A 103,068-nucleotide genomic window follows, 5' to 3' on the forward strand; every position below is an offset into this window, starting at 1 on the left:
TACCGAGCCTAGGCGAGGTACCGAGTGGTGGGGCGAGAGCCTTTTGGTTACTTTTGGGCTCTTTCCAAAAGTGACCCGCTGTAAGAGCGGAACCCTAAGTGGCCGTGACCGCAGCAACGGATATGTACTCGGTCAAACCCAACGACATGGTCGGCCCGAAGGCCGCCACGGAACCAACCGCCCTCACCACAAAGAGATTTTTCAGCCTGAAAGACAGACTCGCTAGCCAGCGCTTGCGACAACCCCCTGTTCGGTAAACCACCGCTGATCCTTCAGGAACAAGGACCCAGAACTGACCGATCTGTCACCCACGGTTCATAAACCAGACGGAAGGCACTCAAGTCACCTCAAGTTGCAAGTTACAGCGCAGATAACAACTATGTCACTTACATCCGCAACAACGTTCAAGGATCGAACTCATGCCCCAGCGCCAATCCAGCCGCCTGCCTCTTCCCGTTTATCCACGTTTTCGCTGGTTCGCTTTGATCCCGGTCGTGCCCGCCGTGTTGTGGATACTCGTGCAATCAACCTCGCCGGCCAATCTGCTGGCCTGCACGGTACTGGTGCTGATCGGCCTCGGTGCCTGTGCCTGGAGCGCGAGTTCGCAGCGCAACGCGATGCTGCAAGCGCTTGCACTGGCGGAACAGTCAGATGCGCACGCGGTGCACGACGGCATGGCCTCTCGTGCCCAACTCGACGAGGTATTGCTGGGCGCCATGCCCATCTGGGCCAAGCAGGTGGAAAGCTCGCGCCATCAGACCGAAGAAGCGATCGTGAGCCTGGCCAACCGTTTCACCGGGATCGCCGCACGATTGCAGGAGACGGTACAAGCCTCGCAGCACGCGGCCGGTGAACTGGACGGGCAGGCCGCCGACGGCGCGCTTGAGGTGCTGGCACGCAGTGACAGCGAGCTGAGCCAGGTGATCAATTCGCTCAAGGCCACCCAAACCAGCCGTGACCAGACCCTGGCCCAGGTCCGCAGCCTGACCGCCTATACCGGCGAACTGCGGACCATGGCCGCCGATGTGGCGGCGATTGCCGCGCAAACCAACCTGCTGGCCCTCAACGCCGCCATCGAGGCGGCGCGTGCCGGCGAGGCCGGGCGCGGTTTTGCGGTGGTGGCCGACGCGGTGCGCAGCCTGTCGAGCAAATCCAGTGAAACCGGCCAGCAGATGTCGGCCAAGGTCGACATCATCAACAACGCCATTACGCAATTGGTCCAGGCCGCGTCCAGCAGTGCCGACCAGGACAGCCATTCGGTGGCCGAGTCCGAAAACAGTATTCAAGTGGTGCTCGAACGCTTCCAGAACATCACCGGGCGCCTGGCCGAATCCGCCGATCTGCTCAAGCAGGAAAGCTACGGCATCCGGGATGAGATGACCGAAGTGCTGGTCAACCTGCAATTCCAGGACCGGGTCAGCCAGATCCTCAGCCACGTGCGCGACAACATGCACGCCCTGCATGAGCACCTCCTGCAGGCCAGCCAGGCCCCGGACCAGCCGGTGGCCGTCGACGCCCGCCAATGGCTGGCGCGCATGGAAGCCACCTATGCCACCGACGAGCAACGGCGCCTGCACCATGGAGAGGCGGCCGTCCAGCAGAATTCTCAAGACATCACCTTCTTTTAGGAGCACATCATGGCGAAGAGTGTATTAGTGGTCGACGACTCCAGCAGCGTGCGGCAAGTGGTCGGCATAGCCTTGAAAAGCGCCGGTTACGACGTCATCGAGGCCAGCGACGGCAAGGATGCCCTGGGCAAGCTGACCGGGCAGAAAGTGCACCTGATCATCAGCGACGTGAACATGCCCAACATGGACGGCATCACCTTCGTCAAGGAGGTCAAGAAGCTGGCCAACTACAAGTTCACCCCGATCATCATGCTCACCACCGAGTCCCAGGAGTCGAAAAAGGCCGAGGGCCAGGCCGCCGGCGCCAAGGCCTGGGTGGTCAAGCCGTTCCAGCCTGCGCAGATGTTGGCAGCTGTGTCTAAACTGATCCTGCCTTGATCCCGGCGCCAGGGAGGCTCCCATGCCGATTACCACTGAAACACTCGACGACACTGCCCAGGTGCGCATTGACGGCGAGCTTACGATCTACACCGTAGCGGAACTGGCGGCGGCGCTGCTGCCGCAGATGGGCGCGGCACCCCGCCTGGAGCTGGACCTGTCTGAGGTCACGGAAATGGATGGCGCCGGCTTGCAGTTGCTCGCGGTCATCCGGCGTGAGGCCGGTAATGCCGGCATAGCCTTGAGCGTGACCGGCCAGAGCCAGGCGGTCACGCAGGCGCTCCAACTGTGTCGCAGCGCGGCCTCATAGCCAGCGCTTCCCAGGTTTTTTGATCGACAAGGAAAGTCACGGTGAGCATCAATCTCGATCAGGCACAGCAGACATTCATCGTAGAGGCTCGCGAGCTGTTGCAGGCCATGGAGCAATCCCTGCTGCAATTGGAAAGCGAGCCCGGCGACCAGGATGCCATCGGCGCGATTTTCCGCGCCGCGCACACCATCAAGGGTTCGGCGGGCCTTTTCGGCCTGGCGTCGATCGTGGGGTTCACGCATATCGTCGAAGACGTGCTTGACCGCCTGCGCGAAGGCAGTGTGGCGGTGGACGCCGCCTTGATCGCGCTGCTGCTCAAGTGCGGCGACCACATGCTCGAACTGGTCGAAGTGGTCGCCAACCGCGGTGAGGTGCCGACGCCTGCCGCTCTGGAGCGCGGCGAGGTATTGCGCGAGGCGCTGAGTGCCTACCAGCCGATGCGAACCGCCGTTGCCAGCGTCGAAACCGCCGAGGTGACCGACGACGTGGCGGTCGAAGTGCTTTGGCATATTTCCCTGCGCTTCGGCACGGATGTGTTCCGTAATGGCATGGACCCGCTGTCATTTCTGCGCTACCTCGAGACCTTGGGGCAGTTGATACAGGTCGCCACCCTGACCGACAGCATCCCGCCCATGGACAGCTGGGACCCGGAAAGCTGCTACCTGGGTTTCGAGATCGACCTGCGCTCGACGGCCAGCCACGCCACCCTCAACGAAGTGTTCGACTTTGTGCGTGACGACTGTGAAGTGCACATCAGTGCCGTCGACGAAGCGCCCGATAGCACAGCGGCCATTGCTGGCGAGTTGGTCACGCCGGTCGAGCCGGGCCTTGTGACCGCCGCACCCCAGCGTCCGGCAGCCAGCGAGGCGAAAACCCGCGACGGCAATTACGTGCGCGTCAACGCTGACAAGCTCGACGAGTTGATCAATCTGGTTGGCGAACTGGTCATCGCCAGCGCCGGCGCGAGCCTGCTGGCCCGGTCCTGTAACAACGACCCGTTGCACGAGGCCTCCTCGACGGTATCGGGGCTGGTGGAAGAGATCCTCGATGGCGCCCTGCATTTGCGCATGATCCCCATCGGCGACACATTCAACCGCTTCCGCCGCGTGGTGCGCGATATCAGCCAGGAACTGGGCAAGGACATCGAACTGAGCATCAGCGGCGCGGAAACCGAACTGGACAAGACCGTGGTCGAGAAGATCGGCGACCCGCTGATGCACCTGTTGCGCAACGCCATGGACCACGGCATCGAAAGCGCCGATGCGCGGCGTGCGGCCGGCAAGTCGGCCAAGGGGCATCTGAGCCTCAATGCCTACCACGACTCGGGGAGCATCGTCATTGAGATCGCCGACGACGGCGCCGGCCTCAACCGCGAACGCATCCTGCAAAAGGCCCAGGAACGCGGGCTGGTGGCCAGCGGTGCGGTGCTCAACGACCAGGAGATCTACAACCTGATCTTCGAGGCGGGGTTCTCCACCGCCGAGGCGGTGACCAACCTGTCCGGGCGCGGCGTCGGCATGGACGTGGTCAAGCGCAATATCACCCTGTTGCGCGGCACCGTCGACCTCGACAGCCGTCCCGGCCAGGGCACCGTGGTGCGCATTCGCTTGCCGCTGACCCTGGCGATCATCAATGGGTTCCTGGTCGGCATCGACCAATCCACCTACGTGATTCCCCTGGACATGGTCCAGGAGTGTATCGAGCTGGATGAACAGCAGCGCCAGTCCAGTCGCGACACGGGTTATCTGGACCTGCGTGGCGAGGTGTTGCCGTTGGTGCACCTGCGCGACCACTTCAGCCACGAAGGCCCCGCGACCCGACGCCAGAATGTGGTGGTGGTGCGTTACGCCGAGCATAAGGCCGGGCTGGTGGTGGATGACCTGCTCGGCGAGTTCCAGACCGTGATCAAACCCCTGGGCAAGTTGTTCGGTGCACTGCGTGGCATCAGCGGCTCGACCATATTGGGCAGCGGCGCGGTGGCCCTGATCCTGGATGTACCGGTACTGCTCAACCAAATCGTACAACTGGAAGCCCGCACGGCCCAGGCGCCTCAGTCGCCACCGGCCGTCGCTCGCTGACGCATTTGCAATTCCATGGAGGTTCCCCGATGAAATGGTTCTACGATCTTAAGATTTCCACCAAGTTGATCTGTTCATTCCTGGTGGTCCTGGCGCTCACTGGGGCCATGGGCGGCTTCGCCATCCTCCAGCTCGGTGCCGTCAACCAGGCCGCCCAGGACATCAAGGGCAACTGGATGCCCTCCATGCGTGCCGCGGCAGGCATGCGTTTTTTTGCCGCCAACTATCGCTTGAAAGAGAACCGCCACATCGGCACCGAGATTGCCGAGGAAAAGGCCCAGGCCGAACGCGAGGCCGCTGATGCGCGTCAACAGTTCGAAACCCGCATGGTCAACTACGAGCAGTTGCTGTCGAACGATGAAGATAGGCAACTCCTGGCCAGTGTGAAAAGCGCTTGGGACGCCTACCTGGCATCCAGCAAGCTGTTGCTTGAATTTTCCCGCCAGAACCAGGAAGCCCAGGCGCGCGGTTTGCTCAGGGGAGAATCCAAGGGGCATTTCGATGAGGTGACGGCCCGTCTGCAGAAAATGGTCGAGCTCAATGATGCCGGCGCAACGGCCGCAGGTGACAAGGGCTCGGCGCTGTATGAAAGCGCGCGGGTGTCGATCATCGCGGTACTGGTCGCGGCCCTGTTGATCGGCCTGGGCCTGGCGATGTTCATCGCGCGGATCATTTCCCGCCCATTGCGCCAGGCCGCGAGCGCCGCCGAGCAATTGGCCGAAGGCAACCTCAACGCGCACATCGAGCCGGGCGGGAAGGATGAAACCGGCATGGTGCTCAACGCCATGCGCAACATGGTCGGCAAGCTCGCCCATATTATCGGCGAAGTGCGTAACGCCGCCGACAACCTGGCCAGCGCCTCCGAGGAAGTCAGCGCCACCGCGCAATCGATGAGCCAGGCCACCAGTGAACAGGCCGCCAGCGTCGAGGAAACCAGTGCGTCGGTCGAGCAGATGAGTGCCAGCATCAACCAGAACACCGAAAACGCCAAGGTCACCGATGGCATGGCCAGCAAGGCCGCCAAGGAAGCCACCGAGGGCGGCGAATCGGTGCAGCAGACCGTGGTGGCGATGAAGAAAATCGCCCAGCGCATCAGCATCATCGATGACATCGCCTACCAGACCAATCTGCTCGCGCTCAACGCCGCCATCGAGGCCGCTCGGGCCGGCGAGCACGGCAAGGGATTCGCCGTGGTGGCCGCCGAAGTGCGCAAGTTGGCCGAACGCAGCCAGGTTGCCGCCCAGGAAATCGGTGAACTGTCCTCCAGCAGCGTGGACATGGCCGAGAAGGCCGGCAAGTTGCTCGACGAAATGGTGCCCTCCATCAACAAGACGTCCGACCTTGTGCAGGAAATCAGCGCCGCGTCCGAGGAACAGGCCGCCGGTGTCGCGCAGATCAACACTGCGATGACCCAGCTCAACCAGGTAACCCAGCAAAATGCCTCGAGCAGCGAGGAACTGGCGGCCACGGCGGAAGAAATGAGCAGCCAGGCCGAGCAACTGCAACAGGCCATGAGCTTTTTCGTGCTGGATTCAGCGCCCAAGGCCGCAGTTCAAAGCAACAGCGTGGACAGCCCGGGCAGCAAGCCCAACCGTCAGGCGCCACAGCCGAAACCACCGGCGCAGCGCAAGGCGTTCGCCTACACCATGGCCAGTGCCCCGGACGAAGCGGATTTCACCCGCTTCTGATCCCACGATCAATACGGGCCTACTAGGGAGAGTGACATGGGTGCAGCAATGACGACTCGGCAGACCGCAGCAGCGGTCGATGAGGATGCGCAGTATCTGACCTTCATGCTCGGCGGTGAAATGTTCGCCATCGGCATTCTGGGGATCAAGGAAATTATCGAATACGGCAGCCTGACCGTGGTGCCGATGATGCCCGCGTTCGTACGCGGAGTGATCAACCTGCGCGGCGCGGTGGTGCCGGTGGTCGACCTGTCGGCGCGCTTTGGCCGGGCCAACTCGGCGATCACCCGGCGCTCCTGCGTGATCATCATCGAGGCGAGTACCGAAGATGGCCAGGCCCAGGACATCGGGCTGCTGGTCGATACGGTGTCTGCGGTGCGGGAGATTCCGGCGACGCAGATCGAGCCGCCACCCAACTTCGGCGCACGAATTCGCGCCGATTTCATCAGCGGCATGGCCAAGGTCGACGGCAAGTTCGTGATCGTGCTGGAGGTGGACAAGGTGCTGTCCATCGATGAGATGTCCAGCCTCGCCGAGGCCGGCCAGGCGCCGGCCCTCGACCTCGACCCGCGTTGAGACCCGACCATGGCAGACACCGTGTCCATCGATGACCATGAATTCGGTCAGTTCCAGACCTGGCTGTACCGCGCGGCGGGCATCAACCTGTCGCCGACCAAGAAAGCCCTGGTGGCCGGGCGCCTGTTCAAGCGCCTCAAGCACTATGAGCTGCACAGCTATGGTGAGTATTTCAAGCTGATCATGAATGACCAGCGCAAGGGCGAACTGCAGGTTGCGCTGGATTTGCTGACCACCAACGAAACCTATTTTTTTCGCGAGCCCAAGCACTTCGACTTCCTGCGTCAGCACGTGCTGCCCCGGGCCGCGCCGGGCAAGGTGTTTCGCGTGTGGAGCGCGGCCAGCTCCTCCGGTGAAGAACCCTACAGCCTGGCGATGACCTTGGCCGAAAGCCTCGGCAGCACGCCCTGGGAAGTGGTCGGCTCGGACATCAGCTCCCAAGTGCTGGCCAAGGCGCGCACCGGCCATTACTCCCTGGAACGCACCGAGACATTGCCCCAACCGCTGCTGGCCAAGTACTGCCTCAAGGGCATTGGTCGCCAGGAGGGCACCTTGCTGATCGACAAGGCCTTGCGTAGCCGCGTCAATTTTGTCCAGGTCAACCTTAACGAAGCGCTGCCAGCCCTGGGTGAGTTCGAGGTGATTTTCCTGCGCAACGTGATGATTTATTTCGACCAGCAGACCAAGAGCCAGGTGGTCGCGCGCCTGTTGCCGCTGCTCAAGCCGGGCGGTTACCTGATCATCAGTCACTCGGAAAGCCTCCACGGTGTCAATGACACCTTGAAACTGGTGGCTCCGTCGATTTACCGCAAGCCATGAAAAAGCCCGTCGGTACGGCCGAAGTGGTATTGGCGCCTGGCCAGGTCAGCTTTGCGACGCGGCAGACGCGCCTGCGCACCTTGCTTGGTTCCTGCGTGGCGATCACCTTTTGGCACCCGCAACGGCTGATTGGCGGCATGTGTCACTTCATGCTGCCGGGGCGCGTGCGCGACCGTCAGCCCCTGGACGGCCGATATGCCGACGAAGCCCTGGAGCTGCTGCTGCGCCACGCCGAGATCAATGGCACGCATGCACAGGATTACCAGGTCAAATTGTTCGGCGGCGGCAAGATGTTTCCCCAGCTGTGCCGCCTGCCGACGCAGGACGTGGCCAGCCTGAATATTCGCGCGGCGCTGGCCCTGGCCGAGCGCTATCACCTGCACCTGACGGCCCAGGACATGGGCAGTACCGGTTACCGCACGATCATGTTCGACCTGTGGAACGGCAACGTCTGGGTCCGGCACCAACCAATGGGAACAATTCAACAAGATGCCTACCAAAAAAATCAGTGTGCTGCTGGTCGATGATTCGGCCGTGGTGCGCCAGGTACTGCTGGCGATTCTCAGCGATACGCCGGATATCCACGTCATGGGCGCCGCCTCCGACCCGATTTTCGCCATGGACAAACTCGCCCGGGAATGGCCGGATGTGATCGTGCTGGACGTGGAAATGCCGCGCATGGACGGCATCACCTTTCTCAAGAAAATCATGAGCGAACGGCCGACGCCGGTGGTGATCTGCTCCTCGCTGACCCAGAAAGGCGCGGAAACCTCCCTGCAGGCGCTGTCGGCGGGCGCGGTGGAAATCATCACCAAGCCCACTACCGGGTTGAAGAATTTCCTGATCGAGTCGGCGGCCGAGCTGGTGGCCGCGATCCGCGCCGCAGCAAATTCCAACGTCAGGAACCTGGGCAAGCGCAGCGCCAGCCCGGCGCCGGCACTGGCCCCGGCCAGCAAGCTCACCGCAGATGCGATCCTGCCTGCCGCAAATGGCCATGCCATGGCACAGACCACCGAGCGTATCGTCGCCATCGGCACGTCCACCGGCGGTACCCAAGCGTTGGAGGCGGTTCTGACGGCACTGCCGAGGGTGTGCCCAGGCATGGTGATCGTGCAGCACATGCCGGAAAAGTTCACCGCCTCGTTTGCCGAACGCCTCAACAGCGTATGCGAGATCGAGGTGCGCGAAGCGCGCAACAACGACCGCATCCTGCCGGGCCTGGCCCTGATCGCGCCGGGTGGCAAGCACCTGATGGTGACTCGCAGCGGCGCCTATTATCACGCCCAGGTCATTGATGGGCCCTTGGTCAACCGGCACCGTCCATCCGTGGATGTGCTGTTTCGCTCGGTGGCCAAGTTCGCCGGCAGGAACGCCACCGGCATCATCATGACCGGCATGGGCGACGACGGCGCGCGCGGGCTCAAGGAGATGCTCGAGGCCGGCGCCGCCACGGTGGCCCAGGACGAGGCCAGTTGCGTGGTGTTCGGCATGCCCAAGGAGGCCATCAAGCTGAATGCCGCCCAGCGCATCATGGCGCTGGAGGATATCCATCAGGCGATCTTGTATAAGTGACGTCGCGCGCCGGCTTTTGCGCTGCGCCAGAATCCGCGGCGTGGGCTACTGACGACCACTGATCCGCAGCCGCACAACCCCGATTGAATTTTCCCCATGCCCGCAGGCTCTGCATTTTAGACGCGTGTGCTGTTGAGCGCGCTTGCGGGGCCTCCTTGTCGGGAGGCCTGGTTGGATCGGACTTTGCGGAAACTGCCATCATGACGCTTCTCACAGCGCTGTCGGGCCAGCCGGCCTCCATCACCCAACCGGGTCAGTATCAGTGGTTGTACCAACACCTGTATGGCGAAACCCCTGGCGCTGAAGAGGTTGCGCGGGAGTTTCTACGCACGCACTTGGCGCAGGTGCGCGACGCGCCCAGTGAGTTGCCGCAGATGCCCGAACAACTGCCGGCCTGGATCGAACAGCGCTGCGCCGACGTGGCCCAGGCCTATGCCGATTACCTGGAGCAACGCCAGCAAGGCCGGCCACGTCGTTATTTCCAGAACAAGGCCCATGCGCTGTATTTCCTCCAGCGCGTGGCACCGACCAAACAGGTCGACGGTGCCTGGCTCAATGGCCTGCTGCGCTATTGGCACGACCCGCGCTTCGACGGCCTGCTCACCACCTATCTCGAAGAGCTGGGTGACGGCGAAGCGGCGCAGAACCATGTGGTGATCTACCGCAAATTACTCAGCGAGCATGATGCCGACAGCGACGCCGGCCTTGAGGACGACCATTACCTGCAAGGCGCCCTGCAACTGGCGCTGGGCCTGTGCGCCGACGACTTCCTGCCGGAGATCATCGGTTTCAACCTCGGTTATGAGCAGTTGCCGTTGCACCTGCTGATCACCGCGTATGAGCTGAGCGAACTGGGCATCGACCCGTATTACTTCACCCTCCACGTCACCATCGACAACGCCAGCAGCGGCCACGCCTGCAAGGCCGCGCAGTCGGTGTTGAACCTGCTGCCGCTGGGGGAGGGCAGGGAGGACTTCTATCGCCGGGTGGCCGAGGGGTATCGCCTGAATGACCTCGGCCCAGGGACCTGCGCGGTTATCCACGACTTCAACCTGAATGACGAAGTGGTCGCCATGCTTGAACGCAAGCGCACGTTCGGCCAGCACATGCATTCGGATTACTGCCGCTTCGAAGGCAAGACCGTCAACCAATGGCTGGCGCGGCCGGGGCAGATCGGCGCCTTTCTCCAGGCCCTGGAAGACAAGGGCTGGATCAAGCGCAACCAGGATCCGGCCGAGAGCCGCTTCTGGCAGTTGATCGAAGGTGCGGGCGCGGCGATGTTTGGCGTGTTCAGCGGCTATGAGAAACAGCTGCTGCGCGATTGGATCGCGGGTGATTGGATCAGCGCTCAACGTATGGCGCCCGTGCGGCCCGGACGCGGCAGCCGCTTCTCCCGCGAGCAGCATCGCCCGTCCGACCCGGACACCCAGGCGCTGGTGGATTCGCTGTGGAACCTGCCCGATGAGCAGCAGCTCAATGCGCTGATCCCGTGGCTGTCGGCGCGGCGTCACTGCACGCCCGCCGGGTTGTATGCCACTCGCTGCTTTATCCAACTGCGTGCGCGCCTGCGCTAAGGAAATCCTCCATGTCTGCACAACAACTCGCCGACCGCGCCCTGCTGAACCTGGGCCGGGGGTTGAAGGAAAATGGCTACCGCTTCATCACGCCAACGCCCTTGACCCATGAACGGTTTTTCCAGCGCCAGGGGGCGCCGCTGGCGAAGGACCTGCGGGATGTCTTCGGCTGGTCGCTGCCGTTTGACCGCGAGCTGTTGCCGGAGGCGTTTCGAGAGGAGCTGCAGCAGGCCGATGTGGTCGAAAAACACGAGGCGCTGTGGCGCAGTGCGGTGCGTTGGTCGAGCCTGGACGACCTGCTGTTTGCCCACTCGGCATACCCCACCACGCAAGCGGAAGCGGTGTTTTTCGGGCCTGACAGCTATCGGTTTGCCCAACTGATCGAAGCCCATCTGCAACAGCGCGTCGAGCCGATCAAACGCGCCGTGGACATCGGCTGCGGCGCCGGTGTGGGCGCGCTGGTGGTCGCCCGTGCGCGGCCTGACGCCGAGGTGCTGGCGGTGGACATCAACCCGCGCGCCTTGCGCCTGACGGCAGTGAATGCCGAGCTGGCCGGGCTGGCGAACGTCACCGCGTACCACAGCGATGTACTGGGCAGCGTCGAAGGCACGTTCGACCTGATCGTCGCCAACCCGCCCTATATGAACGACGACCGCCAGCGTGCCTACCGGCATGGCGGCGGGGCACTGGGCGAGCAACTGTCGGTGCGCATCGCCGGCGAGGCCGTTGGGCGCCTGGCCCTGGGCGGCAGCCTGGTGCTCTACACCGGCGTGGCGATTGTCGCCGGGGAGGATCCGTTCCTGGCCGCCGTCAAGCCGTTGCTGGGCAGCGATGCCTTTGGGTGGGCCTACCGCGAACTTGACCCCGATGTGTTCGGCGAAGAGCTGGAAAAGCCCGGCTATGAGCGTGTGGAGCGGATCGCCGTGGTGGCGCTCACCGTCACCCGTTTGCGCTGACGCTCATCTATCCCCCGTAGCAGCTGCCGAGCGCAAGCGAGGCTGCGTCAGGCGCGCTGCCGATTCAGGTTCTAGTCGCGGCCGACGCAGCCTCGCTTGGGCTCGACAGCTGCTACGCGACGATTTGATTCAGGGAGAAGGTGTCAGGCCGTGGCTTGTGGCTGCAGGTGCAACTCGCCGTCGACATCCTTGGCCAAACCACTGGCCAGAAACAGCGGCACCAGGCGCTTGTGCAACTGCGGCTCGACAAATTCCTTCACCGTCTCCAGCGCCAGCGGGCCACTCGAAGGCAGCTCAGCCTTGGTGAAGGACAACCAGGCCTTTTTCAGCGCCATCAACACATCACTGCCCGCCGTGGAGGCAAAGCGGCGCTGGGTCGGTTTGCCGTCGAAGCTGAAGGTGTGCTGGAACGCGTAGCCGGTTTCGTCACCGCCGCTGGCGGTGCAGCGTATGCAGGTGCACGGGCCGTCGCCGAAAGCGCTGCGCAGGTAGCTGTTGAAGTCCACCACGGGTTTGAGTGACAGGCGCTTATCCACCTCGAACAGGTCCCCGGTCATTTTTTCGTCAGTGTTCAACGTGCATGTCCTCGCAGTGTGCGGCAGTTTTTTCAAAGCGCGGCACGATACCAGCCGCGCGCCGTTTTAGGGGTATTCGCATAACAATAGACCCAGATATTCTTTTGCTGTCTAAAAAACCGCGGCTACGCTCCATCACCTTCTCGAAAACGCGGCAGATTCCCCATGACGTTCAAGCGTTCCTCCCTGACTCTCCTGGCCGCGTCCCTCGCCGCCGCCAGCGTCTTGCTCAGCCCTGGTGCCCAGGCCGAAGGCAAGATCAGCATCGCCCAGCAATTCGGCATCGGCTACCTGATCCTCGATGTGGTGCGCGACCAGCACCTGATCGAAAAACACGGCAAGGCCCAGGGCCTGGACATCCAGGTGGAATGGAACAGCATTTCCGGCGCCACCGCCATGAACGAATCGCTGCTGGCCGGCGCCCTGGATGTGGTGTCCGCCGGTGTGCCGCCGATGCTAACCCTGTGGGACCGTACCAAGGGCAAACAGAACGTCAAGGCCATCGCCTCCTTGGGCTCGATGCCCAACTACCTGCTGACCAACAACCCCAAGGTAAAGACTCTCAAGGACTTCACCGAGAAAGACCGCATCGCCGTGCCCGCTGCTGGGGTGGGTTTCCAGTCGCGGACCTTACAGATTGAAACCGCCAGGCAGTTCGGCGATGCCAACTACAAGAAGTTCGATGACATCTCCATCAGCCTGGCCCACCCCGATGCCACCGCCGCGTTGATTGCCGGTGGTTCGGAGATCAACGCGCACTTCTCCAGCCCGCCGTTCCAGTACCAGGAACTGTTGAACCCCAATGTGCACAAGGTGCTCAGTTCCTACGACATCCTTGGCGGTCCGGCGACGTTCAACGTGCTGTACACCACGCAGAAATTCCACGACGAAAACCCCAAGACCTACCAGGCGTTCTACGCCGCGCTGGCCGAAGCCGAGCAGATCATCAAGGCTGACAAACCCGCAGCGGCCAAGGCGTACATCCGCGTAGAACAGTCCAAGCTGCCGTTGGACCTGGTGGAAAAAATCGTCCAGGACCCGGAAATCGATTTCACTATCGTGCCGCAGCGTACCTATATCTATGCCGAGAAATTGCAGGAATTGGGCGTACTGAAAAACAAGGCGGCGAGCTGGAAGGACTACTTTTTCGAAGAGGCTCATGGCGGTAACGGCAGCTGATCTGTAAACCGCCCTCCCACATTTGGATCTCCACAATGCCTATACCGCATTCAAGCTGCGCTTGATCCAGTCATACAAGTCATTCCCCTCGCTCGACAACTCACTGTTGGCTCGCCGGCACAGGTAGTACTGGCGGCCATCATTGACCTCCAGATCAAACAGCTTCACCAGCTCGCCACTGGCCACATGGGGCGCTACCAGCGGCGCGCGCAGCAGCGCGCAGCCCAGGCCGGTGAGGGTGGCGGTGAGTGCCAGTTGGCCGTCTTCGAGCAGCAAGCCATTCAGCGCCGTGGTGTCGACCTCGGCTGCCTCGAACCATTGGCCCCAGGTGCCGCGTTCTTCATCGTGCAGCAACGGCAGTTCGCTCAAGGCCTGGGGCGTGTCGATGGGGCCGTGTTGGGCGAGAAAGCTGCGGCTGCAATAGGGGGTCACCGCGCCGGAGATCAGGGGTTCGCTGTGATAGCCCGGCCAGTGCCCGGTGCCGAAGCGAATCGACAGGTCGGCGGCATCGCTGGGGTAGCTGCGGTGGTTGGCGTAGGTCACGTTGATGTCCAGCGCCGGGTGGTCTTTGAGGAAGTTCTCCAGGCGCGGGATAAACAGGTTGATGCCAAACAGCGGGATCAGGCTGATGGTCACCTGGCGGGTGGCGCTTTTCTCGCGCACATGTTCGGTGGCGCTGCGCAGCACGGCAAAGGCCGAGCGGATGGCACGGTAATACTCGCGCCCTTCATCGGTGAGCACCAGGTTGCGGCCCTGGCGCAGGGTCAGCGGCTGCTGCAGGAAGTCTTCCAGCAGGTGCAGTTGATGGCTGATGGCAGAGGCGGACACGTCCAGCTCGCGTGCGGCAGCATTCACCCCGCCATGGCGCGCAAACGCTTCGAACGTCCGCACGGCACGCAGGGGAGGGTCATTGGCTAACTGTTCTGATTTATTCATGTATTGAATTAAATACCAAGTTTTAGCCCAAATAAAGAGCCATAAGTGCCGTATTTGCGGCACAAATACCCTGTAATTGCTTTGGCATAACCCTATAACTTTCTGATATTTGATAAAAACAGAATAGATGCTTAGTGTGCCGCCCTTGTACGCACTGAGGTCGACGGTCTTCATGGATGGGTTTATCCAACAACTGCTCAACGGCTTGATGACGGGCAGTCTCTACGCGCTGGTGGCCCTGGGGTACACCATGGTCTACGGCATCCTGCGCATCATCAACTTCGCCCACGGCGATGTGCTGATGATCGGTGCGCTCGTGGGCTTGTCGATGATTCGCCTGTTGCAGGCGACCTGGCCGGCGTTGCCACCGCTGCTGGTGTTGCTGACGGCCACCCTGGTCGCCATGGCATTTTGTGCGGTGCTGGCGGTGGTGATCGAGCGCGTCGCTTATCGCCGGTTGCGTCACGCGCCGCGCCTGGCGCCGTTGATCAGCGGCATCGGGGTGTCGCTGCTTTTGCAAACCATCGCGATGCTGGTCTGGACCCGTAACCCGCAAATGTTCCCGCAACTACTGCCGCTGGAACCCATCGAAGTACTGCCCGGGGTCTCCGCGCACCCGGCTGTCACCAACGCCACGGCCCTCACCACCATCGCCATTGCGCTATCAGTGATGGTCGCGCTGCTGGTGCTGGTCGAGCGCACGCGCTTTGGCCGGGCCATGCGTGCCGTGGCGGAAAACCCCCAGGTCGCGAGCCTGATGGGCATCAACCCGAATCGGGTTATCGTGCTCACCTTCGCCATCGGCGGCGCCCTGGCGGCATTGGCCGGGGTAATGATGGCCAGCAACTACGGCAGTGCGCATTTCTACATGGGCTTTCTGCCGGGGATCAAAGCCTTCACCGCTGCAGTGCTGGGCGGTATCGGCAACCTCAAGGGCGCCATGCTCGGCGGTCTGTTGCTGGGGCTGATCGAAGCCCTGGGCACCGGCTATCTGGGCGCCGCCACCAACGGGGTGTTCGGCAGCAATTATCAGGATGTGTTTGCCTTTATCGTGCTGATCGCGGTGCTGGTGTTCCGTCCTTCCGGGCTGTTGGGCGAACGTCTGGCGACCCGCGCATGATCAACGCACTCACCTCCAATCAACGCGCCAGCCTGGGCCTGCTGCTGTTCGCCGTGGCCTTGGTACTGGCACCGTGGATCGTCGGCCACGCCGGTGGCAACACCTGGGTGCGGACCCTGGATTTTGCCCTGCTGTACATCATGCTCGCCCTTGGCCTGAACATCGTGGTCGGTTATGCGGGTCTGCTGGACATGGGTTTCATCGCGTTCTACGCGGTGGGCGCCTATCTGGCCGCGTTGCTGTCGTCGCCCCATTTGCTGCAACAGTTTCCAGCCTTGGCGGCGTTGCTGCCGGCGGGCATGCACACCTCGATCTGGTTGATCCTGCCCCTGGGCGCCTTGCTCGCGGCGGGGTGCGGCATGGTGTTGGGTGCGCCGACCTTGCGCCTGCGCGGCGACTACCTGGCCATCGTCACCCTGGGCTTTGGCGAGATCATCCGTATCCTGCTGCGCAACCTCGACCGCCCGGTGAATATCACCAATGGCCCCAAAGGCATCGCCCAGGTCGATCCAGTGAACCTGCTCGGCGTGAACCTGGGCCGTACCCAGGAACTGTTCGGCCTGCGCCTGCCGTCGGTGTACCTCTATTACTACCTGTTCGCCGCGCTGGTGGTGCTGATTCTGTTTGCCTGCATTCGCCTGGAGCACTCGCGCATCGGCCGTGCCTGGGTGGCGATCCGCGAGGACGAAGAAGCGGCCCAGGCCATGGGCGTGAACACCGTGCGCCTCAAGTTGCTGGCGTTTGCGATTGGCGCCGCGTTCGGCGGGGTGAGCGGCGCGCTGTTCGCCTCGTTCCAGGGTTTTGTCTCGCCGGAATCGTTCACCCTCAACGAGTCCATTGCGGTGCTGGCGATGGTGGTGCTCGGCGGCATGGGCCATATCCCGGGGGTGATCCTCGGCTGCGTACTACTGGCGGTGTTGCCTGAAGCGTTGCGCGCGAGCATGGGCCCGTTGCAGCAGGCGTTGTTCGGCCAAGTGCTGGTGGACCCGGAAATCATCCGCCAACTGTTCTACGGCCTCGCGTTGATCCTGGCGATGCTCTATCGACCCGCCGGGCTGTGGCCCAAAGGAGTGGCACGATGAACGCACCTCTGCTGCAGATTGACCAGGTCAACAAACACTTCGGGGGCGTGGCGGCGTTGACCGATGTGAGCCTGAGTATCCAGGCCGGCGAAATCTACGGGCTGATCGGCCCCAACGGCGCGGGCAAGACCACCTTCTTCAATGTCATGACCGGCCTCTATACCCCGGATTCCGGGCGCTTCCAGCTCGATGGCCGGGAGTACCAGCCGACCAGCGTGCATCAGGTGGCCGAAGCCGGCATTGCCCGCACGTTTCAGAATATCCGCTTGTTCAATGCCATGAGCGCCCTGGAAAACGTCATGGTCGGGCGCCATGTGCGCACCCGCAATGGCCTGTGGGCCGCCTTGAGCCGGCATCGTCGTGCTCGCGACGAGGAAGCCCAAACCCGTGCCCACGCCCATCGCCTGCTGGCGTATGTCGGGCTGGCGGGGTTCGCCCATTATCGCGCCGACAGCTTGAGCTACGGCCATCAGCGCCGCCTGGAAATCGCCCGCGCATTGGCCACCGAACCGCGCCTGCTGGCCCTGGATGAGCCGGCGGCGGGTATGAATGCCAGTGAAAAAGTGCAGTTGCGCGGCCTGCTGGAAAAGATCCGCGACGACGGCCATACCCTGCTGTTGATCGAGCACGACGTGAAGCTGGTGATGGGCGTATGCGACCGCATCAGCGTGCTCGATTACGGCCAAGTCATCGCCGTAGGGCCACCCGTCGAAGTGCGCCAGCACCCGGCAGTGATCCAGGCCTACCTGGGAGCCAGTGCCAATGTCTGAAGCCTTGTTGAACGTCGAGGGTTTGCAGGTGCGCTACGGCGCCATCGAGGCGGTCAAATCCCTGGATTTGCACATTGCCGAGGGTGAGCGCGTCACGCTGATCGGTGCCAACGGTGCGGGCAAGACCTCCAGCCTCAAGGCTCTGACGGGTCTGCTGCCGGCCAGTCAGGGTGCAATCCGCTTTGCCGGGCGTTCGATCCTCGGCCAGGCGCCGGACCAGTTGCTGCGCCAGGGCATCGCCATGGTTCCGGAAGGGCGCGGGATTTTTGCGCGCATGAGCGTGCTGGAGAACCTTCAGTCCGGTGCGTTTGTGCGCCGTGACAACGAGCAGGTGCAGCGCGAAATGCGCCAGCTGTTCGAACACTTCCCGCGCCTGGAAGAGCGCCTGCAGCAGTCCGCCGGCCTGCTCTCGGGCGGTGAGCAACAGATGCTCGCCCTGGCCCGTGCGCTGCTGTCACGCCCGCGTTTGCTGATCCTCGATGAGCCGTCCATGGGCCTGGCGCCGATCATGGTGGAAAAAATCTTCCAGGTGATCGATGACGTGTGTCGCCAGGGCATGACCCTGCTGTTGGTGGAACAGAATGCACGGCTGGCCCTGCAAGTGACCGACCGTGCCTATGTGATGGACACCGGCCGCATCAGCCTCAGCGGGCCCTCTGCTGATTTGCTTGAACACCCCGAGGTGCGCAGCGCCTACCTCGGTGAATAACGGCTCGATGAAAAAACACCCATGACGCTACCGGACGCCCGGCGTGTTCCGACCCGCCCGAAAAGAAACAGGAACGACTGATGAAGACTTTCAACAAAACCGCACTGATTGGCCTGGCCCTGAGCAGCCTGGCGAGCGCCATGGCCCAGGCCGACCAGACCGTGCTGATCGGCCTGGCCGGTCCCTTGACCGGGCCCTCGGCACGGATTGGTAAAGACCTGGAAAATGGCGCGCAACTGGCCATCGACCAGGCTAACGCCAAGCACCCGACAATCAATGGTGAGGCGGTGACCTTCAAGCTGGTGTCCGAAGACGACCAGTCCGACCCGCGCACCGCCGTGACCGTTGCCCAACGCCTGGTGGATGAGGGCGTGGTCGGCGTGGTCGGCCACTGGAACACCGGCACCAGCATCCCGGCGGCGCGGGTCTACCACGACGCCGGTATCGCCCAGGTGGCGCCAGTCGCTACCGGGCATGCCTACACCCAGCAGGGCTTCGACACCAGCTTTCGCATCATGGGCCACGACGACGATGGCGGCCAGGTGGCCGGCCGCTATGCGTTGAACACCTTGAAAGCCCAGCGTATTGCCGTGATCGACGACCGCACCGCATTCGGCCAGGGCCTGGCGGACCAGTTCGTCAAATCCATCGAGGCCGGTGGTGCCAAGGTGGTTGCCCGCGAATACGTGGACGACAAGACCATCGACTTCAGTGCCGTGCTGACCAATATTCGTAGCCAGAACCCTGACCTGATCTTCTTCGGCGGCGTCGACGCCCAGGCTGCACCGCTGGCCCGGCGTATCAAGCAGTTGGGGATCAAGGCACCGCTGATGGGCGCCGGTGGGTTTGTCAGCCAGACTTTCCTGCAACTGGCGCAGAACGAAGGCGAGGGCGTGATTGCCTTGGAGCCGGGCCTGGCGATTGCGCAGATGCCGGGTGGCAAGGCGTTCGAACAGGCCTATAAAGAACGCTACAAAACCGCGATCGAACTGCATGCACCGTTTGCCTATGACGGCGTTGGTGTGTTGGTGGCGGCCATCGAGAAGGCCGGATCCACCGACCCACAGAAGTACCTGCCGGTGCTGCGCGCCATCAGCTATCCGGGCGTGACTGGCACGATTGCGTTCGATGCCGAGGGCAACTTGAAGCAACCGTCGTTCACCGTTTACCAGGTCAAGGCCAATCAATGGCAGCCGGTGAGTGTGGCGGGCGGCCAATAAACCCACCCCCTCTGCAGGTGCGAGCTGGCTCGCTCCTGCAAGGGTCAATGGAGAGATGCAATGAGCAAACTGGAAGGTGAACTGGGCATCCTTGCCCGGCGCCGGATCGAGGCGGAAATCATCAAGCCCATCTACGAGATCCTCAAGCGCGAGCAGGGCAAGGACTTTGCCGCCGCCGTGATCGGCGAAGCCGTGGGCAATGCGGCGATCCAGGCCGGCAAGCATTTTGCCGCACTGGAAGAGCAGGGCGCCGACCTCAAGAGCTTTGTGGAGTTGCAAGTGCTGTGGGAGAAGGATGACGCGCTCAAGGTCGAGATCATCGCCAGCGATGCCGAGCACTATGACTACGACGTCAAGCGCTGCCGCTACGCCGAGATGTACCACGAGATGGGCCTGGGCGAGATCGGCCACTTGCTGTCGTGCAACCGCGACGAGCTGTTTATCGTCGGCTACAACCCGGACATCGAACTGACCCGCACCCAGACCATCATGGGCGGCGCGCACCACTGCGACTTCCGTTATCGGGCCAAACCCCATGAGTAACCTGGCACGGGTCAACGGCGAACGCCTGTGGGCTTCGTTGATGGAGATGGCGCAGATCGGTGCCACCGAAAAGGGCGGTGTGTCGCGCCTGGCATTGACCGACGAGGACCGGCGTGGCCGCGATCTGTTCGTGCACTGGTGCACTGCGGCCGGTTGCACGGTACGGGTGGACGCCATGGGCAATATATTTGCGCGTCGCGCCGGGCGCCATGACCACCTGGCACCGGTGATGACCGGCTCCCACGGCGATTCCCAACCCTTCGGCGGCAAGTACGACGGCATCTATGGCGTACTCGCCGGAGTGGAAGTGCTGCGCACCCTGAACGACCTGGGGATTGAAACCGACCGGCCCATCGAAGTGGTCAACTGGACCAACGAAGAGGGCTCGCGCTTTGCCCCGGCGATGATTTCCTCCGGCGTCTACGCTGGCGTGTTCGACCTGGAATACGGGTTGTCCCGTGTGGACAAGGCCGGCGTGACCATCGGCCAGGCCTTGCAGCAGATCGGCTATGCCGGCCCCCACCCGGTGGGTGGCCAGGCGGTGCATGCCGCCTTTGAACTGCATATCGAACAAGGCCCGATCCTCGAAGCCCAGGGCATCACCATTGGCGTGGTCACCGGTGCCCAGGGCCAGCGTTGGTACGAAGTCGAATTGAGCGGGCGCAGCGCCCATGCCGGCACCACCCCGATGGACCATCGCCTGGATGCGCTGCTCGGTTTTGCCCGTGTGGTCGAGGCCGTGAATGGGCTGGGCCTGGAGCAGGGCGCGGAAGGACGGGCCACGGTGGGCATGGCGAATATCTTTCCCAACTCGCGCAACGTGGTGCCGGGACGGGTGTTTTTCAGCGTGGAATTCCGGCACCCGGACGAGGCCGTGCTGGCACGCCAGGACCGGCAATTGCGCGACGCCGTGGCGCACATCGCCGAAGGCATCGGCTTGCAGCACAGCGTTAAGCAGATCTTCCAGTACGCACCGATTGCCTTCGACAGCGATTGTGTAGAGGTGGTACGCGCGTCCGCCGAGGCGTTGGGCTACAGCCATCGGCCGATGATCTCCGGCGCCGGGCACGACGCCTGCTACCTGAACCAGGTGGCGCCGACCGCGATGATCTTCGTACCGTGCGTGGACGGGCTGAGCCATAACGAAGCGGAGGAGATCTTCCCCGAGTGGTCGACGGCAGGGGCGGATGTGTTGCTCCAGGCCATCCTGGCCAAGGCTGGGATCTGAAGGTACATACAAGTCTGATGTGGGGGGAGCAAACTCCCTCTAGACGCGCTACGTCGAAGAGGTAGGGGGGCCTCCCCACAGTGATTCTTCATCGTCGGTGAGGTCAGCGGAAGAACTCACCGGGCGTGGCATCGAACTGCTGCCGAAACGCGTTGATGAACGCCGAGGTGGACTCATAGCCACAATTCAACGCCACATCGGTGACCCGTTCGCCTTGCTCCAGGGCGGGCAGGGCGCTCAATAACCTTAAACGCTGGCGCCAGGCTCGAAATGTCAGGCCGGTGTCCTTCAAAAACAGGCGGCTCAGCGTCTTTTCGCTGACCCCCAGTTTCTCGCTCCAGTGTCCCAGGGTAGTTTGCTGTTCCGGGCGCAGGCTCAAGCTGCGGTAGATCTGTCGCAACCTTGGGTCATGGGGCAATGGCAGCATCAAGTCGACCTTGGGCGCTGCGGCGAGTTGATCGAGCACTACCTGGACCAGGCGCCCATCCGGCCCGTCCTCGGCATATTCCACCGGCAACTCGCTGAAGCTGCGGATCAACTCGCGCAGCAGGCTGCTCACCTCCAGCACCTGGCAGCGTTCGGCGGCCCAACTGGTGACGCTGCAATCGAGGTACAGGCTGCGCATCTCGGTGTGGGGCGAGCTGTACACCCGATGCGGCATGCCCGCGGGGATCCACACCGCCCGCTGGGGCGGTGCGACGAAGCGGCCGGCGCTGGTCTGGATCTCCAGCACCCCGGAAATGGCGTAGGACAATTGCACCCACGGGTGGCTGTGCCGGCGGGTCAGGGCGCGGTTGGGCAGCGATTCGGTGCGCCCATACACCGGCCGTGGCAGGCTGGAAAGCCCAGGCACACTGCGGCGTACGGTATTGGCATGTCCTTTAGGCGGCATTTACTGGCTCATTGGCGTTAGTCGGTAACAAAGCGTTACGTTAGAGTCGCCATGACGCTCTTGGCAACCCCCGGAAGATTCGCTTATGACTCGCCCCCGTTTTCTGCCCGACAACTTCACCCTGACCTTGATCGCCACGGTGATCCTCGCCTCCCTGCTGCCCGCCAGCGGCCAGACCGCCGTGGCCTTCGGCTGGGTCACCAACCTGGCCATCGCGCTGTTGTTCTTCTTGCACGGCGCCAAGCTGTCGCGCCAGGCCATCGTCGCCGGCGCGGGCCATTGGCGCCTGCACCTGCTGGTGTTCAGCCTGACCTTTGTGCTGTTCCCGCTGTTGGGCCTGGCGCTCAAACCGGTGTTGTCGCCGCTGATCGGCAAAGACCTGTACATGGGCATGCTTTATCTCTGCGCCTTGCCTGCCACGGTGCAATCGGCGATTGCCTTTACTTCGTTGGCACGGGGCAATATCCCGGCGGCGATCTGCAGCGCGGCGGCCTCCAGCCTGTTCGGCATCTTCCTCACGCCATTGCTGGTGACGTTGTTGCTCAATGTGCATGGCGAAGGCAGCTCCACCGTCGATGCGATCCTGAAAATCAGCGTGCAACTGCTGCTGCCGTTTATCGCCGGGCAGATCGCCCGCCGCTGGATCGGCGCATGGGTGGGGCGCAATAAAGCCTGGCTGAAGTTCGTCGACCAGGGTTCGATCCTGCTGGTGGTGTACGGCGCGTTCAGCGAAGCGGTCAACGAAGGCATCTGGCACCAGATCCCGCTGTGGGAACTGGGCGGCCTGGTGGTGGCCTGCTGCGTGTTGCTGGCCTTGGTGCTGGTGGCGTCCACCCTGTTGGGCAAGGCTTTTGGCTTTAATCAGGAAGACCGCATCACCATCCTGTTCTGCGGCTCGAAGAAGAGCCTGGCCACGGGTGTGCCGATGGCCCAGGTGCTGTTCGCCGGGGCGAGCATGGGCGTGCTGATTTTGCCCTTGATGCTGTTTCACCAGATCCAGTTGATGGTCTGTGCGGCGTTGGCGCAGCGTTATGCCAAGCGGCCGGAGAGCATTCCGGAGTTGATGGCGCAGGTGGATCCTTAACCGTTTGTTGCGCTAGGACGAATAACCTCAAGTTAGTGCCTTTGCTGACGACTTACTTCCTAATAGCCCAGGAAGGAGTATCAGCATGCGTATCAACGGTTTTTCGGCAGCTACCTGTCTCCTTTGCCTTTGGGCAAGCACCTGCGGCGCGGCGCAGCCGGCGGGTCAAGGCACCATCAGGTTCACGGGCAGCATTGTCGAACCCTTGTGTGCGACAAATGCGCACAGCGGTGCCCGGATGGACGTGACAGGTTGCCCGAGCGCCAGCCGTGGCAATCGGTTCGATGTCCGCAGTATGGCGCCGGTCGCCAGCGTCAACGGGGCCAGTCTGCGGCTGGTGGCGGACAGCGGCAGCGGGCGTTATTACGACCAGACGTACCTGTTGGTGGACAGCCTCGGCCAGCCGATCCAGTCAGGCAACTACGTGGTCACCATGACGGCACCGTGACAAAACTGAGGGTATTTTGAGGGGGATGAGCATCAACAGACGGCCGATAAACCTATAGAATGCCAGGCGGCGGCGCTTGTCCTGGGTGGCCGCTTGATCATCGCCAGAGTACCTCGCCCTTCAATGAGCATTTCAGCCGCAACCCCCCAAGCCAACTGGCAACCGGTCATCGCCCTGGCGCTGGCCGCGTTTGTGTTCAATACCACTGAATTCGTCCCCGTCGGCCTGCTCAGCGCCATTGGCGCCAGCTTCGACATGCCCGTGTCCAGCGTCGGCCTGATGCTCACCATTTATGCCTGGATCGTGTCCCTGACCTCGCTGCCGGTGATGCTGCTGACGCGTAACGTCGAGCGACGCAAGCTGCTGATCGTGCTGTTCTGCCTGTTTATCGCCAGCCACATCTTGTCCAGCGTCGCCACCAGCTTCGGCCTGTTGATGGTCAGTCGCGTCGGCATTGCCTTGTCCCATGCACTGTTCTGGTCGATCACCGCGTCCCTGGCGGTGCGCCTGGCGCCGGAAGGCAAGCAGGTGCAAGCCCTCGGACTGCTCGCCACCGGTACGTCCCTGGCGATGGTGCTGGGTATTCCCCTGGGGCGTCTGCTCGGCGAAGCCATGGGTTGGCGCACCACGTTCCTGGTGATCGGCGCGTTCGCCGCCGCCCTGGTGTTCTGGCTGGCGCGCACCTTGCCCTTGCTGCCGAGCCAGAACTCCGGTTCCCTGCGTAGCCTGCCACTGCTGTTCAAGCGTCCGGCGCTGGTGGCGTTGTATGTGCTCACCGCCATGACCGTGACCGCGCAATTCACCGCCTACAGCTACATCGAACCCTTCGTCGAAGGCGTGGCCGGCATGAGCGGCAGCGCGGTGACCCTGATCCTGCTGGTGTTCGGCGGCGCGGGCATCATCGGTTCGCTGTTGTTCAGCCTGGTGCACCGCTTCAACCCCCACCTGTTCGTGGTCGGCGCGGTGTTTATCCTGGCCGCGTGCCTGGCGCTGATGCTGCCGTTGAGCGGTGCCGAGTCGTACCTGGTGATCCTCAGCGTGTTCTGGGGCATGGCGATCATGGGCTTCGGCCTCGCCATGCAATCGAAGGTGCTGGTGCTGGCCCCGGACGCCACCGACGTGGCCATGGCGATGTTCTCCGGTATCTACAACATCGGCATTGGCGGTGGCGCCCTGATGGGCAGTTGGGTCGGCAGCCACTTCGGCTTCGCCTGGGTCGGCCTGGCGGGCGGGTTGCTGGCGGCGCTGGCATTGATCGGGTATTGCCTGGCGATTCGCAAGTTTGGGACGGGTGTCGCGCAAAGCTGAGGCAGGAGCGAGCCTGATCGCTCCTGGCATTTATGCTCGCCAGCAAACAGTGGGCTGGCGGGCACCGGGTGTGGGGCGTCAGGCCACCGGAATCAGCGGGTCAGCCGCCGCCAGGGCGGTGGCCCGTTCGGCGGCTGGCGGGTAGATCCACACCGTGTTGATCTGCTGCTTGAGCTCCTTGGCTTCCTGGCCCACCAGCTTGAGTTGACGATCCCAGCCCTCGGTGTACACCGCGCCCCAGGCCCCGAGGTCGAGGCAGGTGACGTATTTGGGCTGGCTGTAGGTCATCGGGGCCACGCCGATCAGGTCGGCGGCGACGTTGTTGCCGGCGTAGCGGCCCAGGGCGATGGCGTGCTGGCAGGACATGCCGGCGAAGTGACCGAGGTCGTCGGTGGCGGCGTAGGCCACATCACCGGCGGCAAAGACATCGGCCTGGCCCTTCACCTTGAGGTTGCCGTCCACATGCAGGCGGCCCTGGGGGTCAAGGGTGCCGCTGACTTGTTCGGTCAGCGGGTTGGCGCGAAAGCCGATGGTCCAGATCACGGTGCTGGACTCGATGCGCTGCCCATCGGCCAGGGTCACGCCGCCGGCATCCACCGCGGCCACGGAGGTGTTCAATCGCCATTCGAGGCCCAGGTGTTGGCTGGCTTCGACGATGGACGGGCGAATGCCATCGCCCATGGATGCCCCGATCTGCGGGCCACGGTCCACCACGATCACACGGATAGTGGCGTCGTCACCCAGTGCTGCGCGCAGGCGTGCCGGCATTTCGGTGGCGGTCTCGATCCCGGTAAACCCGCCGCCGGCCACCACCACGGTGTTGCGTGCCGGGCTGTCGGGCAGGTTTTTCAAACCCTTGATATGGGCTTCGAGGCGCGTGGCGTCTTCGATCTGGTCCACATCGAACACGTGCTGGAGGCCTTCCATCTGCGGGCGATTGAGACGACTGCCGGCGGCCAGCACCAGGCGGTCGTACTTGAGGGTGGTGGGGATGCCTGCCGTGTTGCGGTAGGTCACCTGCTTGCCGTGTTCATCGATGCGGTCGGCGGCGCCCTCGATGAAGTCCACGCCGACTGCCGCAAACAATGGGCCCAGCGGTGCCTGCATGGCATGCACTTCGGCCTCGTAGAAACGTGGGCGAATACGTAGCGCCGGCTGTGGGGCCAGGACGCTGATCTGCACGTCATGGCGATCATGTTTATCCAGCAGGCGCGCGGCGCTCAAGGCGCTCCAGACACCGCCGAACCCGGCGCCGATGATAAGGATGTGCTGCTTCATGGGGATGCTCCAGGGACCAGGTCGATACGATTGCTCAAGGCGCAATGCGTTACCGGCCTACTCTAAGAGCGCCGCGGTTTGGCGGGTAGGACAGAAAACCCTGAATAACTGCCAAGCGGCCTGCCGTCAGCGGGAAAAGCGCGCGCGGTAGTCGCGAGGGGAAATCGCAAGGTGGCGATGGAAGGTGTAGCGCATGCGCTCTTCATCGCCAAAGCCACACAGGTGCGCCACCTGGTCGATGTTGCGCTGGGAGTCTTCCAGCAGGCGCCGCGCCGCCTCCACGCGAAACAACTCGATGGCCTTGGCCGGGGTGCGCCCGGTTTTTTGCTTGTAGACCCGGGCGAAGTTGCGCGGGCTCATGCGGCTTTGTTCCGCCAGGCGCTCCACCGTAAGCTCGCGGTCACTGAGGTTGTCGGCGATCCACAGGTGCAACGCATCGAAACCGGCAGTGTCGTCGGTCTGGGCTTGCAGCAGTTGGCTGAACTGGGCCTGGCCGCCAGGCCTTTTGAGAAACACCACCAGTTCCCGTGCCACTTGCAGGGCGACGTGACGCCCGCAATCGGCCTCTACCAACGCCAGCGCAAGGTCGATGCCGGCACTCACGCCTGCCGACGTCCACACATTGCCTTGCTGGACAAAGATTGCGTCCATGTCCACATCGATGTTGGGGAACCCGCGCTTGAGCATGTCGCACATCGCCCAGTGCGTGGCAGCACGCCGGCCCTGGAGCAAGCCGGCCTGGGCCAGCAGGAAGGTGCCGCTGCACACCGAGGCCGTGCGCCGGGCCCGAGTGGAGGCGTGACGCAGCCAGTCCACCAGGTCGGTGTTGGCGGCCAGCGCCTGTTGAATGGCGGGGGCGCCGGGTACGATCAAGGTGTCCAGGGCGGCGGGGTCAAATTGCGCCAATGGCAGGTGTCGACGCTCAATCCTTCGGCCGTCGGCATCAAGCCGCCCGCCAGGCTGGCGGTGTGCACCACATAGCCCGGCAGGCCACGCTCGACCATGGCCTTGGTGGCAGCCCAGAACACGGTCTGGGCACCGGTCAGGTCGAGCAGGCCCATTTGCGGGTAGGCCAGGAACACCAAGGTGCGCGACTGGCCGAGCGGCTGGACGGGGTTCATAGCGCCGACAACACCGCCTCGAGTTTTTCCTGGTCCCGTGCAAACTGTCGAATCCCTTCCGCGAGTTTCTCAGTGGCCATCGCATCTTCGTTCGACGCCCAGCGGAACTGCGCTTCGTTCATTGGCTGACGCGCTTCGCCTTCGGTCACCGGCACCAATTTGCGCGCCAGCGTGCCCTGGTCTTCGTCGAGCTTCTGCAGCAGCTCCGGGCTGATGGTCAGGCGATCGCACCCCGCCAGCTGTTCGATCTGGCTGAGGGTGCGGAAGCTCGCGCCCATCACCACGGTGTTGATCTGGTTGGCCTTGTAGTAGTTGTAGATGCGCGTCACCGATTGCACGCCTGGGTCATCAGCGCCGGTGTAGTCCAGGCCGGTGTTCTTGCGGTACCAGTCGTAGATGCGGCCCACGAACGGTGAGATCAGGAACACCCCGGCATCGGCGCAGGCCTGGGCCTGGGCGAAGGAGAACAGCAGGGTGAGGTTGGTCTGGATGCCGGCTTTTTCCAGGCGTTCGGCCGTGCGGATGCCTTCCCAGGTGGAGGCGAGTTTGATCAGCACGCGGTCGCGGCTGATACCGGCCTGGTCGTACAGGGCGATCAACTGGTTGGCCTTGGCCCACAGCGCGTCTTCATCGAAGGACAGGCGCGCGTCGACTTCGGTGGAAATACGCCCGGGGATAACCTTCAAAATGCCGGCACCGACGGACACCGCGAAGTGGTCGCAGGACAGGCCGACGTCGCCCTTGGCCAGGTTGACGGCATTGCGCAGCAGCTCGGCGTATTCCGGGATCGCGGCGGCCTTGAGCAGCAGCGACGGGTTGGTGGTGGCGTCCACCGGGCGCAGGCGGCTGATGGCTTCGAGGTCGCCGGTGTCGCAGACCACGGTGGTGAATTGCTTGAGTTGTTCGAGCTTGGACGTCATGAGCGGCAGTCTCCAGAAATAGGGTTAGTGGTTCAGGGCCTGTGCGGTGTCCAGGTCGGTGATCAGGATGTCCAGGTAACCGCCCTTGAGCGCGCCACGAATGGCCTGGACCTTGTTCAGCCCGCCGGCCAGGCCGAGCACGCGGTGGATACTGCGCAACTTGGGCAGCGCCACCGAGACCACGAATTCTTCATCTTCCTCCAGCACCGGCTTGCCCTGGGCATCGAAGTAGCGCAGGCAGATATCGCCGACGGCACCGCGCTCGGCCAGCAGGCGCAGCATGTCCTCGGTGTAGTAGTTGCCACTGTTGCGCAGCAACTGTGAGGGTTCCAGGTCGCCGATGCCGACGATCGCCAGGGTGATGCTGTCAAAGCGTTGCAGCACTTCCTTGACCTCTTCCATCTGCACGATGCGCTGTTTGCTTTCCACCGATTGCTCGATGCTTTGCGACGGCAGCAGGAACGCCGGGCAGTTGAGCAGGGTGGCCAGGCGCTGGGTGAGCAGGGTGGCTTCAAACGCGCCTTTGTGGCCGACGCCGCCCAACAGTTGTACCACTTCCTGGGCGCCTTGTTTGCCCGGCTGGGCATGCAGGTGGCCGACCATGGCGCGAATGGTGCTGCTCCACGACGAAATGCCGATATGGTCCTGGGGCGACAGGCTGGTCTCCAGGTAGTGGGCAGCCGCCGAGCCGATGGCTTGCTTGATGCTTTCATCGTTGCCGGGCTCGGTGGCTTCCACCACGATCACCTGGCGCACGTCGTAGCGGCGTTGCAATTGGTTTTCCAGCTCCAGGTGCAGGCCTTGCAGGCGCATCACGCTGATCTTCACCACGCCTTCCTGCAGCGCCCGGCGCAGGGCACGGCTGATAAAGGATTGGGACAGGTCCAGCTGGGCGGAAATCTCGGACTGCTTGAGCCCCTCTTCGTAATAGAGGCTCGCGATCTTGGTGATCAGGCGCTGTTCTTCGATCTGGCTCATGAAGGCCTCAGTGATGACATCAATGCGGGTGAGGATACCAAACCCTTACGACATGATCAGGCCGCCGTCGATATTGATCGCCTGGCCGGTCAGGTAGGCCGCGTCATCCGAGGCCAGGAACGCCACCAGACCGGCGACATCCGAGGGCTTGCCGGCCCGGCGCAGGGGGATGTTCCTGACCCATTCGGCCATCAACTCGCCCTTGGCGTAGCGTTTTTCGTCGGTGCTGAGGATCTCGCCCCATACGCGGTCGTTGTAGTCCCACATCTCGCTTTCGATGATGCCCGGGCAAAACGCGTTGACCGTGATGTTATGCCGCGCCAGTTCCAGTGCCAGGCTCTGGGTAATGCCGATCACGCCCATTTTGCTGGCGGCGTAGTGCGGGGTGTAGATAAACCCCTGGCGGCCCTGGCCGGACGAGGTGTTGATCAAGCGCCCGCTGCCTTGCTTGACCATGTACTTGGCCGCCTCCCGGCAGCCCAGCCACACGCCGGTGGTGTTGACCTGCAGCACCTTGTCGAAGTCGGCGCGGGGCATCTTGTCGTAGTGGTCGATGGTGATGATGCCGGCGTTCTGCACTGACACGTCGATGCTGCCGAAGCGCGCGTGACCCTCGCGGTAGAGGGTTTCGATGTCTTCTTCGCGGGTCACGTCGATGCCCAGGGCCAGGGTGTCGACCTTGTATTCCCGGGCCAGTTGGTCGGCGGTGAATGTCACGCGCTCCAGGTCGTTGGAGGCCAGCACCAGGTTGGCACCTTCCTGGGCGAAGCGCTCGGCAATGCCGGCACCGATGCCACGGCAGGCGCCGGTGATCACGATGGTTTTACCGCTGAAACGTTGCGACATGACAAAACTCCTTACCAGCAGACAAAACCACCATCGACCAGCAGGTCGACACCGGTGCAGAAAGACGAGGCCTGGCTGACCAGGAAAATCGCCGGGCCGACCATTTCGTCCACGCTGGCCATGCGGCCCATGGGCGTGGTCTGTTCAAAGATCTTCACCTGGTCGGCGACTTCCGGGCGTGAGTTCATCGGCGTGGCGGTGTAGCCGGGGCTGATGCAGTTGACGCGCAGGCCTTTGTCGGCCCATTCCATCGCCAGGCTTTTGCTCAGGTGGATCACCCCGGCCTTGGAGGTGTTGTAGTGCGCCTGCAACAGGCCGCGGTTGACGATGCTGCCGGACATGGAGGCGATATTGACGATGGCGCCTTTGCCACGCGGCAACATCACCGCGGCCTGGGCCTGGCAACTGAGGAAAATGCCGGTGAGGTTGATGTCCAGGGTGGTTTGCCAGCGTTGCAGCTCCAGGTCTTCGGCGGCCTGGGCATTGGCGATGCCGGCGCAGTTGACGGCCACGCTGAGCGGGCCGAGCTCATGCTCGGTGTGCGCGACCGCTGCATCCAGGGCAGCTCGCTCGGTGACGGTGCCGCTGAGGGCCAGGGCGCGCCGGCCCAGGGCCTGGATGCGTTCTACCGTGCTGGCGATGCCGGGGCTGCCCGGAAGATCAAAGCAGGCTACATCCGCGCCCGCTTCGGCGAGCCCGACGGCGATAGCCTGGCCAATGCCGCTGCCGGCGCCGGTAACAAAGGCCACTTGGCCTTGAAGACTAAAAAGCTGCATGAATAACTCCAATTTTTGAAATCACAGTAGATCCCCTGTGGGAAGGGCGGTGCGACGACTCGACTTGCTCCCGATAGCAGTGGTTCAGTTACAGATGCATCTACTGACACTCCCTCATCGGGGCATAGGTATTTACATAATTTTCAGAGACTGGCGAGTTCTCCTGTGGTGAGCGGGCTTGTCCCGCGCTGGGCTGCGAAGCAGCCCCATTACAGGCGATGTGTTTTTAACTGACACACCGAGGTGCCTGGTTTTGGGGCCGCTTCGCGCCCCAGCGCGGGGCAAGCCCGCTCACCACAGCAGCCCTATCTGCCGAGCGTTCAGCGCCGAGCCAACGTTGTGTAGATACCCACCGCAATCGGGGGCAAGCCCCCTCCCACATTTGATCGCCATTGTTTGTGAGGACCGGGTTCCTAGGCGGTGGCCATTTCCATGACCGCAACCGGAGTGGCCTCGCCACGCTCCAGAATCCCCATCTGCCGCCCTCGGCTCATCACCATCACCCGGTGGGACAAGCCCAGCACTTCGTCCAGATCGGAACTCACTACAATCACCGCCATGCCCTTGGCCGCCAGGTCCGCGATCACTTCATAAATCGCCGCCCGCGCGCCCACGTCGATGCCGCGTGTGGGTTCATCGAGGATGAACACCTTCGGGTTGCGCGCCAGCCACTTTGCAATGATCACCTTCTGCTGGTTACCGCCGGACAAGCTGGAAATCCGCGACTGCGGCGCACCTTTGACCCCCAGTCGCGCCACCGCCGTGCGCGCGAATTCGCGCAGTGGGGCAGGGAACACCCAGCCGCGTTTATCCAGCAGGTCGGTGTTGCCATAAATCAGGTTGTCTTCGATGCGATGCTCCACCACCACGCCTTGCTGCTTGCGGTCTTCGGGCACCAGCACCACGCCGGCCTGGATCGCCTCGAAGGGCGAGCGCAACTGGCGGACCTCGCCATCCAGCACCATATGGCCGCGAATATCCTGGGCCGCGCCGGCAATGGTACGCACCAGCTCGGTTCGCCCGGCGCCGACCACCCCGGCAATGCCGAATACCTCGCCGGCACGCACGCTGAAGTCGATGCCGTGCAAGGCAAACTCACGGCAGCTCAACGCCTTGACCTGCAACATCACCTGCTCCTGGGGCGCCTGCAACGCAGGAAAGATCCGCTCCAGGCTGCGCCCGACCATCTGCTCCACCAACTCCCGCACCGGCACCTGGGCCGTGGCATGCAGGGCGATCTGGCGACCGTCGCGCAGCACCAGCACGCGGTCGGCGATGCGTGCGATCTCTTCCAGGCGGTGGCTGATATAGATAAACGACACACCCTCGGCCTTCAGCCGTTCCACCTGCTTGAACAGCAGCTCGGTTTCCTCGCCACCCAATGCGGCGGTGGGTTCATCGAGGATCAACAGGCTGGCCTTCAGCGTCAGCGCCTTGGCGATCTCCACCAGTTGCTGGGCCGCCACGCTCAGGCCTTCGACCTTGCGCGAGGCCGGCACCTTGAGCCCCAGGCGCTCTAACTGGATCTGCGCCTGGGCCTCCATGTACTCGCGGTCCACCCGCCCACGGCGCATGGGCAGGCGGCCGACGAAGATGTTCTCGGCAATCGACAGTTGCGGCAGCAGGCGGATTTCCTGGTGGATCAGGCCGATCCCGGCGCCCAGCGCAGCCCCCGGTGAAGCGGGGGCGTAGGGCGCGCCGAGCCAGGTCATGCTGCCCCCGGCTTCCGGTTGCACCAGCCCGGCGATGATCGACGACAAGGTCGACTTGCCCGCGCCGTTCTCACCGAGCAGGGCCAGTACTTCACCGGGGCGAATGTCCACGTTGACCTGCGACAACACCTGCACCGGCCCGTAGGCCTTGCTGATATTGCGCAGGCACAGCACCGCGTCTGATCGAGCGGTGTCAACGGCTGCTGCTTGCATGACGACCTCCAAGGCTTACGGGTGCTGTTGCAGGAACGGCGCGACGTTTTCTTTAGTGGTCAGCACGGTGGGCAACAACTGCTCCTTGGGCAGGGTCTTGCCGGCTTTGAGGTCGATGGCCGAGGCCACGGCCAGGCGCCCCATTTTCTGCGTCTGCTGGGTCATGGTCGCGTTCAGCACACCGCTTTGCACGGCCTTGAGCCCGGCCACGTCGCCGTCGAAACCGACCACGACCACCTTGTGATCGAGGTTGCCGACTTTCACCGCCTGGGCAGCGCCCAAGGCCATGGCATCGGCTCGGCCGAAGAACACGGTGATGTTCGGGTCACGCTGGAGCAGGTCCTGGGCCACGGCGAAGCCTTTGTCCTGGGCCCATTCAGCTGGTTGCTGGGCGACGACCTTGAGGTCCGGGAAGGCTTTCAGGCCCTCTTCAAAGCCTTTGGCGCGATCATTCTCGGGGGTGGTACCGATCTGGCCTTGCAGGATCGCGATGCGGCCCTTGCCGTCGGTGATCTTGCCCACGTACTCGGCCAGGGTCTTGGCGCCGGCCACGCTGTCGCTGGCGATAAAGGTGTCGCCCGGTGCGTCGGGGGCGTTGCGGTCCACGGCGATCACCGGGATGCCCGCAGCCTTGGCGGCTTTCACCGGCACACCGGCGGCGGTGGCACCGGCCGGGATGTAGATCAGCACGTCGATCTGGCGGGTGATCAGGTCTTCAATCTGGCTGACCTGGGTGGAGGAGTTGCCCTGGGCGTCCACGGTGATCACCTTGACCCCCTTGGCTTTGCCTTCGGCTTCCACCGATTGCTTGATCTGGTTGAAGAAGTCGGCCTGCAGGTTGGCCACGGCCAGGCCGATGGTCAAATCCTTGGCCCAGGTGGTGCCGGCAACGGTGAGGGTGGCGGCGGCGAGAGCGGTGGCCAACAGCAATTTCTTGGGGCTGAACATGTCGGTGACTCCTGGTTTTATTGTTGGAGGGTGTCAACTGTCGAACAGGTTTAACGGGCAGTGCTGGAGCGGCGTCGCAGGGTGTCGATGGTGACGGCGAGGGCGATGACCACGCCGATCACCACTTGTTGAATAAAGGGCGAAACCCCCAGCAGGTTGAGGCCATTGCGCAATACGCCAATGATCAGTACGCCCACCAGGGTGCCGCCGATGCTGCCGACGCCGCCACTGAGGCTTGCGCCGCCAATCACCACGGCGGCGATGGCGTCCAGCTCCAGGCTCAGCCCGGCGCTCGGTTGCGAGGAGTCCAGGCGCGCGGCCAGGGTCACGGCGGCGATGCCGGCCAGCGCACCGCTGATGGCGTACACCCAGAGGGTAATCGCCCGCACCTTGATGCCCGACAGCCGCGCCACTTCCGGGCTGCCGCCCATGGCGTAGAGGTTGCGGCCGCCGGCACGAAAGCGCAGGAACACCCAGGCCACCACCAGCATCACCAGGAACAGGCCCACGGTGGCGGAGAGGAAACCGAAGTGACGCACCGTCGCCAGGCTGGTGAACCAGTCCGGATAGCCGACGATCTGCCGGCCTTCGGTGAGGATATTCGCCAGGCCACGGGCCACCGACATCATGGTCAGCGTGGCAATAAAGGGTGGCAGCTTGGCGTAGGTGATCAACGCGCCGGAGACCAGCCCGGCGAGCATGCCGCTGGCAATCGAGATCGGAATCGCAAAGCCCAGGGGCACCGCCTGATCCTGATACAGCCAGCCGAGCATCATCATCGAGAAGGCCAGCACCGAGCCGACCGACAGGTCGATGCCGCCGATCACGATCACCGCCGTCATGCCGATCGCCAGGATGCCCAGCACCGTGACCTGATCGAGGATGTTCAGGCCATTGCGCAACGAGAAGAAGAATTCGGAACTGAAGGAGAAGACCAGCACCAGCAGCACCAGCCCGATCAACGGGCCGCCGATATTACTGGGCAGCAGTTTGACAATACGTGGGCGAGGTGGCGGCTTGAGTTCGGCCGGGTGCTGGACAATAGCTTTGGCGTCCACAGTGTTCTCCTGAGTTATTTTTTTTGGAGTGCTTCAGGCTTCTTGAATATTTATGCGTGCCTGACTGTTAATTCAGATTCCAGTGACACCGTGTCAAAGTCAAGCGCTTAATTTTTCTTGCCTGCCGCTGAAACGGTGTTTTTGCCCGGCGCAAAGCCACGGTCTAGAGGAGCCGGCGTGGGATTTTGGCCGTTTGTCCGAGGGGGATTTCCGAGTTTTATTTGATTTTTCGGCGGTTCGCTCACTTGACCTGCCGGAGGATCGGCGTCTAAATAGAAATATATTGTCACTGCTGAATAAATATTCAAAGACAGCCTTGGACACTTTCACCCCGCGTGGTCAGCCTCAAAGGAGCCGCTGCATGAATGCCTTCCAGTACGACGCCCACCAGATCAAGGAACAGGCCCGCCTGATTCGTCGCCATGTGATCCGCCTGAACGCCGACTCACCGGCCGGCGGGCACACCGGGGCGGATCTTTCCGAAACCGACATCCTCGCCACCCTGTATTTCCGCGTCCTCAACACCGGCCCGGAACGCACCGAAGACCCCGAGCGCGATATTTATATCCAGAGCAAGGGCCACGGCGTGGGCGGTTTGTACTGCTGCCTGGCGCAGGCGGGCTACATCCCCACCGAGTGGCTGCCCACCTACCAGCACTTCAACTCGCACCTGCCCGGCCACCCGGTACGCCAGAAAACCCCCGGCATCGAACTGAACACCGGCGCCCTCGGCCACGGTTTGCCGGTGGCGGTCGGGCTGGCCCTCGCGGCGAAGATGTCCGGCAGCAACAAGCGCATCTACGTGCTCACCGGTGACGGCGAACTGGCCGAAGGCTCCAACTGGGAAGCGGCGATGGCGGCGGCCAAGTACGGCCTGGATAACCTGTTTGTGATCGTCGACAAGAACAAGCTGCAGCTTGCCGGTTTGACCGCCGAGATCATGCCGCTGGACCCACTGGACGTGAAATGGGCGGCCTTTGGCTTCCGCGTCAGCGAGTGCGACGGTAACGATGTCGGCCAATTGATCGAAGCCCTGGAAAGCATGCAGACCAAGACCGGCGCGCCCCAGGTGCTGATCGCCCACACCATTAAAGGCAAGGGCGTGTCGTTTATCGAAGCCCGCCCCGAATGGCACCACCGCGTGCCCAAGGGTGATGAAATCAACGCAGCACTGGAGGAGTTGAACCATGGCGAGTGAACATTTGGCGAGCGTCATGGTGCAAGCGTTTATCGCTGCCGTCGATGCCGGGCTGGACGTAGTGCCGGTGGTCAGCGACTCCACCTCCACGGCCAAGATCGGCCCGTTTGCCCAGCGTTTTCCCGAGCGGCTGATCAATGTGGGCATTGCCGAGCAATCCCTGGTCAGCGTCGCGGCGGGCCTGGCCCTGGGCGGCAAGATCGCCGCCACCTGCAATGCGGCGCCGTTCCTGATCTCGCGGGCCAATGAGCAGATCAAGGTGGACGTCTGCTACAACCAGGCCAACGTGAAGATGTTCGGCCTGAATGCCGGCACCAGTTATGGCCCGCTTGCCAGCACCCACCACAGCCTCGACGATATTTCGGTGATGCGCGGGTTTGGCAATGTGCAGATCTTCGCCCCCGCCGATGCCGTCGAGTGCCGGCAGATCGTCGATTACGCGCTGCGCTACCACGGCCCGGTGTATATCCGCCTCGACGGCAAAGCCTTGCCCGACGTGCACGGCGCCGATTATCAGTTTGTGCCCGGTCAGGTCGACATCCTGCGCCAGGGCGCCGATGTGAGCATCGTGGCCCTGGGCTCGGTGGTGCATGAAGCGGTGGATGCAGCGGCATTGCTGGCGGAGCAGGGCATCCAGGCGCAGGTGATCAACCTGTCGTCGATCCGGCCCTTGCAGCGTGATGTGTTGCTCAGCGCCTTGAGCGGCACGCGCGCGGTTATCAGCGTGGAAGAACACAACATCAATGGCGGCGTCGGCAGCCTGGTCGCCGAAGTGCTGGCCGAAGCCGGGTTGGGCATTGCCCTGATCCGCCTGGGTATCGGCGATGGCGAGTACGCCGCCGCCGGTGCCCGCGAACCGACCCGCGCCTTGCATAACATCGACGCGGCTGGGATCGTGGCGGCTGCCACTCGGTTGCGGTGAATTCAATGAATAACAATACCCCGCTGATCCTGGCGATAGATGAAGGTACCAGCAACGCCAAGGCGGTGCTGGTCAACGAACTTGGCCAGGTGATTGCGCGCGGTTCGCGGCCCTTGAGCATCCGCCATCCCCAGGCCGGGTTTTCCGAGCAGGACCCGCTGCTGATCTGGCAAAACACGTTGGCTGCGATTGAAGAATGCCTGGCCCAGGTGGACCGTCCGATCACTGCGTTGGCCATCAGCAACCAGCGTGAATCGGTGGTGGCTTGGGATAGGCATACCGGTGAGCCATTGTCGCCGTGCATCAGTTGGCAGTGCCGACGCTCTACGGCGTTGTGCACGCACCTGCATGAGCAGGGCCATGAAGCGCTGATCCTGGAAAAGACCGGGCTGGCGTTGGACCCGATGTTCTCGGCGGGCAAGTTCCGCTGGATTCTCGATCACCTTGAGGATGGTCACGCCCGCGCTGCTGCAGGCGATATCTGCCTGGGCACCGTCGACAGCTGGCTGTTGTGGCAACTCAGCGGCGGCCAGGTGTTCGCCACCGACTATTCCAACGCCGCACGCACCCAACTGTTCAACCTGCACACCTGCGCCTGGGATCCTGAGCTGTTGGCGCTGTTCGGCATTCCGGCTGCGGCGTTGGCGCCGATCCGGCCGAGCGCCGGTTTCTTCGCCGAAACCGTCGCGTTGGGCGGCTTGCCCGCCGGCATCCCGGTGATGTCGATGATCGGCGACTCCCATGCGGCGCTGTACGGGCAGGGCGGTTTCGCGCCGGGGCTGGTCAAGGCCACCCTCGGCACTGGTTCGTCCTTGATGACGCCCATGGGCGGGCCGATTGCCTCCACCCATGGCCTGTCGACCACCCTGGCCTGGCACGATGGCAGCCAACCTACTTTCGGCATGGAAGGCAATATCGTCCATACCGGCGCTGCCGTGCAGTGGGCGTCGAAGCTGGTGGCGGGAGAATCCCTGGATGCGCTGACCGAACAGGCCGCGCAATTGCCGGATAACGGCGGCGTGTATTTTGTCCCGGCGCTGTCCGGCCTCGGCGCACCGCACTGGAAGGCCGACGCCCATGGGCTGATCTGCGGGTTGAGCGAAGCCACGTCCGGCGCGCACATCCTGCGCGCCTCGCTGGAATCCATCGGCTATCAGATTCGCGATGTGTTCGAAGCCATGCAGCAAGACATCGGCAGCCCGCTCAAGGAACTGTGGGTGGATGGCGGCGCCACGCGCAACCGCTGGCTGATGCAGTTCCTGGCCAACCTGCTGCAACGCCCGGTGGTGCGCAGCCTGTCGCCGGAGGTTTCGGCATTGGGCGCCGCGCACCTGGCGGGACGGGCGTTGGGGGTGTGGGCGAGTGATGCGGCGCTGGGGCAGTTGCAGCGCCAGCGCGAGCGCTTTGAGCCGCAGGAGGATCCGGCGATGGCGGAGCGTTACTCAGAGTGGAAAAAGGCTCTAGCCCGAACACTCCTCTAACCGCATATGCAAACCAACTGTGGGAGGGGCTTGCCGCCGATGAGCATAGGGATCTACATAACGTTGACTCAACACTGAACGTCCGGCAGATAGGGCTGTTGTGGTGAGCGGGCTTGTCGAATCGTCGCACCGCCCCTCCCACATTGAGATCACACCCGCCTTCAAGGCCGCCAGGTCTGCACATCCTTGGCATCCACCGCCTTGGGCAACAACCCCGCCTTGAAGAACGCATCGGCAATCTTCTGCTGCTCACCCAACTGCTCAATCGTCACCGGCTGCACCTGATAACTGCGGTGCGCATTCGCCGCTTCCACCGTGGCTGCATCCAGGTTGCCCCACAGCGGGCCGAGCACTTTTGCCGCGTCCTGCGGGTTGGTTTTTACCCAGTGGCCGGCGTTTTCCAGCTGCGCATACACCACCTTCAATACCTCCGGGTGCGCCTTGGCGTAGGGCGTGCCGGTCAGGTAGTAACGCTTGTAACTGGCCAGCCCGGCACCGTCCGCCAGGGTGCGTGTCGGCAGTTGGCGCTGCACGCTGGTGAGGAAGGGTTCCCAGGTGACCCAGGCGTCCACCTTGTTGTTCTCGAACGCCGCGCGGCCATCGGCCGGCGACAGGTAAGCCGGCTCGATATCCGAGAATGCAAGGCCGGCCTGGGCCAGCGCGGCAATCAACAGATAGTGAGTGCCGGCGGCCTTGGTCACCGCGATCTTCTTGCCCTTCAAATCCGCCAACTGTTGGATCGGCGAGTCCTTGCGTACCACGATGGCCTGGGCCGAAGGCGAGGGCGCTTCCTGGGCGAAGTAGGTGAGTTTGGCCTGGGCGGCCTGGGCGAAGATCGGCACGGTGTCGGCCACGTCGGCGCTGATGTCCACGTTGCCGACGTTCAGCGCTTCCAGCAGCGGCAGGCCGCTGGGGAACTCATGCCAGCTCACCTCGATGTTGTCGGCCTTGAGGGCTTTCTCCAGGGTGCCCTGGGTCTTGAGCAGGGTGATCAGCGTGGAGGATTTCTGGTAACCGATGCGCACGGTTTCCTGGGCTTGCGCACTGACAGCGACGGAAAAAGCCAGCAATCCTAATACAGCGGCGAGGGGACTACGAAGGGGCATGGTGGGCTCGATTTTCAACGAAATATGCCCAAGCTTAATGATCTAAAAACCATTCGATAAATACTCTTTCGATCTGAGCTTAGGGCGCTTTCATCCGCTTCCTGCCCATCAGGCATAACCATAGAATTATATGGTTCTTTCATAAAAGTCAGTCATTAATATAATCAAAATGGTTTTTTTGACGCTTTCGGCCCTTCTTTGGAGTGGGCTGATCCATTAAATAGGGATAGTTCGCATGGCTGCTTTTGATCACCTGACCCGTCGCCGCCTGCTGGGTCTGGCCGGCCTCACCCTGGCCAGCCTGTCGCTGCCGCGCCTGGGTTTTTCCGCCGACGCACACGCCGGCCACACTACCGCCCAGGAGCCTGCCGGCACCGGTGAGTTCATCCGCCTCGACGCACCGCGCAAACTCAAACTGGCAGTCAACCTCAACGCGGTGTGCCTGGCGCCGGTGGTGATCGCCCATGGGCAGGGCTTCTTCACCAAGCACAACCTGGACGTGGAACTGGTCAACTTCGGCAACTCCACCGAGGTCTTGCTGGAAGCCATCGCTACCGGCAAGGCCGACGCAGGCGTGGGTATGGCGCTGCGCTGGCTCAAGGCCCTGGAGCAGGGCTTTGACGTGAAGCTCACCGCCGGCACCCATGGCGGTTGCCTGCGGTTGCTCAGTGCCGCCAACGGCGGCGTGAGCAAGCTGGAAGACCTCAAGGGCAAGGCCATAGGCGTCACCGACATGGCCAGCCCGGACCGCAATTTCTTTTCGATCCTGCTGAAAAAACACGGCGTCGACCCGGTGCGCGATGTGGAGTGGCGCCTGTACCCGGCCGACCTGCTCGGCACGGCGCTGGAGCGTGGTGAAGTGCAGGCGGTGAGCGGCAGTGATCCGTTCATGTACCGTCTGATCAAGTCCGGCGTGGCGCGGGAGCTGTCCACCAACCTGGTGGAGGAATACGCCAATCTCAGTTGCTGCGTGGTCGGCGTCACCGGCAAATTGGTCCGCGAAGACAAGCGCGTGGTCGCGGCGCTGACCCAGGCGATCCTCGAAGCCCATGACTATTCCGTGCAGCACCCGGAGGACGTCGCCAAAGGCTTCCAGGCCTACGCACTGAACACCTCCACCGAAGAAGTCCAGGCGATCCTCCACGACCACACCCACGGCCACCACGCGGTCGGCGCGGCGCTGACCCAGGAGATCACCACCTACGTCACCGACCTGAAAACCGTGGAAGTGATCAGCAAAGGCACCGACCCGATAGCGTTTGCCAAGGAGATCACTGCCGATGTCTTCAACTGACGCAACCGTCCTCAACCCGCCTGTGGCGCTCAAGCTCGGGTGGCAAGGCGCGGCGGTGGTGGCGGCCTGGGTGGCCGTTGCGCTGCTGATCAGCTACTGGCCCAACGCGGTGCGCAATTGGCCGATGACCCAAGGCTTGGCCAACCTCTGTGTGGGCGTGGCGGCGTTGTTCATCGTGCTGAGCCTGCTGGGGCGCAGGCTGTCGACACTCGCGCTGCGCTTGCGCACGGCCGCGCCCTGGCTGATCGCCTTGCCGGTGCTTTTGGGCCTCTGGGAGTTGCTCACCGCCAAGCTTGCGCTGTTGCCGGTGCCGTTCTTCGCGCCGCCCCAAGCCTTGCTCGCGGTGTACATCGAAGACTACCCACGCCTGGCCGACAGCCTGCTGCATTCGGCGCTGCTGCTGGGCTCGGGGGTGGCGCTGGGCGCGGCCACCGGGTTTGTCGCCGGCGTCGCCATTGGCTGGTCCACGCGGATCGGCTACTGGCTGCACCCGGTGCTGCGCATCCTCGGCCCGGTGCCATCGACGGCGTTGTTGCCGCTGTGTTTTTTCCTGTTTCCCAGCAGTTGGAGTGCGAGTGTGTTTTTGATTGCCCTGGCCACCTGGTTTCCGGTCACGGTGCTCACCTGGTCCGGCGTGGCCAGCGTCGATAAAGCCTATTACGACGTGGCGCGCACCCTTGGCGCCCGGCCGGGTTTTCTTATTTTCAAGGTGGCGATTCCCGCCGCGTTGCCTCACGTCTTCGTCGGCCTGTTCATGGGCCTGGGCGCCTCATTCTCAACCTTGGTGGTGGCGGAAATGATGGGAGTCAAATCCGGCATCGGCTGGTACCTGCAATGGGCCCAGGGCTGGGCGGCCTACGCGAACATGTACGCCGCACTGCTGATCATGGCGCTGGCCTGTTCGGGGTTGATCACCGGGTTGTTCCTGGTGCGTGATCGGTTGCTGGCCTGGCAGAAAGGAGCGATGAAATGGTAGCCCTGGCACACGCGGGATCGGCTTTGGAAGGATTGGCGCTGCGCATAGAAAACCTCAGCCATGGTTTTGCGCTGGACGGCCGGCATTTGCCGGTGTTGGAGCGGGTGTCCCTGGACGTGGCGCCGGGAGAATTTGTGGCATTGCTCGGGCCGTCGGGTTGCGGCAAGTCCACCTTGCTGCGCCTGGTGGCGGGGCTGGAACCGGCGGACTCCGGCCGACTGCTGGCCGATGGCGAACCCATCGCCGGCCCGGACCCGAGCCGTGTGGTGGTGTTCCAGGACCCGACCCTGTACCCGTGGCGCCGCGTGTGGGACAACGTCGCCCTCGGCCTCGAAGCCCAGGGCCTGCTCAAGACCCATTCGGCTAAGGTCGATGAGGCCCTGCACAAGGTCGGCCTTGGCCCGTTCGCCCGTGCCTATCCCCGGCAGTTGTCCGGCGGCATGGCCCAGCGGGTGGCGTTGGCCCGTGCCCTGGTCAACCAGCCGCGTTTGCTGATCCTCGACGAACCCCTGGGCAAACTCGACTCCCTGACCCGCATCACCATGCAAAAAGAGCTGATCGACCTGTGGCAGCGCCAGGGCTACACGGCCCTGCTGGTGACCCACGATGTGGAAGAAGCCTTGCTGCTGGCCAACCGGGTGATTGTGTTCAGCGACCGCCCGGCGAAGATCCAGGCACAGTTGAGCATCGATAGGCCGTATCCACGGCACCGGGACGATCCTTACCTGGTGGACCTGCGGCGGCAGATACTGGGCCTGCTGGGGTTGGGCGAAAACTGGTAGTCAGTGGGCGTCTTTCAGCGCAATGGCCTGGGTGGTCGTACTTGAGACACCGGCACGGTCCGCCAGGTAACGCGCGGGCGGCTGGCCCACCGCCTTGCGGAACATGGTGATGAAGCCACTGGCGTTTTCATAACCCAGGTCCAGGGCCACCCGTTGCACACTTTCACCCTTGGCCAGCCGTTGCAGGGACAGGATTACATGCAACTGCCGGCGCCAGCGGCCGAAACTCAGGCCCAATTCCTCCAGCAACAGGCGCGTCATGCTGCGCTCGCTCATGCCGATGCGCACCGCCCACTGGCCGAGGGTGGCTTTGTCGGTCGGGTCGGCCAGCAGGCTGTTGGCCAGGCGGCGCAAGCGTGCGTCCTGGGGCATGGGCAGGTGCAGGGCTTCGACCGGGGCGGCGGCCAGTTCATCCAGCAAGGTGTTGATCAAGCGGCCTTGGGCGCCGGCCTCGTCATAGAGTTGCGGGAAGCTGACGGCCTTGCTGATCAGCTCATGCAGCAACCCGGACACGGCCAGGGTGCAGCATTGCGGCGGCAGGGCGTGGGCGGCGTCGGGGTCGATCAGCAGGCAATACACCTCGGCCTCGCCAGAGCCACGCGCCGCATGGGGCGTGCCGCCGGGAATCCACAGTGCACACTGGGGCGGCACGATCCAGATTCCCGCTTCGATTTCACAGTGGATGACCCCGCGCAGGGTGTACATCAACTGGCCCTTGCGGTGGGCGTGCTGGGCATGTTCCCAGGTGTCCGACGTGCTGGTGGCGCCCACGGCCACCACGGCGCGGGGGAACAGGTCGGCGTCCTTGGCCATCAACGGGTCGAGCAGATCAAGACGGTGGTGCTTCATGGCGCGGGTCGCAAGTTGGCCGGATTGCGAAACAGTCTGGCTATTCTGTGCAATGCCGTCCAGGGGTTCGAGCTTTATATTGAGATCCACTCTCATTAAGGAGCTTTGCCATGCGACTCGACAGTACAACGTTCCCTGTGGTGAAAATCGTCTTCGATGCGCCCAGCGAAGGTGGGCCGCAGGATGCTTTCCTGGCCTTTGAAGGGCTATTGGCGAGGGAGCAGGCCTTTATGTTGCTGCACGAAAAATCCGTGGATGAAAACAACCATGAGCACTCCCACGAAGAGCGTAAGCAGGCGTCGATCTGGATGAAGAAAAACAAACAGGCGCTGCGCATGTTCGTCAAAGGCATGATCCAAGTTGAGCCCAGCGCCGCCAAACGCCTGGCACTCAAGCCGTTCGCGGTGATGTTCAGCAAGGCCTGGGGCTACCCGTTGCTGGTGGTGGAATCCAAGGACCAGGCCTGGGCACTGGCGCGGGATGTGCTGGATGAGCGGGTGTCGGATGTGGCGCATTTTTGAAGGGTAAAGTGGAGCAAAAAATGTGCGAGCGGGTCTGGCCGCGGGCCCGCTCCCACATGGGTTGGTGGTATGGCTCAGTCCACGCAGTTCGCTCGGCCCAGCTTGCCTTTCTCCACCGTCGCCGAGCAGCCGAAGTGGCCGTTATCCACTTGGCACGCGCCGGTCACCGGACCGTTGCCGGACTGGGTGGTGACGCTGGTCTGGCACTCGCCTTCACACTGGCTCGAATCGGTACATGCCTTGCCCGCATCCTTGTACGGGGTGATGCATTTCCAGCTCTGCAGCTTGCCGACTTGCTTCATGGTACCGCCGCCTGCCAGGCAGGTGGACGCCGCAGCGTCCTGGGCGGGTGGGGTCGTGGTACAGGCCGATACCAGCAGTAAAGCGGCCAGGCCAATTATTAATTTCATGCAAAGTCCTCGTGGAGTAAGCGCAACGGTGCAGTGTACCGGCATATGGACTACTTTGATTGACGAGTGATCCCCACCCGGTAATGACTCATGCGCACGTTATGGAAGCGGTATGTGGCCCTGCTGGAAAACGACCTGAGCACGCAAGTTTTCGACAACGTCAAAAACCTGCTGGTGTGCGCGCTGCTGTTTGCGGCGGGTACCAATACTCTCGTGGGGCAGCAGGACCTGTTTATCGGGGTGTTCGCCTCCAGCGTGGCGGGGTGGGGGCTGATCCTTCTGTCGACAGTGCTGATGCTGTTGAACGTCAGCGATGGCATTCGCCGGTTGGCCAAGCTGCGTTATCACCTGGCATTGCAACTGTTGCTGATCCTGGTTTATCTGGTGGTGGCCGAGCGGGTGGTAGAGATTGTGTGGGGCTTCCGCGCCCATTGAAGTATCCTCCGCACCCCGCTTTCCACTGATTCAAAGACAGATGACAGGACAAGACATGCAGGCGCTGCTGGAGTCGATCCTCGACGAAGTGCGCCCCCTGATCGGCCGCGGCAAAGTCGCCGACTACATTCCCGCGCTGGCCGATATACCGGCCAACCAACTGGGCATCGCGGTATACGGCAACGACGGCTCGGCCTACCGAGCCGGTGACGCCGATACGCTGTTCTCGGTGCAGAGCATTTCCAAGGTGTTCAGCCTGGTGCAGGCCATCGACCACGGTGGTGAAACCATCTGGGAACGCCTGGGCCACGAGCCTTCGGGGCAGCCGTTCAACTCGTTGGTGCAACTGGAATTCGAACGCGGCCGCCCGCGTAACCCCTTCATCAATGCCGGCGCGCTGGTGATCTGCGACATCAACCAATCACGCTTTGCCGTGCCGATCCTGTCGATGCGCGACTTCGTGCGGCGCCTGTCGGGCAACCCGCAGATCCTGGTCAACAGCGTGGTCGCCGACTCCGAAGCCCAGCACGGTGCGCGCAATGCGGCCATGGCCTATCTGATGAAGTCCTTCGGCAATTTCCATAACGACGTGGACGCGGTGCTGCACAGCTACTTCAACTACTGCGCCTTGCAGATGAGCTGCCTGGACCTGGCCAAAGCCTTCAGCTTCCTGGCCAACGAGGGCACCAGCGCCCACAGCGGCGAACAGATCCTCACCGCGCGCCAGACCAAGCAAGTCAACTCGATCATGGCCACCAGCGGGCTGTATGACGAGGCGGGCAATTTTGCCTATCGCGTGGGCTTGCCGGGCAAGAGCGGTGTGGGCGGCGGCATTGTCGCGGTGGTGCCGGGGCAGTTTACGGTGTGCGTGTGGTCGCCTGAGTTGAACGCGGCGGGGAATTCGCTGGCGGGGATCAAGGCGTTGGAGTTGTTGAGTGAGCGGATTGGGTGGTCGGTGTTTTGAGATCGTTCCCACGCGCGTGGGAACGATGATCTGGGTGTCATGCCGCTGGATGGGCGTCATCCAGTGCTTTGTCTACCAACAGTTGCACACCTTCCAGCATTCGGCAGATGCCCAACGCCACATTGCGTTGCGCACCGTCGATTTCAAAGGCCAGGTGAGTGGCGATGTCGGTGATGGAGGATAGATCCTGGGAGGCGTTGACCAGCAGGGTTTCCGTGCCCAGGTCGGGGCGCACGGTGAAGAGTTTATCTGGAGGATTTGGGGTGTCTTTAATCATGGTGGAACTCCGTCGACAAGTGGAGCCGCCAGCGTTCGCGGTCAAACGAAGAGGGTGGCAGCTGTACGCGGGTTGACCGACCGGTTGTCAACGAACCCGGCATACCCGAAAGTATCCCGCGCACAACTGCCGCGACACGATACCTCAGGCACAAAAAAAACGCCTGGGATAGGTGCAGGGCGTAGCAGTTCGTTAACAAGGCCGGACGGTCAAATCCGGTCGCTGAATTGGCAGCGACGGCGCAGAGGTTAGTCAGCCGCGTTCCGATCGACAACCTGAAACAGTCGTGGGAAAACTCTGAGAGTCTGGGGCGAAGTGCTATCCCTGTGGGAGGGGCTTGCCCCTGATAGCAGTGTGTCAGCCAAGATGCATCAACTGACACGGCCTCATCGGGCATGAGTATCTACACAACTCTTAAAGGCTTATACATAACTCTGTGGTGAGCGGGCTTGCCCCGCGCTGGGCTGCGAAGCAGCCCCAATCCAGGCACCGCGTTTTTTCAGTCATAACCCATTGGCCGGTTTTGGGGCCGCTTCGCAGCCCAGCGCGGGGCAAGCCCGCTCACCACAAAAGCCCCCTCCCACATTTGGATCTTCATTGGTTTGTAATCGCTACCTACCCCAAACAAAAAATGCGCCCCTTCGGGCGCATTTTTTTGTTCGGTCAACTATCGCCTATCAGGCAATCGCATCCCAGGCCCGGTCACCGTTCTCGTCTTTGATGCGAGTCGGCAAACCCATCACGTCCAGCGCCTTGAGGAACGGCTCAGCCGGCAGTTCCTCGACGTTAGCCATGTGCTTCACATCCCACTCGCCACGGGCGACCAGCAACGCGGCGGCTACCGGTGGAACGCCTGCGGTGTAGGAGATGCCCTGGCTGTCGGTCTCGGCGAAGGCTTCTTCGTGATCCGCCACGTTGTAGATGAACATCTCACGCGGCTGGCCATCCTTGGTGCCTTTGACCAGGTCGCCGATGCAGGTCTTGCCGGTGTAGCCCGGGGCGAGCGAAGACGGGTCGGGCAGCACGGCCTTGACCACTTTCAACGGCACCACTTCCAGGCCTTCGGCGGTGGTGACCGGCTTCTCGGAGAGCAGGCCGAGGTTTTTCAGCACGGTGAACACGTTGATGTAGTGTTCGCCGAAGCTCATCCAGAAACGCACGTTGGGCACGTCGAGGTTTTTCGACAGCGAGTGCACTTCATCGTGGCCGGTGAGGTAGAGGTTCTGCGAACCCACGACCGGCAGGTCGTCGGTGCGTTTGACTTCGAACATGGTGTTGCTGGTCCACTGGCTGTTCTGCCAGCTCCACACCTGTCCGGTGAATTCGCGGAAGTTGATTTCCGGATCGAAGTTGGTGGCGAAGTATTTGCCATGGGAGCCGGCATTGACGTCGAGGATGTCGATCGAATCAATGCGGTCGAAATGCTGTTGCTGCGCCAGCGCGGCATACGCGTTGACGACACCCGGGTCGAAGCCCACGCCAAGGATGGCGGTGATGTTCTTCTGTTTGCACTCTTCCAGGTGGTTCCATTCGTAGTTGCCGTACCACGGCGGGGTCTCGCAGACCTTGCCCGGCTCTTCGTGGATGGCGGTGTCGAGGTACGCAACGCCCGTGTCGATGCAGGCACGCAGTACCGACATGTTGAGGAACGCGGAACCCACGTTGATGACGATCTGCGATTCGGTCTCGCGGATCAGGGCCTTGGTCGCTTCCACGTCCAGGGCGTTCAGCGCGAAGGCCTGGATGTCGGCGGGAACCTTGAGGCTACCCTTGGCCTTGACGCTGTCGATGATGGCCTGGCATTTGGAGATGTTGCGCGACGCGATAGCAATACGACCGAGTTCGTCGTTGTGCTGCGCGCACTTGTGGGCCACCACCTTGGCGACACCTCCTGCACCAATGATAAGAACGTTCTTTTTCAATTGCTTTATTTCTCCTATATCCGCCAGCTTACGAAAGGCTGGACAGGTAGTCGTCGTAACCAAATTCACGAACCACTTCGACTGTACCGTCGAGTTGTTTCACTACGATGGACGGCATTTTCAGGCCGTTGAACCAATTTTTCTTGACCATGGTGTAGCCCGCGGTGTCGATGAACGACAGCCGATCGCCGATGGCCAGCGGACGATCAAATTGATACTCGCCGAAGATGTCCCCGGCCAGGCAGGATTTGCCGCACACCATGTAGGTGTGTTCACCCTCGCTCGGCGCCAGCTTGGCGTTGAGGCGATAGATCAGCAGGTCCAGCAGGTGGGCTTCGATGGAGCTGTCCACGACGGCGAGGTTTTTGCCGTTGTAGAGGGTGTCGAGCACGGTGACTTCCAGGGAGGCGCTGTTGGTGATCGCCGCTTCGCCGGGTTCCAGGTAGACCTGCACGTCGTACTTCTGCGAGAACGCCTTGAGGCGCTGGCAGAAGGCGTCGATGGCATAGCCTTCACCGGTGAAGTGGATGCCGCCGCCGAGGCTGACCCAGTTGACCTTGTGCAGCAGCGCGCCGAAGCGTTCTTCGATGGTGTTGAGCATCTGGTCGAACAGGTTGAAATCGCCGTTCTCGCAGTTGTTGTGGAACATGAAGCCGGAGATCTGCTCGATCACGCCTTCGATCTTCACCGGGTCCCATTCGCCCAGGCGGCTGAACGGACGCGCCGGGTCGGCCAGCAGGTAGTCGGAGCTGCTCACCTGCGGGTTGACGCGCAGGCCGCGGGTCTTGCCTTCGCTGCGTTCGGCAAAACGCTGCAGCTGGCTGATGGAGTTGAAGATGATCTTGTCGCAGTTATCGAGCATCTCTTCGATTTCATCATCGGCCCAGGCCACGCTGTAGGCGTGCGCCTCACCTTCGAACTTCTGGCGACCGAGCTTCAACTCATACAGCGACGACGAGGTAGTGCCGTCCATGTATTCCTGCATCAGGTCGAACACCGACCAGGTGGCAAAGCACTTGAGCGCCAGCAGGGCCTTGGCGCCGGACTGCTCGCGCACGTAAGCAATCTTCTGCATGTTGACCAGAAGCTTCTGTTTATCGATGAGGTAGTACGGCGTTTTGATCATTTTTGAGAGCCTGCGGCGGTGCCTGCCAAAAAAGGACACGCATTGTGCCCGCACTTGGATCGAATCGAAAGGTTAGTGGGCGGATTTTGCTGCGCCGCTTTTAATCTGACCTGCCAATGTGACAGCCCGTGGGTATGATGAGCCACTGGGGTGACGACACGACGTTGGGATGACGAGAGGTGAGAATGGACGCGTGGACACTGCACTGGTTGGAAGCATCGGGCTCGTTGGCCACGCATCGCAAGGAATTGATGCAAGCGTTCGATGTTGCCTACCGGGGGATCTCCCAAGTGATGCCACCACCACGCTTGGATGTTCTGATTCAACGGCTGCCGGGCGAAACCATCCCGGAGTTGGGCCTGGTTGGCCGTGCTTATCGCAGCACGATGTTCTCCCTGACCCTGGACCCCGACAACCCAAATTTCGCCACGAGCCTCGAAGGCGGCGCAATGAGTCGGCATGTGGTGCATGAGGTGCATCATTGCCTGCGCATGGCTGGACCGGGGTATGGCTGGACGCTGGGGGAGGCCCTGGTCAGCGAAGGTCTGGCGGGACGGTTTGTACAGCATGTGCTGGGCAGCGAAGCCGAGGCGTGGGAGAGGGCGTTCAGCCTTGATGCACTCAGGCGTTTTCCTGCACACCTTAGAGAGCTTGAGGCGACGTACTACGATCACAGCACCTGGTTTTTTGGCACCGGCGACAAGCCTCGATGGCTGGGGTATGCCTTGGGTTATCAGGTGGTCGGATTATGGTTGGCATCGGTAGGAGCGCCTGATGCAGATACCTGGCTCAACGTTTCAGCCAAAGACATCCTGGCGATCGCGGCTGAGGAGGGCCTGGTGATTCGTGCCTGACGAGGACCGGCGGATAGAGCCAGCAGGCTTGCCTGCTTTCAGCGCGATCGCATGTAGCTACCGTCCTATCCAACACCGCGCAAACCCGCGGCGTCGAGCCCCGGCGAGGCTGCGTCGGCCGCGGCTCGATCCTGAATCGGCAGCGCGCCCGACGCAGCCTCGCTTGCGCTCGGCAGCTGCTACGGGGGTGAGGCCGTGAGGTGGATTGGTTTTCGTAGCAGCTGTCGAGCCCCGGCGAGGCTGCGTCGGCCGCGACTCGATCCTGAATCGGCAGCGCGCCCGACGCAGCCTCGCTTGCGCTCGGCAGCTGCTACGGGGGGTGGGGCCGTGAGGTGGATTGGTTTTCGTAGCAGCTGTCGAGCCCCGGCGAGGCTGCGTCGGCCGCGGCTCGGACTTGAATCGGCAGCGCGCCCGACGCAGCCTCGCTTGCGCTCGGCAGCTGCTACGGGGGTGAGGCCGTGAGATGGATGCTTTTCGTAGCAGCTGTCGAGCCCCGGCGAGGCTGCGTCGGCCGCGACTCGATCCTGAATCGGCAGCGCGCCCGACGCAGCCTCGCTTGCGCTCGGCAGCTGCTACGGGGGTGTGGCCGTGAGGTGGATTGGTTTTCGTAAGAGCGTGCCCGGGCCTGGCTGCCATCAAACCGTCATCTGCCCACCACCTTCCTGCCACATTTCGCCGTTACTGTCCTCGCCAATGAGATCGATCTCAAGCGAGTGACCATGACTGATTTGAAAGACGTCGCGCGACTGGCCGGCGTTTCCCGCGCGACTGCCGCTCGTACCTTTGCCTCCCCCGACCAGGTGCGCCCGGCGACCCGTGAGCAGGTGTTCGCCGCTGCCCGGGAGTTGGGGTTTCGGCCCAACCTGCTCGGCCGCCAACTGCGCCTGCAAACGACCCAGTTGATCGGCGTGGTGGTGCCCAACCTGCTCAACCCGGTGTTCGCCGAACAGTTCCAGGCCATGGAGCGTGCCGCACGTTTGCGTGGCTACAGCCTGGTGCTGGCGACCACCGACTACAGCAGCGAGCGCGAGTGCATCGTAGTGGAAGAACTGCTGCGCCAGCGCGTCGATGGCCTGGTGCTGACGGTCACCGATGCCGAAAGCAACAGCGTGCTCAGCAGCCTGAATACCGAACGGACGCCGTTCGTGCTGGCCTATCACCAACCGAGCAACCCCAACTACAGCGCCGTGTCGGTGGACAACCGCGCCGGCATGGCCTTGGCCACGCGTTACCTGCTGGAGGCCGGTCATCGACGCATCAGCATGGTCGCCGGCCCCGCCTTGCAGTCCGACCGCGCACGCCTGCGCTATGCCGGTTACTGCGACGCGATGAAGGCATACGGTCTCAAAAGCCGCGCGGTGATCGAAATGCCCGCCCATACCCAGGCTGAATTCGCTGCCATCCAGCCGTACCTCAACGGCCCCGACGCCCCCAGCGCGCTGGTGTGTTCCAACGATTTCCTGGCTATCAGCCTGATCGCCGAGCTGCGCCGCAACGCCTGGAATGTACCTGGGCAACTGTCGGTGATGGGCTTTGACGGCATCGCCCTCGGCACCCAGATGCACCCGACCCTGTGCAGCGTGGTACAGCCCATCGCGCTGCTGGCCAGCACGGTGATTGACCAACTGCTGGCGCAGATCGCCGGCAACGATCCCATTTCCCATTGCCTGCCTTGCCATATCCGGCCGGGCGAAAGTACCCAACCCTTTGAGGAGTCCCTTGATGCGCGCATTCAGTAAAACCCTGGCCACCGTGCTGCTCTGCGGTGTGGCCAGCCTGGCCCAGGCCGCCGACACCGCGATTTGCTACAACTGCCCGCCGGACTGGGCCGACTGGGGCACCCAGCTCAAGGCCATCGCCGCCAGCACCGGTGTGCAGGTGCCGCTGGACAACAAGAACTCCGGCCAGTCCCTGGCGCAACTGGTGGCCGAAAAGGCCGCGCCCGTCGCCGACGTGGTCTACTACGGCGTGACCTTCGGCTTGCAGGCGCAAAAGGCCGGCGTGGTCGAGGGTTATAAGCCCAAGGGCTGGGAACAGATCCCCGCCGGGTTGAAAGACCCCGCCGGCCAGTGGTTTGCGATCCACTCCGGCACCCTGGGCATCATGGTCAACGTCGAGGCATTGGGTGGCCTGCCGGTGCCGCAAAGCTGGGCCGACCTGCTCAAGCCTGAATATAAAGGCATGGTCGGCTACCTGGACCCGTCCAGCGCCTTCGTCGGTTACGTCTCTGCCGTGGCGATCAACCGCGCAATGGGCGGCGACCTGGACAACTTCGCCCCGGCCATCGACTACTTCCAGAAACTGGCGAAAAACGCCCCCATCGTGCCCAAGCAGACCGCCTATGCGCGGGTACTGTCCGGCGAGTTGCCGATCCTGGTGGACTACGACTTCAACGCCTACCGCGCCCGCTACAAGGACAACGCCAACGTCGCCTTCGTGATCCCCAAGGAAGGCAGCATCAGCGTGCCCTATGTGATGAGCCTGGTGGCCAACGCACCGCACCGCGCCAATGGCGAGAAGGTGCTGGACTTCGTATTGTCGGACCAAGGCCAGGCCCTCTGGGCCAAGGCGTACTTGCGCCCGGTACGCCCAGTGAACATGCCGGCCGACGTCGCCGCGCAGTTCCTGCCCGACAGCGATTACGCCCGCGCCGGTGTGGTGGACTATCAGAAAATGGCCGCTGTGCAGGAAGCCTTCGCCGCCCGTTACCTGAACGAGGTCAAGTAAGTGGCTGCATCGGCAAAACAAGCGGCCTGGGCGCTGGCCCCGGCCTTTGCGGTGCTGTTCGCGTTCTGGCTGTTGCCGCTGGCTCACTTGATGCTGCTCGGCGCCGATAGCCGCGACAGCCACGGCAGCGGCTATTGGCAGGTGCTCAGCAGCGCGCAGTACCTGGGCAGCCTGGCGCAGACCTGCGTGCTGGCCATCGTGGTGACGTTCACCGCGTTGTTGATCGGTGGCATCAGCGGCGTGTTCCTCGCGCGCCAGCAGTTTTTCGGGCGCTCGGCGTTGGTGGCGTTGCTCACGTTTCCCCTGGCGTTTCCGGGGGTGGTGGTGGGCTTCCTGGTGATCCTGCTGGCCGGGCGCCAGGGGTTGCTGGCGTCCCTGGGCCTGCAATTGGCCGGTGAGCGCTGGATCTTTGCCTACTCGCTGGCCGGGCTGTTTGTCGGCTACCTGTACTTCTCGATTCCGCGGGTGATCCTCACGGTGATGGCCGCGTGCGAAAGCCTCGACCGCAGCCTGGAAGAAGCCGCGCATTCGCTGGGAGCAGGGCACTGGCGGGTGGTCTGCGACGTGATCGTGCCGGGCCTGGCGCCGGCGTTGGCGTCCTGCGGTGCGATCTGCTTCGCCACGTCCATGGGCGCGTTCGGCACCGCGTTCACCTTGGGCACGCGCCTGAATGTAACCCCGGTGGCGATCTACAATGTATTCACCAACTACGCCAATTTTGCCGTCGCCGCCGCGTTGTCGGTGGTGCTCGGCGCGGTGACCTGGGCGGTGCTGTTGCTCACGCGACGCCTGGTGAAAAATGCGGGGACGGTCTTGTGAAACGCTCATCGCTGTTTGTGATGCAACTGCTGTTCACCCTGCTGGTGTGCGCGTTCATGCTGGTGCCGGTGCTGATGTCGTTGCTGGCCGGGTTGACGCGCAATTTCTTCGTCGGCCTGTCCAGCGGCCTGACGTTCGACTGGCTGATCCAGGTATGGCAGGCCTATTCGCCCACCGTATGGCTGTCGTTGCAATTGGCCCTGGCGTGCGCGGTGTGTGTCTGCGTGATCGGCGTGCCGGCGGCCTATGCGCTGGTGCGCATGAACAACCGCTTCAGCCGTGCCTTCGAAGAGCTGATGGTGCTGCCCGTGGCGATGCCGGGGCTGGCCAGTGCGCTGGCGTTGCTGCTCACCTATGGCCAGTTCGGCACGTTTCGCAGCAGTTGGCTGTTCATCCTGGTCGGCCATGTGTTGTTCACCTTGCCGTTCCTGGTACGTCCGGTGATGGCGGTGATGCAACGCCAGCAACTGCCGGTGCTGGAAGAGGCGGCGGCCAGTCTGGGCGCCGGGCCGATCAGGCGCTTTTTCAGCGTGGTGGTGCCCAACTGCCGGGCGGGGATTCTGGCGGGCGTGCTGATGGTGGTGACCTTGTCGTTGGGGGAGTTCAACCTGACCTGGATGCTCCACACGCCGATGACCAAGACATTGCCCGTGGGCCTGGCCGACAGCTACGCCTCGGCGCGCCTGGAAATCGCCAGCGCCTATACCCTTATCTTTTTGCTGATGATCGTGCCGCTGCTGATTGCGTTGCAGGCCATCAGCGCTCGTTTGTCCCGTGGAGAGCGTCGATGACCGCTATCACTATCCGCCTGCAAGGCTGTCGCAAGGCATTCGCCGACGGCACCGTGGCTGTGCATGACCTGAACCTGACCGTCGAAGGCGGTGAGACCCTGGCGATCCTCGGCCCGTCCGGCTGCGGCAAGACCACCACCTTGCGCCTGATTGCCGGCCTGGAACGCCCGGATGTGGGCCAGGTTTTTTTCGGCACCGACGACGTCACCCGCCTGCCCATCGAGCGCCGCGACGTGGGCATGGTGTTCCAGAACTACGCGCTGTTTCCCAACCTCGATGTGGCCGGCAATATCATCTACGGCTTGAAGATTCGCGGCATGGCGCCGCTTGCGCGGAACAAGCGCTGTGAGGAACTGCTGGAGTTGGTCGGCCTGCAACAGCATGGCAAGCGCAGCATCCACGAATTGTCCGGTGGCCAACGTCAACGGGTGGCCCTGGCCCGTGCCCTGGCGCCGCGCCCTAAAGTGCTGTTGCTGGATGAACCGCTGGCCGCCCTGGATGCGCAATTGCGTGAGCGCCTGCGCAGCGAGCTGAATGAACTGCTGCGCGGCCTCGGTATCACCTCGGTATTTGTCACCCACGACCAGGGCGAAGCCATGGCCCTGGGCGATCGTATCCTGGTGATGGAGCACGGCCGCGTCGCGCAACTGGCCAGCCCACGGGAGATCTACCAAAAGCCGGCGAATGCCTTCGTCGCCGGTTTTGTCGGCAACCTCAATGCCTTTGCCGTCACCTCGCGAACAGCCCATGGCCTGAAAGTCTGCGGCGGCGAGTTGCCGTGGCAGGCCGTCGACGTGCCCAACACGGTGTACTGCCGCCCCGAACACTTGCGGGTGATGGAGAGCGAAGGGCACTTGCACGGCCATCTATTGGCGCAGTTTTTCCAGGGCGCGCAAAGCCGCCTGTTGGTGGACGTGGGCGGCCCGCAACCGCTGCTGGTGGACAGCAGCGACAACCACCTGTACGCCGTCGGCGCGCCGATTGCCCTGGCGATTGCGCCGCACATGTTGTTCACCCTGAATGCGTGAGAGTTTGCTTGTGAATCGTCCGTTTCTTGTTGCGCAAATCAGCGACCTGCACCTTAAAGCCGGCCAGCGCCTGACGTATGGGGTGGTCGATACCCTGGGCGCGCTGCGCCGTGCCGTCGACCATTTGAACGCCAGCCACCCACGGCCCGATATCGTGGTGGTCAGCGGTGACCTGGTGGACTTCGGCCGCGCCGATGAATACGCCGTGCTGCACCCCGAACTCGCGCGCCTGCACATGCCGTGCTACCTGGTGCCCGGCAACCACGACACACGCGGTCCGTTGCTCGAGGCATTCCGTGATCACGCCTATTTGCCGTTGTCGGCAGAGGGGCCGTTGGACTGGGTGGTGGACGAGCATCCGCTGCGCTTGATCGGCCTGGACTCGACTATCCCGGGTGGGCACGGCGGCCAGCTACTGGACAGCCAATTGCACTGGTTGGACGCGCAACTGGCACGACGCCCGGACGTGCCGACGTTGCTGATCCTGCACCATCCACCGTTTATCAGCGGCATCGGCCATATGGACCGCGAACCCTTTATCAACGCTGCGGCGCTGGAAGCAGTTGTGTCTCGCCACCCGCAAGTGGAACGCCTGCTGTGCGGGCACCTGCACCGACCGATGCAACGACGCTTTGGCGGCAGCTTGAGTTGTGTGTGCCCCGGTACTTCCCATCAGATTGTGCTGGACCTGCAGGACGCCGCGCCCGCGCATTTCAACCTGGAGCCGGCGGGGTATCTGTTGCATCGCTGGGATGCGCAACAGGGCCTGATCAGCCACAACGGCGTGTTCGGGGATTACCCGGGGCCGTACCCGTTTTATGACGCTCATGGATTGATTGACTGAGGTTTACGGAGGTTTCACTTCACTCAACTCGCTAACAACTAAGCAACTGAATAACCGTTAACGCCGCGGCCAACTTCACATTTGGCCGACGGCATCCTGCTGCCCATTTTTTGCGCCCGGAACCTGGGTTCCGCGCCGGAGTTCGTCCTGATGAAAGCCACGTTGAATGTATTAAGTGTATTGACCGGCGGCCTGGGCATTGCCCTGAGCCCCTTGGCGTCTGCTGACTTTTTGAGCGACAGCAAAGCCAACTTGAGCATGCGTAACTTCTACTTCAATAACGACAACCGCGACGGCACGGCGGCACCGTCGAAGACCGAAGAGTGGGGCCAGGCCTTTATCCTCAACTACCAGTCGGGCTTTACCGACGGCACCGTCGGCTTTGGCCTGGACGCCATCGGCATGCTCGGCGTGACCCTCGACAGCAGCGCCGCGCGCCATGTCGGCAGCTCGATGATCCCCACCGAAGACGGCAAGGCCACGGATAACTGGGCCCGTGGTGGCGCGACGGCCAAGGCACGCTTTGCCAAGACCGAAGCGCGCTACGGCTACCTGCGCCCGAACCTGCCGATCCTGGTGAGCAACGACGGCCGCCTGTTGCCGCAGTCGTTCGAAGGCGGGCAGGTCACCAGCAAGGACATCGACAACCTGACCCTGGTCGGCGGCCAGCTTGAGCACACCACCGGTCGCGGTTCCAGCGACCGCAGTGGCCTGGCAGCGGCGGGCGGTACCCAGGAAAGCAATAAATTTACCTACGCCGGTGCGGACTACCAGCTGACCAAGGACCTGATGGTCCAGTACTACTACGCCAACCTCGAAGACTATTACCAACAACACTTCGCCGGGTTGATCCACGTATTGCCGTTGGGCGAATACGGCTCATTGAAAACCGACCTGCGCTACTTCAAGACCAGCTCCGACGGTAAAAACAGCAGCGCCGCCGGCCGTGCCGAAGGCTATAAGCTGGGCGGCTATACCAAGAACGGTAACGGTGAAATCGACAACAACACCTGGAGCGCCGCGTTCATCTACTCCCTGGGCCCGCACGCGATCACTGCCGGTTACCAGCAAGTCTCGGACGACAGCAACTTCGCCCAACTCAACCAGGGCGGCCTGGTGAACAAAGGCGAGGGCGGTGCCAGCCTGTACCTCTACACCGACCGTACCGTACAGACCTTCATCCAGGCCGGCGAACGCACCGGCTTTGCCCAGTACGCCTACGACTTCGCGTCGCTGGGTGTACCCGGCCTGAAGGCCTCGGTCATGTACCTCAAGGGCGAGCACATCCTCACCACCAGCGGCAACGACGCCAGCGAGTGGGAGCGGGACATCTCGTTGGATTACGTGGTGCAGAGCGGCACGTTCAAGAACGTCGGCTTCGGCTGGCGTAACGGCGTGTCACGCAGTGAAGTGGCGCGGGACCAGGACCAGAATCGGGTGTTTGTGAGTTATTCGATTCCGTTGATGTAGTACCGCTGAGCCCCTCATCTTTGTAGGAGCGAGCTTGCTCGCGAAAAATGTCAACGATAACGCGCCTGTTCAGAATGCCAGCGGTGTCCTTGGGTTCTTCGCGAGCAAGCTCGCTCCTACAGGGGGGCTTGCTCACGTCACCCGATTCCTGCCCGCGCCCTTGGCCTCATACAAGCGCATGTCCGCGCGCTTGAGCAATGCCAGGGAGTCGCGGTCAGAAGGCTCGGCCACGCCCACGCCGATACTCACGGTCAGGCGACCCACGCTTGGGAACACTGCCGCCTCGACAGCCACACGGATCTTTTCGGCGACCACGTCAGGGCTGTCCGGCGCTTCGACTTCCGGCAGCAGCACGGCGAATTCTTCTCCGCCATAACGGGCAACGAAGTCGGTGGCGCGCGTGGTGTTTTCTATCAGGGCTGCCAGTTGGCACAGCACATCGTCACCGATGGCATGGCCGTAGGTATCGTTGACGCGCTTGAAATAGTCGGCGTCGATCAGCAGCAGGGCGAAGGTGCGGCCGGTACGTTGGAACAGCAGGCTGTTCTCGGCGAGTTTTTCGTCGAAGCGGCGCCGGTTGAACACGCCGGTGAGGGCGTCGTGGGTGGCCAGCTTGAGCAGGTCGGCGTTGGCCTGGGTGAGGTCGGCGGTGCGTTGCGCCACGGTGGCTTCCAGGGAGGCGTTGGCGTCTTGCAGTTCACGTTCCTTGGCGAGCAGCGATTGCGTCATGCCGGTGAGCGATTGTCCCAGTTGGGCAATCTCCAGCACCGGGTGTTCCTGGGGGAAGACCGCGCCGGGCTGATGGTCCTGCACCTGTTTGGCGGACTTTGCCAGGCGCTCGATGGGACGGCTGAGGGAGGAGGCGAGGTAATACGCGGCCACTACAAAAGTGATCGCCGCGAGCAGGCCGAGCACGAGCAATTTGTACAGCAGGCTGCGCGCCGGTTGCAGGGCTACGTCCAACGGCTGGCGCACCATGATGTACCAGTTCATCCTGGCGTTGGACGGGCTTGGCACGGCGACGGAGGCCGTGACGTAGCCGTTGCCGGAGAACCAGCCGGCCGACGTGAGCAGCTTGTCTGAGGGTATCTGTTCACCCGCGAGGGCTTCGGGGTAAAGCACCTTGCCATCGAAGTCGACAATCAAGGCCTCGATATCGGGGAGGGCGTCTTTTTGCGTTACGGCAGCAGTTTGGCCAGCAGCACTGCCTCGTGGGGATCGCCGGTGTACTCACCGCGCAGGCCGGCCTGGAACCATGCTGCACCGATTGATTGACCAGCAGCCCGTTGACGGCCTGGCGCACTTGGCCATCGGCGTCGGCGATGCCCATCCAGGCATATTCGGCGCGTGATTGCGTACGCAGTTCCATCAGCGTGAGGATATCCGGTGCGTCCAGGTCGCCCTTGCGCATGATCGGTGCTTTGCTCAACAAAGACACTTCCAGCTGGCGCTCGTGCAGTTGCACCGCCAACAGCGCTGCGGTCGAGCGCGCCGTGCTCAGCAGGGGGCTGGCGCTGGTGGGGTGTGCGTATTTCATGTTTTACGCGTTTTACCTGCACGTGATTGCGCCCTGAGATGAGTGGTTGAAATGGGCGGTTGTACTTCACGCGGAACCGTTGGCGCTCTCGGCACCAACTGTTCATTGTGGCAAAAAGCCGGACAACCACGGAGATCATGATTGTGATGACAGGAATTAATATTCAGCCATTTATACCGCCTTCCTACGCCCAGCCGAATGATGACACTGGCCAGAAACAGCCCGTCGACGCACCGGTTTTATCCAGGAGCAAGCGTGGGGTGGCCCTAGAGGCTGCGTTGTGGCCACAGTTTTCGACGGTCAGGATTTCTCTGATGGAGATGACCAAGGAACAGGAAAAATTCATCAAGGACAACATCAACAAATGGGCGCCGTATATCAACCTGAAACTGGAGTTCACCAAAGAGCTCGATGGCGATATCAGAATCAAGGCAGATAATGACCTCCTCGGTGGGAACTCCTATTACGGCACCCAAGGTAAACAAACGGCAGGTGCCGGTGAGCCTACGATGAATATCGGCTTCAAGGGTGGGCTGAATGAACTCAACGCTCGCGTGATAATGCATGAGTTCGGTCATGCATTGGGATTAGCCCATGAGCATCAGCACCCGGAAAATACACTCGACCTGAATTTTGAGCGGATTCGCAAATATCACACAGAGAAAAATGAGCCCTCGGCCCATGAATGGTTTTTCCCGTTCGACTCACAGACGGTTGTCACCTCCCCCTATGATCAAGCGTCCGTCATGCACTACACCATTCTCAAGGATTTTCGGAACAGTGGACATTATGTCGAGGGCGGCAGTGAGTTGTCAGAAGGCGACAAGCAATTTGCGCGCAAGCTCTATCCCATCCCCCGTCCTCCGGTACCGCCTCGTTGGTGGAACCTTTACAACGGACACGTCCCTTCTTCGCGAGCCTGAGCTGATCCCCCATTCAGACATCACCCAATGCGCCACCGCGAAAAGGGCGGGTTTGCAGCTTGTGATCATGAATTAAATTTGTGTTCGTATAAAATAAAATGAGTTTGTCTCACTATGATTGACTGCCGACAATGGCTCCCATCTCAACAGATTGGAGTTTTTTGTCATGGCAGTCGCTCATTCCCTCGGATTTCCGCGCATTGGACGCGATCGTGAACTGAAAAAAGCGCAGGAAGCGTTCTGGAAGGGCGAACTCGACGAAGCCGGCCTGCGGGCCGTCGGCCGGGAACTGCGCAAGGCCCACTGGGATCTGCAGAAACAGGCCGGTATCGAGTTGCTGCCCGCCGGTGATTTCGCCTGGTACGACCAGGTGCTGACCCACTCGCTGATGTTCGGTGTGATCCCCGAGCGTTTCCGTCCAGCCGACGGCAACGCCACCCTGCAGACGTTGTTCGGCATGGCCCGTGGCGTCAGCGACAGCTGCTGCGGCGGTGCCCATGCCCAGGAAATGACCAAGTGGTTCGATACCAACTACCACTACCTGGTGCCTGAATTCAGCGCCGACCAGCAATTTCACCTGGGTTGGGAGCAGTTGTTCGAAGAGGTGCAGGAAGCCCTCGACCTGGGCCACACCGTCAAGCCGGTGGTGATCGGCCCGCTGACCTACCTGTGGCTGGGCAAGGCCAAGGGGGGTGATTTCGACAAGCTCGACCTGCTTGAGCGTCTGCTGCCGTTGTACGGCCAGATCTTCCAGGGCCTGGCCGACCTCGGCGTGGAATGGGTGCAGATCGACGAGCCGATCCTGGTCCTCGACCTGCCGCAGGAATGGAAGAACGCGTTCGAGCGTGCCTACAACCTGATCCAGCGCGACCCGCTGAAAAAGCTGGTGGCGACCTACTTCGGCGGCCTGGAAGAGAACCTCGGCCTGGCCGCGAACCTGCCGGTGGATGGTCTGCACATCGACCTGGTGCGCGCGCCGGAGCAGTACCCGACCATTCTCGACCGCCTGCCGGCGTACAAGGTGCTGTCCCTGGGTGTGGTCAACGGCCGTAACGTCTGGCGTTGTGACCTGGAAAACGCTCTGGCCACCTTGCAGCACGCCCATGAAAAACTCGGTGATCGCCTGTGGGTGGCGCCATCCTGCTCGCTGCTGCACAGCCCGGTGGACCTGGGCCGTGAAGACCAGTTGGATGCCGAGCTGAAAAGCTGGCTGGCATTCGCCGTGCAAAAATGCGCTGAAGTGGCGGTGCTGGCGCAAGCGGTTAACCAGCCTGAAGCGCCCAACGTCCTTGCTGCCCTGGCCGAAAGCCGCGCGGTGCAGGCGGCCCGCGCGGTCTCGCCGCGTATCCACAAGCCTGCGGTACAGGCGCGGGTGGCGGCGATTACCCGCCAGGACAGCCAGCGCCAGTCGCCGTTTACCCAGCGTATCGAGAAACAACGTGCGGGCCTGAACCTGCCGCTGTTTCCGACCACCACCATCGGTTCGTTCCCGCAGACCGCATCGATCCGCCTGGCGCGGCAGTCCTACAAACAGGGCAAGTTGAGCCAGGCCGAATACGTCGAAGCCATGCACAGCGAGATTCGTCACGCCGTCGAGGTGCAGGAAAACCTCGGTCTGGATGTGCTGGTGCACGGGGAAGCCGAGCGCAACGACATGGTCGAGTACTTCGCCGAGCAGTTGGACGGCTATGTGTTCACCCGCTTCGGCTGGGTGCAGAGCTACGGTTCGCGTTGCGTGAAGCCGGCAGTGATCTTCGGCGACCTGAGCCGCCCGAAGGCGATGACGGTGGAGTGGATCCGCTACGCCCAAGGCCTCACCCGCAAGGTGATGAAGGGCATGCTGACCGGCCCTGTGACCATGCTGATGTGGTCGTTCCCGCGCGAAGACGTGAGCCGCGAAGTGCAGGCCCGCCAACTGGCCCTGGCGATTCGCGACGAAGTGGTCGACCTGGAAGCTGCCGGTATCCAGATCGTGCAGATCGACGAAGCCGCGTTCCGCGAAGGCTTGCCGTTGCGCCAGGCGCACTGGCAGGGGTACCTGGACTGGGCCACCGAAGTGTTCCGCCTGTGCGCCTCGGGCGTGCGGGATGAAACCCAGATCCATACGCACATGTGCTACAGCGAGTTCAACGATGTGATCGAGTCCATCGCGGCCATGGATGCCGACGTGATCACCATCGAGACGTCACGCTCGGACATGGAGCTGCTGGATGCGTTCGAAGCTTTCGCGTACCCCAATGACATTGGCCCAGGCGTCTACGACATCCACTCGCCACGGGTGCCGGATGCCTCGGAAATGGCCAACCTGTTGCGCAAGGCGGCGAAACGGATTCCTGCCGAGCGCCTGTGGGTGAACCCGGATTGCGGGTTGAAGACGCGGGGGTGGCCGGAGACGGAGGCGGCGTTGATTCATATGGTCACTGCAGCTCGCCAGCTACGCGCTGAGTTGGCTTGATATCGTAAAAAATGTGGGAGGGGGCTTGCTGTGGTGAGCGGGCTTGCCCCGCGCTGGGCCGCGCAGCAGCCCCAGTAAAGCAGAATGCGGTATATCAGAAACTCCATAGCGGCTGTTTTGGGGCCGCTACGCGGCCCAACGCGGGACAAGCCCGCTCGCCACAGGGGGAACTCGCCAGTCTCTGAAAATTGTGTAGATACCTATGCCACGATGAGTATGGGCGAGCTCCCACATTTGGATCCGTGTCAGGTCAGAGGTATTTGAGCCAGGCCAGGTCGCGCCGCCGCGCCTTGAGCCCGGCGAACCAGCGCACCGGCGGGTAGAGCGCCAGGGGTAATACTAGCGCCATCAGCCACACCGCGCCCATGCTGTCGAAGCCAAAGTAGTTGCCCTGGTTCAGGCCAAGCAGCGCGACACAGGCGACATACAGCACTTTCAGCACATAAAGGTGCAACAGGTAAAAGAACATCGGCACGGATCCAAACACCGCCAACACGCCGATCCAGCGTCGATGCCCCGCGCGTTCAAACGCCAGCAACAGTAACAGTCCAATGCCCAGGGTCAACGCCAGGAACAGCAGCGAAGGCGGGTACTTGGTGACGTTGAAAAAGCTCATCAGCGTCTGCACGCCGTTGTCATACGCCTGCCAGGGTTTCTCGCCGTAGCCATTGAGCCCACGCAACAGCACAAACCCCAGCAACGCACCCAAGCCGCCGAGCAGCAAATACCGCTGGCGCACGGCAGGCCGCGTGGCATTGGCAAACCACGGTCCCAGGCCGTAACCCAGGGCAATCACGCCGATCCACGGCAGTACCGGGTAGGTCGTGCGCAGGCGCAGGGTGTCGGACACGTCAATCCAACTGCGTTCATGCAGGATCGTCCACGGAATATGCAGCGCCGAGCCTGGGTCGAAGTGCAGGCCATCCAGCAGGTTGTGCCCGCCGATGATCACCAGCGCCAGCACGATCAACAGCGGGCGCGGCAACCACACCAGGGCGGCGAGGGCGAGCATGCTGATGCCAATCGCCCAGATCACCTGCAGATAGATCACGCTGGGCGGCAACTGGAAGGTCCAGGCGAAGTTGACCAGGGTGAACTCCAGCACCACCAGGAACAACCCGCGCTTGAACAGGAACGCCGACACATCGCGGCGGCCCTGGTATTTCTGGCCGTATAAAAACGCGGATAAGCCCGTGAGCAACACAAACACCGGCGCGCACAGGTGGGCGAGGGTGCGGCTGATAAACAACGCGGGCTCGGTGCTGTCGATGCTCATCGGGTCGCTGACCTGGCGATGCAGCAGGAAGGTCTCGCGTACGTGGTCGAGCAGCATGAACAGGATCACCAGGCCGCGCAGGGCGTCGATGGAGAGCAGGCGTTGGCGCAGGGGAACGGCATCGGTCATGGGCGGGATCACAGGGCAGGGCGGAAAATTGGCGTTATCCTATAACATTAATCGACGCGTTGCCCTCCATTGATCCCGCTTCTGATACCTTCAGTAAACCCATACCCGGAGCCCCTGAGCATGAGCACCCCTCAAACCGTCATCGACTTCTGGCAGCACGCCGGCCCCAAGCGCTGGTTCGCCAAGGACGATGGGTTCGACGCCACCTTCCGCGACACCTTCCACGCCACCCACCTGCAGGCCGCCCGGCGCGAGCTGGAAAGCTGGCTGGATTCAGCCGAAGGCGCCTTGGCCTTGCTGATCCTGCTCGACCAATACCCACGCAACGCCTTTCGCGGCACCGCGCACATGTTTGCCACCGACCCGCTCGCGCGTCTGTATGCCGCGCGCATGGTGGACGCCGGGCTCGACCAGCAGGTGGAGCCGGCATTGCGCGCGTTCTGTTATTTGCCGTTCGAACACTCGGAAGACCCAAGGGACCAGCAACGCTCCCTGGCCCTCAACCAGCCACTGGACGCCAACACTTACCGCTGGGCCAAGGAACACGCGCAGATCATCGAGCGCTTCGGGCGTTTTCCCCATCGCAATGCGGTGCTGGCCAGGGTCACCACGGATGAAGAGCGCGCCTTTCTGGACAAGGGCGGGTTTGCCGGTTAACCCGCTATTCCGCCCGGGAATGCCCCCATAAAAACCGCGCATTGTCTTTCTCGGCGCGCATCTCGTAGCGTAGGGCTTCACCCAAGGAGCCCCGTTATGAACCAGCCCCCGTTGCGCCTCTACGTTGATTCGCTCTACACCAGCCCGTACGCGATGTCGGTGTTCGTCACCCTGCGGGAAAAAGGCCTGGCCTTCGACCTGGTCACCCTGGACCTGGACACCGCGCAAAACCAGACAGCCGACTTTGCCCAGCTATCCGTGACCCAGCGCGTGCCGACCCTGGTGGAAGGCGATTTTGCCTTGTCGGAATCCTCCGCGATTACCGAATACCTGGACCAGGCCTACCCCGAGACAGCCGTGTACCCGGCCGATCCCAAACAGCGGGCGAGGGCACGACAGGTGCAGGCGTGGTTGCGCAGTGATTTGCTGCCGATTCGCCAGGAGCGTTCGACCCTGGTGGTGTTTTATGGGCAGAAAATGCCGCCGTTGTCAGCCGACGCCCAAGGGGCAGCCCGGCGCTTGATCAGTGCGGCGCAGGTGCTGTTGGCGGGCAACCCTTCGTACTTGTTCGGTGAGTGGTGCATTGCTGACGTGGACCTGGCGGTGATGCTCAATCGCCTGATTCTCAACGGCGACAGCGTACCTGCCGAGTTGGTGGCTTATGCGCAGCGCCAGTGGCGCCGGCCGTCCGTGCAGGCGTGGGTCAACCTGCAACGTCCTGCGCTGTAGCGCTGGTCGTCATTTGCATGACGCGCCGGTCCAGGTCTTCCCAATCGGCCATGCCCAGCACCCGCGTGGTGTTCAAGCCACGCAGGTAGCCGCGCAACTGCTGGGCACTGGCGTGCACCTGGTCGGCCTCCGACGCCTCATCCAGCAGTACCTGTTCATACTCGACCAGGTAATCGGCGACCCGCTCGCGAAACTCCGGCAAGACGGCTTCGCGGATGCGGTCGAAGGTTTTCTGGTGAGGCTTCATGGCGTGGTCCTTATAGGTTTTATGTGAGCACTATCGGTTCAGATAATAGTCACCATCATGCAACGCAAGTTCTGTTTTTTCAGGAAAAGCGCAAAATCGTCTGCATCGAGACGCTGTTCAAGGAAATGCGCGATGAGGACGTTGATTCAGCTGGGTTTAATGATGCTGATGCTGGGCACTGTGATCGTCAACAACGCAGCGATCGCTGATGAATTGCGTGCAGGCCATTTGCTACCTATCGTCGGTAGCGTAGACTCCCTGCAGCATGCGCAATCGGTGGGGGTGTTGTTAAGCGATAACACCCGCGACAACCTCAGCTACCTTGAACGCTACCACGACATGGCCTTGAACGGCGCCAGGGATGCCCTTGACGCAGGTATCCGCGAGGCGTTCGTCAACAGCTCCGACCCGGAACTGGCCATTGATTGGTTGATGAGCTCGCTGCAGGGAACCTTTTTGTCGGTGACGGTCTACGACAACCTGGATGCCCTGGTGCAGGCTCGCCCCGATGTGGTGGTGATGCTCGATACCCATAACCAATTGCTGACCCAGCGCAACGATCAGGTCGAAGCGCGTTTTATCGCACGGTTTTATGACGCGAACCTGCAATACATCGCCAAGGCCGAAGGCTCGGTGCACAGGCAGGTGCCCTCGGTGTGGGTGCACGACAAGGCCGCACCGGAGATTGCCGCGCGGATCGAACAGCAGCGGGATGTGCAGCTCGATGCGTTGAAGCAGTTCGATGCCTCGCTCAAGGCGCTGGTTCGCGCGGGTTGATGTGAACCTTTATTTTTAGACTCAGGATTTTTTCATGCGCTCTTTTTTCGTACCGGTCGCGGCCCTGTTGCTGGCCGGTTGTGTTTCCGCTCCCAATAATCCGACCTTGACCCTGCAAACCGGCAAGAGCCCGGATGACTATGTGCAATGCCTGCTTCCCAAGCTGGAAAAGCACGGCATCACGTCGACGGTGACCCAGAACTCGCGCCACGCCAAGCTGGTGTTGACCAGCAAGATTGCCGCCGATGACGTGCTGGAGGTCTACAAGGCGGGGGACGGCGGCAAGGTGTTTTTGTATGAGCGCAAGCCGCTGGCGTCGACCATTACGCCGTCGCGGCTTGAACAGGTGGCGCAGGACTGCAGATAACCGATGTGGGAGGGGGCAAGCCCCAAGCCCGCTCACCACAGCGGTTCGATCCTGCTGCTGGCGGTGGTCATCGACCGCATGAAACAACGCTGATGGTGGTAAACAAGCCCGTCGTAGTGAGCGGGCTTGCCCCGCGCTGGGGCGCGAAGCGGCCCCAATACAGTCACTGCATTCTTCCAGGCTGAACCGGGTTGCGGGTTTTAGGGCCGCTTCGCGCCCCAACGCGGGCAAGCCCGCTCACCACAGTTACAGTGTTCCTCCTTAACTGACTGGCATTTGGGCAAGCCCCCTCCCACATTTGAATCTGCATAAGGCCTAAGGTCTGGCTTCATTGCTGAAGCTGTTAACCGTTTTCACCAGTCCTTGAGCCGCCAGCGCCACCAACTCCCCACCTTTCTCCACCGTCGCCAGCGCCGGGTCCGAGCCCATGCGCCCGTCGGGGAAGCGGGCGCGGAAGTCCAGGGCTTCACGGATCGGCCCGGTGTTGGCGATCTGCGGGGAGTAGTCGGCCGACTTGATCGCGTCCGGGTACGCCCACTGCGTCACCGCGATTTCCGAAGGCGTCGCATGGCTGCCATGGCCCACCGGGAATTGGCGGTGCGCCAGATCAGTGACGCCTTCCAAGTCCCACCAGTTCACCAGCTTCAACGCAAACCCGGCAGGGCGACGGCCGAAGCTCGCCTCGGCGTACAGCTCGGAAAACGCCGCTTCAATCGTGGCGATATTGCCGCCGTGACCGTTCAGGAACAGGATCTTGTCGAAACCATGCCCGGCCAGCGAGCGCACCCAGTCGCCAATCGCAGCGATAAAGGTGGAAGGGCGCAGGGAAATGGTGCCAGGGAAACCCAGGTGGTGCTGGGCCATGCCGATATTGAAGGTCGGGCCGATGAGGATGTCGGCGTTCTTTTGCGCCTCATGGGCGATGATTTCCGGGCACATCCAGTCGGTACCCAGCAGGCCGGTGGGGCCGTGTTGTTCGTTGGAACCGATGGGGATCACCACCGTGCGGCTGCGTTCCAGGAACTGCCCGATCTCGATCCAGGTCGATTGATGTAGAAGCATGCGAAGCTCTCTTTTATCTGTGGGGACAGGCTAACCGCCACGGATTGTACGACTACTCGCCACCTGCTGGGGTTTGCAATTGAGGTACGTCGAGGACTTCAACCAGCGTTGGTCGGGGTACCACGAAAACATGAACTGCCCATCCTTGAGCTTGTCCACCACCTGGCGCGCCACCTGCGGGCGCACGGCCGGACAACCCTGGCTGCGGCCGATGCGGCCTTCGCGCTTGCTCCACAAGGGGCTGACGTAGTCGGCGGCGTGAATCACGATGGCGCGGTCGCGGGCCTGGTCATTGAACCCCGGCTCCAGGCCGTCCATGCGCAGCGAGTAGCCATGGGTGCCGAGGTAGCTTTCCTGGGTGCGGAACAGGCCCAGGCTGGATTGATGGCTGCCTTCCAGGTTGGAGAATTGGGTGGCGAAGTTTTCCCCGGACTTTGCGCCGTGGGCCACCAGGTCGCGCAGCACCAGGGTTTTCTTGCGCAGGTCGAAGATCCACAGCCGACGGGCGGTTGAAGGTTGGGAATAGTCAATCACGGCCAGGCGCTCGGAGCGTTCCTCGCCATTATTGACGGCGCATTGCACGGCGTTCAGGGCGCTTTTCAGTACCGTGGGATTGAGTTCTGGAGCCGAGCGCGCCAGGCTGCTATACAAGGAAGGAGGGTTGCCATTGGCGGCGAGCGTAATAGTGCTCAGTAAAGCCAGGCCCACGGTGACCAAACCGAGGCGGCACATAAAAGTCAGCATCTACAGTACATCCCCCCACTGTGGATTGGAGCAAAGCTATTGTTCAAAAAACACGCATGTTACTTGAGCATTTGCCTGCTCGTTGCACCATTGGTCGCCACAGCCGACGTGCTGCCGGTCGAGCCATTGCCGGTCACCACGCCGGCGCCGGTCGAACTGGCCCCGCTGCAACAGGCACTGGCGCAAATGCCGGGTGTCTGCCCCGGCCTTGCCGCGCAGATAGACGCCGCCGCCCAATTGCGCCTGCAAGCGTTCTACCAGCAGCAGGGGAATGGGCCGCTGTGGTCCGCCAACGATCGCCGCGAGGCACTGCACGCCCAATTGCAGCTGCTCGCCGATGACGGGCTGGACCCCTCCCACTATAGTCTGCCTGCGGCGGATGCCACGGCCAATGTGCTGTGCAGCGACATCGACATCAGCCAGCACTACCTGCAAGCCCTGCAGGATCTGCATTACGGGCGCCTGCAGCAATCGCGCTTCGAACCGCTGTGGCATTCGCAGCCGCCCACCCGCGACCCCGACACCGAAGTGCTGGCCCTCGCTGCCCTCGGCCTGCAAAACATGGCGCAAGCCTTTGACCAGGCGCGCCCCAGCGCCGACCTGTACCGCAGCCTGCGCAACGCCTATTCCACGGTCCGCCTGCAACCCTTGCCCCATTGGGATCCGGTCGGCAGCGGCCCGTTATTGCGTCCCGGCATGGACGACCCGCGTGTCCCGGAACTGGCCCGTCGGCTCCACAGCGGTGGCTACCTGTCTGTCGAGCCCAAGGGCGCGGGCAAACAATACGGTCCGGAACTGGTCACCGCGGTGAAGGCCTTCCAGCTCAGCCACTCCCTGCAATCGGACGGCGTGATCGGTGCCGGCACCGTGGCCGAACTCAATATCAGCCCGGCCATGCGCCGCGAACAACTGCGCATCAACCTCGAGCGTTTCCGCTGGCTGGCCCAGGACCTGGAGCCCGAAGGCGTACTGGTCAACGTCGCCGCCGCGCAACTGAGCGTGTACCAGAGCGGCATCCCGGTGTGGCAGACCCGCCTGCAAGTGGGCCGCGCCGAACGCCAGACGCCGCTGCTCAAGTCACGCATCACCCGGTTGACCCTCAACCCCACCTGGACCATCCCGCCCACCATCATGCGCGAGGACAAACTCCCGGCCATCCGCCTCAACCCCGAGTACCTGCGCCAGCAGAACCTGCAAGTGCTCGACGCCGAAGGCCACCCGCTGGCGCCGGAAAATATCGACTGGGCGCGCCCCGGCAATATCCTCCTGCGCCAGGAAGCGGGCCCGCGCAACCCACTGGGCAAGATCGTGATGCGCTTTCCCAACCCGTACTCGGTGTACCTGCACGACACCCCCAGCCAACCGCTGTTCACCAAGGGCCCGCGGGCGTTCAGCTCCGGTTGCGTGCGGGTCGAACAACCGCTGCTGCTGCGCGACCTGCTGGTCAGCCCGGCCGAACGCGCGCGCACCGATGAACTGCTGGCCACCGGCGTGACCCATGAATTCCGGCTGGCCACCCCGGTGCCGGTGCTGTTGGGCTACTGGACGGTGCAGGTCGACGGCCAGGGTGACCTGGTGTATGCGCCGGATATTTATGGGCGCGACCTGGTGTTGATGAAGGCGATGGGGAGTGTGCTCTAGGGCATTGCCGTGTGGGCAACGATCGACGCGACGGCCTCGGTAGCTGTCACGGAGGCCGTGTCCAGGGTCAACACGGGTTGGTCCCAACGCTCATATTCATGCGCCGATACCGACTGCCAAGTCGGCGGCGTCAACCCAGGAATGTCGCCCCTACGGGTTTCCACCCGGCGCCGGTGTTCCTGTGCGTCTGTACACACCACCTGAATATTGACCAGCGCCACGTCTGCCGTCGCGGCCGTCGCTGTCCAGGCTGCCCGACTCTCCTTGACCGGGTTCACGCAATCGGCGACGACCCTATGGCCCAACTGCAAGTTACTCAGCGCCAGCGCATTCGCCACGCCGTAACCGCTGGCACCGACATCACCCGCCAATACGCCAGCGTCGCGAATCGCCTGTTCGATCACATCGATGCGCAGGTAAACCGCACCGGTCTGGCGCGCCAACTCGCGGGCAATCGTGGTTTTGCCGGTGCCGGGCAGGCCGCTGAAGACGATAAGCATGCTTGACTCTCGATAAGCTTGGGTCGGTTCAGGGTATCCTCCAGTTCCCCCACCGGTCGACCCCAGGACAGCCCATGACCTTGCCGTTCACAAAGATGCACGCCCACGGCGACGATTTCATCATTATCGACCGCCGTGGCCTGGACGACCCTGTCACCCCCGAGGTCGCCCGCCGCCTGGGCAATCGCCACACCGGTATCGGCTTTAATCAATTGGCCGTGGTGCTCGACTGCGAAGACGCCGCTGCGCGCATCAAGTTCTGGAACCCCAATGGCACGCCGCTGCAAACCTGTGGCAGCGCCACGCGCGGGGTGGCCGACCGCTTGATGCATGAAACCCGCAGCGATTCGGTTGTGCTGCGCACCGACCGGGGCCTGCTGACCTGCGCGCGGGTAGCGGATCGTCAAGTGTCGGTCAACATGGGGGAGCCGTCGCTGGACTGGTCGGCCGTGCCGCTGGCCGAGGCCATGGATACGGGTACGTTACCGCTGGCGGGCAACCCGGCGGCGTGCAGCATGGGCAACCCCCATTGCACGTTTTTTGTGGCCGACATCAACGCCATCGACCCTGCCGCCGTCGGCCCGGCGCTGGAAATTCACCCGCTGTTCCCGGCCAGGACCAATGTGCATTTCGTGCAGGTGCTCGACCGTGGGCATATCCGCCTGCGCATCTGGGAGCGTGGCGGCGGCGTGCCGCTGGGTTCCGGTTCGTGCTGCTGCGGCGCGGTGGTCAATGGCATCCGCCGTGGCTTGCTGGATGCCACGGTGCAGGTGCAGTGCGACGGCGGTACGGTCACGGTGCACTGGGACGGGCAGGGTGGTGTGGTGTTGACGGGCAGTGTGGAACCGATCATGCAGGGCAGCGCCTACCTGTTCTGAAACGTCACCGTGAAGGTGGTGCCGGCCGTGGCACAGGAACTCACCGCCACATCGCCGCCATGGACCTTGGCCAACTCCCGCACGATATACAGGCCCAGGCCCACGCTGCGCACGTCGCTGCCCTGGTCGTTGCCACGGGTCATGGGCTCGAACAGCCCGGCCAGCAAACCTGCCGGAATCGCCGTACCGTGGTTGTGTACCGCCACTGCGCAAGCGCCCGCATCCAGGCGCGAGGTGATGGTGATCGGTCGTTGCGGGTCACCATAGGCCACGCTGTTGGCCACCAGGTTGCCGATGATCTGCTGCACGCGATCGGCATCCAGGCAGGCGTCGCCACGGCCCTGTGCGTGATGCTCCAGCGTTGCCTTGGGGAACGCCACGCGCAGTTCGTCCACCGCGCGATGGATCACCTCGTGCAGGTCCAGCGGCGCCGCCTTGATGGTGATGCCCTGGCCGACCCGTGCCTGGGTAAAGTCCAGCAGGTCGGCGATCATGCGTTGCGCGCGCTCGGAGGACTGGTCGATATGCCCCAGCAGTTGGCGCTCCTTGGGTGTGCGTTCGCCACGGCTGAGAAAGTCCGAGGCCATGCGGATCGCCGTGAGCGGGTTTTTCAGGTCATGGCTGACAATCGCGACCATCTGCTCGGCAAACAGGGCGCGACGCTGGGCGATGGCGTAGGCCTCGTTCAGTTCGGCCTGGGCTTGTTGCAGCGCGACTTCGGTGGCGGTTTTTTCCTGCAACAGCGCTTCGGCCAGGTGGCGCGCGTTGAGCAGCTCGCGCTCGTACTTGTCGCGGTCGGTGGTGCCGAACAGCGCCAGGTCGTACACCACGGCGCCGGCCTGTTCGCGTTTGTTGCCGTTGAGCAGCACGGTCAGCTTGTGGCCGTCGCGGTGCAGCAGGTCCAGCTTCACCTCGGTGACGCTGCCGTGCATGCGCAGCATGGGCGCCAGGTGAGTCTGATGGAAGATCCTCCCGCCCATGCTCAGCAGGTCCTGGAAACGCCGGCCCTGCAGCTCGGCGATGCTGAACCCCAGCCCGTCGCTGAAGCGTGCGTTGGCCTGCAGGATCGTGCCATCTTCCGTGGTGACAGCCAGGGCGCAGGCGGCGCTGTCGAACAGATCAGCCGGCACGTGCGGCCATCCACGGCACCAGGAAGGCGTCCATGGCCACCGCGCAGGCCTGCGGTGCGCTCATGTGCGGGCAATGGCCGACGTTGTCCACCAGGCAATAGGTGCTGTTGGGCAGCACGCTGTGCAGGTATTCACCCACGGCCACCGGGGCGATCAGGTCGTCACTCGATTGCAGGATCAGCACCGGGGTGGGCAGGCCGATCACGTCCTGGCGGTTGTCCGACATAAAGGTCACGCGCGCGAACTGCCTGGCGATCTCCGGCTCGGTGCGGCAGAAACTCTCGGTCAACTCGTCGCTCAGCGCCGGTTGGTCGGGGGCTCCCATGATCACCGGGGCCATGGCGCTGGACCAGCCGAGGTAGTTGCTGTCGAGGGTGTCGAGCAGGTCGTCGATGTCGGCGCGCTTGAAACCGCCCACGTAGCCATCGTCATCGATATAGCGTGGCGACGGGCCGATCATCACATGGGCGGCGACACGCCCGGGGGCCAGGCGGTCGGCGAGGGTGCCGATCATGGCACTGACCGAGTGTCCCACCAGGATGACCGGGCCCTCGGCAAAGGCTTCGATGATCTCGTTCAAGTCGCGGGCATAGCCGTCCAGCGCGCTGTACTTGGCCTTGTCAAAAGCGTTGAGGTCGGACAGGCCTGCGCCCGTCAGGTCATACATCACCACGCGAAAACGCTCTTTGAACTGCGGCGCAAGGTAGTTCCACATGGCCTGGTTGCAGCCAAAACCATGGGAAAACACCAGGGTCGAGTGGCCGTCACCCATCACGTTGACGTTGTTGCGCTGGAGTAGGCCCATGGGGATCTCGAAGTTATGGCGTATTGCTAGGTGTGCTGCAGTTTAGATAGTCGATGGCTTTGGGTCACGCGTTATAGCGCCGATAGGGTAAAGTCGGCGCCTTCAGGAAGAAACTTCAGGTAACAAACATGATGCGGTGGTTGCGGCAATCCGTCTTGAGTCTGCTGGTATTGATTTCCGCCGGCCTGTTTATCACCGCCCAGGGCGAGACGTCGCCCATCGGCGTGGCCCTCGACCAGCGGGTGATCGACCTCACCAACACCCTCGACGCCGCCACCACCACCCGTCTGCAAGACCAGCTCGCCGCCCTTGAGCAGCGCAAAGGCGCGCAGGTGGCGGTGTTGCTGGTGCCCACCACCCGTGGCGCGAGCATCGAGGACTACGCCAACCAACTGTTCCGCGCCTGGAAACTGGGGCGCAAGGATGTCAACGACGGCATCCTGCTGCTGGTGGCCAAGGATGATCGCAAGGTGCGCATCGAAGTCGGTTACGGCCTGGAGGGCACGGTGACCGACCTGCTGGCCCACCGGATTATTGAAGAACACATCACCCCGGCCTTTCGCCAGGGCGACTATGCCGGCGGTGTCGAGCAGGGCGTGAACGACTTGGTTGTCCTGGTGGATGGCGGTGACTTGCCGCAAGTGGCCGGGCACGGCGGCAGTCTTGAGGCGCTTGCGGTATTGCTGGCGTTTGTGTGTGGTGCCATCGGTGGCGTGCTGGTCGCGGCGCGCAAGCTGGGCTGGCGCGGGGCGCTGATCGCCACCGCAGCCGTTACCGTGGCGCTGGTGGTATTCGCCGGTGGCCGGGAATGGCCGATGTACCTGCTGGTACTGCCGCTGACCCTCCTGATCGGCGGCGCCACCTTCGGCGCCTTGTGGCTGGCGCGCACGGCGTTCTACTGCGTGATAGGGCTGTTGGCCTACATCGCCGGGGTGGTGATCGCCAACCGGTTCGTGGAGGTCAGCTATATCCATTGGCTGGTGTGGCCGTTTGGCGCGGCATTGGTGCTGGGCTTGTACCTCGGGTTGTTCTTCGTCATCAGGGCATCCTGGAAAAAGCGCCCGCGCTTTTTCCTCCTGCGTGCGCTGGCGGTCATGGCCATCTACGTCGCTGCGGCGACACTGCTGGGGCACGGGTATCAGGGCTGGATCGTGGCGATTCCAGTGGCCTCCTTTGTGGCGTTTATCGTGTTTGTGCAGAGCATCGCCAGTTCCGGCTCGGGGTCCGGTTCGGGCGGTGGTTCCGGTTCGGGCTCCAGTGGCTCCAGCTCCAGCAGCAGTTCCTCGGGGGGCGGTGGTTCCAGTGGCGGTGGCGGGGCGTCGGGGAGTTGGTAATCGGCGGTTGTTCGGCGTGACGCCAGGCTGCAAGCGGCTGTCGGGCAAAGCCTTGGACGTTACAGCCGCTTGGACAGAAACACGCGACTGCTGCCTGCCGGTTCACATGGGACTTCCCCGAACCGCACCCACCCATGCTTTTCATAAAAGCCCGGTGCCTGAAAACTGAGGGTATAGAGCACCGCGTTCGCGCAGCCGCGACGCCGGGCTTCGTGCTCAAAGGCGTGCAGCAATCGGCTGCCGAGGCCTGTGCCGCGCAGGGTCTCGGGCAGGTGGAACAGGTCGAGAAAAGCCATGCCCAGGGTGGTTTTGCCGGTGATGCCGCCGACGATCTGCCGGGTATCGGGATCTTTGAGCAATACCGTCAGAGGCAGGCGATCGTTGTAGCCGGCGATACCTTCGTTGAACGCAGCCAGGCCGTTGCCGAGCATACGCTCGGCGTCGGGATTGGCCTGGTCGCTGACTTCAATAAGCGCTGCGGTCATTGCGAAACCCTCCGTTGGTTAAAGCGTCATCAGCATCTCATGCCAGGCCATGCCGCCATGATCCGAGGGTGACGGCTGCATGTAGGTGTAGCCCATGCGGGTGTACAACGGCACATGCTGTTCCTTGCACATCAGGTGAATCGTGCGCTTGCCCATGGCGCGCATGCGCTGCACGAACTCGCTCATCAGCACCTTGGAATACCCCTTGCCTTGATGCGCCGGGTCGACCACCACCGACATGATCACCACATTCGGCGCCTCGGCCGAATGCCCCACCAGTTCCTTGAACGCCTCGTCCGACATCACCACTTCGTGGGCACAGCCGCTGTTGATAAAACCTGCCACTTCGCCATCGGCTTCCAGGATCAAAAAACCTTGCGGGTATAGGGCAATGCGCGTGGCGATCTTTTCCAGGGTCGCGGCTTCGTCGCCCTCGTAGGCGGTGATTTCAATTTCAAAGCAACGGGCGGCGTCGGCGGGGAGGGCGTTGCGCAAGGTGAGGGCGGGCATGGGCGTTTCCTGGGGCGTTGAGCGAAAGGCCACATCATAACGGCCTCGCTGGGACTCTGCGCAGAACACAGATCGAAATTGTGGGAGGGGGCAAGCCCCCTCCCACAGTTTTGTCCGCGCCAGGCTTGGTGGTGGGTGCTGTTTTCGATGCATGTTGGTCAGGGCCATGACGTTCAAGAGGCAGTGTGGAACCCGCCAAAGCGGGTTTCCTCACTGCTCAAGTCACATCAACTCACCGTAAACACATCCGCCACGTCCTGGACCAGGATCCGGGCGGTATTGGCGACGGTGCAACCGATTGGCAGAACGACTGCTCGGCCTGAGTGCTTGATAGGATTAAACTGCCAAAGCGGGAGCAAGCTCCCTCACCTCCGTTATTCATTCACCCGGGCGGGCAACGGAAATCCATGAAGGAAGGACCCATGCTGGAAATAAAACGCGCCACCCCCACCGACGCCAACGCCGCTTTTGACATCCGCCGCGCAGCCATTCGCAGCCAATGCATCGGTGCCTACACCGCTGAACAAATGGCGCTCTGGACCCGTGGCAAGGCCGAGGACGGCTACAGCGCGCTGATGGAAAAACCGTTCTACCTGGGCTGGTTGAACGGTGAGCCGATCGCCACTGGCATGCTCGACCCGGCCAACAACGAAGTCGGCGCGCTGTTCGTGTTGCCCGCATTTACCGGATGCGGGTATGGCAAGGCGATGCTGGATCACCTTGAGCAGGTCGCGCGGGAACTGGCGATTGAAGAGGTGGTGCTGGACGCGACGTTGAATGCCGCGAGTTTTTATCGCGCGTGCGGCTATGTGGGCGATGAACAGGCGATTTATCACTCGCCGTCGGGGTTGCGGTTGGCGTGTATTCCGATGAAAAAACAGATGGGTTGAAACGGAGTTCCAACCAAAAAAGCGCCATTGGCTTGTTACGCAATAATCTACTCCGCCCGTCACCCGCAAAGTCTGGTCAATAACCGGCGATGTTATAGTCCCGGCGCTTTTTTACCTTTTGATCGCGCCGGGAGGCCCTAGGAGACTCCGCATGAACCTCTACACCGCAGGCTACGAAGGACTGTCTATCGACGCATTCATCGCGCGACTCAGGCAGGCCGGGATCGACAAGGTGCTGGATGTGCGTGAATACCCGCTGTCGCGAAAAAAAGGCTTCTCCAAAAATGCCTTTGCCCAATGCCTGGCTGCGGAGGGGATCGCCTATGAGCACATCCGGTCGCTCGGCTGCCCGAAGCCCATACGCAAGCAATACAAGGAAGACGGTAATTGGGCCACCTATGCGCGTGAGTTCAGGGCTTATATCCGCACCCAAGGCACTGTGTTGAGCGAGCTGCTTTGCAGCGCGGTTGAACTGCGTATCTGCATGGTCTGCTATGAGGCGGACGCAAGTTTTTGCCATCGCAGTTTGATCGCCGAAGCCGCGCAGGAAGTGGAGCCGTCGCTGGATGTTCAGCATCTGCCGGTCAAAACAACGCTATTTGTTGATCGTCTTCGTTCTGTCGCTTAGGTGGATAGATCAAGCTTATGATCAGCCACTGTTTGGGAAAACGATGGATCGTGCCCATCAACAGCATGAGGTCTTTGTCGGGTAGATCGGTTTCCAGCTTGTGCCGAAATGGGGCCTCCTGATCTTTCATCGCTGCATGGGAATCTACACAACTTTGTAGCAGCCAACGGTAACCACGATGCGAGTGGTGGGGCAATGTACTCGGTCTGATCCAACATCCTGCTCGGTTGTCAGTCTGCTATCGGGGGCAAGCCCCCTCCCACATTTAGGTAGCTGGGCATCAGTTAGATAGTCGTCGGCTCCCGAGCCGTCAGGTAGCAAACTCCAGGGGACCTGCATCAGTGACGCAAATGTGCACGCAAGCTCCCAATCACCTGCTCAACCGACAGCCCTTTGATCACCGGAGGCCTCAGGCTCTCACCAAACTCCCGCCACACAAACAGCGTCAGTTCCGCACCATCGGTGAGCGTTTTTGCCAGGCCCTGCGAACCCAAACCCTGCAACCGCCGATAGCGCTCATCCCGCCAGAATGCTTCCTCCACCCAGTCATACACCGGGATGAAATGAAAGTGCAGCGGGAACCCCGGCAGATGCCCATAGCGGCTGATATACAACCATTTGGGCTTGAGTTGCGCCTCCATGACCCGCTGGGTTTTCGCAAGCAGTCCACCCAGTTCGGCCAGCGCTGCATCCGGCATATCGGCGAGGGAATCAACAGGCGCCTTGGCACCCAGCATCAGGTAACCCGGCAGCTTCGAAGCCAGGTGATGGTTGAGCAGCCAGTGCTCGGTCTCAAACAGGATGTAGGCGGGGTCGATCTGCATCAGTGCGCGTCCTTGGGAGCAAGGTCGGCAGGATAACAAGCACGCACGCCTGTATCCCACAAAACCACGGGATCTGTGTCTACCCCATGCAGCCTCAGCCCGATAGCTTCCCGTCACGACCACCCACGACCGAGCAAACCATGGAACTCACCGCTGTCCCGTTTGGCATCACCGACTGGTCCACCGTCGAACCCGAGCTTCACCCCGGCGTCAGCGGCAGTGCCTCATGGCGCACCTGCCACTTTGGCACCACCCGCGTGCGCAGGGTCGAATACAGCCCCGGCTACCTGGCCGATCACTGGTGCAAGCGCGGGCATGTGCTGCTGTGCCTGGAAGGCGAGTTGCACACTGAGCTGGAAGACGGCCGCCGGTTCACGCTGACGGCGGGGATGAGTTACCAGGTGGGCAATGATATGGAGGCACATCGTTCCTCGACGAGTGTCGGGGCGAAGCTGTTTATCGTGGATTGAGGAGTGACCTTTGCGGCGAGCGGGCTTGTTGTGGTGAGCGGGCTTGCCCCGCGTTGGGCTGCGAAGCAGCCCCAATAAGATCATGAAGTTCCTTCAGATAGACCTCGTCGGCAGGCTTCAGGGCCGCTTCACAGCCCAACGCGGGGCAAGCCCGCTCGCCACAAAAACAGGAACAGCCACAGAAACAACCACAAAAATCCGGTGCATCAATGCATCTTGCTATGGTCCATGCCATCCAGCCCACGCGCCGTGGCCTGGACCTCAACGGTCTGCTTTTCGCCCTTGGCGTCCTGCACCGTCAGGGTCAGCGGCACCTGGTCACCTTCCTTGATCTGGCCGGTCAGGCCCATCAGCATCACGTGGTAGCCGTCCGGGTCGAGCTTGACTGCCTTGCCCGTCGGCAGGGCCACCGAGTCCACGGGGGCCATGCGCATCACGTCGTCCTTCATGCTCATCTCATGGATCTGCACATCCTTGGCCATCGGCGAGGCCACGCTGAGCAGCTTGCTGTCGCTGTCGGCGGTCACGGTCATGAATGCCCCGCTGGACGGTTGGCCCGGCACCGAGGCGCGCACCCAGGCGTCGGTGACTTGCACCTGGGCACTGGCGTGGGCGGCGAGGCCCAGCAGGGTGAGGCCAAGGGTGAAGCGCTTGAGGTGTTGAACGGCAGTCATTAGCAGACCTCCATGACGGTGAGCAGGTCTTCTGCGCACTCTTTAGCGGTAAGGGATGCCTGCAACCCCAGGCGCAGGTTGCCACGGGTGTCGAAGACAAAACTGGTGGCCGTGTGGGACAGGGTGTAGGTGTCGCCGGCGGGGATCTTTTCATAGAAGATCCCGAACTCCTTGGCGGCCACGGCGATTTCTTCCGGGGTGCCGTACAGCGCTTCGAAGCTGGGGTCGAAGGCCTTGACGTACTTGTCGAGAATCTCCGGCGTGTCGCGTTCCGGGTCCAGGGTGATAAAGATCACCTGCATGATCTCGCCGTCGCGGCCCATCAGTTTCTTGGCCTGGGCGGCGCGGGCCAGCGTGGTCGGGCACACGGCCGGGCACTGGGTGAAACCGAAGAACACCACCGGCATCAGGCCACGGTAGGAACTGAGGGTGACGATGTCGCCCTCGGTGTTCTTGAGCTTGAAGGTGCGGCCCATGATCTTGTCGCTCAAGTCCTTGCCGTACTTGAAGTTCAACTTGGGGCTGTTGTCACAACCGGCCAGCAGGCCCAGGCCCAACAGGCCCATGCCGGTCAGGACCTTGCGGCGGGTGAATAACGTACTCATCAACGGTGCATCCTGTGAAACGCCCGCATTGCGCGAAATCAACTCGGCGGGCTTTGAATAGGAGTAAACGAGGAGGGCGCCAAGTCTACCAACCCTGGCCAGCCCGCGTAATCTGCGACGTTCTGCCACAGGGGCACGCTGGATTTCATCCTTTTGCACCGCTGGTGGTAGAGTCGCCGCCATGAAATCGAGCCACCCCGACCGTTCCCTGATCGTCTGGACCCTGTACTTCTGCGTGCTGATGAACCTGTTCGTGTGCGGTTTGGGCCATGGCCAGATGACCGGCCAGCAGCTCAACGGGATCGGTGGCGCGTTCTGTGGAGTGGACGGCCAACAGGCGCCACTTTCCGACAAAGGGCTGGGCGCCCCGTCTTCCAGTAACATCTCGTACTACTTTGCCTGCCCGGTGTGCAACGCCGTGACCGTCGCGCTGGTGTTCCTGATCGGCCTGGCCTGGTTGCTGGGCCTGGGGCAGACCCCACGCCCGGCCCATGAGCGGCGCAACAAGGCGCCGCCGCGTTATTCCTGGCCTTCGGCCAACCCCCGCGCATCCCCCGCATTCTGACGTGTGCCCTGGGCCTCCTGTGAACAGGGGGCGTTCTATCGTCACGACTGTGAGTGCGCTTTATGAACCATCACTTGCCTGCAGGCGCCAGCCGCCTGGTCAGCCAGGCGTCCCGCCGCACGCGCGCGGAGCCGGCACGCCCGGACTACCCGAGCAATGCCCGCTGCTTTGTGCACCTGGATGCACGCCTGTTGCCGTATTGGCACACCGTGTTCGACATCTGCCCGACGCTGCTCAAGCTCGACCCGCCCGAAGGCCTGAACCTGTTTCGCAGCTTCATGACCTGGGCCTATCGCAACCGCCCGGCCCAGGACTGGACGTATCACTTGAGCGTCTGTCGTTGGCTGTTGGGCTCGGCGTATCGCGCGCAGATTGGCGACGAGCCCATCGAGGCCTTCATGGCCGCCGCCGCAGCGCGCTGGATCATTACCGATCAGAGCCCTGCGCTGGGCATCGTCCTGGCGTGGCGCGGGTCGAAGGTGTTCGATTGGAAGGACGCTCGGTTCGCGGCTGCCGAACAACAGGTGCTGCCCGCTCCAGCGTGGGAGTTTGCCTGGAGCCCGCTGACGCACCTGGGCGAATTCAACCGCTGGTTGCCGCTGCCGTGAACCGCGCTTGATCGGCATCAAGGCCACGGCCTGCGCAAGTCCGCACACTGAGGGTCCTCACTGGCCGGTCCCTCTGCGAGGCCTCCATGCTCTACCTCCTGTTGCTATTGGCCCACCTGTTCGCCGCGCTGATCTTTATCGGCACGGTGTTTTTCGAGGTGCTGATCCTGGGGCACCTGCACCAGCACTTGCCGATTCGGGTGATGGTGCTGGTGGAGCAGGGCGTCGGCCGGCGCGCCCGGGTAGTGATGCCGTGGGTGTTGCTGGTGCTGTTCGGCGCCGGGCTCGGCATGGTCTGGCTGCGTTATCTGCCGGCGTTGGCGGCACCGTTGGCGTCCTCGTTCGGCACGTTGCTGAGCCTCAAGTTGATCCTGGCCGCCAGCGTATTGCTGCACTTTCTGGTGACCATGGCGCGGATGCGCTGGGGCAAGGTCAGCGCGCGCTATAGCCGCTTTATTCACCTGAGCCTGTTCGCGCACATGGTCGCCATTGTGTTGCTGGCCAAGGGCATGTTTTACCTCAGTTGGTAACGACCTTGATGCATATCAAGGTGCGCCGACCAGTCGCACCGGACAATGCACCACCGCCGCCCGCTCCGGAGTCCGCCATGCGCACCCATCTTCATCCCACCCGCTTTCGTCAGGGCCAGGGCGTGCTGGACCTGGCCTGCGATGCGGACACGCGCCGCTTCCATGGCGGTGTGGGTTCCCTCGACCTGTTGCGTGCCCTGCGCGACAGTCGCCAGCGCCAGCGGCCCCTGGCGTTGAACCTGCAGTGGCCGGCGGTTGACGGCGGCGCCGACTACCTGCGCAGCCTCACCGAGGAAATCCAGTTGATCGGCTGCCAGCTCGGCCCGCGCCAACCGGTCGAGCACTTTCACCTGCGCGGCACCACGCCGACGATCGAGCAGGTGTGTACGTTGCTGGAACACCTGCACAGCCGCTTCAACTTTCTCGACCACGACCGTGGCGACTACCGAATCGACCTCGACCCCTGGCACATCGACTGGGCCACCATGGGCCTGTTGCGCGACCAGGGCTTCAACCATGCCAGCATCGGCGTGCCCGACGTCAGTCGCGAGGGACCGCTGTGCCAGGCGCGCTACCAGGACCCGGCGCCTATCGAATCGCTGGTGGATGCGGCGCGCACCTTTGGCTTTCGCTCGGTGAACATCGACCTCGGCTACGGCCATGCCTGGCAGACGCCGGCCAGTTTCGAGTTGAAACTGGCCAGCCTGATTGCCCTGGAGCCGGATCGCCTGCAACTGTTCGATTACGCCCAGCCACCGGTGCGCTATCAGGGCCGTCAATCCCAGGCGTTTTGCAGCACGGCGGATAAACGCGCCATGCGCCGCAGCGGCTTTGAACACCTGGCCGCCGCCGGGTATCACTACATCGGCCTGGGCCAGTTCGCCCGCACCGACGATGACCTCAAGCAGGCCCAGGAGCGCGGTCGTCTCAGCCGTAATTGCGAAGGCTTCACCCTGCACGGCTACTGCGATCACATCGGCTTTGGCCTGGGGGCCATCAGCCAGATCGACACGCTGTGTGTCCAGAACACCCTGGATGCCCTTGAGTACTGCGCCCAGCTGAGCAACGGCCAGCTCGCCACCTGTTGTGGCGGGTTTCACGAAACCGCCGACCCGGCGCGTCTGTACGTCACCGAGCCCCTGACCACCTCCGTCAGCGCCAACGACGAGGTGATCGACCATGACGGCGTTTGAGTTCGACCGTGCCCTGGTGCACAAATACGACCGCCCGGGGCCGCGCTACACCTCGTACCCGACCGCGCCGCAGTTCAACAGCGCGTTTGCCCTGGACGACTATCACCAGGCCGTGCGCGCCAGTCACCAACTCGCCGCGCCCAAGGCGTTGTCGATGTACATCCATATTCCGTTCTGCCAGAGCCTTTGCTACTACTGCGGCTGCCACAAGATCATCACCCGCAAGACCCATCGCGCCGTCGAGTATGTGGCGTACCTCAAGCGCGAGATCCAGATGCAGGGCGCGCTGTTCGAGCGCTCGCGACGCCTGACCCAATTGCACCTGGGCGGCGGCACCCCGACGTATCTGGACGACGCGCAACTGGCCGAACTGATGGCCTGCCTGGCGGACAACTTCAGCCTGGATGACAGCGACGCCCATGAGTTTTCCATCGAGGTCGACCCGCGCACCATCAGCCTTGAGCGCATCAACACCCTGCGCCGCCTGGGCTTCAATCGCCTGAGCTTCGGCGTGCAGGACTTCGACCCCGACGTCCAGGCCGCCGTCAATCGCGTGCAAAGCGAAGCGCAGATCCTGCAACTGGTGGCGGCGGCCCGCGAGGCGCGCTTCAAGTCGGTGAGTGTCGACCTGATCTACGGCCTGCCCCTGCAAACCGTGGCCAGCTTCGACGTGACCCTGAGCAAGCTGATCGCCCTGCGCCCCGACCGCGTGGCCGCCTACAGCTACGCGCACCTGCCAAGCCAGATCCGCGCCCAGCGCATGATCCGCCCCGAAGACATGCCACCCCCGGCACGCAAGCTGGAGCTGCTGGAACTGACCATTCGCCGCCTCACCGAGGCCGGGTATGTCTACATCGGCATGGACCATTTCGCCCTGCCCGACGATGAGTTGGCACTGGCCCGCGTCAACGGCAGCCTGCAACGTAACTTCCAGGGTTACTCCACCCATGCCGATTGCGACTTGATCGGCCTGGGCGTATCGGCCATCGGCAAGGTCGGCGACAGCTACAGCCAGAGCGTCAAGGAACTGTCCCAGTACTACGCGCGCATCGATGCGGGCATGCTGCCGGTGCAACGCGGTTACCGGCTCAACCCCGACGACGTACTGCGCCGCGAGGTGATCAATGGGTTGATGTGCGACGGCCGCGTCGATGTCGCCCAGGTGGAAGCGGCCCATGGCATTCGGTTCAATGAGTATTTTGCCCAAGCGTTGACGCAGTTGGACGAGCAAGTGGCGGACGGGCTGTTGCTGGTTCGGGACGACGCGCTGCAACTGCTGCCCAAGGGCCAACTGATGGTACGCAGCGTGGCCATGGCCTTCGACGCCTACCTGGGCGGTGCCCACAAAGGCCAATTCTCCCGCACCGTCTGACCCACCACGCAGCCCGATAGCAGTGTGTCAGCCAACACCTCTACCAACCCTGCCACCGCCATCGAAGCCTCGCTGAAGCTCGACATCTCCCAGAGGGAATCAGCGGTGCCCATCAGACCTACGGTCGGACGTTTTCTACCTGTCAACAACATTCAAATGTGGGAGGGGCGGTGCGACGATTCGACTTGCTCCCGATAGCGGTGGGTCAGCCAGCACCTCTATCAACTGTGCCGCCGTCATCGAAGCCTCGCTGAAGCTCGACATCTCCCACAGGGGATCAGCGGTGCCCACGAGATCTACAATCGGGCAACTTCCCACCTGCCAACCGAGCTCAAATGTGGGAGGGGCGGTGCGACGATTCGACTTGCTCCCGATAGCGGTGGGTCAGCCAGCCCCTCTATCAACTGTGCCGCCGCCATCGAAGCCTCGCTGAAGCTCGACATCTCCCACAGGGGATCAGCGGTGCCCACGAGATCTACAACCGGGCAACTTCCCACCTGCCAACCGAGCTCAAATGTGGGAGGGGCGGTGCGACGATTCGACTTGCTCCCGATAGCGGTGGGTCAGCCAGCCCCTCTATCAACTGTGCCGCCGCCATCGAAGCCTCGCTAAAGCTCGACATCTCCCACAGGGGATCAGTGGTGCCCATGCGCTCTACGACCTGGCTGCTTCCAGCCTGTCACCAGTGTTCAATGCGACGTCCCTTCCGCAAACTCCACCTTATTGCCCACGTTGTACTTGCCCGACGGCTTATTCATGGGAATGCGCTTCACCTCCTCGAGCGTCTGGCTGTCATACACAATCAGCGCCCCCTCCGTGGCCCAGATGCTCAGCAACACATACCGCCCATCCCGGGTGAATTCCACATGGGCTGCCGTCTTGCCCGGCACTGGCCTCAGGGTGTGGGCGATCTCGAGGGTCTGCTTGTCGATCAGGTGAATCGCATCATTGTCCGGCCCGAAAAACACGTCGCTCCACACATAGCGCGAGTTCACATGGCTGCGCATGAAAAAGCCCGGCCCGAGGGTGGGAATCTGTTTGATCAGGCTCCAGGTCTTGAGGTCGATCACCGAGATTTGCCCCTTGCTGATATTCGGCGTGGCAAACACCCATTGCCCGTTGCGTTGCCAGTACGTCCCCGAACCCAGGTGCGGCATGCCGGACAGCGGGACGTCGGTGACCACGCGGCCGCTGTCCAGGTCGATCACCTGGCCGCCGCCGGCCTTGCGTGAGGTGGCGATCAGTTGCCGGTAGTCGGGCGAGAACGAGAAGTCGTCGAGCACGTCCTGGGCCTGGATGCGCCGGGGCTCGAAGCTGGGGCGGGCATCGGCATAGGACAATTCCCAGACTTCGTTCACGTCCTTGAGCGCGACGATAAAGCTGTTGCGCGGTGGTGCAGTGTACACCGCACTGACCCGTGAGCCCGTTTCCAGGGTCTTGACCAGCGACAGGTCGCGGGCATCCAGCAGCACCAGGTTGCCCGGCAGGTAGTTGCCCGCCAGCACCCAGCGCCCATCCTTGCTCACCGCCAGGTTGCGGGTGTTGAGGCCCACGCGGATCTCGGCGATCAGCTTGAGGTTGTGCAGGTCGTACTGGCTGATCCAGCCGTCCCGCGAGGCGAAGTACACAAAGCGTCCGTCCGGGGAGAATTTCGGCCCGCCGTGCACCGCGAAATGGGTGGGGAAACGGTCCAGCACGGCAAAGGTGTCGCCGTCGAGAATATCCATGTGATGGTCGCCGGATTCCACCACCACAAACAGGTTGAGCGGGTCGGCGTGATGCTGCGGCGTGCTCGGCAATTGGCGCAGGTCCGCCAGCACGCTGTGGCTGGTGCGGATGTCCTGCTCGTTCCAGGTCGCCGGTGAGTCAGGCGGCTGTTGCAGAAACTGCGCCAGCCCATCCATCTGCGCGGCGCTCAGTTGCGCACTGAACGCGGCCATCTGGCTGGCGGGCCGGCCGTGTTCGATGACCTTGCGCACTTCATCCGGCTTGATCCGCCCCAGGCTCTCCGGCAGCAGCGCCGGGCCGGTGGCGCCGATGCGATTAAGCCCGTGGCAGCTTTCGCAATACTGGCGGTAGTCCTGCGCGGGCGTAGCGTGCGCGGCCGTGGCCCACAGCAGCGGCACCAGCAGCAGGCGCTTCATACCGCCACCGCTTCACGGGCCGGTGCCAGGCTGGCGGGGAAGTGCAGGGCGGCGTCGGCAAACAGGTTGACGACGTGGCCGATCACCGTCAGCGTCGGTACGCCGGGTTCGCAGTCGGCGGCCAGGGTGGGCAACTGGCGCAGGGTGCCACGGGCCACCTGTTGATCGGCGCGCGCACCGTTGCTGATCAGGGCGGCCGGCGTATCTGCGGGCAAACCGGCCGCCACCAAATGCTCGGCGATCAGTGCCAGGTTCGACAGGCCCATGTAGAACACCAGGGTCTGGCTCGGCTCGGCCAGGCTGGCCCATGGCAGTTTCAACGCGCCGTCGCGTTGCAGGTGGCCGGTGACGAAGCGGCACGAATTGACCAGCTCGCGGTGGGTCAGCGGGATACCGGCATAGGCGCTGCAGCCGGAGGCGGCGGTGATGCCCGGCACCACCTGGCACGGGATACCGCGCGCGAGCAGGTACTCCAGCTCCTCGGCGCCGCGCCCGAAGATAAACGGGTCGCCGCCCTTGAGGCGCACCACCCGCTGGCCCTGGTCGGCCAACTCAGCCAGCAGTTCATTGAGTTGATCCTGGGGCAGGCTGTGACAGCCGCTGGCCTTGCCCACGTAGTGGCGGGCGCAGGTCAGTGGGATCAGCGCCAGCAATTCAGCGCTGATCAGCCGGTCGAACACCACGGCGTCGGCCTGCATCAACAGGCTCCAGGCGCGCAGGGTCAGCAGGCGCGGGTCACCGGGGCCGGCGCCCACCAACGCGACTTCGCCGGGGTGCAAGGGGCTGTGCAGACTGGCCGGCAGGCCAATTGAAGGTTGGGCAGTTGAAGTGTGCATGAGACGTCCTTGGTTCATCATCAGGTAGGCGGCCCCCGGTTGTGTCACCGGGTGGTCGAGCAAGGGATCAGGGTCGGCGGCTGGCAGGCGATCTCGGCGTCGCTGAAGTAGCAACCGGGGTCCGGGCCCCACAGGTCGCCATCGGCCCAGGCGCGGGTGCGGGTATTGCCGTTGCAGATCGCCAGCCAGCGGCACTCGGCGCAGCGTCCGCCAATGCTGCGCGGGTGTTCGCGCAGGCGTAGCAGCAACGGGTCGGGCTGCTCCAGCCAGAGTTGGCGGAAGGTGGTGTTGCGCACATTGCCCACCGATTGCTGCCACCAGTAGGTGTCCGGGTGCACCTCGCCGGTGTTGTCGATATTGGCGATGCCGCTGCCCGAGGCATTGCCGCCCCAGCCGTGCAGCAGGTGTTCAAGCTGCGGGTAGTGTTCGGGCAGGTGCTGGTGCACCCATTGCAGCAACAGCACGGCGTCGGCGTCGTTGTTGCCGCTGACGAAATCGCTGTCCACGCCGTGTTGAATATCGCTCCAGGCCTGCTGGAAGATCAGCGCCATGGCCTCGCGGCTCATCTGCCGGTGCGCATCCAGCTGGCGGCTGCGCTTGCCGCGCCCGCTGTAGTTGAGGTGCGACAGGTAGAACTTCTGCACGTCATAGGTGCGCATCAGCGCCAGCAACTGCGGGAGCTGCCCATGGTTGTCCTGGGTCAGGGTGGTGCGCAGGCCCACGCGAATCCCGGCTTCGCGGCACAGGCGGATGGCGTGCATGGAGCGCTGGAAACTGCCGTGCAGTTGGCGAAACGCATCGTGGGTCGCCTCCAGGCCGTCGATGCTGATGCCCACATAGTCGAAGCGCGCGTCGGCGATCTGCTGGATGTTGTGCTCATCGATCAGCGTGCCGTTGGTCGACAGCGCGACGAAAAAACCCTTGTCACGGGCATAGGCGCTCAGCTCGAAGAGGTCTTCGCGCAGCAGCGGCTCGCCCCCGGACAGGATCAACACGCGAACCCCGGCGTCGTGCAAATCGTCGATCACCCGCAATGCTGCCGGGGTGTCGAGTTCATCGCGAAACACGCTGTCGGCGCTGGTGGCGTAGCAGTGCTTGCAGGTGAGATTGCAGCGCCGCAGCAGGTTCCAGATCACCACCGGCGGCCGCTCTCTGCCAGGGGGCGAGGTGCGCGGCGGCGGGCATTGGCCGGCGAGGGTGCGCAGGTACTGACTGATTCGCAGCATGGGCTATTCCTTTGAGTGCGCCGGCGTCAGGCGCAGGCCGGTCTTTTTCAGGATGCGGCTGCTCACCAGCATCTCGTCGGCGTGGCAGGCATCCCCCAGCAGGAAACGCAGGTGCTCGCGGTAGCTGTCGATTTCTTCGCGGCTGCGGCCATGCACCATGGCGAACAGGTTGTAGGGCCAGTTCGGGCGCCGGGGGCGACGGTAGCAATGGCTGACAAACGGCTGGGCGCCGAGCAGTTCTCCCAGGCGCGGCAGGTGCACATCGGCCACGTCCCACACGGTCATGCCGTTATGCCGATAGCCCAGGCGGTAGTGGTTGGGCACGGCGGCGATACGCCGGATCGCGCCTTCGGCCTGCAGGCGCTTGAGCAGGTCGAGGGTCGATTCGACGCTGATGCCCAACTGCTCGGCGAGCCAGGCCCACGGGTCCTCCACCAGCGGCAGGCCGCTTTGGGTGAGGGCGACCAGCTGCAGGGCCAGGGTGTTGTCAGACCGGGAAATACAGACCGACATGGTAGGTGTGCTCCTTCGGCAGATTGAGCACCGCCAGCCCGGTGAGGGCCTCGATGTGCGATAGGGTGGCGGCCAACTCCTGCGCGGTGGCGCAGGCCAGCACGAACCACATGTTCCAGCGGTGTTCGCGGCGGTAGTTGTGGGCCACCTGGGGCAGGGCGTTGAGCTGCTCGGCGACCGCGTCAAAGCGCGCCTCGGGTACGGCGAGCGCCGCGAGGGTGAAAGCGCCGCCGAGACGCTCGATATCGAACATCGGGCCGAAGCGCGTGAGCACGCCGTCTTCGAGCAGGGCATACAAGCGGTCGAGCAGTTCACTCGGATGGCTGTGCAGTTCCTCTGCCACCTGTTGCCAGGTCTGGCGCACCAGCGGCAGGCCGTGTTGCAGGCGGTTGATCAATTGTCGATCCAGCTCATCCATGGGCCCATACCTGTGACGTCGGCGGCGCGAAACGCCCGCCGCATTGCTTGAAGGCGCGGGTGCTGAACAGCAGTTGGTGGGGCAGGTCGCTGAGCAGATGCTGCTCCAGCAACGCCTGGATCTGCGCCTCGACCACCGCGCGCTCGCGCCCGTGCACCATGCAGAACAGGTTGTAGCGCCACTGCGGCAGGCGTCGCGGGCGCTGGTAACACAGATTCACGCCGGGCGCGCGGCCCAGGCGCGCACCGACTTCATCGACCAGCGCATCCGGCACATCCAGCACCAGCATGGCGTTGGCCACATAGCCCAGGGCGCGGTGATTGAGCACCAGGCCGACACGACGGAACAGGCCCTGGTCGTGCCATTGCTGCATCTGTTGCAGCACCTGATCGTGGTGGGCACCAATCTGCTCGGCGAGCTCGTCGTAGGGCCGTGGCACGATGGGCAAACCGCGTTCCAGGCACTGGCGCAGATCGAGCATCTGCTCGTGGTTCAGTGGCGCGATCACGGCTGCTCTCCCAAACTACCCACCTCAAAAAAATCTCCCGTAGCAGCTGCCGAGCCTTGGCGAGGCTGCGTTTGCGGTGTGTCTGACCCACCGCTGACGCAGCCTCGCCAAGGCTCGGCAGCTGCTACGCGCGGGGCTTCTCCCGCTTCGAGGGGGAAACCGAGGTCGATGCGATAGGCGGTGAGCATCGGCAGGTCCAGGGGCGTGAGGCCGGTGTCTTGCTCCAGCTCATCGAGGATCTGCTGCAGGTGCTGGCGGTGGGGCCCGGTGAGCACGAACCATAGGTTGTAATGATGCTCGCGGGCGTAGTTGTGATTGACCTCCGGGTACTGGCTGACCCGCGCGGCCACCTGTTCCAGGCGCTCGATCGGCACCGCCAGGGCGGCCAGGGTGCTGGCGCCCGCGCGGGTGTGTTCGAACACCGGGCCGATGCGCGACAAGGCGCCGGCCAGTTCCAGGCGTTGCAGGCAGGCCATCACCTCGGCCGCGCTGCAACCCAGCACCTGGGCCATTTCGCGGTAGGGCTCGGCGCACAGCGGCATGCCGTGCTGGAAGCGTTCGATCAATTGCTGGCTGAGCGAATCAAGGTCCATTTCAATACCCCATTTTTTGCGCGCGCAGGCTGAAGAAAATCCCGCTGGGACTCTGGGCCGGCAGGCTTTTCAGCAGGGTCAGGCGGTACGGGTCCCACACTTGCAGCTGTTCGCCATCGCGCACCGACAGCCACAGTTGCTCGCCACGCCCGCTGAATTCCATGTGCAGCACACCGGGGCCGGGGCGCAGGTCGGCGACCACTTGGTGGGTTTCGGTGTCGAGTACCTGCACCCGGTCGTTGTCCGGGTAGGCGAAGTTGACCCACAACTGGCGCCCGTCGGGCCGCGCAGTGACAAAGATCGGCTGCCCGGCCACCGGGATCGCCGCCGTCTGCTGCCAGGTGCGCGCGTCCATCACCAGCACCTGGTGGCGTCCCACCGCCGGCACGAACGCCTGGTCATCGGCGACGGCCCAGCCCTCCAGGTGGGGCATCTTGTACACCGGCAGCTTGGCCTGGCCCCGGCCATAGTCCTTGAGCACGCGCACCACGCCGCGCTCCGGGTGCCACAGGTCGAGCTGGGCCATGCCGTCTTCACCGAACAGCCCGGCCATGTAGTAGCGGCCGTCGGCGGTGATCAGCGCGTCATAGGGTTGCTCGCCGACCTCCTTGAAGCGGGTGATGCGCGGCGGGTTGCCGTGGCTGAAGTCGGCGCTCCAGATCTCGCCGGTGTCGAACAGGCTGAACACGAAGCGCTGCCCGGGCGCATCCACCAGGCCGACCACCCGCGAGCGTTTGCCATCGGCCGGTGCGGTCGCGGGGATGTCGGCGATGAGGGTCAGGTCTTCTGCATCGAACACCTTGACCCCGCCCGGCACGTAATTGGATACGGCGATCAAGCGCCCATCCTGGCTGATGGCGCCGCCGATGCTGTTGCCGCCCTGGACGATGCGCCGCTCGATGCGTTGGCGCAGCAGGTCGATCTTGGTCAGGCCGCCATCGCGGGCAAACACGTAGGCATAGCGCTGGTCGCGGGAAAACACCGCCGAGGCGTGGGACAGGTCGCCCAGCCCCTCGATACGGGCCAGTTCGGTCATGCCGGTGCTCTCGATAATCTGCACGCTGCCACTGGCGCGTTCGATCACCAGGCCCAGGTCGCCGCTGCCGCGCAAGGCGGGTTGGGCGCAGGCACCCAGCAACAGGCACAGGGATAACAGGGTAGGACGCATCATGGTGGGGGGCTTCCTTGCAATAGGCGGTCGACCAGCCAGGCAATATCGCCGGCACTCAGCAGCGGGCCCCAACCGGGCATGGCGCGGGCAGGGCGGCCGTAGGTCACGGTGGCGATCAGGCTGTCGCGGCTGTGGTGGACCAGGGCTTGCGGTGTGAGGGCCGGACCCAGGCCGCCGGTGAGGTGCAGGCCATGGCAGGCCCCGCAATCCTGGGTCAACAGGTGTTCAAGGCGGGCAGCGTCCGGGGTGGCCGCTGCCCGCGCGGGAATCAGCAGGAGCAGCGCCATGGCCGTACCGATCATCGATGCTTGCATGGCGTGCTCCTTGTGCTTATTTCAAGGTCAGGACCCAATCGGCCAACACCTTGGCTTCATCATCGGTGACCTGGTTCGGCGGCATCGGCACCGGCCCCCAGTTGCCCTGGGTACCGTTCTTGATGTGGCTGGCCAGGGTGGTGGCTGCGTCTTTCACACCGGCATTCTTGGCGGCGACGTCCTTCAAGGCCGGCCCCACCAGTTTGCTGTCAATCATGTGGCAGCCCACACAGGGTTTGCTGTTGAACAACCCCGGCCCGTCTTGTGCCAACACCGGTTGCAGGCTGAGCGCAGCGGCGGATGCCAGCAGTGCGAGGAGAATATTTTTCATTCGGTGACCTCGTGTTGATGGGGCTCAATAAATGTCGTGTTGGGTGTTGTAGACGTTGAATTTTCCGGTCGGCGTGATCAGGCGCTTGTCGCGGATGACCTGCTTGAGCTTCAAGGTCTTGTCATCGATCACCACCAGCGCCGACTCTTCGGTCTGGCCGTTCCACACCGAGAACCACACCTCGTCACCGGCCTTGTTGTATTCCGGTTGCACCACCCGCAGCGCGCCTTGCTTGATGCCCGAATACTCGGCAATCGGCAGCACGGTGTAGCCCTTGTCCAGCTGGTTGATGTCGAACACCGCCACCGACTGGCTGAGCTTGGCGTCGGGGTTGAGGGTGGTGTCGACATACAGGTGATGGGAGTTGGGGTGGGTCTTGATAAACAGCGAACCGCCGCCCTGGCCCTTGAGGGATTCCACCTGCTTCCAGGCGTATTGCGGGTGCTTGACCGGGTCGGTGCCGATCACCGAAATACCGCCGTCGCCCAGGTGGCTGGTAGCCCACACCGGGCCGTATTTGGGGTGAATGAAGTTGGCGCCACGGCCAGGGTGCGGGGTCTTGCCGACCTCTACCAACGCGGTGAGCTTGCGCTCCTTGGAGTCGATCACCGCGACCTTGTTGGAGTTATTCGCGGCGGTCATGAAGTAGCGGTGGGTGCTGTCCCAGCCGCCGTCATGCAGGAACGGCGCGGCGTCGATGGTGGTGATGGTGAGGTTCTTGATGTCCTGGTAATTGACCAGCATCACCTTGCCGGTTTCCTTGATATTGACGATGAACTCCGGCCACTCGTGGGAGGCGATGATCGCCGCCACGCGGGGTTCGGGGTGGTATTCCTGCTTATCGACGGTCATGCCCCGGGTGGACACGATCTGCCTGGGCTCCAGGGTTTCGCCATCCATGATGGTGAACTGCGGCGGCCAGTAGGAGCCGGCAATCGCGTACTTGTCTTCATAGCCCTTGAACTTCGAAGTCTCCACCGAGCGCGCTTCGATACCCACCTTGATCTCGGCGACTTTGGTCGGCTCCAGGGGCCACAGGTCGATCATGTCGATCTTGGCATCGCGGCCGATCACCAGCAGGTAGCGGCCAGACGCGGAGATACGCGAGATATGCACGGCGTAACCGGTGTCGATCAGCTTGATGATCTGCTTGGTGTCACCGTCCACCAGGGCGATCTTGCCGTCGTCGCGCAGGGTGACCGAGAACAGGTTTTGCAGGTTGAGGGTGTTCAGTTGTTTTTTCGGCCGGTCTTCGGGCTTGACCAGCACTTTCCAGGTCTTGAGGGTTTCGGCCATGCCCCATTCAGGCGGGGTGGGCGCGGTGTGCTGGATGAAGGTGGCCATGCTGGTGATCTGCGCCTTGGTCAGCGCATTGGACGTGCCCCAGTTGGGCATGCCGGCCGGGGAACCGTAGGTGATCAGCGCTTCCAGATACGCCTGGCCACGGGCCTGGGTGATGTCCGGGGTCAGCGGCTTGCCGGTGGCGCCCTTGCGCAACACGCCGTGGCAGCCTGCGCAGCGTTCGAAGTAAATCTGCTTGGAGGCGTCGAACTCCGCCTGGCTCATATCCGGCGCGCCGGGGCTTTTCACCATCCCGGTCGGCGCATCGCCATGGGCGTTGATGGGCAATGCGAGGGCCAGGGCGCAGCTCAGGCTGGCAAGACTCAGGACCCAGGGTTTTCTGTTGCGAGTCAGCATTCCATATCTCCTCAGGCAAGACCTTTGCGATGCCCGGCGAAGGCGGGGTAGAGCGCAGGTTCTTAGTGCCAGGCAAGACTATGTTGCAGTGGCGCGATGCTCGCTTGACGGCGATCAAGTTTGCCGTTGTACGTGCTTGCCAGGTTGTCGCAGGGGCCCTTAGCGTGGGGGCCGAACCCGTTGCGAGTACGCGTAATGACCGAGCCCTTCTACCAACCGCAGGACAACGAACAGCAGCTGTTCGAACACGCCTGGCGCCACCACCTGCCGGTGCTGATCAAAGGCCCCACGGGCTGTGGCAAGACGCGCTTCGTGCAGCACATGGCGCACCGCCTGAACCTGCCGCTGTACACCGTGGCCTGCCACGACGACCTCAGCGCCGCCGACCTGCTCGGCCGCCACCTGATCGGCACCGACGGCACCTGGTGGCAGGACGGCCCACTGACCCGCGCCGTGCGCGAAGGCGGGATCTGCTACCTCGACGAAGTTGTCGAAGCACGCCAGGACACCGCCGTGGTGCTGCACCCGATTGCCGATGAACGCCGTGAACTGTTCCTGGAACGCACCGGCGAAGTGCTCAAGGCGCCGTCGTCGTTCATGCTGGTGGTGTCGTACAACCCCGGCTACCAGAACCTGCTCAAGGGCATGAAACCCAGCACCCGCCAGCGCTTCGTGGCGATGCGGTTTGCCTACCCGCCGGTGGCCGACGAAGAACGCATCGTCGCCCGCGAGGCCGGTGTGGATGTGGCGCTGGCCGCCCAGGTCGTGCGCCTGGGCCAGGCGTTGCGTCGGCTTGACCAGCATGACCTGGAGGAGGTGGCCTCCACCCGGCTGCTGATCTTCACCGCCCGCCTGATCGGCGCCGGCATGAGCCCACGCGAAGCCTGCCTGGCGTGCCTGGCCGAACCGCTGAGCGACGACCCGCAGACCGTCGCCGCGCTGATGGACGTGGTGGATGTGCACTTTGCCTGAACCGCGCCGGCTGCCAGGCGACCTGGCGATGTGGTTTTTTATCCTCGCCGAGCTGTCGGTGTTCGCGATTCTGATCCTCACGTTTGCCGTGACCCAGGTGCTCAAGCCCGAGCTGTTTGCCGCCGGGCGCGCACAGCTGGATACCTCGACCGGGTTGGCGATGACCTTGAGCCTGCTGACCGCAGGCTTGTTGGCAGCGTTGGCGGTGCAGCAGGTGCGATTGCAGCGCTGGCGACGCGGCGCCGGTTTGTTCGTCGCGGCGTTGTTGGTGGCGCTGGTGTATGTGGCGATCAAACTCACCGAGTACGCCCACCTGGGCGCTGCCGGACTGGGCCTGGAGCACAGCACGTTTTTTACCTTGTACTGGATACTCACGGGGTTTCATTTCCTGCATGTGCTACTGGGGATGGTGATTCTCGGGTGGCTGGCGCTGGGCTGCTGGTGCGGCGGGCTGTCAGTCGGCGGGCTGGAGTCCGGGGTGCTGTATTGGCACATGGTGGATCTGGTGTGGGTGGTGCTGTTTCCGTTGGTCTATGTGATTCACTGAGGTGGGTATGACGGATTCCCAGACGCTGATCCTGTGTTGGCTGATGTTGGTGGTGCTGAGCGTTGGCACTGTACTGACGGGGGCGTCCGGGTTGTGGTGGGGGGTGTTGTTGCTGGCGGTGGTCAAGGGGTGGGTGATTGTGGATGGGTTTATGGCGTTGCGGCGTGGGCCAGTGTTGTGGAGATTTTTGATGCTGGGGTGGGGGGTGGTTGTGGTCGCTTTACTGAGTACATATCCGTTATTTGCGTAGCGGCTGCTTACGAGGCTCGGTATGCCCTCACTCCAGATCAAAAGCCAAGCCGCGGCGGCCTTAGAGCCGACCGGTGTTGGGTCTGGTGTACTCGGTTAAAAATGTGGGAGGGGGCTTGCCCCCGATTGCAGTGGGTCAGTACCAAATCCATCAACTGACACTCCCTCATCGGGGGCAAGCCCCCTCCCACATTTGGATCTCCATCCAGCAGGCAGGCCTCAGCCTGCTTTTGCTCTGCTTTTGCTCTGGCTTTTGATCTTGATCCTGGGCGCCCCGTCAAACACGCTGGCCGAACGCAGGCTTGAATCCGTGGGTAACCCGGCAGGACGCCGGGTTAGCCGTCCTGGGCCAAGGATGGCCCATGACGGCGGCCCACGGATTCAAGCCGGAGTGAGGGCATGCCGAGCCTAGGCGAGGCACCGAGTGTTGGGGCAAGAGCCCTTTGGTTACTTTGGGGCTCTTTTCCAAAGTGACCCGCTGTAAGAGCGGAACCATAGGCCGCCGTTACCTAAATAACGGATATGTACCCAACCCAACCCCAAAAAAATACCCCACCAACACCATCAACAATTCTTGATCGCCATCAAGCAGTTTCCACCCCCCACCTCCCTATCATTCCCTGGCCAAGCCATGAGGAAGCGACCATGTCAGAGACCTTCACCAAGGGCATGGCCAGGAATATCTACTTCGGAGGAAGCGTGTTCTTCTTCCTGATTTTCCTGGCCCTGACCTACCACACCGAACAAACCTTTCCCGCCCGCAGCAACGTCGACCAACTCAGCGAATCCGTCGTTCGCGGCAAGGGCGTCTGGGAGCGCAACAACTGCGTCGGCTGCCACACCTTGCTGGGCGAGGGCGCTTATTTCGCGCCGGAGCTGGGCAATGTGTTCAAGCGCCGGGGCGGTGAAGAAGGGTTCAAGCCGTTCCTGCAAGCCTGGATGAAAATGCAGCCCCTGGGTGTACCGGGGCGGCGGGCCATGCCGCAATTCAATCTCAGTGACCAGGAGGTGGACGATATGGCCGAGTTCCTCAAATGGAGCTCGAAGATCAATACCAATAACTGGCCACCGAACAAGGAGGGCTGAGCCATGCGCAGTGCCAATCCATACTTGAAATTCCAATCCCAGGCCGTGGCCAAACCCTACTTTGTGTTCGCCCTGATCCTGTTTCTCGGTCAGGTGCTGTTCGGTTTGATCATGGGCCTGCAATACGTCATCGGCGACTTTCTGTTCCCGTTGATCCCCTTCAACGTGGCACGGATGGTCCACACCAACCTGCTGATCGTGTGGCTGCTGTTCGGCTTTATGGGCGCGGCTTACTACCTGATACCCGAGGAGGCCGAACGCGAGCTGCACAGCCCGAAACTGGCGATCATCCTGTTCTGGGTGTTCGCCGCCGCCGGGGTGTTGACCATCCTCGGCTACCTGCTGGTGCCGTATGCGGCGCTGGCCAGGCTGACCCACAACGAGCTGCTGCCGACCATGGGTCGTGAGTTCCTGGAGCAACCGACCATTACCAAAATGGGCATCGTCGTGGTGTGCCTGGGCTTTCTGTACAACATCGGCATGACCCTGCTCAAGGGCCGCAAGACCACCGTCAGCATGGTGATGATGACCGGGTTGATTGGTCTCGCGGTGTTCTTCCTGTTCTCTTTCTACAACCCCGGCAACCTGGCGCGTGACAAGTTCTACTGGTGGTGGGTGGTGCATCTGTGGGTCGAAGGCGTGTGGGAGCTGATCATGGGCTCGATGCTGGCCTTCGTGCTGATCAAGGTCACCGGCGTCGACCGCGAAGTGGTGGAGAAATGGCTTTACGTGATCATCGCCATGGCCTTGATCACCGGGATCATCGGCACCGGTCACCACTTTTTCTGGATCGGTGCGCCTGAGGTGTGGCTGTGGGTCGGTTCGATCTTCTCGGCCCTGGAGCCGCTGCCGTTCCTGGCGATGGTGATGTTCGCCTTCACCATGGTGAAGCAACGTCGGCGCCAGCACCCGAATCGCGCGGCGACGTTGTGGGCCAAGGGCACCACGGTCACGGCGTTCTTCGGCGCAGGCGTGTGGGGGTTCCTGCACACCCTGGCACCGGTCAACTTCTACACCCACGGCACCCAACTCACCGCCGCCCACGGGCACCTGGCGTTCTTCGGTGCCTACGCCATGATCGTGATGACCCTGATCAGCTACGCCATGCCCCGCCTGCGCGGTATCGGTGAAGCGCCGGACGCGCGTTCGCAGACCCTCGAAATCCGGGGCTTCTGGCTGATGGTGCTGTCGATGGTGATGATCACGCTGTTCCTCACCGCCGCCGGGGCCGTGCAGGTCTGGCTGCAACGCTGGCAGGTGGATGGGGTGGCCTTGCCGTTCATGGCCACGGTGGAGCATTTGCAGGGACTGTTCTGGGCGCGGTTGGTCAGTGGGGTGGTGTTCCTGCTCGGGCTGGTCTGCTACCTATGCAGCTTCCGGCAACGCGCCCGGATGGCTGGAGCACCGGTGCCGATCGTCTACTGAAGTAATGCGGTCCAAATGTGGCAGGGAGCTTGCTGTGGCGAGCGGGCTTGCTGTGGTGAGCGGGCTTGCCCCGCGCTGGGCTGCGCAGCAGCCCCCTGGAATCTGCGGTAAGCCCCCCTCCCACATTTGCACCGCAGTGTGCCCGTCGAATACCCATTAGTTGGAGCCCCTCCCATGGCCTTCACCCTTGAGCTGGAAGAATGGATCGGCAGTGCCTGGCACCGCTTTATCACCCGCCGCGCCAGCGCCGATTTCCCGGCGGCGCGGGTCGAGCTGGTCGACCGCCAGCGCAGCCTCGCCGTATTGTTTCGCGCCTTGGGCGGTGCCAGCGGGATCGCCCTCGAAGCCGCCAGCGAACGCGACCTGCTGCTGCGCCGCAACCTGTTGATGCGCATCGCCGGCACCTGCCGGCATGCGCCGCTGGCCTCCTGCGATGGCAACCGCCTGCGCCTGCCGTCGAGTCTGGCGGTGTACCCCACCGTCGCGTTGAACCGGGAGCTGTACCGCTGGCTGGCGCTGCTGGCCGCCCATGCAGGCCCCATGGCCCATTGGGCCCGGGACAACCAGCGCTGGACCTGGCTGCTGCTGCAACGCTACCCGGCGCTGTTGCCCAGTTACCAGCGCCTGGTGGACGCCCATATTACGCTGCGCCCCGACCCGGCCAGCCTGAGCCCCGCTGAAGCTGCCCTGGAAAAAGCCTTGCGCAAGGCCCTGCGCGAGCCCGGCAGCGTGCGCCATTTACCCCGCAGCGAACGTGCCGCCTGGCCGTTGCCCTTATGGCTTTACCCGCCGTTGCACCTGGACACGCCCCAGGCCCTCGACCTTGAAGACGACGGCGACGACCTCGCCACCCCGTCCGGGGAGCAGCAGGGCGCGCCCAAACGTGCCAGCCGTGTGGATGATCACAGCCGTGATGGCGGCCTGCTGGTGGTGCGCCTGGAAAACCTGTTCAGCTGGACCGAGCACGTCGACCTCGATCGCTGGGCCGACGACAGTGAGGACCCGGACGCCGCCCGCGTCGCCGAAGACCTCGACCAGTTGAGCCTGTCGCGCCAGCGCGTGCGCAAGAGTGGCGGCTTGAAGCTGCACCTCGACCTGCCTCCTGCCGAAGTGGATGACATCCCCCTCGGCGAGGGCATCAAGCTGCCCGAGTGGGATTACCGTCAACAATGCCTGCAACCCGGTTTCGTCAATCTGCAACGGATGCAGCCACGTGCCGATGCACCGCAACCGTTACCAGCCCGATTACTCGGCCCGGCCCAGCGCCTGCGCCGCCAGTTCCAGCAACTGCGCACCGACCGCCAATGGCTGCGCCAGCAACCCCAGGGCGCGGAGCTGGACCTGCAAGCCTGGGTGGATTTTTACGTGCAACGCCAACACGGCGCCTGCACCGAACGCGGCTTGTACCAGGAGCAACGTCACACCCGACGCGACCTGGCATGCCTGCTGCTGGCGGACCTGTCGATGTCCACCGACGCGCATTTGAACGACGAGCAAAAGGTCATCGACGTGATCCGCGACAGCCTGTTGCTGTTCGGCGAAAGCCTGGACGGGCTGGGGGATGCGTTTGCGTTGTATGGCTTCTCTTCCCTGCGCCGCCATCAGGTGCGCCTGCACCCGCTCAAGACCTTCGAGCAAGTCTATGACGACCGCACGCGCGGCTGCATCCAGGCCCTCAAGCCGGGGTACTACACGCGCATGGGCGCCGCGATTCGCCAGGCCACCCAGTTGCTGGGCGCGTGCAAACAGCGGCGCAAGTTGTTGTTGCTACTGACCGATGGCAAACCCAATGACCTGGATTTGTATGAGGGCCGCTACGGGGTCGAAGACACCCGCCAGGCAGTGGTCGAGGCGCGGCGCCAGGGCCTGATTCCGTTCTGCATCACCATCGACAGACAGGCCGGGGACTATTTGCCCTATATGTTCGGTGCCCATGGCTACACCCTGATCCGCCAGCCGGAGCAGCTGCCGCTGCGGTTGCCCCAGCTGTACCGGCAACTGACCGAGGGTCAGTAGAAGTCGCGCGGCAACCAGAAGAACATCGCGATGCAAAACAGCGTCAGGCTCAGGCAGAACCACTGGAAACGCCGCAAGCGAAGGGCCTGTATGCCGGCGTCCGAGGCGGGCAGGGCCATACCGCAATCCGTGCACTGCTGATGCTTGTCGGCATTGCGCTGCTGGCAGTACAGACAGGTTTTCACTCGAATTGCTCCAGGCGCAGCCGGTCCAGAATGGCGATCTGACGTCCGTCCTGGGTGATGATCTTTTCATCGATCAGGCGCCGGATAATCCGCGAAAAGGTTTCCGGCTGGATCGACAGATGCCCGGCAATCAACTGCTTGGCCATGGGCAGTTCGAAGGTGGCCTCGGTGCTGTGCAGGCGCATCAGTTGGGTCAGCAGGTAGCGCACCACGCGGTGGGTGGCGTTTTTCAGCGACAGGGTCTCGATCTCGTTGACCCGCTGGTGCAGGCGCACGCACAACGTGCCGAGCAGGGCGAAGGTCAGGCGGCTGTTGCTGTGCAGCAGGCGCATGTAGGTGGCGTTGGACAAACGGTACAATTGGGTGGGGCACACCGCTTCGGCGCAGGCCACGTAGTTGGGGGTGTCCATCAGCATCATGGCCTCGGCGAAGGTCTGGCGCTCGCCGATCACTTCGAAGACCTTCTCCTGGCCGTCGGGGGTCAAACGGTAGATCTTCACCGCACCGGCAATCACGAAGTAAAACGCATCGGCCGGTTCGCCCTGGCGGAACAGCGGCTCGCCTTTGTCGATACTCAGCAACTGGCTGTTGCCCATCAGCTCGTTGAGTTCTTCGTCGTTCAGCGGTTCGAACAGGTGATGGCTGCGCAGGATCTGGTGGTGCACGCGATGCAGCACCATGCCCGGTTCCTTGAACAGCAGCGGCGCGTTCACACCAGCACCAGCGAAAGCCCGCTGGCGGCGGCCAGCATGGAGCCGAGGATCACAAACCAGGCGAGGGGGACATAGGCGTTTTTCATCATGGCTCCAAAGCATGCTAAAGGTGTTGTAGGAGCGAGCTTGCTCGCGAAAAACCCACAGACACCGCGTTTAATCAGGATGCCCGCGTCATCGTTAACGTTCTTCGCGAGCAAGCTCGCTCCTACAGTGAGCGCAAGCGTAAGCGTTGAAGTGGGTTTGCGACTTGATCTACGACAAGGGCAACGCGCAGGTATCGGCGCAAGATTGCCGCAGTCCTGAAGGGAGACCGTGTCATGCAAGTGCTCGATCGGCGCAAGGCCATGTCGATTACCCCGTTGTTTCGCCTGGCCTTCCGGCCATTCTTCCTCGGCGCCTGTGTGTTGGCGGCGCTGGCAATCCCCCTGTGGCTGCTGGCCCTGGGCGGTCACCTCGGCAGCTGGCAGCCGGCGGGCGGCTGGCTGGCCTGGCATCGCCATGAGCTGCTGTTCGGCTTTGGCCTGGCGATTATCGCCGGGTTCCTGCTCACGGCAGTGCAGACCTGGACCGGCCGTCCGGGCATCAGCGGCAACGCCCTGGCGCTGCTTGCCGGCGTGTGGCTGGCGGCGCGCCTGGGGTGGTTGTTCAACCTGCACTGGCCGCTGTTGGCGGTGCTGGAGCTGACCTTTCCCCTGGCTGTCGCCGCAGTGATGGGCTGGACCCTCTGGCAGGTAAGACAGAAGCGTAATTACCCGATTGTGCTGGTGCTGGCGCTGTTGACCGTGGCCGATGCGCTGTCGCTGTATGGCTTGCTGCGCAATGACCCCGGCCTGCAACGCCAGGCGGTGCTCACAGGCCTGTGGCTGGTGGCGGCGATGATGGGCCTGATCGGCGGACGGGTGATTCCGTTTTTCACCCAGCGCGGTTTGGGCCGGGTCGAAGCGGTCAAACCCTGGGTGTGGCTGGACCTTATATTGCTTGGCGGCTCGCTGCTGATCGCCGTGCTGTATGCCGCAGGGCCTGCATTGGGCGCCAACCTGTGGATCGGCCTGCTGTTCGCCGCCCTCGGGTTGGGGCACCTGGTCCGCCTGGTCCGCTGGCATGATCGCGGCCTGTGGCGCGTGCCGTTGCTGTGGTCATTGCACCTGGCGTATGCCTGGCTGGCCGTGGCCTGCCTGGGCATGGCGCTGTGGCACTGCGGTGCGCCGCTCAATCCCAGCCTGGCCGTGCATGCATTGACCATCGGCGCCATGGCCGGGCTGATCCTGGCCATGATCGCCCGCGTCAGCCTGGGCCACACCGGCCGCCCGTTGCAGCCGCCGGTCGGGATGACCCTGGCCTTTGGGCTGCTGAACCTGGCGTGTGTGTGCCGGGTGGTGCTGGTCCTGCTGTTGCCGATGGCCGCGTTGTGGCTGGCGGGTGTGTGCTGGACCCTCGGGCTCGGCCTGTACCTGTGGCGGTATGGCCCGATGCTGTGGCAGGCGCGGGTCGATGGGCATCCAGGCTAGGGGGACGTCATGCTCTATTCCACCTTGTTGATCGTGCATTTGCTGGCGGCGATTGCGTTTATCGGCACGCTGTTTTTCGAAGTAGTGATCTGGCACAGCGCCCGTGAGGAATTGGCCTGGTCGGCGCAGTTCACCTCCGACCACGCCATTGCACGGCGTTCGCGCCAGGTACTGCACGGCGTGGTGGTGTTGCTGTACGGCGCCGGCATCGGCCTGGCCTGGCACTATCGCGGGCTGTTGGCGGTGCCCTGGGCCAGCCATTTCGGGGCGTTGCTGAGCCTGAAAATTTTGCTGGCCCTGAGCATCATCGGCCATTACCTGTGGCTGGCGTACCTGCTGGGCCATCAGCGCTTGAGCCCGAGGCGTGCGACGTGGATTCGTCGCAGCATCCTGGGGCATATGGTCGTGATCGTGATCGTGGCCAAGCTGATGTTGCGTTGATCAGGCAGGCGGACTGAGCGCCCTGGTAAACAACACGTCGTTCTCCAGGCGGATGTGGTCGCGCGGGTGTTGCTGCGGTAATGGAGTGAGATCCAGAGCAGACTAGTATCTACCTGACTGTATGGAGATCAAATGTGGGAGGGGGCTTGCCCCCGATGGCGGCCTGACAGCCGACCAGGATGTTGGATCAGGCCGAGTACATATCCGTTGCTACGGTAACGGCCACCTATGGTTCCGCTCTTACAGCGGCTCACTTTTGGAGGGACCCAAAAGTAAGCAAAAGGTCCTCGCCCCAACACTCGGCACC

The 103,068-nt window shown here is 62.9% G+C and carries 106 protein-coding genes and 3 pseudogenes; 64 read left to right on the forward strand and 45 right to left on the reverse strand.

Going from position 1 to position 103,068, the window contains the following annotated elements:
* Window positions 1–716: 716 nt before the first annotated feature.
* The 11 genes from BFP99_RS20915 to BFP99_RS20965 all read left to right on the forward strand — a co-directional run bounded on the left by BFP99_RS20915 (window position 717) and on the right by BFP99_RS20965 (window position 11,579).
* The gene (locus BFP99_RS20915) at window positions 717–1,628 is read left to right on the forward strand and encodes a methyl-accepting chemotaxis protein (RefSeq protein WP_370671246.1); all 912 of its coding nucleotides are present in this window, start codon (window positions 717–719) and stop codon (window positions 1,626–1,628) included.
* 9 nt (window positions 1,629–1,637) lie between these two features.
* Window positions 1,638–2,006: a response regulator gene (locus BFP99_RS20920; RefSeq protein ID WP_027607294.1), complete on the forward strand. Its 369-nt coding sequence runs from the start codon at window positions 1,638–1,640 to the stop codon at window positions 2,004–2,006.
* 22 nt (window positions 2,007–2,028) lie between these two features.
* Window positions 2,029–2,316 carry an STAS domain-containing protein gene (locus BFP99_RS20925; protein ID WP_065924560.1) on the forward strand — a complete coding sequence of 96 codons (288 nt, stop codon included), beginning with the start codon at window positions 2,029–2,031 and terminating at the stop codon, window positions 2,314–2,316.
* 41 nt (window positions 2,317–2,357) lie between these two features.
* Entirely contained in the window at window positions 2,358–4,394 is a 2,037-nt protein-coding gene (locus BFP99_RS20930; RefSeq protein WP_065948069.1) for a chemotaxis protein CheA, read from the forward strand.
* 29 nt (window positions 4,395–4,423) lie between these two features.
* Window positions 4,424–6,082, forward strand: a complete 1,659-nt coding sequence (locus tag BFP99_RS20935) for a methyl-accepting chemotaxis protein (RefSeq protein ID WP_065948070.1) — start codon at window positions 4,424–4,426, stop codon at window positions 6,080–6,082.
* Between the two features lie 36 nt (window positions 6,083–6,118).
* A complete protein-coding gene (locus BFP99_RS20940) occupies window positions 6,119–6,658 on the forward strand; it encodes a chemotaxis protein CheW (protein WP_027607290.1) in 540 nt (179 codons plus the stop codon).
* A 9-nt stretch (window positions 6,659–6,667) separates the two neighbouring features.
* Entirely contained in the window at window positions 6,668–7,477 is an 810-nt protein-coding gene (locus BFP99_RS20945) for a CheR family methyltransferase (RefSeq protein WP_065924564.1), read from the forward strand.
* Entirely contained in the window at window positions 7,474–8,004 is a 531-nt protein-coding gene (gene cheD / locus BFP99_RS20950; RefSeq protein WP_065948071.1) for a chemoreceptor glutamine deamidase CheD, read from the forward strand. Before BFP99_RS20945 ends, cheD begins: the two co-directional genes overlap by 4 nt.
* The gene (locus BFP99_RS20955) at window positions 7,967–9,049 is read left to right on the forward strand and encodes a protein-glutamate methylesterase/protein-glutamine glutaminase (RefSeq protein WP_065948072.1); all 1,083 of its coding nucleotides are present in this window, start codon (window positions 7,967–7,969) and stop codon (window positions 9,047–9,049) included. The genes cheD and BFP99_RS20955 overlap by 38 nt, the downstream gene beginning before the upstream one ends.
* Before the next feature lie 200 nt (window positions 9,050–9,249).
* The gene (locus BFP99_RS20960) at window positions 9,250–10,623 is read left to right on the forward strand and encodes an iron-containing redox enzyme family protein (protein WP_065948073.1); all 1,374 of its coding nucleotides are present in this window, start codon (window positions 9,250–9,252) and stop codon (window positions 10,621–10,623) included.
* A gap of 11 nt (window positions 10,624–10,634) precedes the next feature.
* The gene (locus BFP99_RS20965; protein WP_065948074.1) at window positions 10,635–11,579 is read left to right on the forward strand and encodes a class I SAM-dependent methyltransferase; all 945 of its coding nucleotides are present in this window, start codon (window positions 10,635–10,637) and stop codon (window positions 11,577–11,579) included.
* 143 nt (window positions 11,580–11,722) lie between these two features.
* Here the strand turns inward: BFP99_RS20965 and BFP99_RS20970 are convergent, their stop codons facing one another.
* Window positions 11,723–12,154 carry a hypothetical protein gene (locus BFP99_RS20970; protein ID WP_065924569.1) on the reverse strand — a complete coding sequence of 144 codons (432 nt, stop codon included), beginning with the start codon at window positions 12,152–12,154 and terminating at the stop codon, window positions 11,723–11,725.
* 165 nt (window positions 12,155–12,319) lie between these two features.
* On the opposite strand from BFP99_RS20970, the gene BFP99_RS20975 reads away from it, so the two are divergent.
* Window positions 12,320–13,333, forward strand: a complete 1,014-nt coding sequence (locus BFP99_RS20975; RefSeq protein ID WP_065924570.1) for an ABC transporter substrate-binding protein — start codon at window positions 12,320–12,322, stop codon at window positions 13,331–13,333.
* Window positions 13,334–13,372: 39 nt separating this feature from the next.
* Here BFP99_RS20975 and BFP99_RS20980 read toward each other — a convergent pair whose 3' ends face one another.
* Window positions 13,373–14,269, reverse strand: coding sequence for a LysR substrate-binding domain-containing protein (locus BFP99_RS20980; protein ID WP_065948075.1), 897 nt, complete (start codon window positions 14,267–14,269; stop codon window positions 13,373–13,375).
* 172 nt (window positions 14,270–14,441) lie between these two features.
* Here BFP99_RS20980 and BFP99_RS20985 point away from each other — a divergent pair, with 172 nt between their 5' ends.
* The 7 genes from BFP99_RS20985 (at window position 14,442) to BFP99_RS21015 (ending at window position 20,941) form a co-directional block, all read left to right on the forward strand.
* Window positions 14,442–15,389, forward strand: coding sequence for a branched-chain amino acid ABC transporter permease (locus tag BFP99_RS20985; RefSeq protein ID WP_065948076.1), 948 nt, complete (start codon window positions 14,442–14,444; stop codon window positions 15,387–15,389).
* Complete coding sequence (locus BFP99_RS20990; protein WP_065948077.1) at window positions 15,386–16,471, forward strand: ABC transporter permease subunit; 1,086 nt, start codon at window positions 15,386–15,388, stop codon at window positions 16,469–16,471. The genes BFP99_RS20985 and BFP99_RS20990 overlap by 4 nt, the downstream gene beginning before the upstream one ends.
* Window positions 16,468–17,241: an ABC transporter ATP-binding protein gene (locus tag BFP99_RS20995; protein ID WP_065948078.1), complete on the forward strand. Its 774-nt coding sequence runs from the start codon at window positions 16,468–16,470 to the stop codon at window positions 17,239–17,241. Before BFP99_RS20990 ends, BFP99_RS20995 begins: the two co-directional genes overlap by 4 nt.
* Window positions 17,234–17,950, forward strand: coding sequence for an ABC transporter ATP-binding protein (locus BFP99_RS21000; protein ID WP_065948079.1), 717 nt, complete (start codon window positions 17,234–17,236; stop codon window positions 17,948–17,950). The genes BFP99_RS20995 and BFP99_RS21000 overlap by 8 nt, the downstream gene beginning before the upstream one ends.
* Window positions 17,951–18,030: 80 nt before the next feature.
* Window positions 18,031–19,170 (forward strand): branched-chain amino acid ABC transporter substrate-binding protein, encoded by a 1,140-nt coding sequence (locus tag BFP99_RS21005; protein ID WP_065948080.1) that lies wholly within the window; start codon window positions 18,031–18,033, stop codon window positions 19,168–19,170.
* Window positions 19,171–19,230: 60 nt separating this feature from the next.
* Entirely contained in the window at window positions 19,231–19,713 is a 483-nt protein-coding gene (locus tag BFP99_RS21010) for an L-2-amino-thiazoline-4-carboxylic acid hydrolase (RefSeq protein ID WP_065948081.1), read from the forward strand.
* The gene (locus tag BFP99_RS21015; RefSeq protein WP_065948082.1) at window positions 19,706–20,941 is read left to right on the forward strand and encodes a Zn-dependent hydrolase; all 1,236 of its coding nucleotides are present in this window, start codon (window positions 19,706–19,708) and stop codon (window positions 20,939–20,941) included. The genes BFP99_RS21010 and BFP99_RS21015 overlap by 8 nt, the downstream gene beginning before the upstream one ends.
* A 103-nt stretch (window positions 20,942–21,044) precedes the next feature.
* On the opposite strand, the gene BFP99_RS21020 is transcribed toward BFP99_RS21015, so the two are convergent.
* Entirely contained in the window at window positions 21,045–21,833 is a 789-nt protein-coding gene (locus BFP99_RS21020) for an AraC family transcriptional regulator (RefSeq protein ID WP_065948083.1), read from the reverse strand.
* A gap of 85 nt (window positions 21,834–21,918) precedes the next feature.
* Between BFP99_RS21020 and BFP99_RS21025 the strand changes: the two genes are divergently transcribed.
* The 3 genes from BFP99_RS21025 (at window position 21,919) to BFP99_RS21035 (ending at window position 24,673) form a co-directional block, all read left to right on the forward strand.
* Entirely contained in the window at window positions 21,919–22,917 is a 999-nt protein-coding gene (locus BFP99_RS21025; RefSeq protein WP_027607273.1) for a bile acid:sodium symporter family protein, read from the forward strand.
* An 85-nt stretch (window positions 22,918–23,002) separates the two neighbouring features.
* Entirely contained in the window at window positions 23,003–23,365 is a 363-nt protein-coding gene (locus tag BFP99_RS21030) for a hypothetical protein (protein WP_065948084.1), read from the forward strand.
* Window positions 23,366–23,488: 123 nt separating this feature from the next.
* Complete coding sequence (locus tag BFP99_RS21035) at window positions 23,489–24,673, forward strand: sugar transporter (protein WP_065924573.1); 1,185 nt, start codon at window positions 23,489–23,491, stop codon at window positions 24,671–24,673.
* 78 nt (window positions 24,674–24,751) lie between these two features.
* Here BFP99_RS21035 and BFP99_RS21040 read toward each other — a convergent pair whose 3' ends face one another.
* The 9 genes and pseudogenes from BFP99_RS21040 to BFP99_RS21080 form a co-directional block, all read right to left on the reverse strand.
* Window positions 24,752–25,951, reverse strand: coding sequence for an NAD(P)/FAD-dependent oxidoreductase (locus BFP99_RS21040; RefSeq protein ID WP_065948085.1), 1,200 nt, complete (start codon window positions 25,949–25,951; stop codon window positions 24,752–24,754).
* Window positions 25,952–26,077: 126 nt separating this feature from the next.
* Window positions 26,078–27,072 (reverse strand): annotated as a pseudogene (locus BFP99_RS21045) (GlxA family transcriptional regulator).
* Window positions 27,069–27,992, reverse strand: a complete 924-nt coding sequence (gene tal, locus BFP99_RS21050) for a transaldolase (RefSeq protein ID WP_065948086.1) — start codon at window positions 27,990–27,992, stop codon at window positions 27,069–27,071. Before tal ends, BFP99_RS21045 begins: the two are co-directional and overlap by 4 nt.
* 24 nt (window positions 27,993–28,016) lie before the next feature.
* Complete coding sequence (locus BFP99_RS21055) at window positions 28,017–28,970, reverse strand: sugar-binding transcriptional regulator (protein ID WP_065948087.1); 954 nt, start codon at window positions 28,968–28,970, stop codon at window positions 28,017–28,019.
* Window positions 28,971–29,015: 45 nt separating this feature from the next.
* A complete protein-coding gene (locus tag BFP99_RS21060) occupies window positions 29,016–29,816 on the reverse strand; it encodes an SDR family oxidoreductase (RefSeq protein ID WP_065924578.1) in 801 nt (266 codons plus the stop codon).
* Between the two features lie 11 nt (window positions 29,817–29,827).
* A complete protein-coding gene (locus BFP99_RS21065; protein ID WP_065924579.1) occupies window positions 29,828–30,592 on the reverse strand; it encodes an SDR family oxidoreductase in 765 nt (254 codons plus the stop codon).
* 413 nt (window positions 30,593–31,005) lie between these two features.
* Complete coding sequence (locus BFP99_RS21070; RefSeq protein WP_065924580.1) at window positions 31,006–32,517, reverse strand: sugar ABC transporter ATP-binding protein; 1,512 nt, start codon at window positions 32,515–32,517, stop codon at window positions 31,006–31,008.
* 15 nt (window positions 32,518–32,532) lie between these two features.
* Window positions 32,533–33,465, reverse strand: a complete 933-nt coding sequence (locus BFP99_RS21075) for a sugar ABC transporter substrate-binding protein (protein ID WP_065924581.1) — start codon at window positions 33,463–33,465, stop codon at window positions 32,533–32,535.
* 50 nt (window positions 33,466–33,515) lie between these two features.
* Window positions 33,516–34,523: an ABC transporter permease gene (locus tag BFP99_RS21080; RefSeq protein WP_027607262.1), complete on the reverse strand. Its 1,008-nt coding sequence runs from the start codon at window positions 34,521–34,523 to the stop codon at window positions 33,516–33,518.
* Window positions 34,524–34,884: 361 nt separating this feature from the next.
* Between BFP99_RS21080 and BFP99_RS21085 the strand changes: the two genes are divergently transcribed.
* The 3 genes from BFP99_RS21085 to BFP99_RS21095 are packed head-to-tail and all read left to right on the forward strand — an operon-like array spanning window position 34,885 to window position 38,124.
* Window positions 34,885–35,721: a transketolase gene (locus BFP99_RS21085; protein ID WP_065948088.1), complete on the forward strand. Its 837-nt coding sequence runs from the start codon at window positions 34,885–34,887 to the stop codon at window positions 35,719–35,721.
* Window positions 35,711–36,643: a transketolase family protein gene (locus tag BFP99_RS21090; RefSeq protein WP_065948089.1), complete on the forward strand. Its 933-nt coding sequence runs from the start codon at window positions 35,711–35,713 to the stop codon at window positions 36,641–36,643. Before BFP99_RS21085 ends, BFP99_RS21090 begins: the two co-directional genes overlap by 11 nt.
* A 5-nt stretch (window positions 36,644–36,648) precedes the next feature.
* Window positions 36,649–38,124: an FGGY family carbohydrate kinase gene (locus BFP99_RS21095; RefSeq protein ID WP_065948090.1), complete on the forward strand. Its 1,476-nt coding sequence runs from the start codon at window positions 36,649–36,651 to the stop codon at window positions 38,122–38,124.
* Window positions 38,125–38,285: 161 nt separating this feature from the next.
* On the opposite strand, the gene BFP99_RS21100 is transcribed toward BFP99_RS21095, so the two are convergent.
* Window positions 38,286–39,230: an aliphatic sulfonate ABC transporter substrate-binding protein gene (locus BFP99_RS21100; RefSeq protein ID WP_065948091.1), complete on the reverse strand. Its 945-nt coding sequence runs from the start codon at window positions 39,228–39,230 to the stop codon at window positions 38,286–38,288.
* 235 nt (window positions 39,231–39,465) lie between these two features.
* Here BFP99_RS21100 and BFP99_RS21105 point away from each other — a divergent pair, with 235 nt between their 5' ends.
* The 3 genes from BFP99_RS21105 to BFP99_RS21115 are packed head-to-tail and all read left to right on the forward strand — an operon-like array spanning window position 39,466 to window position 42,282.
* Window positions 39,466–40,524 (forward strand): ABC transporter substrate-binding protein, encoded by a 1,059-nt coding sequence (locus BFP99_RS21105; RefSeq protein WP_065948092.1) that lies wholly within the window; start codon window positions 39,466–39,468, stop codon window positions 40,522–40,524.
* Window positions 40,511–41,500, forward strand: a complete 990-nt coding sequence (locus BFP99_RS21110) for an ABC transporter permease (protein ID WP_065948093.1) — start codon at window positions 40,511–40,513, stop codon at window positions 41,498–41,500. Before BFP99_RS21105 ends, BFP99_RS21110 begins: the two co-directional genes overlap by 14 nt.
* Complete coding sequence (locus tag BFP99_RS21115) at window positions 41,494–42,282, forward strand: ABC transporter ATP-binding protein (protein ID WP_027607255.1); 789 nt, start codon at window positions 41,494–41,496, stop codon at window positions 42,280–42,282. Before BFP99_RS21110 ends, BFP99_RS21115 begins: the two co-directional genes overlap by 7 nt.
* Here BFP99_RS21115 and BFP99_RS21120 read toward each other — a convergent pair whose 3' ends face one another.
* Window positions 42,283–43,131 (reverse strand): AraC family transcriptional regulator, encoded by an 849-nt coding sequence (locus tag BFP99_RS21120; protein ID WP_065948094.1) that lies wholly within the window; start codon window positions 43,129–43,131, stop codon window positions 42,283–42,285. It abuts the gene before it with no gap.
* Window positions 43,132–43,241: 110 nt separating this feature from the next.
* Between BFP99_RS21120 and BFP99_RS21125 the strand changes: the two genes are divergently transcribed.
* Window positions 43,242–43,652: a hypothetical protein gene (locus BFP99_RS21125; protein WP_065948095.1), complete on the forward strand. Its 411-nt coding sequence runs from the start codon at window positions 43,242–43,244 to the stop codon at window positions 43,650–43,652.
* A 74-nt stretch (window positions 43,653–43,726) separates the two neighbouring features.
* Here BFP99_RS21125 and BFP99_RS21130 read toward each other — a convergent pair whose 3' ends face one another.
* The gene (locus BFP99_RS21130) at window positions 43,727–44,062 is read right to left on the reverse strand and encodes a hypothetical protein (RefSeq protein WP_065948096.1); all 336 of its coding nucleotides are present in this window, start codon (window positions 44,060–44,062) and stop codon (window positions 43,727–43,729) included.
* Between the two features lie 90 nt (window positions 44,063–44,152).
* On the opposite strand from BFP99_RS21130, the gene BFP99_RS21135 reads away from it, so the two are divergent.
* Both BFP99_RS21135 and glsB read left to right on the forward strand, forming a co-directional pair.
* Window positions 44,153–44,497, forward strand: a complete 345-nt coding sequence (locus BFP99_RS21135) for a hypothetical protein (RefSeq protein WP_065948097.1) — start codon at window positions 44,153–44,155, stop codon at window positions 44,495–44,497.
* A 55-nt stretch (window positions 44,498–44,552) separates the two neighbouring features.
* A complete protein-coding gene (gene glsB / locus BFP99_RS21140; RefSeq protein ID WP_065948098.1) occupies window positions 44,553–45,461 on the forward strand; it encodes a glutaminase B in 909 nt (302 codons plus the stop codon).
* Window positions 45,462–45,498: 37 nt separating this feature from the next.
* On the opposite strand, the gene BFP99_RS21145 is transcribed toward glsB, so the two are convergent.
* From BFP99_RS21145 to BFP99_RS21155, 3 genes are all read right to left on the reverse strand, one after another.
* Complete coding sequence (locus tag BFP99_RS21145; RefSeq protein WP_065948099.1) at window positions 45,499–45,738, reverse strand: DUF6124 family protein; 240 nt, start codon at window positions 45,736–45,738, stop codon at window positions 45,499–45,501.
* A gap of 677 nt (window positions 45,739–46,415) precedes the next feature.
* A complete protein-coding gene (locus BFP99_RS21150) occupies window positions 46,416–47,660 on the reverse strand; it encodes a saccharopine dehydrogenase family protein (RefSeq protein WP_027607244.1) in 1,245 nt (414 codons plus the stop codon).
* A gap of 28 nt (window positions 47,661–47,688) precedes the next feature.
* Window positions 47,689–48,786, reverse strand: a complete 1,098-nt coding sequence (locus BFP99_RS21155; RefSeq protein ID WP_027607243.1) for a carboxynorspermidine decarboxylase — start codon at window positions 48,784–48,786, stop codon at window positions 47,689–47,691.
* A 185-nt stretch (window positions 48,787–48,971) separates the two neighbouring features.
* On the opposite strand from BFP99_RS21155, the gene BFP99_RS21160 reads away from it, so the two are divergent.
* The 8 genes from BFP99_RS21160 (at window position 48,972) to BFP99_RS21195 (ending at window position 57,319) form a co-directional block, all read left to right on the forward strand.
* Window positions 48,972–49,640 (forward strand): DUF2268 domain-containing putative Zn-dependent protease, encoded by a 669-nt coding sequence (locus BFP99_RS21160; RefSeq protein ID WP_065948100.1) that lies wholly within the window; start codon window positions 48,972–48,974, stop codon window positions 49,638–49,640.
* A gap of 719 nt (window positions 49,641–50,359) precedes the next feature.
* The gene (locus tag BFP99_RS21165) at window positions 50,360–51,379 is read left to right on the forward strand and encodes a LacI family DNA-binding transcriptional regulator (RefSeq protein ID WP_027607242.1); all 1,020 of its coding nucleotides are present in this window, start codon (window positions 50,360–50,362) and stop codon (window positions 51,377–51,379) included.
* Entirely contained in the window at window positions 51,363–52,367 is a 1,005-nt protein-coding gene (locus BFP99_RS21170) for an ABC transporter substrate-binding protein (protein ID WP_065924596.1), read from the forward strand. The genes BFP99_RS21165 and BFP99_RS21170 overlap by 17 nt, the downstream gene beginning before the upstream one ends.
* Window positions 52,368–53,186: an ABC transporter permease gene (locus tag BFP99_RS21175; protein WP_065948101.1), complete on the forward strand. Its 819-nt coding sequence runs from the start codon at window positions 52,368–52,370 to the stop codon at window positions 53,184–53,186.
* Window positions 53,183–53,977: an ABC transporter permease gene (locus BFP99_RS21180; protein WP_065948102.1), complete on the forward strand. Its 795-nt coding sequence runs from the start codon at window positions 53,183–53,185 to the stop codon at window positions 53,975–53,977. Before BFP99_RS21175 ends, BFP99_RS21180 begins: the two co-directional genes overlap by 4 nt.
* On the forward strand, window positions 53,974–55,005 hold the full coding sequence (locus BFP99_RS21185; RefSeq protein WP_065948103.1) for an ABC transporter ATP-binding protein: 1,032 nt from the start codon (window positions 53,974–53,976) through the stop codon (window positions 55,003–55,005). The genes BFP99_RS21180 and BFP99_RS21185 overlap by 4 nt, the downstream gene beginning before the upstream one ends.
* Before the next feature lie 10 nt (window positions 55,006–55,015).
* Window positions 55,016–55,849 carry a phosphodiesterase gene (locus BFP99_RS21190; protein WP_065924658.1) on the forward strand — a complete coding sequence of 278 codons (834 nt, stop codon included), beginning with the start codon at window positions 55,016–55,018 and terminating at the stop codon, window positions 55,847–55,849.
* A 150-nt stretch (window positions 55,850–55,999) separates the two neighbouring features.
* The gene (locus BFP99_RS21195; protein ID WP_065948310.1) at window positions 56,000–57,319 is read left to right on the forward strand and encodes an OprD family porin; all 1,320 of its coding nucleotides are present in this window, start codon (window positions 56,000–56,002) and stop codon (window positions 57,317–57,319) included.
* A gap of 132 nt (window positions 57,320–57,451) precedes the next feature.
* Here the strand turns inward: BFP99_RS21195 and BFP99_RS21200 are convergent.
* Window positions 57,452–58,835: pseudogene (locus tag BFP99_RS21200) on the reverse strand (diguanylate cyclase); the annotation flags it as partial.
* A gap of 158 nt (window positions 58,836–58,993) precedes the next feature.
* Between BFP99_RS21200 and BFP99_RS21205 the strand changes: the two are divergent.
* Entirely contained in the window at window positions 58,994–59,779 is a 786-nt protein-coding gene (locus tag BFP99_RS21205) for a M12 family metallopeptidase (RefSeq protein WP_065948104.1), read from the forward strand.
* Window positions 59,780–59,945: 166 nt separating this feature from the next.
* The gene (gene metE, locus BFP99_RS21210; protein ID WP_065948105.1) at window positions 59,946–62,234 is read left to right on the forward strand and encodes a 5-methyltetrahydropteroyltriglutamate--homocysteine S-methyltransferase; all 2,289 of its coding nucleotides are present in this window, start codon (window positions 59,946–59,948) and stop codon (window positions 62,232–62,234) included.
* Window positions 62,235–62,484: 250 nt separating this feature from the next.
* On the opposite strand, the gene BFP99_RS21215 is transcribed toward metE, so the two are convergent.
* Entirely contained in the window at window positions 62,485–63,639 is a 1,155-nt protein-coding gene (locus tag BFP99_RS21215) for a DUF1624 domain-containing protein (protein ID WP_065924602.1), read from the reverse strand.
* 120 nt (window positions 63,640–63,759) lie between these two features.
* Here BFP99_RS21215 and BFP99_RS21220 point away from each other — a divergent pair, with 120 nt between their 5' ends.
* Window positions 63,760–64,296, forward strand: coding sequence for a DUF924 family protein (locus tag BFP99_RS21220; protein WP_137212212.1), 537 nt, complete (start codon window positions 63,760–63,762; stop codon window positions 64,294–64,296).
* Between the two features lie 96 nt (window positions 64,297–64,392).
* Window positions 64,393–65,025 (forward strand): glutathione transferase, encoded by a 633-nt coding sequence (gene yfcF, locus BFP99_RS21225; protein ID WP_065924603.1) that lies wholly within the window; start codon window positions 64,393–64,395, stop codon window positions 65,023–65,025.
* Here yfcF and BFP99_RS21230 read toward each other — a convergent pair.
* Entirely contained in the window at window positions 65,000–65,272 is a 273-nt protein-coding gene (locus tag BFP99_RS21230) for a hypothetical protein (RefSeq protein WP_065924604.1), read from the reverse strand. The genes yfcF and BFP99_RS21230 overlap by 26 nt on opposite strands.
* A gap of 132 nt (window positions 65,273–65,404) precedes the next feature.
* Between BFP99_RS21230 and BFP99_RS21235 the strand changes: the two genes are divergently transcribed.
* Window positions 65,405–66,049 (forward strand): ATPase, encoded by a 645-nt coding sequence (locus BFP99_RS21235; protein WP_065924605.1) that lies wholly within the window; start codon window positions 65,405–65,407, stop codon window positions 66,047–66,049.
* A 34-nt stretch (window positions 66,050–66,083) separates the two neighbouring features.
* The gene (locus BFP99_RS21240; protein ID WP_027607228.1) at window positions 66,084–66,416 is read left to right on the forward strand and encodes a hypothetical protein; all 333 of its coding nucleotides are present in this window, start codon (window positions 66,084–66,086) and stop codon (window positions 66,414–66,416) included.
* Window positions 66,417–66,731: 315 nt separating this feature from the next.
* Here the strand turns inward: BFP99_RS21240 and BFP99_RS21245 are convergent, their stop codons facing one another.
* Both BFP99_RS21245 and BFP99_RS21250 read right to left on the reverse strand, forming a co-directional pair.
* Window positions 66,732–67,478, reverse strand: coding sequence for a creatininase family protein (locus tag BFP99_RS21245; protein WP_027607227.1), 747 nt, complete (start codon window positions 67,476–67,478; stop codon window positions 66,732–66,734).
* Between the two features lie 30 nt (window positions 67,479–67,508).
* On the reverse strand, window positions 67,509–68,222 hold the full coding sequence (locus BFP99_RS21250) for a murein L,D-transpeptidase catalytic domain family protein (RefSeq protein ID WP_053134289.1): 714 nt from the start codon (window positions 68,220–68,222) through the stop codon (window positions 67,509–67,511).
* 39 nt (window positions 68,223–68,261) lie between these two features.
* On the opposite strand from BFP99_RS21250, the gene BFP99_RS21255 reads away from it, so the two are divergent.
* On the forward strand, window positions 68,262–69,863 hold the full coding sequence (locus tag BFP99_RS21255; protein WP_065948106.1) for a L,D-transpeptidase family protein: 1,602 nt from the start codon (window positions 68,262–68,264) through the stop codon (window positions 69,861–69,863).
* Here the strand turns inward: BFP99_RS21255 and BFP99_RS21260 are convergent.
* A complete protein-coding gene (locus BFP99_RS21260; protein ID WP_065948107.1) occupies window positions 69,860–70,363 on the reverse strand; it encodes an AAA family ATPase in 504 nt (167 codons plus the stop codon). The two genes, BFP99_RS21255 and BFP99_RS21260, sit on opposite strands and share 4 nt — an antisense overlap.
* Before the next feature lie 74 nt (window positions 70,364–70,437).
* Between BFP99_RS21260 and dapF the strand changes: the two genes are divergently transcribed.
* Window positions 70,438–71,241, forward strand: a complete 804-nt coding sequence (gene dapF, locus BFP99_RS21265; protein ID WP_065948108.1) for a diaminopimelate epimerase — start codon at window positions 70,438–70,440, stop codon at window positions 71,239–71,241.
* Here dapF and BFP99_RS21270 read toward each other — a convergent pair.
* Window positions 71,229–72,371, reverse strand: coding sequence for a PAS domain-containing sensor histidine kinase (locus BFP99_RS21270; protein WP_065948109.1), 1,143 nt, complete (start codon window positions 72,369–72,371; stop codon window positions 71,229–71,231). The genes dapF and BFP99_RS21270 overlap by 13 nt on opposite strands.
* The gene (locus BFP99_RS21275; RefSeq protein WP_065948110.1) at window positions 72,361–73,176 is read right to left on the reverse strand and encodes an alpha/beta fold hydrolase; all 816 of its coding nucleotides are present in this window, start codon (window positions 73,174–73,176) and stop codon (window positions 72,361–72,363) included. Before BFP99_RS21275 ends, BFP99_RS21270 begins: the two co-directional genes overlap by 11 nt.
* 128 nt (window positions 73,177–73,304) lie before the next feature.
* Here BFP99_RS21275 and BFP99_RS21280 point away from each other — a divergent pair, with 128 nt between their 5' ends.
* Window positions 73,305–74,510 (forward strand): TPM domain-containing protein, encoded by a 1,206-nt coding sequence (locus BFP99_RS21280; protein WP_065948111.1) that lies wholly within the window; start codon window positions 73,305–73,307, stop codon window positions 74,508–74,510.
* Between the two features lie 59 nt (window positions 74,511–74,569).
* Here BFP99_RS21280 and BFP99_RS21285 read toward each other — a convergent pair whose 3' ends face one another.
* Together BFP99_RS21285 and BFP99_RS21290 are read right to left on the reverse strand one after the other, a co-directional pair.
* Window positions 74,570–74,995 carry a GNAT family N-acetyltransferase gene (locus BFP99_RS21285; protein ID WP_065924614.1) on the reverse strand — a complete coding sequence of 142 codons (426 nt, stop codon included), beginning with the start codon at window positions 74,993–74,995 and terminating at the stop codon, window positions 74,570–74,572.
* 18 nt (window positions 74,996–75,013) lie between these two features.
* The gene (locus BFP99_RS21290; RefSeq protein WP_065948112.1) at window positions 75,014–75,505 is read right to left on the reverse strand and encodes a GNAT family N-acetyltransferase; all 492 of its coding nucleotides are present in this window, start codon (window positions 75,503–75,505) and stop codon (window positions 75,014–75,016) included.
* Between the two features lie 422 nt (window positions 75,506–75,927).
* On the opposite strand from BFP99_RS21290, the gene BFP99_RS21295 reads away from it, so the two are divergent.
* Window positions 75,928–76,395: a GNAT family N-acetyltransferase gene (locus BFP99_RS21295; RefSeq protein ID WP_065948113.1), complete on the forward strand. Its 468-nt coding sequence runs from the start codon at window positions 75,928–75,930 to the stop codon at window positions 76,393–76,395.
* Window positions 76,396–76,546: 151 nt separating this feature from the next.
* Window positions 76,547–77,023, forward strand: coding sequence for a DUF488 domain-containing protein (locus tag BFP99_RS21300; RefSeq protein WP_065948114.1), 477 nt, complete (start codon window positions 76,547–76,549; stop codon window positions 77,021–77,023).
* Between the two features lie 338 nt (window positions 77,024–77,361).
* On the opposite strand, the gene BFP99_RS21305 is transcribed toward BFP99_RS21300, so the two are convergent.
* Entirely contained in the window at window positions 77,362–77,847 is a 486-nt protein-coding gene (locus BFP99_RS21305; RefSeq protein WP_065948115.1) for an HIT family protein, read from the reverse strand.
* A gap of 140 nt (window positions 77,848–77,987) precedes the next feature.
* On the opposite strand from BFP99_RS21305, the gene BFP99_RS21310 reads away from it, so the two are divergent.
* Entirely contained in the window at window positions 77,988–78,317 is a 330-nt protein-coding gene (locus BFP99_RS21310; RefSeq protein ID WP_065948116.1) for a DHCW motif cupin fold protein, read from the forward strand.
* A 206-nt stretch (window positions 78,318–78,523) separates the two neighbouring features.
* On the opposite strand, the gene BFP99_RS21315 is transcribed toward BFP99_RS21310, so the two are convergent.
* Window positions 78,524–78,991, reverse strand: coding sequence for a copper chaperone PCu(A)C (locus BFP99_RS21315; protein WP_065924619.1), 468 nt, complete (start codon window positions 78,989–78,991; stop codon window positions 78,524–78,526).
* Window positions 78,991–79,596: an SCO family protein gene (locus tag BFP99_RS21320; RefSeq protein WP_065948117.1), complete on the reverse strand. Its 606-nt coding sequence runs from the start codon at window positions 79,594–79,596 to the stop codon at window positions 78,991–78,993. Before BFP99_RS21320 ends, BFP99_RS21315 begins: the two co-directional genes overlap by 1 nt.
* A 181-nt stretch (window positions 79,597–79,777) precedes the next feature.
* Here BFP99_RS21320 and BFP99_RS21325 point away from each other — a divergent pair, with 181 nt between their 5' ends.
* From BFP99_RS21325 to hemN, 5 genes are all read left to right on the forward strand, one after another.
* Window positions 79,778–80,161 (forward strand): DUF2946 domain-containing protein, encoded by a 384-nt coding sequence (locus BFP99_RS21325; protein WP_065948118.1) that lies wholly within the window; start codon window positions 79,778–79,780, stop codon window positions 80,159–80,161.
* A 62-nt stretch (window positions 80,162–80,223) separates the two neighbouring features.
* On the forward strand, window positions 80,224–80,769 hold the full coding sequence (locus BFP99_RS21330; protein WP_065948119.1) for a putative natural product biosynthesis protein: 546 nt from the start codon (window positions 80,224–80,226) through the stop codon (window positions 80,767–80,769).
* 86 nt (window positions 80,770–80,855) lie between these two features.
* Window positions 80,856–81,299 (forward strand): CopD family copper resistance protein, encoded by a 444-nt coding sequence (locus BFP99_RS21335; RefSeq protein ID WP_065948120.1) that lies wholly within the window; start codon window positions 80,856–80,858, stop codon window positions 81,297–81,299.
* Window positions 81,300–81,376: 77 nt separating this feature from the next.
* Window positions 81,377–82,492, forward strand: a complete 1,116-nt coding sequence (locus BFP99_RS21340) for a coproporphyrinogen III oxidase (protein ID WP_083221231.1) — start codon at window positions 81,377–81,379, stop codon at window positions 82,490–82,492.
* Window positions 82,479–83,864 carry an oxygen-independent coproporphyrinogen III oxidase gene (gene hemN, locus BFP99_RS21345; protein ID WP_065948121.1) on the forward strand — a complete coding sequence of 462 codons (1,386 nt, stop codon included), beginning with the start codon at window positions 82,479–82,481 and terminating at the stop codon, window positions 83,862–83,864. The genes BFP99_RS21340 and hemN overlap by 14 nt, the downstream gene beginning before the upstream one ends.
* Window positions 83,865–84,553: 689 nt before the next feature.
* Here the strand turns inward: hemN and BFP99_RS21350 are convergent.
* From BFP99_RS21350 to nirS, 11 genes and pseudogenes are all read right to left on the reverse strand, one after another.
* A complete protein-coding gene (locus BFP99_RS21350) occupies window positions 84,554–86,008 on the reverse strand; it encodes a nitrite reductase (RefSeq protein ID WP_065948122.1) in 1,455 nt (484 codons plus the stop codon).
* Window positions 86,005–86,844: a uroporphyrinogen-III C-methyltransferase gene (gene cobA / locus BFP99_RS21355; RefSeq protein ID WP_065948123.1), complete on the reverse strand. Its 840-nt coding sequence runs from the start codon at window positions 86,842–86,844 to the stop codon at window positions 86,005–86,007. The genes BFP99_RS21350 and cobA overlap by 4 nt, the downstream gene beginning before the upstream one ends.
* Window positions 86,845–86,888: 44 nt before the next feature.
* Window positions 86,889–88,070 (reverse strand): heme d1 biosynthesis radical SAM protein NirJ, encoded by a 1,182-nt coding sequence (nirJ, locus tag BFP99_RS21360; protein ID WP_065948124.1) that lies wholly within the window; start codon window positions 88,068–88,070, stop codon window positions 86,889–86,891.
* Window positions 88,071–88,073: 3 nt separating this feature from the next.
* Window positions 88,074–88,583: a siroheme decarboxylase subunit beta gene (locus tag BFP99_RS21365; protein WP_065948125.1), complete on the reverse strand. Its 510-nt coding sequence runs from the start codon at window positions 88,581–88,583 to the stop codon at window positions 88,074–88,076.
* Window positions 88,558–89,001, reverse strand: a complete 444-nt coding sequence (locus tag BFP99_RS21370) for an Lrp/AsnC family transcriptional regulator (RefSeq protein WP_065924629.1) — start codon at window positions 88,999–89,001, stop codon at window positions 88,558–88,560. The genes BFP99_RS21365 and BFP99_RS21370 overlap by 26 nt, the downstream gene beginning before the upstream one ends.
* A complete protein-coding gene (locus BFP99_RS21375) occupies window positions 88,994–89,509 on the reverse strand; it encodes a siroheme decarboxylase subunit beta (protein ID WP_065924630.1) in 516 nt (171 codons plus the stop codon). Before BFP99_RS21375 ends, BFP99_RS21370 begins: the two co-directional genes overlap by 8 nt.
* A 143-nt stretch (window positions 89,510–89,652) precedes the next feature.
* Window positions 89,653–90,102 (reverse strand): annotated as a pseudogene (locus BFP99_RS21380) (Lrp/AsnC family transcriptional regulator); the annotation flags it as partial.
* 1 nt (window position 90,103) lies between these two features.
* Window positions 90,104–91,273, reverse strand: a complete 1,170-nt coding sequence (locus BFP99_RS21385) for a cytochrome D1 domain-containing protein (protein WP_065948126.1) — start codon at window positions 91,271–91,273, stop codon at window positions 90,104–90,106.
* Window positions 91,270–91,587 carry a c-type cytochrome gene (locus tag BFP99_RS21390; protein WP_176718737.1) on the reverse strand — a complete coding sequence of 106 codons (318 nt, stop codon included), beginning with the start codon at window positions 91,585–91,587 and terminating at the stop codon, window positions 91,270–91,272. The genes BFP99_RS21385 and BFP99_RS21390 overlap by 4 nt, the downstream gene beginning before the upstream one ends.
* A 16-nt stretch (window positions 91,588–91,603) precedes the next feature.
* Window positions 91,604–91,918, reverse strand: a complete 315-nt coding sequence (locus BFP99_RS21395) for a c-type cytochrome (protein ID WP_065948127.1) — start codon at window positions 91,916–91,918, stop codon at window positions 91,604–91,606.
* A 24-nt stretch (window positions 91,919–91,942) separates the two neighbouring features.
* Window positions 91,943–93,511 carry a nitrite reductase gene (gene nirS, locus BFP99_RS21400; RefSeq protein ID WP_235865625.1) on the reverse strand — a complete coding sequence of 523 codons (1,569 nt, stop codon included), beginning with the start codon at window positions 93,509–93,511 and terminating at the stop codon, window positions 91,943–91,945.
* 300 nt (window positions 93,512–93,811) lie between these two features.
* Between nirS and BFP99_RS21405 the strand changes: the two genes are divergently transcribed.
* The 6 genes from BFP99_RS21405 to BFP99_RS21430 all read left to right on the forward strand — a co-directional run bounded on the left by BFP99_RS21405 (window position 93,812) and on the right by BFP99_RS21430 (window position 99,911).
* On the forward strand, window positions 93,812–94,588 hold the full coding sequence (locus BFP99_RS21405; protein WP_065948128.1) for a CbbQ/NirQ/NorQ/GpvN family protein: 777 nt from the start codon (window positions 93,812–93,814) through the stop codon (window positions 94,586–94,588).
* The gene (locus tag BFP99_RS21410; protein WP_065948129.1) at window positions 94,572–95,135 is read left to right on the forward strand and encodes a cytochrome c oxidase subunit 3; all 564 of its coding nucleotides are present in this window, start codon (window positions 94,572–94,574) and stop codon (window positions 95,133–95,135) included. The genes BFP99_RS21405 and BFP99_RS21410 overlap by 17 nt, the downstream gene beginning before the upstream one ends.
* Before the next feature lie 7 nt (window positions 95,136–95,142).
* On the forward strand, window positions 95,143–95,385 hold the full coding sequence (locus BFP99_RS21415) for a cytochrome C oxidase subunit IV family protein (RefSeq protein ID WP_065948130.1): 243 nt from the start codon (window positions 95,143–95,145) through the stop codon (window positions 95,383–95,385).
* A 644-nt stretch (window positions 95,386–96,029) separates the two neighbouring features.
* Window positions 96,030–96,470 (forward strand): c-type cytochrome, encoded by a 441-nt coding sequence (locus tag BFP99_RS21420; protein WP_065924637.1) that lies wholly within the window; start codon window positions 96,030–96,032, stop codon window positions 96,468–96,470.
* A gap of 3 nt (window positions 96,471–96,473) precedes the next feature.
* Window positions 96,474–97,895 (forward strand): cbb3-type cytochrome c oxidase subunit I, encoded by a 1,422-nt coding sequence (locus tag BFP99_RS21425; RefSeq protein ID WP_065948131.1) that lies wholly within the window; start codon window positions 96,474–96,476, stop codon window positions 97,893–97,895.
* Window positions 97,896–98,069: 174 nt separating this feature from the next.
* Window positions 98,070–99,911 carry a nitric oxide reductase activation protein NorD gene (locus BFP99_RS21430; protein WP_065948132.1) on the forward strand — a complete coding sequence of 614 codons (1,842 nt, stop codon included), beginning with the start codon at window positions 98,070–98,072 and terminating at the stop codon, window positions 99,909–99,911.
* Here the strand turns inward: BFP99_RS21430 and BFP99_RS21435 are convergent.
* The 3 genes from BFP99_RS21435 to BFP99_RS32970 are packed head-to-tail and all read right to left on the reverse strand — an operon-like array spanning window position 99,905 to window position 101,009.
* Complete coding sequence (locus tag BFP99_RS21435; protein ID WP_065924640.1) at window positions 99,905–100,096, reverse strand: protein DnrP; 192 nt, start codon at window positions 100,094–100,096, stop codon at window positions 99,905–99,907. The two genes, BFP99_RS21430 and BFP99_RS21435, sit on opposite strands and share 7 nt — an antisense overlap.
* Window positions 100,093–100,776 (reverse strand): Crp/Fnr family transcriptional regulator, encoded by a 684-nt coding sequence (locus BFP99_RS21440; protein ID WP_065948311.1) that lies wholly within the window; start codon window positions 100,774–100,776, stop codon window positions 100,093–100,095. The genes BFP99_RS21435 and BFP99_RS21440 overlap by 4 nt, the downstream gene beginning before the upstream one ends.
* A gap of 29 nt (window positions 100,777–100,805) precedes the next feature.
* Window positions 100,806–101,009, reverse strand: a complete 204-nt coding sequence (locus BFP99_RS32970; protein ID WP_137212229.1) for a hypothetical protein — start codon at window positions 101,007–101,009, stop codon at window positions 100,806–100,808.
* A gap of 120 nt (window positions 101,010–101,129) precedes the next feature.
* Between BFP99_RS32970 and BFP99_RS21445 the strand changes: the two genes are divergently transcribed.
* Together BFP99_RS21445 and BFP99_RS21450 are read left to right on the forward strand one after the other, a co-directional pair.
* On the forward strand, window positions 101,130–102,320 hold the full coding sequence (locus tag BFP99_RS21445) for an NnrS family protein (RefSeq protein ID WP_065948133.1): 1,191 nt from the start codon (window positions 101,130–101,132) through the stop codon (window positions 102,318–102,320).
* A 9-nt stretch (window positions 102,321–102,329) separates the two neighbouring features.
* On the forward strand, window positions 102,330–102,761 hold the full coding sequence (locus BFP99_RS21450; RefSeq protein WP_065924642.1) for a hypothetical protein: 432 nt from the start codon (window positions 102,330–102,332) through the stop codon (window positions 102,759–102,761).
* The last annotated feature ends 307 nt before the right edge of the window (window positions 102,762–103,068 follow it).

It is taken from the genome of Pseudomonas sp. 1 R 17 (genome assembly GCF_900067035.1).
In the GTDB taxonomy this organism is placed as follows: Bacteria; Pseudomonadota; Gammaproteobacteria; order Pseudomonadales; family Pseudomonadaceae; genus Aquipseudomonas; species Aquipseudomonas marginalis.

Coding starts and splice junctions, on each gene's coding strand:
- BFP99_RS20915 (WP_370671246.1), top strand. CDS start 717: ATGCCCATCTGGGCCAAGCAGGTGGAAAGCTCGCGCCATCAGACCGAA.
- BFP99_RS20920 (WP_027607294.1), top strand. CDS start 1,638: ATGGCGAAGAGTGTATTAGTGGTCGACGACTCCAGCAGCGTGCGGCAA.
- BFP99_RS20925 (WP_065924560.1), top strand. CDS start 2,029: ATGCCGATTACCACTGAAACACTCGACGACACTGCCCAGGTGCGCATT.
- BFP99_RS20935 (WP_065948070.1), top strand. CDS start 4,424: ATGAAATGGTTCTACGATCTTAAGATTTCCACCAAGTTGATCTGTTCA.
- BFP99_RS20940 (WP_027607290.1), top strand. CDS start 6,119: ATGGGTGCAGCAATGACGACTCGGCAGACCGCAGCAGCGGTCGATGAG.
- BFP99_RS20945 (WP_065924564.1), top strand. CDS start 6,668: ATGGCAGACACCGTGTCCATCGATGACCATGAATTCGGTCAGTTCCAG.
- cheD (WP_065948071.1), top strand. CDS start 7,474: ATGAAAAAGCCCGTCGGTACGGCCGAAGTGGTATTGGCGCCTGGCCAG.
- BFP99_RS20955 (WP_065948072.1), top strand. CDS start 7,967: ATGCCTACCAAAAAAATCAGTGTGCTGCTGGTCGATGATTCGGCCGTG.
- BFP99_RS20960 (WP_065948073.1), top strand. CDS start 9,250: ATGACGCTTCTCACAGCGCTGTCGGGCCAGCCGGCCTCCATCACCCAA.
- BFP99_RS20965 (WP_065948074.1), top strand. CDS start 10,635: ATGTCTGCACAACAACTCGCCGACCGCGCCCTGCTGAACCTGGGCCGG.
- BFP99_RS20975 (WP_065924570.1), top strand. CDS start 12,320: ATGACGTTCAAGCGTTCCTCCCTGACTCTCCTGGCCGCGTCCCTCGCC.
- BFP99_RS20980 (WP_065948075.1), bottom strand. CDS start 14,269: ATGAATAAATCAGAACAGTTAGCCAATGACCCTCCCCTGCGTGCCGTG.
- BFP99_RS20985 (WP_065948076.1), top strand. CDS start 14,442: ATGGATGGGTTTATCCAACAACTGCTCAACGGCTTGATGACGGGCAGT.
- BFP99_RS20990 (WP_065948077.1), top strand. CDS start 15,386: ATGATCAACGCACTCACCTCCAATCAACGCGCCAGCCTGGGCCTGCTG.
- BFP99_RS20995 (WP_065948078.1), top strand. CDS start 16,468: ATGAACGCACCTCTGCTGCAGATTGACCAGGTCAACAAACACTTCGGG.
- BFP99_RS21000 (WP_065948079.1), top strand. CDS start 17,234: ATGTCTGAAGCCTTGTTGAACGTCGAGGGTTTGCAGGTGCGCTACGGC.
- BFP99_RS21005 (WP_065948080.1), top strand. CDS start 18,031: ATGAAGACTTTCAACAAAACCGCACTGATTGGCCTGGCCCTGAGCAGC.
- BFP99_RS21010 (WP_065948081.1), top strand. CDS start 19,231: ATGAGCAAACTGGAAGGTGAACTGGGCATCCTTGCCCGGCGCCGGATC.
- BFP99_RS21015 (WP_065948082.1), top strand. CDS start 19,706: ATGAGTAACCTGGCACGGGTCAACGGCGAACGCCTGTGGGCTTCGTTG.
- BFP99_RS21020 (WP_065948083.1), bottom strand. CDS start 21,833: ATGCCGCCTAAAGGACATGCCAATACCGTACGCCGCAGTGTGCCTGGG.
- BFP99_RS21025 (WP_027607273.1), top strand. CDS start 21,919: ATGACTCGCCCCCGTTTTCTGCCCGACAACTTCACCCTGACCTTGATC.
- BFP99_RS21030 (WP_065948084.1), top strand. CDS start 23,003: ATGCGTATCAACGGTTTTTCGGCAGCTACCTGTCTCCTTTGCCTTTGG.
- BFP99_RS21035 (WP_065924573.1), top strand. CDS start 23,489: ATGAGCATTTCAGCCGCAACCCCCCAAGCCAACTGGCAACCGGTCATC.
- BFP99_RS21040 (WP_065948085.1), bottom strand. CDS start 25,951: ATGAAGCAGCACATCCTTATCATCGGCGCCGGGTTCGGCGGTGTCTGG.
- tal (WP_065948086.1), bottom strand. CDS start 27,992: ATGACGTCCAAGCTCGAACAACTCAAGCAATTCACCACCGTGGTCTGC.
- BFP99_RS21055 (WP_065948087.1), bottom strand. CDS start 28,970: ATGAGCCAGATCGAAGAACAGCGCCTGATCACCAAGATCGCGAGCCTC.
- BFP99_RS21060 (WP_065924578.1), bottom strand. CDS start 29,816: ATGTCGCAACGTTTCAGCGGTAAAACCATCGTGATCACCGGCGCCTGC.
- BFP99_RS21065 (WP_065924579.1), bottom strand. CDS start 30,592: ATGCAGCTTTTTAGTCTTCAAGGCCAAGTGGCCTTTGTTACCGGCGCC.
- BFP99_RS21070 (WP_065924580.1), bottom strand. CDS start 32,517: ATGCAAGCAGCAGCCGTTGACACCGCTCGATCAGACGCGGTGCTGTGC.
- BFP99_RS21075 (WP_065924581.1), bottom strand. CDS start 33,465: ATGTTCAGCCCCAAGAAATTGCTGTTGGCCACCGCTCTCGCCGCCGCC.
- BFP99_RS21085 (WP_065948088.1), top strand. CDS start 34,885: ATGAATGCCTTCCAGTACGACGCCCACCAGATCAAGGAACAGGCCCGC.
- BFP99_RS21090 (WP_065948089.1), top strand. CDS start 35,711: ATGGCGAGTGAACATTTGGCGAGCGTCATGGTGCAAGCGTTTATCGCT.
- BFP99_RS21095 (WP_065948090.1), top strand. CDS start 36,649: ATGAATAACAATACCCCGCTGATCCTGGCGATAGATGAAGGTACCAGC.
- BFP99_RS21100 (WP_065948091.1), bottom strand. CDS start 39,230: ATGCCCCTTCGTAGTCCCCTCGCCGCTGTATTAGGATTGCTGGCTTTT.
- BFP99_RS21105 (WP_065948092.1), top strand. CDS start 39,466: ATGGCTGCTTTTGATCACCTGACCCGTCGCCGCCTGCTGGGTCTGGCC.
- BFP99_RS21110 (WP_065948093.1), top strand. CDS start 40,511: ATGTCTTCAACTGACGCAACCGTCCTCAACCCGCCTGTGGCGCTCAAG.
- BFP99_RS21115 (WP_027607255.1), top strand. CDS start 41,494: ATGGTAGCCCTGGCACACGCGGGATCGGCTTTGGAAGGATTGGCGCTG.
- BFP99_RS21120 (WP_065948094.1), bottom strand. CDS start 43,131: ATGAAGCACCACCGTCTTGATCTGCTCGACCCGTTGATGGCCAAGGAC.
- BFP99_RS21125 (WP_065948095.1), top strand. CDS start 43,242: ATGCGACTCGACAGTACAACGTTCCCTGTGGTGAAAATCGTCTTCGAT.
- BFP99_RS21130 (WP_065948096.1), bottom strand. CDS start 44,062: ATGAAATTAATAATTGGCCTGGCCGCTTTACTGCTGGTATCGGCCTGT.
- BFP99_RS21135 (WP_065948097.1), top strand. CDS start 44,153: ATGCGCACGTTATGGAAGCGGTATGTGGCCCTGCTGGAAAACGACCTG.
- glsB (WP_065948098.1), top strand. CDS start 44,553: ATGCAGGCGCTGCTGGAGTCGATCCTCGACGAAGTGCGCCCCCTGATC.
- BFP99_RS21145 (WP_065948099.1), bottom strand. CDS start 45,738: ATGATTAAAGACACCCCAAATCCTCCAGATAAACTCTTCACCGTGCGC.
- BFP99_RS21155 (WP_027607243.1), bottom strand. CDS start 48,786: ATGATCAAAACGCCGTACTACCTCATCGATAAACAGAAGCTTCTGGTC.
- BFP99_RS21160 (WP_065948100.1), top strand. CDS start 48,972: ATGGACGCGTGGACACTGCACTGGTTGGAAGCATCGGGCTCGTTGGCC.
- BFP99_RS21165 (WP_027607242.1), top strand. CDS start 50,360: ATGACTGATTTGAAAGACGTCGCGCGACTGGCCGGCGTTTCCCGCGCG.
- BFP99_RS21170 (WP_065924596.1), top strand. CDS start 51,363: ATGCGCGCATTCAGTAAAACCCTGGCCACCGTGCTGCTCTGCGGTGTG.
- BFP99_RS21185 (WP_065948103.1), top strand. CDS start 53,974: ATGACCGCTATCACTATCCGCCTGCAAGGCTGTCGCAAGGCATTCGCC.
- BFP99_RS21195 (WP_065948310.1), top strand. CDS start 56,000: ATGAAAGCCACGTTGAATGTATTAAGTGTATTGACCGGCGGCCTGGGC.
- BFP99_RS21205 (WP_065948104.1), top strand. CDS start 58,994: ATGATTGTGATGACAGGAATTAATATTCAGCCATTTATACCGCCTTCC.
- metE (WP_065948105.1), top strand. CDS start 59,946: ATGGCAGTCGCTCATTCCCTCGGATTTCCGCGCATTGGACGCGATCGT.
- BFP99_RS21215 (WP_065924602.1), bottom strand. CDS start 63,639: ATGACCGATGCCGTTCCCCTGCGCCAACGCCTGCTCTCCATCGACGCC.
- BFP99_RS21220 (WP_137212212.1), top strand. CDS start 63,760: ATGAGCACCCCTCAAACCGTCATCGACTTCTGGCAGCACGCCGGCCCC.
- yfcF (WP_065924603.1), top strand. CDS start 64,393: ATGAACCAGCCCCCGTTGCGCCTCTACGTTGATTCGCTCTACACCAGC.
- BFP99_RS21230 (WP_065924604.1), bottom strand. CDS start 65,272: ATGAAGCCTCACCAGAAAACCTTCGACCGCATCCGCGAAGCCGTCTTG.
- BFP99_RS21235 (WP_065924605.1), top strand. CDS start 65,405: ATGAGGACGTTGATTCAGCTGGGTTTAATGATGCTGATGCTGGGCACT.
- BFP99_RS21240 (WP_027607228.1), top strand. CDS start 66,084: ATGCGCTCTTTTTTCGTACCGGTCGCGGCCCTGTTGCTGGCCGGTTGT.
- BFP99_RS21245 (WP_027607227.1), bottom strand. CDS start 67,478: ATGCTTCTACATCAATCGACCTGGATCGAGATCGGGCAGTTCCTGGAA.
- BFP99_RS21250 (WP_053134289.1), bottom strand. CDS start 68,222: ATGCTGACTTTTATGTGCCGCCTCGGTTTGGTCACCGTGGGCCTGGCT.
- BFP99_RS21260 (WP_065948107.1), bottom strand. CDS start 70,363: ATGCTTATCGTCTTCAGCGGCCTGCCCGGCACCGGCAAAACCACGATT.
- dapF (WP_065948108.1), top strand. CDS start 70,438: ATGACCTTGCCGTTCACAAAGATGCACGCCCACGGCGACGATTTCATC.
- BFP99_RS21275 (WP_065948110.1), bottom strand. CDS start 73,176: ATGGGCCTACTCCAGCGCAACAACGTCAACGTGATGGGTGACGGCCAC.
- BFP99_RS21280 (WP_065948111.1), top strand. CDS start 73,305: ATGATGCGGTGGTTGCGGCAATCCGTCTTGAGTCTGCTGGTATTGATT.
- BFP99_RS21285 (WP_065924614.1), bottom strand. CDS start 74,995: ATGACCGCAGCGCTTATTGAAGTCAGCGACCAGGCCAATCCCGACGCC.
- BFP99_RS21290 (WP_065948112.1), bottom strand. CDS start 75,505: ATGCCCGCCCTCACCTTGCGCAACGCCCTCCCCGCCGACGCCGCCCGT.
- BFP99_RS21295 (WP_065948113.1), top strand. CDS start 75,928: ATGCTGGAAATAAAACGCGCCACCCCCACCGACGCCAACGCCGCTTTT.
- BFP99_RS21300 (WP_065948114.1), top strand. CDS start 76,547: ATGAACCTCTACACCGCAGGCTACGAAGGACTGTCTATCGACGCATTC.
- BFP99_RS21305 (WP_065948115.1), bottom strand. CDS start 77,847: ATGCAGATCGACCCCGCCTACATCCTGTTTGAGACCGAGCACTGGCTG.
- BFP99_RS21310 (WP_065948116.1), top strand. CDS start 77,988: ATGGAACTCACCGCTGTCCCGTTTGGCATCACCGACTGGTCCACCGTC.
- BFP99_RS21315 (WP_065924619.1), bottom strand. CDS start 78,991: ATGACTGCCGTTCAACACCTCAAGCGCTTCACCCTTGGCCTCACCCTG.
- BFP99_RS21320 (WP_065948117.1), bottom strand. CDS start 79,596: ATGAGTACGTTATTCACCCGCCGCAAGGTCCTGACCGGCATGGGCCTG.
- BFP99_RS21325 (WP_065948118.1), top strand. CDS start 79,778: ATGAAATCGAGCCACCCCGACCGTTCCCTGATCGTCTGGACCCTGTAC.
- BFP99_RS21330 (WP_065948119.1), top strand. CDS start 80,224: ATGAACCATCACTTGCCTGCAGGCGCCAGCCGCCTGGTCAGCCAGGCG.
- BFP99_RS21335 (WP_065948120.1), top strand. CDS start 80,856: ATGCTCTACCTCCTGTTGCTATTGGCCCACCTGTTCGCCGCGCTGATC.
- BFP99_RS21340 (WP_083221231.1), top strand. CDS start 81,377: ATGCGCACCCATCTTCATCCCACCCGCTTTCGTCAGGGCCAGGGCGTG.
- hemN (WP_065948121.1), top strand. CDS start 82,479: ATGACGGCGTTTGAGTTCGACCGTGCCCTGGTGCACAAATACGACCGC.
- BFP99_RS21350 (WP_065948122.1), bottom strand. CDS start 86,008: ATGAAGCGCCTGCTGCTGGTGCCGCTGCTGTGGGCCACGGCCGCGCAC.
- cobA (WP_065948123.1), bottom strand. CDS start 86,844: ATGCACACTTCAACTGCCCAACCTTCAATTGGCCTGCCGGCCAGTCTG.
- nirJ (WP_065948124.1), bottom strand. CDS start 88,070: ATGCTGCGAATCAGTCAGTACCTGCGCACCCTCGCCGGCCAATGCCCG.
- BFP99_RS21365 (WP_065948125.1), bottom strand. CDS start 88,583: ATGTCGGTCTGTATTTCCCGGTCTGACAACACCCTGGCCCTGCAGCTG.
- BFP99_RS21370 (WP_065924629.1), bottom strand. CDS start 89,001: ATGGATGAGCTGGATCGACAATTGATCAACCGCCTGCAACACGGCCTG.
- BFP99_RS21385 (WP_065948126.1), bottom strand. CDS start 91,273: ATGATGCGTCCTACCCTGTTATCCCTGTGCCTGTTGCTGGGTGCCTGC.
- BFP99_RS21390 (WP_176718737.1), bottom strand. CDS start 91,587: ATGCAAGCATCGATGATCGGTACGGCCATGGCGCTGCTCCTGCTGATT.
- BFP99_RS21395 (WP_065948127.1), bottom strand. CDS start 91,918: ATGAAAAATATTCTCCTCGCACTGCTGGCATCCGCCGCTGCGCTCAGC.
- nirS (WP_235865625.1), bottom strand. CDS start 93,511: ATGGTGAAAAGCCCCGGCGCGCCGGATATGAGCCAGGCGGAGTTCGAC.
- BFP99_RS21405 (WP_065948128.1), top strand. CDS start 93,812: ATGACCGAGCCCTTCTACCAACCGCAGGACAACGAACAGCAGCTGTTC.
- BFP99_RS21410 (WP_065948129.1), top strand. CDS start 94,572: ATGTGCACTTTGCCTGAACCGCGCCGGCTGCCAGGCGACCTGGCGATG.
- BFP99_RS21415 (WP_065948130.1), top strand. CDS start 95,143: ATGACGGATTCCCAGACGCTGATCCTGTGTTGGCTGATGTTGGTGGTG.
- BFP99_RS21420 (WP_065924637.1), top strand. CDS start 96,030: ATGTCAGAGACCTTCACCAAGGGCATGGCCAGGAATATCTACTTCGGA.
- BFP99_RS21425 (WP_065948131.1), top strand. CDS start 96,474: ATGCGCAGTGCCAATCCATACTTGAAATTCCAATCCCAGGCCGTGGCC.
- BFP99_RS21430 (WP_065948132.1), top strand. CDS start 98,070: ATGGCCTTCACCCTTGAGCTGGAAGAATGGATCGGCAGTGCCTGGCAC.
- BFP99_RS21440 (WP_065948311.1), bottom strand. CDS start 100,776: ATGGTGCTGCATCGCGTGCACCACCAGATCCTGCGCAGCCATCACCTG.
- BFP99_RS21445 (WP_065948133.1), top strand. CDS start 101,130: ATGCAAGTGCTCGATCGGCGCAAGGCCATGTCGATTACCCCGTTGTTT.
- BFP99_RS21450 (WP_065924642.1), top strand. CDS start 102,330: ATGCTCTATTCCACCTTGTTGATCGTGCATTTGCTGGCGGCGATTGCG.